The organism is Gilliamella sp. Fer1-1 (assembly GCF_001690825.1).
Lineage (GTDB): Bacteria > Pseudomonadota > Gammaproteobacteria > Enterobacterales > Orbaceae > Gilliamella > Gilliamella apicola_C.
The window spans coordinates 1-115,343 of sequence record NZ_LZGX01000010.1 but is presented as its reverse complement, the minus strand read 5'-3'; the positions used below and the strand labels follow the sequence as shown (position 1 = coordinate 115,343).

Sequence of the window (115,343 nt, the reverse complement as noted above, 5' to 3'; positions counted from 1 at the left end):
GCAAAGCAAGAAGCTTCTCGTGAAAAAGAACGAATTGTTGCTCAAGGGCTTGCCGAAGTAGAGGCCGAACGCAAACGAGCTAAAGAAGAGCTCAAACAACAAGTCGCTACACTCGCTATTGCTGGTGCAGAAAAAATTATTCAACGTTCTGTTAATGAAGCCGCAAATAGCGACATCATTGATAAACTCGTAGCTGAACTATAAGGAGATATGAGCAATGGCTGACTTAATTACGATTGCTCGCCCTTATGCTAAAGCCGCTTTCGAGTTTGCGGTAGAAAAAAACAGCATCGAATCATGGCATAAAATGCTAGTGTTAACATCAGAAGTAAGTAAAGATGCTCAAATAAAGAGCGTTTTAACATCTGACATGAAAGCCGATTCGGTGGCTAATTTACTCATCAATATCTGCAAAGATGTGTTAGATGAGTTTAGCACTAACTTTATTAAGATTATGGCTGAAAACAAACGGTTATCACTTCTTCCCGAAGTACTAACTTTGTTTGAGCAATATTGTTTAGAGAAAAATGCCCAAGCAGATGTAGATGTGATTTCTGCTAGTGAGCTAACCAATGAACAACTTAATAAGATTTCTGTCGCTGTCGAAAAACGTTTATCACGAAAAGTAAAACTAAAATGTCACATAGATAAATCGCTCATTTCTGGTTTTATTATTCGTACGGGCGATATGGTTATTGATAGTAGTATCAGAGGGCGTTTAAATCGTTTAACTGACGCTCTACAGTCTTAAGGGGACTGATAATGCAGCTAAATTCAACTGAAATAAGTGAACTAATTAAAGAGCGGATAGCTCAGTTCAATATTGTGAGTGATGCTCACAATGAAGGAACTATCATATCTGTAAGTGATGGTATCCTTCGAATCCATGGACTAACTGATGTAATGCAAGGTGAAATGATTGCATTACCAGGAGGTCGCTATGCAATGGCTCTCAATCTTGAAAGAGACTCTGTCGGTGCGGTGGTCATGGGACCATACGAAGATTTATCTGAAGGAATGAAAGTCCAATGTACTGGCCGTATATTACAAGTACCAGTTGGTGAAGGTTTATTAGGTCGTGTTATTAACACATTAGGTGAGCCAATTGATGGTAAAGGTTCGCTTCAACATGATGGGTTTTCACCAGTTGAAGTTGTTGCACCAGGTGTTATCGATCGTAAATCTGTTGATCAAGCATTACAAACTGGCTATAAAGCCGTTGACTCAATGATTCCAATTGGTCGAGGTCAGCGTGAACTTATCATCGGTGACCGTCAAACAGGTAAAACAGCACTTGCTGTCGATGCGATCATCAATCAACGTGACTCTGGCGTAAAATGTATCTATGTCGCTATTGGCCAAAAACAATCAACTATTGCCAATGTTGTGCGTAAACTTGAAGAACATGGTGCATTAAAAAATACGATTGTTGTTGTTGCCTCTGCATCTGAATCAGCAGCATTACAATATTTAGCGCCATATGCCGGTTGTGCAATGGGCGAATACTTTCGTGATCGAGGCCAAGATGCATTAATTGTTTATGATGATTTATCTAAACAAGCGGTTGCTTACCGTCAAATTTCGTTATTACTTCGTCGCCCACCTGGACGTGAAGCTTATCCAGGTGATGTATTTTATCTTCACTCTCGTTTACTTGAACGTGCTGCGCGCGTCAACGAAGCCTATGTTGAAGAGTACACTAAAGGCGAAGTTAAAGGTAAAACAGGTTCTTTAACGGCATTACCAATTATTGAAACGCAAGCTGGTGACGTTTCGGCATTCGTACCAACTAACGTAATTTCGATTACTGATGGTCAGATATTCCTTGAAACTAGCCTATTTAACTCAGGCATTCGCCCAGCGGTTAACCCAGGTATTTCGGTTTCTCGTGTTGGTGGTGCTGCGCAAACTAAGATAATGAAAAAATTATCAGGTGGTATCCGTACTGCGCTTGCACAATATCGTGAATTAGCTGCGTTCTCACAGTTTGCTTCTGACTTAGATGAGGCAACAAGAAATCAATTGAGCCACGGTGAAAAAGTGACAGAATTACTCAAACAAAAGCAATATGCTCCTATGACTGTTGCTGAGCAATCAATTGTACTTTATGCCGCTGAGCGTGGTTATTTAGAAGATGTTGAACTCGCTAAAGTGTTACCATTTGAAACCGCACTACTTGCTTATGCTCATAGTCAATATGGCGATTTTGTTAAACAAATCGATGAGACCGGTAATTACAATGATGAGATTGAAAGTAAGCTAAAAGCATTACTTGAAAGCTTTAAATCAACTCAAACTTGGTAAGGGTGGGGTAAAAAATGGCTAATGCAAAAGAGATTAGAACCAAAATTGCCAGTATCCAAAGTACGCAAAAGATCACTAAAGCGATGGAAATGGTTGCCAACTCTAAAATGCGTAAAACGCAAGATAGAATGGCAGCTAGCCGGCCATATGCAGAGATGATCCGTGAAGTAATTGGACATTTAGCGTTAGCTCAGATAGGCGCCAAACATCCATATTTAGAAGAAAGGGATGTAAAGCGAGTTGGCTATCTTATCATTTCAACCGATCGTGGTTTATGTGGTGGATTAAATATCAACCTTTTCAAGGCGGTTATTACTGACATGTCAGCATGGCAGGAGAAAGGTGTCGAAGCAGATGTAGCTTTAATTGGTTCACGAGGTGTGTCGTTTTTCTCTTCAGTAAAAGCGAATATCTTAACCCAAGTCACTAACTTGGGAGACGAGCCAACTTTATCAGATTTAATTGGTCCGGTAAAAACAATGTTGGAGGCTTATGACGAGGGTAAGATTGATAAATTATATATTGTAACAAATAAATTTATTAATACCATGTCACAAAAGCCAACAATACAGCAGTTATTGCCATTACCACATTCAGAAGATGACAAACTCAAAGCTTCATCATGGGATTATATTTATGAGCCTGATGCTAAATCACTATTAGATGTGATTTTACGTCGCTATATTGAATCACAAGTCTATCAAGCAGTGGTTGATAATTTAGCGAGTGAACAAGCAGCAAGAATGGTAGCCATGAAAGCGGCAACAGATAACGGTGCAAACCTAATTAATGAATTGCAAATTGTGTATAACAAAGCGCGCCAAGGTGCGATTACTAATGAATTGATTGATATTGTATCCGGTGCAGCCGCGGTTTCAGGTTAGTGCTAAATATTGGCTTATAGTTAAGAAAAAGACGTAGAGGATTAAAAATGGCTACTGGAAAGATTGTCCAGATCATCGGTGCGGTGGTTGATGTCGAATTCCCCGAAGATGCAGTACCAAAGGTATATGATGCATTAGAAGTGGAAACTGGCGCTGAAAAATTAGTTCTGGAAGTTCAACAACAATTAGGTGGTGGTGTTGTTTGCTGTATTGCGATGGGATCATCTGATGGTTTAAGACGTGGACTTAAAGTGGTAAACACTGGTCACGGCATTGAAGTACCAGTGGGGACTAAAACACTGGGGCGTATCATGAACGTACTTGGTGATCCTGTTGATAAAGCAGGCCCAATTGGGGAAGAAGAGCGTTGGGCTATCCACCGTGCAGCACCGACTTATGAAGAACTTGCGAACTCAACTGAATTACTTGAAACAGGTATTAAAGTTATCGACTTAATTTGCCCATTTGCTAAAGGGGGTAAAGTGGGTCTATTCGGTGGTGCTGGTGTGGGTAAAACCGTTAATATGATGGAGTTAATCCGTAACATCGCTATCGAACACTCTGGTTACTCAGTATTCACAGGTGTAGGTGAACGTACTCGTGAAGGTAATGACTTTTATCACGAAATGAAAGAATCAAACGTGCTTGATAAAGTATCGTTAGTTTATGGTCAGATGAATGAGCCACCAGGCAACCGTTTACGCGTTGCGTTAACTGGTTTAACCATGGCAGAAAAATTCCGTGATGAAGGTAAAGATGTATTATTATTCATCGATAATATTTATCGTTATACCTTAGCTGGTACCGAAGTATCTGCGTTATTAGGTCGTATGCCATCGGCAGTAGGTTATCAACCGACATTAGCTGAAGAAATGGGCTTATTACAAGAGCGTATTACTTCAACTAAAACAGGCTCAATTACGTCAATCCAAGCTGTATATGTACCAGCAGATGACTTGACTGACCCATCACCAGCAACAACATTTGCTCACTTAGATGCAACAATCGTATTGAGCCGACAAATCGCCTCATTAGGTATCTATCCAGCGGTGGATCCATTGGATTCAACCAGCCGTCAATTAGATCCTTTAGTGGTTGGTCAAGAGCATTATGATTGTGCCCGTGGCGTTCAGTCGATTTTACAACGTTATCAAGAATTAAAAGATATTATTGCGATTCTTGGTATGGATGAGTTATCAGAAGAAGATAAATTAATTGTTGCTCGTGCGCGTAAGATTCAACGCTTCTTATCTCAACCATTCTTTGTTGCAGAAGTATTTACTGGTTCACCAGGTAAATATGTACCATTGAAAGATACGATAAGTGCATTTACGGGTATCATGAAAGGCGATTATGACCATATACCAGAACAAGCGTTCTATATGGTTGGTTCAATTGATGAAGCGATTGAGAAAGCAAAATCTCTCTAGGAGATTCATTGAGCAGATCGTATTAACGGAGATAGTAATATGGCACTAACTTCCTATCAATTAGAAGTTGTTAGTGCTGAATCTCACCTATTTTCAGGTGATGTTCAGCGAATCAGAGTAACTGGTCAAGAAGGTGAGCTCGGGATCTATCCTGGTCATACACCTTTACTCACAACAATAAAACCAGGTATGGTTGGTATTGTGAAAACGAATGGCGAAGAAGAGTTTATCTATCTGTCTGGTGGTATTTTAGAAGTTCAACCTAACATCGTAACCATCTTAGCAGATACTGCTATTCGGGGTGAAGACTTAGATGAAGCAAGAGCGCAAGAAGCGGTAAGGCAAGCGCAGGAACATATTAATCACCTAAGTGATGATGTGTCATTTGCTCAAGCATCTGCCGAACTATCTAAGGCATTAGCAAAAATTCGTGTTATTGAATTAACTCGCCGTGTCGGCCAATAATTTGCTTTTTATGTTGTAGTGCACAAAAAAGGTTACTGGATAGAATTGCTGAGTAACCTTTTTAATTTTAGCGTTCCAAATGTTAAGCGTTAGTTTTCTTTCAATTCTCTTCAATATTATTTTCTTATTAAATTAATACTGAAACCTACATTTTTCTGAAACTTCTTAATAGAAAACTCGCAATAACTTAAAATTTCTTTTTCATTTAAATATAGGAAAATTAGGGTTATACCTACTACTTAGCTGTTTTCGCAAAGTAACAAGGACAGTTATTCAACAGTTTTTGAAACAAAGTAAACTACACCCAATCCAGCAGAGCAAGAATCATAAATATCATTTTCATTAACCTCTACAGCGTCATTTTTCGTTATGGCTTGATAACTGTTACCATCATCATCATGGAAAACAAAATGATAAACTTGTGTATATATACTGTTTTTTTATTGTAGTATTTGTATTTTTCTTCTTTTCTGATGCCAATAAGGTGACTTTGGTTTTGGACGGATCTAAATTTCCCATATCAACGATACCAGCATATTGCATTTGCCTTAGTGCATCGTTCATAAACTGATTTGAGCAATTAGGCACTTTAGCAAAAGAGATAGCTGGTAATATTAACCCAATAATTAAAATAATTTTTTTCATGTTATAACCTTAATTTTGTTTTCCTTATTCTGTGTAGCTAACTTGTAAAGCTACAGTATCAATTCATTAAATAATTTTTGAAATCTTTGGCAATTTGATCCATTAATCAAAATAATCAATCTGGCGTTTTGATACTAAATAACTATCAACTTCACCTATCGAGCAGTCTTTATTAGAAGCTTCACTTTTGGTGATAACTTCATAAGCTTTATTTTTATTATCATAAAAAACAAAATGGTAAATTTGCGTATATAAATCCTTACTTTTCTGTTCAGATGCTAAAAGGGTTATTCTCAATTTTGATTGATTCAAGTTTTCAATCTCCACTATATTACTATTTTTCAACCACTCCTTAGCCTTATCCAAAGCGCGAGTATGGCAATCTGGCCCTTTAGCAAAAGATAGCATTGGGCATAATATTAACAATATTACTAAAGAAAGCTTTTTCATATAATTACCTTAAGTTATTCTTTTTTTAACTTATATTATTTTTATCATTGACTAAAAACACGCTAAAATGCCAAATTTACTTGCCTATTATTAGATAAGCTACTAATGAACTTGACTTTTGGATATTAGATATTTATTCACATCACTGATTGAACATTCTTCATATGATGCTTGGCTTTTGGTAATAACTTGGTAGCTATTACCATGTGTATCATAAAAAACAAAGTTATATATTTGCGTATACACCCCTTTTTTTATTTCTTCTGATACCAACTGTGTTATTTTGGTTTTAGATTCATCTAACTTTCGAATATCTACTATGTTCTCGTTTTTCATCCAAGCCAAAGTCATATTCATCGGCCAAGAATAACAATTAGGTCCTTTAGCAAAAGAGGCTAATGGGCACAACATTAACAATATTAGTATAGAAAACTTTTTCATCTTATTACCTCAATTCATTCATTTCTTATCTTTGGCAGAATATAACCACCTAATAATTTAACAATCGTTCGATTGATAACTAGCTAATAAGTTTTTGTCCTTGCCCAACTTACCTCTTCAATTAAACTTATTGTTTTCATATAATTATTTAATTATTTTATAGTGAGTTAGCTTATCATAAACGTGTATTGTTAATACACTATTTGTTATATTAATCCTCGCCTTCAAAATGGATAAAAAGTCACCGCTGTGATATCAATAAAAAGGGGGAAGCAAGAGCTTCATATTTAGTCTTCGGGTTTAGATAAAGAAGTCAAAGAAATTGATGATAAAAAAGGCTCAACCAATGAAAATGATTAAGCTAGTTGTTATATTGTTGGTTAATTTTATAGGTGGATTACTAAGCTATCAATAGCGTTATCACTTTATCAGGAAACACGGCACACCTGCGTCTTATTATTTACTATATTATGGTTTGTGTTATTGCTGTTTTATTATTATTTCAATCTTTATATTAAATAAAACGATCATCAGGTTTAGTTTTTTGTGGGATGATTGTTGGTATTTTAATAAGTTTTATCTTATGGATTACCTGTCCATTCATTGTGGGAAATTATTATAGATCATCAGCCCTGAATATAGCTATTATTATAATCTATCTACTTATACCATCAGCTATTACCCTTAATTTCGCCATATTTCCAGTAAGCTTATTATGTTGTCATTACTCAATTGTTTGGATTGAAAAAATATATAACAAAATTATTCATATGATTAGGTCATCTTAAACCGTATAGAGACAACCAATACGGTATGTCCATTCAAATTAAGTTCTAGTACAATAAAAATCAGTCAGAAAACCAATTGATTTTATTGAAGTTTTTATTTTGAAAAAATGATAAGAAATAATAACATGAATCCTTTTGCTGCAAGCTATACCTTATGGTGTACGGGTTAATACATTAAGTCTATTGTAAAGGCGGATACTATTTAATATTTTGGCTAGGATCATATAAAGTATTGAGATTTAATCTTACATAACTTATTAAATAAAATAATATTATGGATTATTTATAATAAAAAAAATGATATAGTATGAAAGATTAATTTTTGATTATTAATAAAGATGTGATTTTTTAATGAAGAAAATTACTTCCTTCTTATTTTTTATACCCATTATATGGTTAATGTTTTCTTTTTCATGTTTAGCTAAACCAAAAGTTATCCATGTTCTTGTTGCACTATGTGATAACAAATACCAAAAGATTGTTCCTGTTCCAAAAGCTATAGGTAATGGACAAGATCCTAAAAGTAATCTTTATTGGGGAGCCGCTTATGGTTTTAAAACCTACTTTGCAAAACAAAAAGAGTGGCAAGTTATAAAAATTAATCGGCCAAGCAATGATAAAATATTAGAAGAAATAATTTATAAACATCAAAATCAAGATGTTTATATCATAGCACAAGCATATAATGGTAAATATATAGATGATACTGTCAATGATTTTCTAGATTATGCTGCTGGTAAAAAAGAGCAATCCTATTTGTTTGGTGATAAAAAAGTTATTGTTGGAGGCAAAGCTGACTTAGTTGTTTATATTGGCCATGATTCGTTAATGGAATGGTCATGGCGTAAATATTTACCTGATAGCTGGCGATGGGAAACACTCTCAAAAGAGCAACAGGCAAAACAAAAATCGCGTTATGCAGCAGTATTTGCATGCAAAAGTCAGCAATATTTTTCACCACCGCTATCTCGTTTAGGTATTACGTCACTGATTTTAACTATGCACCGAATGGCGCCTGAAGCATATAGCGTTTATGCAATGATTGATAGTTGGCTAAAAGTTGATCCCAAAGAAGTTACTCGCCAAAAGGTAGCAAGCGCTTATAGCCAATATCAAAAACTAAATAAGCCAGCATTACAGATTTTTACAACTGAATATAAGCAATAATCCTAATTATTTTTTAATCACACGATAAGCACTATAGATGTTTAATTTATAGCAAAATAATTAAATAACGAAGGTATATATACAATTATGAAGGCACCTAAAATTGTCATTTTAACTGGCGCTGGTATTTCAGCTGAATCTGGATTATCAACGTTCCGTGCACAAAATGGATTGTGGGAAGGGTATAATGTAGATGATGTTGCAACCTATGAGGGATATCTTCGAGATCCGATTGCTGTTCATCAATTTTATAATATGTTGCGTAATAAATTACAAGATCCTAATGTAAAACCCAATGCTGCACATTTTGCATTGGCAGAGCTAGAACAAAAGTTAGGTTTTGATAACGTATTAATTGTGACACAAAATGTAGATAATTTGCATGAACAAGCTGGATCAAAAAATATTATTCACATGCATGGTGAGTTATTAAAAGTTCGTAATGAAAAAACAGGGCAGATTATTGATTGTAATAAAGATATCGATTATGCACAAAATACATTAATCCGCCCACATATTGTTTGGTTTGGAGAGATTCCATTACAAATGGATGCTATCCATGACGCACTGTTACAGGCAGATTATTTTATTTCAATAGGTACATCAGGAAATGTTTATCCAGCAGCGGGGTTTGTTCAGATTGCAAATCAATCTGGTGCTAAAACCATTGAGCTGAATTTAGAGCCTAGCTTTAAACAAAATTTATTCCAAACAAAAATTTATGGGCCTGCAAGTAAAATTGTTCCTGAATTTATTAAGACATTTATCTAACAATAAACGCTATTTTAGCTTTTTTAGATAATTTTTATTACCCAAATTATTCATTTGGTTATAAATCCATTTAGCTCTTTTTTGTACCCGTTCACTTGGTATTGTTGGACTCCAACGCCTTGGATTAGGTAATATTGCTGCAAGTAAACTTGCTTGCTTTGCAGTTAACTGATTAGCACTAACATTAAAATAGTGCTGAGCGGCGGCTTCAATACCAAAAATACCCTCTCCCCATTCAGCACAATTTAAATAGATTTCCAGTATACGTTTTTTGGGCCAAAATAGTTCTATCCACAATGTAAACCAAGACTCAACACCTTTGCGAATCCAGCTACGAGATGGCCATAAAAAGATATTTTTAGCAACTTGCTGAGTGATTGTGCTAGCTCCTTTGAGTTTTTTGCTATTTTGATTATGATCTAAGGCGATGCGAATAGCATTAAAATCAAATCCCCAATGCACAGCAAAATTTTGATCTTCTGAGGCTATTACGGCAATTTTAATATTGTCCGAAATTTCATTCCAATCTTTCCAAACTCGTTGTTGAGGTATATTCCAATGCATGACTTTACGTTCTATCATTAACATAGACCCATATGGAGGATTCCACCAACGCATAGCTAAAGTTGAAAAAACAGATAGTAGCATTAGTCCGATTATTACCTTTTTGGCAATGGCTAGAATTTTTTTTAATAAACGAATCATGCTAATTTTATATAATATAAAGTAAAAAGGTAGATAAGATACGATATATTATTGTTTAAATAAATATCTTTTTATAAAATCAACAATTTGAATTGGTTGATTGATATCAAAAATAGGCACAGAAACATCTAATGGTTCGTCACTGGCTATCGCTATTGTAAACTCATCTATATAGAGGGGCTTTTTATTTGCTTGACGATGACAAATGATTTTAGGAATATTTTCGTCTTTAAATCCTTCAATCAATATAATATCAACATCATTAAATTGATTAATGAGCGTGATTAAATCTGCTGGTTTATTCGGTGTTTCTTGAATCATTGCATAACGATTATTACAGGCAATAATTGTTTGCAAAGATCCAGCTTTTCGCAATTCATAACTATCTTTACCAGGAATATCAAACTCAATATTATGGTGCGCATGTTTTAATGAACCAATAGTAAAACCTTGTTCAACGAATAATTCAATGATCTTTTTTAGTAAAGTTGTTTTGCCGTTACCACTATAACCACAAATCCCAATAATTTTCCGGTTGTTCATCGATTCTTTACTCTAATGTGCTATATTGAAGATTAGGTAATATTACACTAATTTATACAATGCCTGTTGGAGAAGGAGCGTTATATGTACGATTTTTTGAATGATTATAATCAAACGGTTCACCCTCATTTACTAAAAAATTTTATTGATATTGCTGATAAAAAATTGAGTGGTTATGGTTTAGATGATATCTGTGATCATGCAATAGAAAGCATAAAAAAACAATTGAAATCACCAAAGGCTGATATTCATTTTATGCCTGGAGGAACCATTACTAATTTAACAGTAATTTCACATATATTAAGACCTTATCAAGCGGTTATTGCAACTGATACAGGGCATATTAATGTGCATGAAACTGGCGCTATTGAGGCAACAGGGCATAAAGTGTTAACAGTGCAAACGGAAGATGGGAAACTGACACCAGAATTGATTAAGCCTGTTTTAACTCATCATTGCGATGAGCATATGGTACAACCTAAACTTGTCTATATCTCAAATACGACAGAACTCGGTACGGTATATACCAAGCAAGAACTCAAAAAACTATATCAATTTTGCCAAAAAAATCACCTTTATCTTTATTTAGATGGTGCAAGATTAGCGATGGCATTAACGGCAAAAGATAATGATATTACTTTTCCTGATTTAGCAAAATATACTGATGTATTTTATATTGGTGGAACTAAAGTGGGGGCTTTTGCTGGTGAAGCGGTGATATTTAATAATCTTTCCATTAATCAAGATTTTCGTTTTAGCATGAAGCAAAAAGGGGCAATTTTAGCCAAAAGCTGGGTTGTGGCTGTACAAATTAAAGCATTAATGCAAAATAATCTTTATCTTGAGTTAGGGAAGCACAGTAATGAGATGGCTGATAAATTAAAAACACTATTTGAGAAAGCAGGGTTAACATTTATCGCCAAACCACAAAGTAATCAGCTATTTGTTAATTGCCCAACCCAACTGGCTGAAAAAATTCTTGCTCATTACGCCGTAGATAATCTTGGACAAACTGATGCTAAACACATTGGTTTACGTTTTTGCACCTCATGGTCCACACAAGATGAAGAAATAGAATTATTTGCTGAGCAATTTCAGACATGGTTGGCATAATAAATAAATAGCGATTAGGCGTTGATATGAGCTACTTTAAATAAATAACCTATTTAAATAAAATAACCTACCCCCATTATTTTGGCTATATTATCTATTGATAAATAGCCTTAATACCGATGATATACTTATCTTATTTCTATCTCAGTAGTTTTTTATTTGATTTGCTTGTTTAAGTTCTTCAGGCGTATTGATATTAATAAAACAAGAAGTCTGATCATTAAAATCAACGGGTTTTGCATCAATTTGTTCTAAAAATGACATTAGTTTACGATTACCTTGTTCCAAATACAATTTAAGTTTTTGGATAACTGCTTTATGAATAAGCAAAATAGTTGGGTGATTATACTGACCATCACACGGATAGATTGCTTCGCTGTTTGAAGTATGTATTGCTAAACGCGCGATTAAATCATCTGGTAAGAAAGGGGTATCGCAACTAACAAATAAATTCCAATCTGTTTCACTACGTAATAACCCACTGTAAATGCCAGATAATGGCCCTAAATAGCCAGTTAGATCATCGCTAAATACTGGGTATTGAGCTTTTCGATATTGATTAGTATTACGATTGCAGTTAATCATAATTGAGTCAACTTGAGGTTTGATATGGTTAATGACATGTTGGTAAAGCGGTTTTCCGTTTAACAATAGTAATCCTTTATCATCACCATTCATTCGTAAACTTTGCCCTCCTGCTAGAATAATTGCAGTAATTGGTACACTTTTCATAAATTATTTCTCTTTTGCATTGCCAAAAAACAAAATAACATTACTATATAACAAAGTTGTTTTAAGTTTTAGCATACATATTTTAAACATAGCAGCTCAATTATTCATGAAATTGAGTATATACCAGCCTGTTTTTAATATGTAAATTAAATTTTATATCATCATCTTCAATTACTTTGAGGATTAAAAAAGGTATTAATTATGAAATGTCATCGTATTGATGAAGTAATGGAATTATTACAACCCGCTTGGGAAAGTGATTCAGATCTTAACCTATTACAATTTTTAGCTAAATTGGGTCAAGAAGCGGGGTTTGAAGGTGAATTAAAGGACTTGAGTGACGAAGTTTTAATTTATCATTTAAAAATGCGAGGCTCAGATAAGAGCGAAGCTATTCCAGGCCTAAAAAAAGATTATGAAGAAGATTTTAAATCTGCGTTGTTAAAAGCACGTGGAATTATAAAAGAATAAGGAGGATTATGAATATGAAAAAAACGCTGATAGCAATTAGTATTGCACTTTTTTCTGTAAACTGTTTTGCAGATGAAGGTAAAACAACAACTAAATCCGAAGTATCAATAACCACAACTGCGCCAGAGCCGATCGAATTAGGCAAACAATATGCTGCATTACCAACAAACCCTTCACCCGACAAAGAAGTTATAGAGTTTTTTTCGTTTAATTGTCCAAGCTGTTTTAGATTTGAAATTCAAAATCAAGGTTCGCACACCATTGGTAAAGCTTTACCAGAGGGGGTTAAATTTAAACGTTATCATTTAGAGGATTTTGGACCACTAGCTAAAGAGCTTGCGCAAGCGTGGGCTGTAGCGAATGTCCTTGGTATTGAAGATAAAGCTTCAGATGCACTTTATAATGCAGTTCAAAAAGATAAAACAATAAAAACAGCTGATGATATTAAAGTGGTTTTTGAAAAATTAGGTATCAGTGGTGAAGTGTATGATAAAACCAAAGATGGCTTTTTAGTTAAAGCCTTTATGGCGCAACAAGCAAGTGCAATTAAAGAGATGAAACCAGAGTCTATTCCTACTGTTATTGTTAATCGTAAGTTTTTTATCATAGCAAATCAACTTAATATAACTAGTGATGAAGCATTTATTAATGACTATGCAAGAGTGACAGCATTTGTTGCTGGGTTAGATCCTAATGCAAAAGTAGAGCAAAAAACAAATTCCGATAAAAAATAATGTGATGATATATCATTGTTATCATTTTTTACTAAAAGCATAACCTATTATTTTTAATAGATAAGTTAAGCGTTTAGTACTAATATTACCATCCCTTTGCATAGCTATTTTACGCAAAGGGATTTTTTATTATAAGAATATGATTATTCTCTTTCTAAAGCATGAATAGGATCAAGCTTAGCAGCTCGTCTTGCTGGAAAGTAGCCAAAGATAATGCCAATTATACTGGAGCAACTAAATGCGGCAATAATGGCAAGAATGGAAAAACTCATAGCAAATGACGTAACAACAGCATTAAAAACAAACCCAATAGCAAATGAAAGTAAAATACCTATTGTTCCACCAATTAGGCAGACTAATACTGCTTCGATCAAAAATTGTTGTAGTATATCACTTGAACGAGCACCAACCGCCATACGTACACCAATTTCGCGAGTTCTTTCGGTGACCGAGACTAACATGATATTCATCACCCCAATACCGCCAACAATAAGTGAAATTAGCGCAATAGCTGAAACCAATAGAGTCATTACCCAAGTTGAGGAATTAATTGTTTCTCGTATATTGTCTGAGTTAAAAATATAAAAGTCTTTTGTGCCATGCCTTTTTAACATAATTTGATTAATAGCTTGCTCAGCAACCGATAGATCAACATTATCGTTAACGCGTACCGTAATACTTTTTAATGACGTTTGCCCAACCATACGATTAATAACTGTGGTATAAGGTAACCAAATATTTAAACTCTCATTGCTACCAAACCCTTGTTGTTGTTTGGTAGCAATACCAATTATTCTTACTGGTAATTGTCCCACCATTAAAATTTTTCCAATAGGATTTTGATTGGCAAATAATCGTTTAACCGTATTTTCATCGATTACCGCATCTTGTGTGGAAGCAATAATACTTGTTTCATCGAAAGATTTCCCCTGTGTAATATTATAGCCACGAACGGCAAAAAATTGCTCACCAACACCATTTACAGTTCCTATTACAGCAAGGTTGTTAATTCGAAAATAGACACTGGTTGCAAGGTTTGGGGTCGTACTATGAACAAAGCTTTGTTGAGCTAAAAAGTCCGCATCAGATGAGCGCAATGTAGTGATTTTATCCGCATTGCGATCACCAAATCCCGATCCGGCATAAATTTCTAAAGTACTCGTTCCTAATGAATTAATATTAGATAAAATTTTTTGTTTGGTACCTTGACCTAACGCAACAACTGACACCACAGAGGCAATACCAATTATAATACCTAACATAGTTAAAATAGTTCGTAACCGTTGTGAGACCATCGATAAAATAGCCATTTTAAACGCATCACGAAAACGATAATATTTTGCCCAGAAATGATCTTGCGTTTTAGTCGCTTCGATCTGCTTAACTTGGCGATTAGCATTACAATTTTGTTCAGATTGGTAATTTGGATTAATTGAATCAGAAACAATATTCCCATCACTAATTTCAACAATTCGCTGGGCACTTTTAGCAATATTTGAATCATGAGTAACAATAATAACGGTATGACCTTGTTGGTGCAATTCTTGTAATATTGCCATCACTTCTAAGCCACTTTTACGATCGAGGGCTCCTGTTGGTTCATCAGCTAAAATAATTTGCCCACCATTAATTAGAGCTCGACCAATACTGACTCGTTGTTGCTGTCCTCCTGATAACTGGCTCGGTTTATTATCTATTTTATCGGCAAGCCCTAAACGGGTTAAAATTCCATTCGCTCTTTTTTGTCGTTGCTCGCTAGTAATACCCGCATAAATAGCAGGAATTTCTACATTTCCTCGTGCGGTTAGTGCATTTAATAAATGATAACGTTGAAAGATAAAGCCAAAATGCTCACGACGTAATTCAGCTAGCTCATCAAGGGATAACTTCCTTGTTGCGCGTCCACTAATAGAGTAAGTCCCTGAGGTTGGTTTATCTAGGCAGCCTAAAATATTCATCAAAGTGGACTTTCCAGATCCTGAAGCCCCAATAATAGCGACCATTTCACCAGCATTAATTGTCAGATTGATGCCTTTAAGAACTTGTATGGTTGAATCTCCTGCTGGAAACTCACGAACAATATTCTCAAGCTTGATAAGCGGTATATTATTCTCCATGTTAGAATCGAATCCTTGGTGATCTTGCATTATTGCCTATTGAAGCGCCATTAGCACTACTGACCACAACAATATCACCTTCTTTAATACCTGATTTTATTTCAACATTGATATTGTTATCGGCACCCACAATAACCTCACGCTCTTCAATTTCTTTATATTTATTTAACAGATAAATAATCGCTTTATTTTTGTCTAATTTTTTTTGGATTGCTTGGGAAGGAATAGTTAACACATCTTTTGCTTCGGACAAAACGATATAAACTTGCGCTGTCATTGAAATTCTTAAAATATGATCGGGATTATCCACATCAAATAACCCATTGTAATAAATTGCACTTTTTGTGGATGATGAGCTTGACGAGATTGCCTCTGTATTAATCGAGTCTGGCGCAGGCTCGATTGCGCGCAGAGTTAAACCATCAAAACGCCTATTAGGTTGACCTAAAATAGTAAAATAAACTGGCATTCCTTTTTTAACATTAACCACATCAGCTTCAGAAATTTGTGCCTCAATGGTCATTTTATCAAGCTGAGCTACTTTAACTATGGTTGGTGCACTTTGCACGGAGTTGACTGTTTGCCCTTCATCGACTGGAATTGCGACAATTATACCATCAATAGGTGAGCGAATTTTAGTATATCCTAAGTTCACTTTCGCTGTATCTACGGCAACTTGTGCCTTAACAATATCGGCATCAAGTGCTGCAATATCGGCTTTAATTACATCAAGCTCAGCTTTTGCTGCATCCAAATCAGATTGAACACCAACGCCTTTATTAACCAACTTGCGATGGCGATCATAGGTTAATTGATAGTTAATTAATTTTGCTTTTTTAGCTTCACGTTGTGCTTCTAAACTATTGAGTGATGCTTCTGATTGTTTTAAATCATTACTTTGTTTAAGATCGTCAATCTCGGCAATCATATCGCCTTGTTTAACTTCATCACCCAATTCAACATAAAGCTTTTTAATTTGACCCGAAACTTGAGCACCAACACTGACTTGTTTAAATGCACTAATTGTCCCATCTGCTAGGACTGTTTTTTCAATATTGCCTTTTGTTGCCGGTGACGTAATATAATTAACTGTCGTTTGCGAAGAGAAAAAAATTATTTTTGTAATATAAATAATTGCAAAAGTAATGACGGCTATGAATAAATACTTTTTTTTAAAAAACTTTAACAATCTTTTTCATCCTTATGTTTTGTTATTATTTTTTCGACATTGTATCGCAATAAATAAAAATGAAATTGATAACTATTCTTAATAAATTGTAATAATTATGAAAATTATCTAATATAAGTTATTCATTTTATACTACAACGCATATTTTTCTGAAACTTTTTTACAATAATTGAACGACCCAATCAGCCATAATGTGATCTTTATTCTGATTTATTTGCGATTGCGCTATAATGGCGCAAATTTATAGAGTTGATGAAGATAACAAAGCAATGGCGCTAAAAATAACATCAAAATGTATCAATTGTGATATGTGTGAGCCTGAGTGCCCAAACGAGGCTATCTCAATGGGCTTTGACACATATGAAATCGATCCGAATAAATGTACGGAATGTGTGGGTTATTATGATCATTCTACTTGCCAGCGCGTTTGCCCTATTCAAAATGCAATTATAGCCGATCCTCAACACGTTGAAACACAAGAGCAATTACTCTTGAAATTTGAGCGACTTAAAGCTATTACTAAATAATTAGCTAGATTTGACATCGATGCGTAATTCTTTAGGAATTTCAAAAGTGATATTTTCTAAAATACCATCTGTTTCAATGAGTGATGTACAACCAAGACTTTTCAAGTGATCAATGACTTGTTGCACTAAGATATCGGGAGCAGAAGCACCAGCGGTTACCCCTATGGTATGCGCGTTTACTAACCATTCTTTTTGGATGTCTGAAGCAAAATCAATTAAATAAGCCTGTTTACTATTGCGTCTAGCAAGCTCTGCTAGACGATTTGAATTAGATGAATTTTTAGAACCGACGACCAAAACAATATCTGCGCGCGAGGATAGCTGTTTTACCGCTTGTTGGCGATTGGTTGTGGCATAGCAAATATCATTTTTACGTGGACTACGAATATCAGGAAAACGTTTTTTTAAAGCGACAATGATCTCGGCAGTATCATCAACCGATAAAGTTGTTTGAGTGGTAAAGCAAAGGTTATTTTCGTTTTTTACTTGTAGTTTTTGTACATCATCTATCGATTCGACTAAATAGATACCACCTTCAGGATTATTATACTGCCCCATTGTCCCATCAACCTCAATGTGGCCAGCATGACCGATTAAAATGACTTCTTCGCCACGATAACTAGATCGAGCAACTTCCATATGTACCTTAGTCACGAGTGGGCAAGTCGCATCAAAAACGCGCAACTTACGTTGTTTTGCTTCTTCTCGAACGGCTTTAGATACACCATGTGCTGAAAATATAAGAATCGTGTTGTCAGGAACTTCATTAATATCTTCAATAAAAATCGCACCTAATTCTTTTAGGCGATTGACAACGTAGCGATTATGTACAACCTCGTGGCGGACATAAACGGGTGCACCAAATAACTCTAGTGCACGTTCAACAATGGTGATAGCACGATCAACACCTGCACAAAATCCACGAGGGTTGGCTAAAATAATTTGCATGTTATGCTGTCTTCTTCGGTTTTTTGTAATTACAGAAAATAAATAAGCCAATACCCGCACAAATTGCACAGTCAGCAATATTAAAGGTTGGATAATGCCAATTACCAAAGTTAACATCTAAAAAGTCAACCACAAAACCATGGTAAATACGATCAAATAAATTACCAAATGCTCCTCCCAGAATCAGTGATAATGAAAGGTTCTCTAATTTTTGTTTACGACTATTGCGGTATAACATGTGCATAATCACGGCACTGATTATCAAAGCAAAAACAGCAAGCATTGTACGTTGACCTTCAAAAATGCTAAAGGCAGCCCCAATGTTGCGGACATAAGTGATCGAGAAGAAGGGTAGAAGGTTCACTGATTCAAATAACGAGAAGTTATTTATAATCCAAAATTTACTTGTTATATCAATGATAAAAACAATGATTGCAAATAATAACCAGTAAAGTCCGTTATCTTTTTTCATATAATTTATGCTCATTATTATATTTCCGCCGACAATCGTCGGCGGAAAGGGTACTAAGTTGCTATAGGGATCGCTATAGCTGATTTTGTGCGTTAAATGGCTTTATTATTGCTTATGCAAAATACCTTATCTCGCCATTGCCATGGATGTTTTCCTCACAACGCTTACATAAATGGGTTGTTGGTTCATTATCTGTTGTGTAGTGCCAACAACGAGGGCATTTATCGCCTTGTGCTTTGGTCAACTCAATTTTCAGCCCTTGAATATCACTTTGTACAGCGTTTTCTGGTGCTGTTTGTAATGGTTTAACGTTAGCTTGTGATGTAAGTAAAACAAAACGCAATTCATTTTCTAATTTAGCTAATGTTGTAGCAATCTCTTCATCAGCATAAAGAGTAACGGCCGCTTCAAGTGCACCACCGATTACTTTATCATTACGACCTTGTTCAAGTACTTTATTCACTTCGCTACGAATTGTTAAAATTTTCGACCAGTATTCACTATTCAAGGTTTCATTATCCGATAATGCAAATAATGCGCTATACCATTCATCTTCAAAAACGAATTCTTGTTTTTCTGCTGCTGGTAAGTATTGCCAGATTTCATCTGCAGTAAATGATAAGATCGGAGCAATCCAGCGAACCATAGCTTGAGCAATATGATATAAAGCGGTTTGACAACTGTGGCGTGCAATACTATCACTTTTGGCTGTGTACTGACGATCTTTAATGATATCTAAATAAAATGATCCCATTTCGATTGAACAAAATTGCATAATGCGTTGTACAACTTTATGGAAATCATAATTTTCATATGCCTGAATAATGTGTTCTTGTGCTTCTTTCGCCATGCTCACCGCCCAACGATCAAGTACAACCATATCATCTGGCTTAACCATATCGGTCACTGGATCAAATCCATTTAAATTCGCTAGCAAAAAGCGAGCAGTATTACGAATACGACGATAGCTATCCGCCGCTCGTTTGATAATTTCATCTGAATAACTCATTTCACCCGAATAATCGGTAGATGCAATCCATAAACGTAAAATATCGGCACCAAGCTTATTCATCACTTCTTGGGGGGTAACGATATTACCGAGAGATTTAGACATCTTACGACCTTGTCCATCAACCACAAAACCATGAGTAAGCACTTGCTTATAAGGCGCTTTGTTATCAATTGCAGTAGATAACATTAACGAAGACATAAACCAACCACGATGTTGATCTGAACCTTCTAAATATATGTCGGCATCATGACCTTCGAATTCTGGACGAGCGCGAACCACCGATGAAAAAGTAGATCCAGAATCAAACCAAACATCTAACGTATCAGGAACTTTGCGATAATCATCAGCATCTGGACCGAGAAGATCTTTAATGTCCGCATCCCACCAAGCTTGAATGCCATCTTTTTCAACTAACTTAGCTATTTTTTCAATTAAAGCTAATGTGTCTGGGTGAAGTTCCTCAGTCTCTTTGTGTACAAACAATGTCATAGGTACACCCCACGTACGCTGACGAGAAATACACCAGTCTGGGCGATTAGCAACCATAGTTTCAATGCGCGCTTGTCCCCAATCCGGGATCCAACGCACTTGTTTAATTTCTTCTAATGATTGCAAGCGCAAATCTTGCTTTTCCATGCTAATAAACCATTGCGGTGTCGCACGAAAAATAACAGGTGTTTTATGGCGCCAACAACATGGATAGCTATGTTCAATATTTTCAAAGTGTAATAATGCATTATGTTCTTTTAAGATCTCAACAATGACTTTATTCGCTTTAAATACAAATAACCCGTCTAAACCTGCACCTGTTCCTGATAAGTAGCAACCATTACCACCAACAGGATTGGCGACTTCAAGTCCATATTTTTGACCTACCATAAAGTCTTCTACCCCATGACCAGGGGCGGTGTGTACTGCACCAGTACCAGCATCAATAGTAACGTGATCACCAAGTACAACTGGCTCATCAAAATCAAGGAATGGATGTTTAAAACGCAATAACTCAAGCGCATCACCGTGACAGCTACCTAACACTTTCCATTCACTGATATTGGCTCGTTTCATCACAGATTCAACTAAATCAGCTGCTAAAATTAAGCATTCTTTATCATTGACTTGAACAAGCTGATATTCAAAATCAGTATTTAAAGCAATTCCTCGACTTGCTGGTAAAGTCCAAGGTGTGGTAGTCCAAATTACAGCATAAATCGTTAAGTCGGTATTGATACCAAATTTATTTGCTATAGCTTGATTATCGACCGCTTTAAATTTTACATCAATTGCTGGCGATGATTTATCATAATATTCCACCTCAGCTTCTGCCAAAGATGACATACAATCCGTACACCAATAGACGGGTTTAGCACCTTTGACTAAATGGCCATTTTTTATAACGTTACCTAAAGTGCGGATAATATTTGCTTCCGTATTATAATCCATTGTACGGTAAGGATTTTGCCAATCACCCAATACCCCCATACGGATAAAATCCGCCTTTTGTAGTTCAACTTGTGAAGCCGCATAATCACGGCAAATTTGGCGAAATTCAGCAGACGAAACTTTAACCCCAGGTTTACCAACTTGCTCCTCAACTTTTTGCTCAATCGGTAAACCATGACAATCCCATCCAGGGATATAAGGTGAATTATAGCCACTCAATCCTTTTGATTTGATAATAATGTCTTTAAGGATTTTATTAACGGCATGACCAATATGTAATTTCCCATTGGCATAAGGAGGACCATCATGCAAAATAAAGCTTTTTTTACCTTTTTTCGCAGAGCGAATTTTGCGATAAAGTTCTTTATCGTACCAATTTTGTAACATTGCTGGTTCGCGCTTAGCAAGATCGCCTCGCATAGGAAACCCCGTTTCAGGTAGATTCAATGTATTTTTATAGTCTGTCATGCTGATTTATTCCAGTTAAATTTGTTGATACTACTTTTTAATTGGTTAATTGTGCACTGATATTTTTCGCAGTGCAAACATCTTGTGTAATTTGTTGTTTTAATTCTGCTAATGAATCAAATTTTTTCTCATCGCGTAATTTTTCGATGAATGTTATGTCTAAATATTGTCCATAAATATCATCCGAAAAGTCAAATATATTCACTTCTAAAATCGCCTTTTTTCCATTAATGGTTGGTCTTAAACCAATATTGGCAACGCCATCATAAAGTTGATTATTACAAATATTTCTAACTTTAACAAAATAGACGCCTTGTAGTGCAGGCTTTTTTCGGTGTAAGTGAATATTTGCGGTTGGAAAACCTAATTGTCTTGCCAAAGCATTACCATGTATTACGCGACCTTGAATGGTATAATCTCGACCTAAAAGACAATGAGCCAATTTAAAGTCGTTATTTAAAAGTGCTTGGCGCACAGCTGTGCTACTAATACGAAAATTATTCCAAACAAATGTTGGCATACTTTCGACGATAAAATCGTTGTTATGTGCATATTGCTGTAAAAGGTTTATATCTCCTTTACGGTCAAATCCAAATCGAAAATCATCACCAATGGCGATATATTTAACTTGCAGCTTATTAATCAACCAATCTTGAATAAAATGATTCGCTGACATGTGAGCAAATTTTTTTGTAAATGGAATTGCGAGAATATAGTCAACACCAAATTTTTCAATAAAAATGACTTTTTCCTGAAATGAAGTCAACCGTGAGGGCGCATTATTTTGTGTAAAAAACTCTAGTGGTTGTGGCTCAAACAACATCACAACTGTAGGCAAGTTTCGCTTTTTACCTTGTTTAATAATATGGTTAATTAACTGTTGGTGCCCTAAATGAACACCATCAAAATTTCCCAAGGTTAAAACACATTGAGAGAATTGATTTTTTAAATTAGTTATACCACGGATAATCTTCATGAAAACAATGTTATTTATATTAAGTAACCAAGAATTATACCAATCTTTCTTGAAGATGCACGAAATATAAAGCTAGGTATTACGGTTTTCTATCGAGCTTTTTGCACTAGTTTTGGCAACAGCTTGATTGTTGACCAATGTCCAAAACTTAATTAACCAAATATAACCATTGGTAAGATCAGTAATGATTAAGTGCCCGTAAAAACTCTTGTCTTGTGCTTGGATTAGTTTTAAATCCACCACCAAGCGCAGTAGTTGTTGTGATGCTACTAGAGTCTTTAATTCCTCTTGCTTTTACACAGTAGTGAGTGGCATCAATTGAAACAGCAACATTGACCGTACCAAGCAAAGTTTGTAGAGCTACTAAAATTTGTTGGGTTAACCGTTCTTGTACTTGGGGACGCTGTGAAAAAAACTCAACAATGCGATTGATTTTAGACAGACCAATTACTTTATCTTTTGGAATATAAGAAACCGTTGCTTTACCGTCTATTGTTACAAAATGGTGCTCACATACACTAGTTAATGTAATGTCACGAACGGTAATCATCTCATCCACTTGCATTTTATTGTCGATTAACGTAATTTTCGGAAAATTTTCATAATAAAGGCCAGAAAAAATCTCATCAACATACATTTTTGACACACGATGAGGGGTCTGAGCAAGGCTGTCATCCGTCAAATCAAGTTCCATTAATTTCATAATTTCACGAAAATGAGCCTCGATTTTTGCTTTACGCTCATTATTATTCATAGCTAGATGGCATGATGGAGTTTCAAGATTTTTGGCTGCTAGTGCATCTTTGACTTTTTGCGCGGCAAGACTTAATACTGTCATTTATCAAATACTCAGGTGAAATTGAATACGATATTATATAACACTTGTGGTGCAATATATAGTTTTTTGCTGAAACGTCTAACTAACCTGAAACATCTTTACATTATATTATCTATGATGATAAGAATATTATGACTAATTAGGTTATACTGTCAGTTATTATATAGCATAACGTTTAGGTAACTATAATGCCAAATAACACACCAATTATTTTAATTGATGGATCTTCTTATCTTTACCGTGCTTTTTTTGCATGCCCTCCTTTAACTAATGCCAAAGGTGAACCAACAGGCGCTATTTTTGGCGTCATTAATATGATTCGTAGCTTGTTAAATCAATACGATCCGACACATATTGCTGTTGTATTTGATGCTAAAGGCGGATCGTTTCGTAACGAAATTTATAGTGAATATAAAGCTACTCGTGAAGCGATGCCTGAAAATCTTCGCCCACAAATTGAGCCTATTCATACCATTTTAAAAGCGATGGGACTACCACTGCTTTGTGTTGAAGGTGTTGAAGCAGATGATGTAATTGGTACATTGGCTAGGCAAGCAGAAAAGGCAAATCTTGAAGTCTTGATTAGTACTGGCGATAAAGATATGGCGCAGTTAGTAAGCGATAAAATTACACTTATTAATACCATGAATAATACCATTCTTGATTCAAAAGGTGTCATGGAAAAATTTGGTGTTCCACCAGAAAAGATGATTGATTATTTAGCGTTAAGAGGTGATTCTTCCGATAATATTCCTGGTGTGCCTGGAGTAGGTGAAAAAACAGCACAAAGTTTATTATCCCAATTTGATGGTGTAAAAGATATTTATAATCGATTAGATGATGTTGAAAAATTGGCTATTCGAGGAGCTAAATCCTTAAAACAAAAATTGATTGATAATCAGAATGATGCTGAACTTTCTTATCTATTAGCAACAATCAAAACGGATGTTAAATTAGATTTTACCAATGAACAATTATTGATCGGAAATATTGACGTTAATGCGTTAATTGAGTTATTTAGTTATTATGGTTTTCATCGTTGGCAAAAAGAATTAATTGCAGGTACCTTCCTAAAGCAACAAAAAAATATGGTTGTCGAGATTGAAGATGATTTATTTTCTCAAGAACAACCTACAGCAACTTTGCAAAAAAATGAAACCGATTACCAGTGTATATTAACCAATGAACAACTCGATGAATGGATAACCAAATTAAGCAACAGCAAGCAATTTGCTTTTGATACCGAAACGGATAATGTTGATCATGTGCACGCTAAATTAGTTGGTATCTCATTGAGTGTTGAACCTTACCAAGCGGCTTATATTCCACTTGCTCACCAATATTTAGGTGTTCCAAAACAGCTTCCTCTCAATGATGTTCTGGCTAAATTGAAACCAATACTTGAAAATCCAGAAATAAAAAAAATCGCTCAAAATGCAAAATTTGATTACAGCGTATTGGCCAACTATGGCATAACCGTTCAAGGTATCGCATTTGACACTATGCTTGAATCTTATGTACTAAACAGCACTGAACGTTATGATATGGATAGTTTGGCCAATCGCTATTTGAACCACAAGACGATTACTTATGATGAATTAACTAAATTTGATAAAATTCAAGTTACTATTGATGCTATTGAGGTAGAAAAAACCACACAATATGCTGCGGAAGATGCCGATATTACATTGCAATTGCATCATAAGTTATGGCCAACTCTTGAAAAAAACCAAAAATTAAAAAAACTATTCACTGATATTGAAATGCCACTTGCTATTATAATAGCTGAAATGGAAAGAACAGGCGTTCTAGTGGATGCTAAATTATTAAATAAGCATTCAGCTGAGTTGAATAACAAATTGAACGAAATTCAAGAAACGTTACAATTGTTAGCAGGTGAAAAATTTAACCCAGCATCACCTAAGCAAATTCAAGTTCTTTTATTTGATAAGCATCAATTACCAGTACTCAAAAAAACGCCCAAAGGCGATCCTTCAACTAGTGAAGAGGTTTTGAGCGAGCTAGCTAATCAATATGAGCTACCACGCATGATTTTACTTTATCGTAGCTTAGCTAAGTTGAAAAATACCTATACTGATAAATTACCATTAATGCTTAGCCCAGTTGATCATCGGATACACACTAATTATAACCAAATTGGTACGATAACAGGACGATTGTCTTCAAATGAGCCTAATTTACAGAATATTCCTGTTCGCAATGAAGAAGGTCGTCGAATTCGACAGGCATTTATTGCACCAACAGGTTATAAGATTATTTCTGCCGACTACTCACAAATCGAATTGCGTATCATGGCACACTTATCGCAAGATAAAAGTTTACTTGATGCTTTTTCTCACAACAAAGATATTCATCGTGTCACAGCTAGCGAAATTTTGGGAAAACCTGAATCTGAAGTAACTTCTGAAGAGCGAAGACGAGCAAAAGCCGTTAACTTTGGGCTAATTTATGGTATGAGTGCATATGGCTTATCAAAACAAATTAATATTGCTCGAAAAGAAGCCCAATTTTATATCGATCGCTATTTTGAACGCTATCCAGGTGTTCAAACGTATATGGACGAAATCCGCCAACAAGCGACAGAACAAGGTTATATTGAAACGCTATCTGGTCGACGATTATATCTACCTAAAATTAAATCAGGAAGTGGCATTGAACGCCGAGGAGCTGAACGAGCCGCCATTAATGCGCCAATGCAGGGCACAGCAGCTGATATTATCAAAACAGCGATGATTAAGGTAAGCGACTGGATTAAAAGCCAGCCTGTAGGTAATATTAGGATGGTAATGCAAGTACACGATGAGCTCGTATTTGAAGCAAAAGAGGAGTTGGTTGAGCAATATAGTGACCAAATAAAATCCATTATGGAAAATTGTTACCAACTATCCGTACCATTAAAGGTAGACGTGGGAATAGGCAATAACTGGGATGAGGCACACTAATTAATGCCAAATCAGCGCCAAATAAGTTAGCCTTAAATAAAATAGTTAATCACTTTTTTATGTTAAAGCGCATATTTTACGGAAAATTTTTTATAAATTATGGCGTAACTTTTTGGCACTAATGGCACTATTGCTCAAACTTTTCGGCGTGTTAGAATAAGCAACTAAATTGAATTGATATCAACATGTTATTCTGCTTGTTAATATTGGCAGAATAAAAAGGCATTTGTCGCCATTTGGCTATTTAAGTTTGCTTTTTTGTTATTATTAGGATTATTTCATGAAAATAAAAACCCGTTTTGCACCTAGCCCAACAGGCTATTTACATGTAGGTGGTGCACGTACAGCGCTTTATTCTTGGCTCTATACTCGCCATGCCAAAGGTGCATTTGTATTACGTATTGAAGATACTGATCTTGAACGTTCAACGCCAGAAGCGATTGAAGCGATTATGGAGGGTATGAATTGGTTAAAATTATCATGGGATGAAGGTCCTTATTATCAAACTAAACGTTTTGATCGTTACAATCAGGTTATCGATGAAATGTTAGCCAACGGCACAGCTTATCGTTGCTATTGTTCTAAAGAACGGCTTGAAAAATTGCGCGAAGAACAAATGGCAAAAGGTGAAAAAGCGCGTTACGATGGACATTGCCGTTGTGATTCAGTACAAAAAGAACACAGCCATAATGAACCTCATGTTGTGCGTTTTGCTAACCCTATTGATGGCACTGTCATCTTTAATGATTTAATTCGAGGACCGATTGAGATTGCCAATAGAGAACTTGATGATCTTATTATTCGCCGCACTGATGGTTCACCAACCTACAATTTTTGTGTAGTAGTTGATGATTGGGATATGGAAATTACTCACGTTATTCGTGGAGAAGATCATATTAATAACACACCTCGTCAGATTAATATTCTAAAAGCGTTAGGTGCACCGATTCCTGAATATGGACATGTATCGATGATCTTAGGCGATGATGGACAAAAATTATCTAAGCGTCATGGTGCGGTAAGTGTAATGCAATATCGTGATGATGGCTATTTGCCTGAAGCTCTACTTAACTATTTAGTGCGCCTTGGTTGGTCTCATGGCGATCAAGAGATTTTCTCAGTACCTGAAATGATTAACTATTTTTCATTAGGTGCGGTGAGCAAATCAGCCAGCGCCTTTAACACTGAAAAATTACTTTGGTTAAACCATCATTATATTAATCATCTGGACGCTGATTATGTGGCTCAACATTTAGTATGGCATATGAATCAACAAGGATATGATTTATCAAAAGGCCCTGACCTTATTACGATTATTAAACTATTTGGTGAACGTTGTAAAACCCTTAAAGAAATGGCTGAATCGTGTGCCTATTGTTATCAGGATTTTGATGATTTCGATGCAGATGCAGCTAAAAAGCATCTACGTCCTGTCGCTAAAGAGCCATTGGAAGCCATTAAAGCAAAAATTACAGAAATTGCTGATTTTGATTGGCAAATTGATAAAATTCACCATGCTATTGAAGCAACAGCAACAGAGCTCAATGTTGGCATGGGAAAAGTCGGCATGCCACTACGCGTTGCCATAACAGGCATAGGGCAATCACCATCGGTTGATGCGACGGTTTTTGCGGTAGGAAAAAAGCGAACGCTTGCAAGAATAGATAAGGCACTTGCATATATTACACTGCGTGAGCAATCTTAAAATTAACCTATAGTAATTGCAGGATGTTGCCTGCAATTATTTTTGCCAAACCGAGAACTTCTATGGTTCGCTTAAAAAAACGTTATTGGTTTTTATTGATTATTTTGCTTACCAATTTGATATTAGGTTTTTGTGGTTGGCATTATTGGATATCATTTAAAGAAAAATATCATCTATCGATAGATTGGCATGGCATAAATATGAGTTTTGAAGGCTTATCTTTTGATGAGTTTACTATATCTCAGCCGTCTCAATTATCCGTAACAGCGAAAAATTTACTTGTCTCATGGTCACAGTTATCGGCAAAAAACATTGATATTTACTGGCAACCAAATGATGCAAAAGCGCTTGTCAAAGCCACGCAAAAAGTTGTTGATACGACAATTCAAGACGTGCATCAAGCTAATTTTGACCTCTCCACTATTTCAACCATGCTTGATTGGTTGCCGAAAAAAATTCATATCGATTCGTTAACATATTATGCACAAAATAACCAACAATTTGACGTAAAAATTGATGCAACTAAACAGTTAGAATCTATCCAATTAGCTGTGTCGAGTAATAATCAATATTCGGCAAAACTGTCTACCACTTTACTATTTAATGAGGTGGATTCACGTATTGATATTCAAAATGGTATTTTGACCAGTAATTTAAGCCAATTTGGTATAGAAAATAGCCAATTAACTTTGCCATTCACGGGGTGGATTTCCAGTAATCAATTTATGTTAGTCAATTCTGGTCATGCCTCACTGATGTTAGAAAAAGCTAATTTATCTGATGATCTGATACTTGGTCGTTTAGAAAGCGTTTTTACCTTTAAAGTTGAATCGGCTATTCCTATTGAAAGTAAAAAATTAGCTACCACAACTGATTTCATTGTTAATAAATTCGATGGCATTTACAAAAATAGCGAAATAAAATCAGCAACAGGCAACATCAAAATTGTTATTAAAGATAATCAATTTACTGCATCAGTACCTATTTTAAATATACAAGAAGTCAATTTAGGCATAGCCTTTGAGCAAGTAAAATTAGCGGGTATTTATAACGCACCACTCAAGACAATAGCTCAAGGGCAGCTAAACTTGAAAAAAGCTCAAGCATCAATTTTTTCTGGTTCTGTGTCTATTAAACCAAGTAAATTGAATTTAGCTAAATTACCCCAACAATTAAGTTTAAGGCTAAAGCAAATACAGTTAAAAGAGATTCTTGCTAAATACCCAGCTGAAGGACTTGCTGGGGTAGGTACAATTGATGGTTATTTGCCCGTTATTTTACTAAAAGCGAAAAAAAAAGATGGCTCTGCGTTTGAAATTGCGATTAAAAATGGTCAGTTAACCACAATCAATGAAGGCTATTTACAGTTTGAAAATTCTGCTTTGAAAAATTATGCACAAAATAACCCTAATATGAAAATACTCACTGATATTATTAAAAATTTTCATTATACTAAGTTACAAGGTACTGTTAATTATGCCAACGAAATAGCCAAGCTTGGATTAAATATCCAAGGAAGCAATTTAGATGTCGAAAATGGCAAAGCGGTTAATTTAAATATCAATCTTGAAGAAAACATGGCTAAATTGCTGATGAGTTTACAGTTGTCTGATCAAATTAGCGAACCAGTTCGTAAACGAATTCAAGCACATTTAAAAAAAGAATCTTCAAAATAAGGGGTTATTTTATGATGCGAAATGTTATGGTTATAATGGTATTAGCAGGTATGTTAATCGGATGTTCGCCGACGGTTAAAGTACAAGCACCTAGCGAGCCAATTAATATCAATTTAAACGTTAAGATAGACCATGAAATTAATATTAAGGTCGATAAAGCATTAGATAATATAATCAATAAATCTGGATTATATTAATTGTATAAGTTTTATTTTCATCTATTCTTTTGATTGTGGTCAGTAGAACAATCTATATTCACACTCAAATTAATAAAATATGATGTATTTACTAAGGAGTTTGTTATGACTATCTGTAAAAAAGCAACCATAGCATTATTGTCCATTATATTATCTTTTTCTACATTTGCATTAAATTTAGAGCAAGCCATGGATTCATTAAGCCAAGCCAAAGCGCAAGGTCTTGTTGGTGAACAGGCTGATGGTTATTTAGGCGTTGTTAAAAATGAAGGCAATGCCAGTGAAATTGCGCAACTGATTAATCAGGCACGTAAAACCCAATACCAAAAAGTGTCTAATGAAAGCCATGTCCCTTTAAATGAAGTAGAAAAAAAAGCGGGTAGTAAAGCGCAAGAAAAGACCCCAGCAGGTCAATATATAAAACGACAAGGTCAGTGGTTAATAAAATAATCATTTGTTTTTTGCAACAACCGAGAAAGTATAACGACATTACACTTTAATTGTGTATTAATAATGTGTATGCTGTTTGCTTAAATGTTTGTTTACCGCTTTTTTATATTTATCTATTTAATAAAAAGATGGTAAAGTTTTTATTTAATTAGTTTTTACTTGTAATAGTATCGCTTATGCGATTTGAAATGGAGAAAATCAATGTGTTCGATTTTAGGTATTCTTGATATTAAATCAGATCCAGAACAACTACGAACAAAAGCACTAGAGTTATCATGTCTACAGCGTCATCGCGGTCCTGATTGGTCTGGTATTTTTGCGTCTGATAAAGCTATTCTTGCTCATGAACGTTTATCAATTGTGGATGTCAATACAGGATCTCAGCCCCTTTATAATAAAGATAAAACCCTAGTTTTAGCGGTAAATGGCGAAATTTACAATCATCAAGAACTCCGAAATCAGTATAAAGATCGTTATGAATTTCAAACAGGCTCTGACTGTGAAGTCATTCTTGCTTTATATCAAGAAAAAGGAATTGATTGTCTTGATGAATTACAAGGCATGTTTGCTTTTATTCTTTATGACATCAATAAAGGTAGTTATTTTATTGGTCGTGACCATATTGGTATTATTCCAATGTATACAGGGCATGATGAAAACGGTACCTTTTATGTTGCCTCTGAAATGAAAGCCTTAGTACCAGTTTGTAAAACCATTGAGGCTTTCCCTCCTGGATGCTATCTATCGAGCACCGAAGGTGAAATAAAAACCTATTACAAACGTGACTGGATGGATTACGAAAATGTTAAAGATAATCAAACCGATATTAATGCACTTCGTGTTGCGTTAGAAGATTCGGTAAAAAGCCACTTGATGTCTGATGTGCCTTACGGTGTTTTATTATCAGGTGGGCTTGATTCTTCGGTCATTTCGGCAATCACTAAAAAATTCTCAGCACGCCGAGTTGAAGATCATGAAAAATCTGAAGCATGGTGGCCACAATTACACTCATTTGCTGTAGGCTTAAAAGGAGCCCCAGATCTTAAAGCTGCGCAAGCGGTTGCTGATCATTTAGGCACAGTGCACCACGAAATTAACTTTACTATTCAAGAAGGGATTGATGCAATTCGTGATGTAATTTATTTTATTGAAACTTACGATGTCACCACTATTCGTGCATCTACACCAATGTATTTAATGGCACGTAAAATCAAAGCAATGGGCATTAAAATGGTACTATCTGGTGAAGGTGCTGATGAAGTGTTTGGTGGTTATCTCTATTTCCATAAAGCGCCAAATGCAAAAGAATTCCATGAAGAAACCGTACGTAAATTAGCAGCGCTACATATGTATGATTGTGCACGAGCGAATAAAGCCATGGCAGCATGGGGAGTTGAAGCTCGGGTACCATTCCTTGATAAAAAATTCTTAGATGTCGCAATGCGCATTAATCCAAAAGATAAAATGTGTGGCAGTAATGGCAAAATGGAAAAACACATTGTACGTGAAGCATTTGAGTCTTACTTACCTGCATCGGTTATTTGGCGTCAAAAAGAGCAATTCTCAGACGGTGTTGGTTATAGCTGGATCGATACATTAAAAGAGATTGCTGAAAGTAAAATTACTGATCAGCAATTAGAAAACGCAAAATTCCGCTTCCCATACAATACACCAACATCGAAAGAAGCTTATATGTATCGTGAAATTTTTGATGAATTATTCCCACTTGAAAGTGCCGCTCGTTGCGTACCTGGTGGACCAACTGTTGCTTGTTCAACCGCTAAAGCAATTGAATGGGATGAATCATTTAAGAATCTAAACGATCCATCTGGTCGTGCGGCGGTTGGTGTTCATAATGATGCGTATAAAAAGTAATGAACCGATTTGAAATAATAAGTTTGAAAAGGGCATAATTGCCCTTTTTTATTGACTAAAATACAAGAATACAATCCCGCTGATAGCTAACTTCATATCGCTATTTTCCACAAAACTTATCTGAAAATTTTTATTCTCAACGGCTTATGATTGATTAAATAACACCTGTTGTTAATGAAAATTTTTTAAATATGTGATCTGAATTCATTTTTTACCAAAAGTAATAAACTATACTAAATGTTACCAGTCACATAATGATTAGAAGGGAAGTAAATCACATTTATTTTTCAATCCATAATTTATAAAGATACATGATTTATTAATTAGGAGGGCTGCGTGAAAAATTATAAAATTGCAATAATTAACTCAAGTAGTTTTGGAAAATATTTTCCTGATCATCTAAATCGATTAGAAAAAATAGGTGAAGTGAAACATTTCACTTTCGAGAGTAATATTTCTGGTAAAGAATTAGCCAATACATTGCAAGAATACAATATTTTTATTGCAAGCGTTAGACCATTTTTTAACAAAGAGTTTTTTGATAATCGAAAAAATCCTCTATTTTTACTTTCTCGCCATGGAATAGGGTTTAATAACGTTGATATTATTGCAGCTAAAAAGCATGGCACAATTGTTACTATTGTTCCCCCATTGGTTGAACGCGATGCTGTTGCTGAAAATGCAGTAACCAATTTGCTGGCATTAATTAGAAAAACAGTGCAATCCCAAGCTGCCGTTAAGTCAAATGAATGGAAAAATAGAGCCTCTTTTTTAGGTATTAATGTTACTGGTAAAGTTGTTGGTGTTATTGGCTGTGGCAACATTGGCAGCCGAGTAGCAGAAATATTTAAACATGGTTTTAATGCCCAGCTACTTGTTGTTGATCCTAATGTCAATAAACAGTGGGCGAGTGAAAATAACATTGAAATTGTTGATTTAAATTATCTACTACAACATGCAGACATCATCTCTTTAAACGCATCCTTAAATGAAACCAGTTACCACATTTTAACAGCGCACCAATTCTCTTTAATGAAAAAAGGTGTTTATATCACCAATACCGCAAGAGCTGAATTGATTGATGAAAGCGCATTATTAACTGCGCTTGATAGTGGTATTGTCGCTGGGCATGCAACTGACGTAATGTATGCTGAACCAGCATATAACGATAATCCTTTAGTTAAACATCCTAAAGTGCTTGTTACTCCACATACTTCCGCTTATGCAATTGAATGTTTGCAAGGTATGGGGGAAAAATGTGTGCAAGATGTAGAGAATTTTGTTAATAAGTTAAAACTTCAATCAGTTGTTTCTTAATGATTTATTTTAAATTGTTAAGTAATAATAAAAAACATTAAGGAGTTTATATATGCCAGAAATGCATGTAACTTTTCTGCAAGCAGCGATTATTTCTGTATGGGTTGCGATGGTAATGTCACGGGGATTGGGGGGAGCAACATTAACGTTAAGATTTACTCCAATGATGACTGGTTTAATTGTTGGTATTGTATTTAATGATATTGCAAATGCAATGATAACAACAGCTGCAATACAGCTAATTTATATGGGCGTCTTTTCTCCTGGTGGTCAAATGCCATCAGAGCCTTCCATTGCTACAGCAGTTGCTGTTCCTGTTGCATTACTTGGAAAAATGGAACCAACAGCTGCTGTTGCGGTCGCTGTCCCTGTAGGTTTATTAGGCTCTTATTTATATCAACTACGATTTTTCTTTAATACTATGATTATGAAATTAACTGAAAAATATGCGCAAGAAGCCAATAGTTCAAAATTAACTTTCTCCATAATCATACTACCCATTATTTGTAGCTGTGCTTTATTTATACCATTTATGTTTGTCGCATTATACTTTGGTGCGCCGATTATTGCCGATGTAATTAAATCAAATGCTGGTGGGCTTGTTTTTCATATCCTTAATGTCATAGGGGGTGGACTTGCTGCGGTAGGTATAGCATTAACCATTTATGTTATTGGTAAAAAGAGCTACATCATCTTTTTTTTATTGGCTTATTTTATTGCGGTAATTGCAAAACCACTTAATGTAACAATGGTAACCTACGCCATTGTTGGCGCCATTGTTGCATTCATTTTTGTTTTAGCAAAAAGTGAAGCAGTGAATTGTGCGGCAGAGCAACCTAGAAATAATCCAAATAATAATCAAGATGATGACGATTATTAATCTGTAGTTATTCGATTAATAAATTAGATAGAGGAATATTATAATGACACAAATCGTACAAGAAAGTATTGATCTAAAGCCAGAAGCTATCACGAAAAAGGATATCACAATTGCTTGGTTACGATGGTATTATGCAAATGAAATCCCACACTCATTTGATCGTTATCTAGCTGCATCTTTAATGTGGGGATTAATGCCAATTCTTAAAAAACTATACAAATCAAAAAGTGAACTTGCTGCTGCCTATCAAAGACATTTATTGTTCTTTAATACTCAAATAACATGGGGTGGTGGGACAATTTCGGGAATTATGGCCTCACTTGAGTCTGTTAGAGCCGATGAAGTTTATCAAAATAAACCTATCAGTATTGATAATGATGTGCTTTATAACACTAAAGCTGGTTTAATGGGGGCTTTAGCTGGCATTGGCGATGCTATTGATTCTGGTACAGTACAATATATTTTTATTGCAATTGCACTCCCTTGGGCACAAGAAGGGTTGGCTATTGGCGCACTATTCCCTTTCTTTGCCTTTGTAATCTACCAACTTTTTGTAGGCTATTATTTTGCTCAACTCGGATTTAAATTAGGAAGAAACGCTGCGACAGAAGTTGTGGGTAACAAAATGCAGATGCTTATCGAAGGCTTATCTATTTTAGGTTTATTTATGATGGGTATCTTAGCCGCTAGCTATATTAAAGTATCCTCAAGTTTAAAATTCACCTTATCAGGCAAAGATTTTGTTATACAAGATACATTAGATAAGATTCTACCTGGTGCGTTACCCCTCATTGTGGTAATGGGATTGTATTTTTATTTCTCCCAAAAAGGTTTAAAAGTAACCAGGGCATTAGTAGGATTAACCATTATACTTGGTGTTTTAGCTGCAATTGGTATTTTATAAAATAATTAAAAAAGAGGTTTTAAATTATGGGAAAAGTTGTTTTAGCTCGAGTAGATAGTCGCCTTATTCACGGTCAAGTGGCAACCAACGTTTCTAAAGCGGCTGGTGCTAATGCTTTATTTGTTGCCGATGATTATTCAGCAAATGATGAGTTCACCAAAAATATCATTTTAGGGGCAGGAGCTAGCACGGGTCATAAAATCAGAGTATTAAAAGAAGATGGCGCGGTAAGATACTGGAATGATCGCAAGTACGATGATTTTAATGTTATCTTAATTACAAAAAATATTGAAGTAATGTATAAAATTATTAAAGCTGGCGTACCAATAACAAATCTTAATATTGGTGGTTTACCGCTAGTACCTGGGGCAACTTCAGTCATTAAAGAAGTATCGATTAACAAAGAGCAACTTAATCTATTAATCGATTTACAAAAAAGCTTTCCTAATATGGATATTTACTTTCAAGCAACACCTTCTTTGAAAAAAGTCACATTAAATGAAGCAATCAAAATGTTTGAATAATATAGGATAATAAATATGATAGGTATTTTATTAATTAGCCATGGCAATATGGCTGATGGGATAAAAGATAGTGTTAAAATGATTGTTGGAGAACAAGACAAATTTGAATCACTCTCACTTAACCCAGGGCAAGATATTAATCAATTAAAAACGGATATATTTAATTGTTCTAGATCGTTAGATTCGGGCGATGGTATTCTCATTTTTGTTGATCTATATGGTGCATCTCCTTGTAATGCATCAATGAGGTGTGTGCCAGAATGGCATGATCTTGGTATGAATGTTCGCATCATTACAGGTATGAGTTTACCGATGATCATTAATGCCGTATGCAATAGAGAATCACTAACAATACAAGCGTTAGCAAAAGAGTGTATTGAGGCAGGCCATGATAATATTCAAGATGCTATTGCTAACATAATTCATCCTAATCAAGCTCATAATGAGGATGATTATTAATGCGTGTAATTATGCTCATTAATAATATAAATCATAGTGAATATGGTTTTATACGATTATATTCACTATATTGCTGAGTTTTTTTTAAATTAAAATCGATTATTAATCATAATGGAAATATTTAAAGATCTTGTTCTACGATATTGTATTATATTTGGCAAACGCTTCTCTTCAACAGAGAAGTTGGCTTTTTTAAGAGTATTATCTAAAGAACTCATGCAATTAGGCTATATGGTTGACGTTAAGCTTGCCAAATTGGAATTAGCAACACGGCGATACGAAAACTATTACAATGCTTATATTGGTGATTTAAATAAAGCAGAGTTAATTATCTGTACTTATTATGACACAGGTCTTAATAACTTTAATCTTCAAAAAAACTATGCATTTTCACCACAATTTAGCAAGTTAAGCTACTTTATTAGTATTGCGCCTATCCTTTCTTTATTTATTGTGTCATTAATATTAAATTATTTTGTTTTTGTTCCTGATATTCGTAATCATGGTTTTTTCAGCATTTCGGGCATTAGTTCAATCATTTCGACTGTTATATTATTTCTTTTCGTATTGAAATTTAAAAGTGGTATTCCTAACCAAAAGAATTTTGTTTGTAACTCATCAAGTATTATTACCATCATTAATTTAATTAACCAACTCAATAAAAAAGAGAAGAAAAAAATAGCCTTTGTTTTGTATGATGGTGGTAATAGCAGTCAATATGGTTTAAAAATGTTAGAAAGTTATTCCAAACAACTAAAAAGCAAAAAATTTATTTTTATTGACAGTATTGGCAATAGTGAAACGCTAATTTTTTTAAAACCACAACAATCAAACCTACAAGTAGAAAATATTACTTTTCATACCGGTCAAATGGAGACAAAATTACTAAATTACATCATGATCAGCTCGGGAAGTATCGATAAAAATAGTAAAATTATTATACACAATGCGCACTCGCCTAAAGATAGCCACTTACCGAATAAAGTAATAGAAAAACACACTCAATCACTACTTGCAATATGTAGAAGCCTGATAAATGATAACGCTGATAAATAGTAAAAGTAGCTTTTTTTAGGGAAGTTTAGTGAAGAAAAAATGAATCACATCAACCAAAATGACTTGGTAGATGTGATATACCAATTAATGTGTAGCGCCTTTTGGTGCCCCAATTGGTAGAATGGTTCGGCCATATTGCTCATTAATTACTTCAGCCATAGCAAGATAAACTGCACTTGCTCCGCAAACAATACCTTCAAAACCAGCGATATGGATAATGCTATGATTACCAGAAATGTTACCAATGGCTAATAAAGCAAATAAAACGGTTAAACTCGCAAAAACAAATTGTAATGCTCTATTACCTTTTAACGTACCAATAAACATAAACCCAGTAAAAATGCCCCATAAAGCAAGAAAAATACCAACAAAAGTTGCATCAGATGGTGCTGTGGCAGCAGAGGTCGGTAAATACCAAATGCCCACTAACGCAATCCAAAAGAAGCCATAAGACGTAAATGCTGTAGTGCCAAACGTATTGCCTTTTCGAAATTCTAAAATGCCAGCAATGACTTGTGCAAGGCCACCATAAAAAATACCCATCGAGACAATAACCGTCATAACAGGGAAAAATCCTGCATTATGAATATTTAATAAAATTGTTGTCATACCAAACCCCATTAAGCCCAAAGGGCCAGGATTTGCAAGTTTTGTTTGTTCCATAAGGATCCTATAAATTAAGTTTGATGATTAAAAAGAGCGGCAATAATAAGTGCAGAAAACGCGATAATCAAGATTTCAGGAAAAATTATTTTTTATCGCCCCTTGATATTAATAATAATGTTCCCATTTATGTGAAAACAAAAACATTTCCTTGTGAAATTAAGGGCTTGAAAATTCATATTTAAACCCTATATACAAGGAATAAATTACAGATTTTTAGGAGAATAAATTATGGGTAAAATTATTGGTATTGACTTGGGAACAACAAACTCATGTGTTGCTGTAATGGACAATGGTCAAGCAAAAGTATTAGAAAATGCAGAAGGCGATCGCACAACTCCTTCGATTATTGCTTATACCCAAGATGGTGAAACATTAGTTGGTCAACCAGCAAAACGTCAAGCTGTAACCAATCCACAAAACACCTTATTTGCAATTAAACGTTTAATTGGTCGTCGTTTTGAAGATGCTGAAGTGCAACGTGATGTTAGCATTATGCCATATAAAATTGTGAAAGCAGATAATGGCGATGCATGGGTTGATGTTAAAGGTCAAAAAATTGCACCACCACAAATTTCTGCTGAAGTATTAAAGAAAATGAAAAAAACAGCAGAAGACTATCTTGGCGAAGCCGTTACTGAAGCAGTAATTACAGTTCCAGCTTATTTTAATGATGCTCAACGCCAAGCAACTAAAGATGCAGGCCGTATTGCTGGGCTTGATGTTAAACGCATTATCAACGAACCAACAGCTGCAGCACTCGCTTATGGTTTAGACAAAGATGTCGGCAACCGCACTATCGCTGTTTATGACCTTGGTGGTGGTACATTTGATATCTCAATCATCGAAATCGACGATGTTGATGGTGAAAAAACATTTGAAGTATTAGCAACAAATGGTGATACACACTTAGGTGGTGAAGATTTCGACTCACGCTTAATCAATTATTTAGTTGACGAATTTAAACGTGAACAAAACTTTGATTTGAAAAATGATCCACTTGCTATGCAACGCTTGAAAGAAGCAGCAGAAAAAGCAAAAATTGAATTATCATCTGCTCAACAAACAGATATTAATCTACCGTATATTACAGCTGATGCAAGCGGTCCAAAACATTTAAATATTAAAGTAACGCGTGCAAAACTTGAGTCTTTAGTTGAAGATTTGGTTAAACGCTCAATGGATCCTGTAAAAACAGCATTACAAGATGCAGGTCTTTCTGTTTCTGACATTAAAGACGTTATTCTTGTTGGTGGTCAAACACGTATGCCAATGGTTCAAAAAGCTGTTGCTGACTTCTTTGGTAAAGAGCCACGTAAAGATGTAAACCCTGATGAAGCGGTTGCTGTTGGTGCTGCTGTTCAAGGTGGTGTACTTGGCGGTGATGTTAAAGATGTTTTATTACTTGATGTTACACCATTGTCTTTAGGTATTGAGACTATGGGTGGTGTGATGACAGCGTTAATTGAAAAGAACACAACTATCCCAACTAAACATAGTCAAGTGTTCTCAACTGCTGAAGATAATCAATCAGCCGTAACTATTCATGTATTGCAAGGTGAGCGTAAACGTGCTGGCGATAATAAATCATTAGGTCAATTCAATCTAGATGGCATTCAACCTGCACCACGTGGCATGCCACAAATTGAAGTGACATTTGATATTGATGCTGATGGTATTTTACATGTATCGGCAAAAGACAAAAATACAGGTCGTGAGCAAAAAATTACGATTAAAGCCTCTTCAGGATTAAGCGAAGAAGAGATTCAAAAAATGGTTAATGATGCAGAAGCAAATGCCGATGCAGACCGTAAATTTGAAGAACTAGCTCAAACTCGTAACCAAGCCGATCACCTTGTTCATTCAACTCGAAAACAAGTGGCTGAGTCTGGTGATCAGTTATCAGCTGATGATAAAAAAGCTATTGAAGACGCAGTAAATGCTTTAGAAGTCGCAGCTCGAGGTGAAGATAAGGCAGAAATTGAAGCAAAAATTAATGCATTAATGGAAGCATCTAAAAAATTACTTGAACTAGCACAACAACAAGCTCAAGGCGCAGGTCAATCAAATAGTGAAAGCGCTAGTGCGCAAGATGATGTTGTTGATGCTGATTTTAAAGAAGTTGATGATGATAAAAAATAATCATTAATTACTATGTTTTTTAATAAGTTATTTCAACAAGTTTTAGACATGTAGCAAGTTAAACGGGCGCGAGGTAACTCAAGCCCGTTTAGTTCTTTATGAAAAGAAACAAAAATAAAGGTTAATTATGGCGAAGAAAGATTATTATGAAACATTAGGCGTTAGTAAAAGTGCTAGTGAAAGCGAGATAAAAAAAGCCTATAAACGTCTAGCCATGAAATATCATCCTGATAAAAACCAGGATAATAAAGACGAAGCTGAAGCAAAATTCAAAGAAGTAAAAGAAGCCTACGAAATCCTAACTGATCCGCAAAAAAAGGCGGCTTATGATCAATATGGTCATGCGGCATTTGAACAAGGGCAAGGAGCAGGAGCTGGTGGTTTTGGCGGATTTGGCGGTTTTGGTGGTGGAGCGTTTGACGATATATTCAGTGATTTCTTTGGTGGAGGTCGAGGGCGTAGTCAAACCACTTCTCGAGGTAATGACTTACAATACAATATCACCCTAACATTAGAAGAAGCTGCAGCCGGTGTTAGTAAAGAAATTAAAGTGCCAACATGGGTAAGTTGTGATACTTGCCATGGACAAGGAGCTGAAAAATCTTCGGATGTGGTGACGTGTAATACTTGTCATGGTTCAGGTGTTGTACAAATGCGACAAGGTTTTTTTGCCGTGCAACAAGAGTGCCCAACTTGTCATGGGCGAGGAAAAGTTGTAAAAAATCCATGTAAAAAGTGTCATGGTGAAGGTCGTGTACAAAAAACGAAAACACTTTCTGTTACTATTCCAGCAGGTATTGACACAGGTAATCGTATTCGACTTTCTGGCGAAGGTGAAGCAGGTTTAAACGGAGCACCTGCAGGCGATTTATATGTACAAATGCAAGTTAAACCACATGCTATTTTTGAGCGAGATGGTACAAACCTGCATTGCGAAATCCCGATTAATATTGCACTCGCATCACTTGGCGGTGAAGTTGAAGTACCAACGCTTAATGGTAAGGTCAGCTTAACCATTCCTCCTGAAACACAAACAGGAAAAATGTTCCGACTACGTGGTAAAGGCGTTAAATCGTTGCGCGGTAGCACTATCGGTGATCTTTACTGTCATGTTGTGGTTGAAACACCAGTCAACTTAACAAGCAAGCAAAAAGAATTGCTAAAAGAATTGGCTGAAAGCTTTAAAGCTGATAAAAGTTCTAAACACAGTCCAAAAGAAAAAAGCTTTTTTGACAAAGTGAAAAAGTTTTTTGAATAAAACAAATCACAGCTGAAATAATAGCGAGATTAGGTTATTAATCTCGCATTTAAATTATATCAAATTGTTTAATTTAAGTATTTTTAGTTTTTCTACTTTGATAAAATAAAGTTTCCTTGCAACAATATTTTCATTAATAATCTTATTAGATAATCGATAGTTATTAACTTTAAATGAATATAGTATACATTAGTTAAATTATTAATATTAGTTTTGTATGATTTTAATGACATGAAGGGAATAATATATATGTTTTTTAAAAAGTTTTGGAAAAAATCACCGCCTAATATTAAAGACATACCAAAAGAGCAACAAAGCTCACAAAATCATTTAAGTGTGATAATTCAGGACTTTTGGCGACAGGTAAAAAAATCTGAACAATCTCTTAATGAACTTGAACTTATCGATATAATTAAAAATATCAATAAGCTATTAGATGAAAATCAGTTAGATGTAATTGCTGAAATTACTATAGGGGATACTAAGAAGCATAAAATTATTTTTACCGCAGATGGAAAAATTGATCGATTCGAGTATGTAATGGAAATTACTCGACAAGCACCTGATCTTCAGTTTTTCGAAGTAGAAGCATTTCGTCAGCGCACTAATAATGTAGATACATTTGTTATAAAATCTGAAGAAAGTTCTTTCTCATTAAGTGCTACTGATTTATTAATTCAATATAAAGAAAGTTATCGTAAAATATCTATCGGTATTCTGTTTGCTAAGACGATCCCCGAAGATATGGTAAAACAAGCAGAAACGATGGCATTGATTTATCTCGATCACCTATTGGGTGAATATGATTTTGCTGTTAGATTAGAATCTATTGAGTTTTTAAAGACAGATCACAATGCAGCTACAATTCCTGCTAACCAATTTGTCACTATTTTCGATCGATTATGGAAAGAAGATTTAAAACATACCGGTGTGCTTAATGTTCAAGAGGATCAATGGATTGTATTTGAATTAACGGATCTTAAAATATTAGTGCATCGTAATGAAGCGGCTAATTCTTTGGTAGGGCATGAAAATTATTGTTATGCGCTTAATATTATCGTTGATATTGATAGTAAAGAGGCTCTTTCACTTGTTTATGAATTAGAGGATACTATCAATCTTGCTTTACGTGCTGATGAACAGGGTATTCACTGTCAAAACAGTTTTAGTCAAGGTGTCAGAAATATGTTATGGCATGTAGGAAATAAACACTCAGCACTTCAACTAGTGCAACAGATAACAGACCGATATCATACATTATCCGTTAAAACTGAATGCGAGTTCGATCCTTTCTGGCGACAATACTTACGTTGGGTTGAATGTCATCAAGCATAACATAAAATGTATCTACGATTAATGGATGCTTTTCCTCACTAATAACTATTGCATTAGCATATTGTTATATTTAATTCATAAAAAAAGATAACCTAATTACTTAGATTATCTTTTATAAAACTTAAACTCGATTTAATTAAATTTTGGTTGTAAATGTACGAGCAATAACGTCGCGTTGTTGTTCTGCAGTTAACGAGTTAAAGCGCACTGCATAGCCAGAAACACGAATTGTTAATTGTGGGTATTTTTCTGGATTTTTTACTGCATCTTCTAAAGTTTCACGACGAAGAACGTTAACATTTAAGTGTTGACCACCTTCAACTTTGATGGTTGGTGCAACATCTAATGGAACTTCACGATATTCGAATTGGCCTAATTCGGCAGTTGGAATAACTTGATCTTCTTTATAAACTGATTTAGCTGCCACACAACGAGCTTCTTTAGTATCGTCATCTAATAACCAAAAAGAGTTAAGAAGTGCTGCATTGTCTGCTTTAGTAATTTGGATACCTGTAATCATTTTAAATCCTCCTAACGGGGCCTTATTGCCCTAAAATAATTAGGGTTAATATAGCACTTTCAAAATTTGATTAAAGTCAAAAAAAGCTATCAATCCAATAAGTAATACCTTTGTTTAGGGTTTTTGCTATGTTCCTGAAAAACTATTTATCGCATTAATTCTTTTAAATTTATTAACTATACATTTGTATTATCTAAACATATGGGTAGGTAACATAATGCCTCATTTAGTGTAAAGTGTAGCGTAGCTTTGGATGTTATAAGAATATTTTATTAGCATTGCTGCCTTGATCAATAAAGCAACATTTTATATTTAAATAAATATTTTTGTTTAGTGAACCTTAAGCTCATTAGCATTAGGTTTATTATTATTTTTAGGTATAATTATTGTAATTAGTAAATGGTCTTGTTGAGTCATATAAAATAATAGTATAGGTGTTGTATGAGTAATCAATTAACATGGCATGATGTTATTGGCGCTGAAAAAGAAAAGCCCTATTTTCAACAAATAATGCAATTTGTGGCATCTGAGCGGGCGAAAGGTAAAATTATTTATCCACCACAGCATGATGTGTTTAATGCATTTCGTTTTACGCCATTTAATCAAATTAAAGTGGTGATTTTAGGGCAAGATCCTTATCATGGTCCTAATCAAGCTCACGGACTTTCGTTTTCTGTTTTACCAGGGATTAAGCCGCCCCCATCGTTATTGAATATCTATAAAGAATTATCAACAGATATTGAACATTTTAAGATTCCTTCTCATGGTTACTTAGCCTCTTGGGCAACTCAAGGTGTATTATTATTAAACAACGTGCTAACTGTTGAAGCAGGACAAGCCCATTCTCATGCAAAAATAGGTTGGGAAACTTTTACTGATCATGTGATAGCAGCTATCGATCAATATCTTGAAGGAGTGGTTTTTTTATTGTGGGGGTCTCCTGCGCAAAAAAAAGGACAGTTTATTAATCGCCAAAAACATCATGTATTAACTTCAGTACATCCATCGCCGTTATCCGCACATCGAGGTTTCTTGGGCTGTAAGCATTTTTCCAAAGCAAATGATCTAATTATACAGCAAGGTAAAACTGCTATAGATTGGCAGCCAAAGCTACCGGAAAAAGTGAATGAGCAATAAAAGACGTCGAACAAGTTTGCAAGAAATTGCCAATTTGATTGGGATAAGTAAAATGACAGTCAGTCGTTTTCTGCATGATCCTAACCTTGTATCAAAACCACTCCAATTACAAATTTCAGCCGCAATAGATAAGCTAGGATATATTCCCAATAAAGCTCCCGATATGCTGTCTAACGCTAAAAGTAATGCTATTGGTATTGTGTTCCCTTCTTTAACTAATCAGGTTTTCGCCGATATTTTAAAAGGTATTGAGATGGTGACGGATGTGCGAGGATATCAAACCATGATCACTCATACTGGATACAGTGCTGACAAAGAAGAATTACGCCTGCGCTCATTACTTTCTTATAATATTGACGGGTTAATTTTAACGGAAAGAACGCATACTCCAGCAACATTAAAGATGATTGAAATTTCGGGTGTTCCTGTTGTTGAGATTATGGATAGCATCTCACCTTGCATTGATATGGCTGTTGGGTTTGATAATTTTACTGCAACGAAAAATATGATTCATCGTATGATAGATAAAGGACGTCGTAATATTGTTTATTTTAGCGCAAGGCAAGATCAACGAAGTATTATTCGTCAACAAGGCTATGAACAGGCAATGCAAGAAGCGGGATTAAATCCACGAACATTAGCAACTAAAGAAGCGTCATCTTATGAGTTAGGCGCACGATTTTTGCATCAGATTTTAACAGAATTACCTTGCGTTGATGGCATTTTTAGTACCAATGATGATTTGGCCTTGGGCGTATTATTAGAGTGTCAGCGAATGCGTATTGAAGTTCCAAAACAGATAGCGATTGTTGGCTTTCATGGGCATCAAATTGGTCAATATATGAATCCTAAATTAGCTTCTATACAAACACCAAGAATTGAAATGGGGAAGATTGCGACTGAACTGTTATTAAAACGAATCAACGGCGAAAAGATTGATCGAAAAGTGGTTGATTTGCCTGTTGAATATTTAGATGGAGAAAGTATTTAAAAGATAGGAGATAATGTTAATAATGATTTAACCTTACCACGTTTAATGATAAGGTTATTAGTAATAAATTGTAACCCTTTAGGGTTTTCACCGTATTGGTTGCTGCCTGGTGTTGAGTCCTGTACGCAGAATACAATTATAATAATAGCGCCAATGAATGGAATAAATTGTAACAAAACCCACCAACCTGATTTACTTGTATCATGTAAGCGGCGTACAGTAACAGCTAAATTAGGAAGGAATAATGCCAACGTTAAGATTACCATTAAAGGACTTCCAATCATTTTATCAATGATTATTGCGATAACAGTTAAAATAGAACTGAACAAAACGTACATCCAATATTCTTTACGACGTGCTCGTCCATTAAAATTTGCATAATTTTTTGTAATGCCATCAATAAACCAATTCATTCCTATATTCCTTTTTTTAAATTAATTGCTGAAATAAATTATTTGGGACGGCTATTCAAATGAAAAAAATGAAAATAAAACTTATTTTTACCGTTAAATTTTTTATTTTTCTTTTTTTATCAATATTTACGTTGTCTATAAGGCAGTCGATTTTAGGTTTTCATCAAGTGAGATCTATGTTAAAATCACCACTCAGTGGTTATTTATACCGACTAACCGATTATAGAAAATAACACTGAGGCTCTCCATGAAAATAGTTGAAGTAAAACACCCTCTTGTCCGTCATAAAATTGGATTAATGCGTGAATACGACATTAGCACCAAAGAATTTCGTGATCTTGCCAGTGAAGTTGGCAGTTTATTAACTTATGAAGCAACGGCTGATCTACCTACCGAAAAAGTAACGATAAAAGGTTGGTGTGGGCCTGTTGAAGTTGAACGTATCAAAGGTAAAAAAATTACCGTCGTACCTATCTTGCGCGCAGGTTTAGGTATGATGGATGGCGTGCTTGAACATATACCAAGTGCCCGTATTAGCGTTGTTGGTTTTTATCGTAATGAAGAGACTCTCGAACCTGTCCCTTATTTCCAAAAGTTAACATCTGATATTGAAGAGCGAATGGCTTTAGTTGTTGATCCTATGCTTGCAACAGGCGGTTCAATGGTTGCAACAATCGACTTGCTAAAAAAAGCAGGGTGTAAAAATATTAAAGTATTAGTTTTAGTTGCTGCGCCAGAAGGCATTAAAGTACTTGAACAAGCTCATCCAGATGTTGAACTTTATACCGCATCAATTGATGAGAGGTTGAACGAAAAAGGCTACATACTACCAGGACTTGGGGATGCTGGAGACAAAATTTTCGGCACAAAATAAAATCTCAAATTTTAGACCGGTTAAACCGGTTTTTTTATGCCTGTTGATCAGGCAAGTTATACAATAAGATTAGTTAAGTAAGAGAGGCGAGATGTGAACAATATCACAACAGACAAAACAAAAAATATAACATCACTGCATAAGCATTGTTGGCAGGATATTTTGACTGGAGCACAAATGTTATTTGTTGCATTTGGGGCATTGGTATTAGTACCCTTGTTAACAGGGTTAAATCCAAATGTCGCTCTTTTTACTGCTGGAGTGGGTACTTTATTATTTCAATTGACAACTAAAGGTAAAGTCCCTGTATTTTTGGCTTCATCATTTGCCTTTATTGCACCTATATCATTTGGTGTTGCCCAATGGGGAATTCCAGCAACATTAGGCGGTTTAGTTGCTGCTGGTTTTGTATTTATGCTTTTTGCATTTTTAGTTAAAATTAATGGTAGTCATGTTATTGATCGTATATTACCACCAGTGGTGACTGGTCCTATTATTATGGTTATCGGCTTATCACTAGCTCCAGTTACTGTAAATATGGCCATGGGTAAAGATAGTGGACTGCAAGCAGAAAATTATCAATTGATTATCATATCAATGACTTCATTGTTAACTACGTTAATTGTTGCCATTTGGGCAAAAGGTTTTTTAAAATTATTGCCAATTATTTCGGGAATCGTCGTTGGTTATAGCCTTTCTTGTGTATTTGGTATAGTCAATTTTCAACCAATTATGGATGCTCCATGGTTTAAGATTCCCGATTTCACTTTCCCTGAATTTCATTGGCAAGCTATTTTATATATGATTCCAATTGTCATTGCACCAACCATTGAACACGTGGGTGATATCATGGCAATTAGTTCTGTAACGGGAAAAGATTATACACGTGATCCTGGTTTACAACGCACATTACTAGGTGATGGGATTGCAACCTCTACAGCAGGTTTTTTTGGTGGGCCACCATGCATTACTTATGCCGAAGTAATTGGTGCGGTAACGTTAACGCGCAATTTTAAAACACGCGTTATGACATGGGCCGCAATTTGGGCAATTTTAATGTCTTTTATTGGCAAAATCGGGGCATTTTTAAGCTCCATTCCAACTGTAGTAATGGGAGGAATTATGGTGCTATTGTTTGGTTCTATTGCATCAGTGGGCATCAATATTTTAGTCAAACATAAAGTCGATCTTTCCATGCCTCGAAATATGTGTATCGTTTCATTAGTTTTAGTTTTTGGGATTGGTGGAATGATTTTTGATTTTGGATCTTATGCACTACAGGGCATTAGTTTATGTGGTATCTTAGCCATTGTTTTGAATTTAATCTTACCTCATCAAATAAATGCCAATCGTTCTAACTAATATTTATTAATGTTTCGTTGGCTATAATTTATAGCCAACGATTTTTATAATGTATTAGCAATCACACTCCCGAATCAATGAATAACCCCCCCATTTTACTTATCTTAAGTGCTGATCAAACTAATAAGAAGTTTATCGGCAATAATTATTTTTTATATCAAATAGTTAATCGATACAAACATCTTTTTAGCAGGTTAAGCATGTGTATTATTAAAAGGTAAGCAATAACGTATTATAGTATTTATTCGTTAATGATTAAGATACATTGTTTATATAGCTAAGTATTAAAAAAATGAGTCATAATTTAGATAAAAAAGGGGGAAATTTTGGATACTTACATTGATTATTATGTAAAATAGTTTTTTAATAAACTTGATTTAAATTATATGTTTAAATATAAAAGCTCACTTATTTATATGATAAGTGAGCTTTTTTAGTCGTATTTAGTAGTAAGTTATTTTATTTGATTGGTCGCATGGTTGGGAATAAAATAACATCACGAATTGTATGGCTATTTGTAAATAGCATTACTGTTCGGTCAATACCAATTCCTAATCCTGCTGTAGGCGGTAAACCATGCTCAAGGGCAGTAATGTAATCTTCATCATAGAACATTGCCTCATCATCGCCAGCGTCTTTTTGGGATACTTGATCTGCAAAACGTTGTGCTTGATCTTCGGCATCATTGAGTTCTGAGAATCCATTGCCAATTTCACGGCCACCAATAAAAAATTCAAATCGATCAGTAACAAATGGGTTTTCATCATTACGACGAGCCAGAGGTGAAACTTCTGCTGGATACTCAGTAATAAAGGTTGGTTGAATTAAATTTGCTTCAGCCACTTCTTCAAAAATTTCAGTGACAACACGACCAAGTCCCCAGCCTTTTTCAATTTTGATGCCAACTGATTGCGCAATGGCACAGGCTTTATCAAAATAATCTAAATCGGCATTATTGGTTTCTGGGCGATAGTGGCAAATGGCTTCACGCATTGTCATCTTGATAAATGGCTTACCAAAATCAAAAATATGATCGCCATATTGCACAACAGCATCACCAGTTACGGCAATAGCTAAACGACGGAATAATGCTTCTGTTAATACAATCAGATCTTTGTAGTCAGCGTAAGCCATATACATTTCCATCATGGTGAATTCTGGATTATGTCTTGGCGACACCCCTTCATTACGGAAGTTACGGTTAATTTCAAATACACGTTCAAAGCCCCCAACAACTAAACGTTTTAAATAAAGCTCTGGTGCAATTCGTAAGTACATATCTAAATCAAGCGCATTATGATGCGTAATAAAAGGCTTAGCTGATGCGCCACCAGGGATAACTTGCATCATTGGCGTTTCAACTTCCATAAAGCTATTTTCAATCATAAAATTACGGATTTCACTGACCACCTTTGAGCGCGCTTTAAACGTCTCTCTTGATTCTTGATTAGTGATAAGATCCAAGTAACGCTGGCGATATCGCATTTCTTGATCAGCCAGTCCATGAAACTTATCAGGTAATGGGCGTAGTGCTTTGGTTAGCAAGCGGATTTCTTCACAATGAATAGAAAGCTCACCTGTTTTAGTTTTAAATAGGTAACCTTTAGCACCGACAATATCCCCCAAATCCCATTTTTTAAATTGTTCGTTATAAAAACCTTCAGGAAGATCATCACGAGTGACATAAAGTTGGATCTGCCCAGCAACATCTTGTAAAGAAACGAACGAAGCTTTACCCATAATACGGCGCATCATCATACGCCCAGCAACAGTTACAATAATTTTATTTTCAATCAATTCTTCATTCGTTTTATCGCCATACTGTTTATGAAGATCGCTTGAAATTGCGTCACGACGAAAATCATTCGGGAAAGCAATGCCTTGTTCGCGAATTGCAGATAATTTTTCACGACGTATTGTAAGCTCGTTATTTAACTCTTCAATATGGTTTTGTTGCTCTTGCTGTGTTGACATAATTTTACCTTTTATTTATCACCAAGCAGGGTTATAAACCTGCTTTTAAGCTTTCTTCAATAAATTGATCTAAATCACCGTCTAAAACGGCTTGGGTATTGCGTGTTTCGACACCGGTACGTAAATCTTTGATTCGTGAATCATCAAGTACGTAAGAACGAATTTGGCTGCCCCAGCCAATGTCAGATTTATTTTCTTCCATCTGTTGTTTTTCGGCATTTTTTTTCTGCATTTCAAGCTCATACAGTTTTGCTTTTAACTGCTTCATTGCTTGATCTTTATTGCTGTGTTGTGATCGGTTATTTTGACACTGAGTAACAATCCCGGTTGGAACATGTGTAATACGTACTGCAGACTCAGTTTTATTCACGTGTTGCCCACCAGCACCTGATGCCCGGTAAACATCAATACGGAGATCTGCTGGATTAATGTCAATATCAATATCATCATCTACTTCAGGATAAACAAATACTGAAGCAAACGAAGTGTGGCGCCGATTGCCTGAGTCAAATGGACTTTTACGAACTAATCGATGCACCCCTGTTTCAGTACGTAACCAACCGTAAGCATAATCGCCAGACACTTTAATTGTTGCTGATTTGATGCCCGCAACATCACCATCTGACACTTCCATTACTTCTGTTGTAAAACTTTTTGATTCAGCCCAACGCAAATACATTCTAAGTAACATCTCTGCCCAATCTTGTGCTTCTGTACCACCTGATCCTGATTGGATATCTAAATAACAATCGGCACTATCGTAATTGCCAGAAAACATACGTCGAAACTCAAGGCTTACCAGTTTTTTTTCTAGTTGATCAAGCTCGCTGATTGCTTCATCGAAAGTATCTTGATCTTCAGCTTCAATAGCAAGCTCAAGTAGACCTTCAACATCGTCAAGGCCGTGAGTTAATGAATTGAGAGTACCGATGATTTCATCAAGCGCGACACGTTCTTTACCTAACGCTTGTGCTTTTTCTGGATCTGCCCATACTTCGGGCTGTTCTAATTCAGCATTGACTTCTTCTAGTCGTTCTTTTTTTACATCATAGTCAAAGATACCCCCGAATCACAGCCGTGCGTTCGGTAAGTTCAGCGATCTTTGACTTAACAGGGTTAATTTCAAACATGATTTAAATTGATCTGCTCAGTTTATGATTTTTTAAACAAGCACCCATTGTAGCGGATTTAGGCATAAATTAGCAATTGCCAATTTTAGAGGCGGTGTTGATGAATAATCTATTGATGATAAAAAAGATGACACATAAAATGTCATCTTTAACAGGTTGGATAGAAGCTTTATTGTAATAACTATTTATTTTTTAGCTTCTGCGTAGAGTTCAGCAACTTTATCCCAGTTAACTACATTCCAAAACGCACCGATATAATCAACACGACGATTTTGGTATTTTAAATAATAAGCGTGTTCCCACACATCAAGTGTTAAAATAGGTGTGCCAGAAACGCCGGCAAATTTTTCACCCATCATTGGTGAATCTTGGTTAGCGGTTGACACAATTTCAAGCTTGCCATTTTGTAATACTAACCATGCCCAACCTGAACCAAATCGAGTTGATGCCGCTGCGGCAAATTTTTCTTTAAAAGCATCAACTGAACCAAAATCTTTTTCGATGGCTGCTTTAAGTTCACCTTTAAGCTCGGTACCGACTTTTAATAATTCCCAGAAAAGTGTATGGTTAACATGTCCACCTACGTTATTTTTAACACCGGTAACTTTGTCGGCAGGGACTTTATCTAAATTTTTTAATAAATCACTTGGACATAAATCTTTCAATTCAGCCGGCAATGTTTCAAGGATAGCATTTGCATTGTTTACATAAGTTTGATGATGCTTATCATGATGAAGATGCATCGTTTCTGAATCGATATAAGGTTCTAATGCATCATATGCATAAGGTAAGGGAGGTAAAGTATAAGCCATGAAATTTGCTCCTTTCATATAATTAGGTATTAACTACAATTTATAATGAGTATAAGGACTATTAGTATAGCCCTCAAACTATCACTTAGATAGCTGATGACTATCTATTGTTAAGATAATTATTGTGTTTTCAATTACGTTTCATTATTTGCGATAAATGGAGTGTACATCATAATGGCGTGATTTTCACTGATGAGTTTTTCTTCCGTATGGTTATCAATTAAATGGGTTTTACGTTGCCAGATTTTATTATGTCTAGTGTAGCCTCCCCACCATTGTTGCTCAATGCGGTGATCGGTTTCAAATACTTCATAATCATAAGACAAAGGCGAATCTGCAAGCAATTCACCATGTAAGTATTGATCATCAAGCCACAGGTTAAGTCGATAAGTTGTATTAGTTTTATTGATCAACTGTAAATCGACATAGTTATAAGACAAGGTTGCCCCGCAAGCAAATGGAATTGTACGATTAATATCAGGGAAAACATCAAAGCTGTGCCGCCAACGCTCCAGAATTGTTAAATCAGAATGTAATACAATCCAATAAATCAAATTACCTAATTGGCATAACCCTCCACCAATATCTTTACCTATTTGCCCATTATGCAGCGATAACCCTTCTAAAAATCCTCGTTTTTTAGATGGACGCCCTACTTTATGCCAGATCGAAAAGCGCTGGTTGGGCTTAATGATTGAACCATTTAGTTTTTCTATTGCTAAGCGAAGATTCGTGATTTTGTTATATTGTAAATACATATCAACATCTTTTAATGGTCTTAACAAAACAGACTGATGTTTTTTATGCGAATAACAACATGTATTATTATGGATATCAACAGCGCTATAAACTTTGCGATGTCGCCACCAATCTAATTTACGTTTTAATATAAAATATTCTTTACCTAATTTTAGTCTTAATTTGCTACGTTTTTCTGGCTTATCAACGGTAATATTTTTCATTTTTTTTAATTTCCTTATTAATCAAGATATAATCAATTATTTTCTTTAAGGCGAAAGATAAAGCTGACTCAATTTGTCGAGAAAAGTAAAAAGCTTTTGATTCATTTCAGTGTAATTATGAGAGCGAAGTTTATCTTGGGTATCAACAAAGCGGTATTTTTCCGTATGACTAAACTCTTTTTGTGAATTGGCAATCAGTAAATCAACTACTTTAGGCGTTAGCTCTAAATGACATTGGAATCCATAAACTAATTCGCCATAAGCAATGATTTGGCGAGGGCAGCCTTCACTATAAGCAATAATTTGGGCATCTTTGGTTAAACCTGGCATATCATTGTGCCAATGGCCAACTTCTAATGCACTTCCAAAATCAGCAAATAAAGGATTTGCTTTACCGATTTCAGTTAGTGTAATAGGAAACTTACCAATTTCTTTTTCTGGGCTTTTGGCATGGTTTGCTCCTAATGCTTCGCCAATTAATTGCGCCCCTAAACACACACCAATGACCATTTTACCCGCTTTTATCGCAGACAAGATCACACCTTGTTCTGCTATAGAGTCAAAATATGCACACTCTTGTTTGGTTGTTGACGGCGATTGTTGACCACCCATAACAATAAGAAAGTCGATATCATCAATGCAATTAGGAAGCGATTCACCTAGATAAACACGAGAATAGGTTATTGTGTGATGATGCATCATGGCCCACTGCTCATAGGCACCAGGCGCTTCAAAAGCTTCATGAATAATAAAATGTACATGCATTGCTCATTCCTCCTTACCGATAAATATATCATCAACTTTATGATCGAATGGAGCTTTATATATCTAGCTCTGATAGATCTATTGCTAAATTATTATGAATAATTTATTTGTAAATACAATATAGATTGCTGATATTAACGTGATAAAAGGTGGATAAGATGACTTGGTATTAAAATATTATCTATTAAAGGTGAGATTTTAAAACATGAAAGTTGGCTCCTCCAACAGGACTTGAACCTGTGACATACGGATTAACAGTCCGCCGTTCTACCGACTGAACTATGGAGGAACCGAAATGTAGCGCGCATATTATAGATTTAATGGCGCTATGTCAATAGTAAAATGCTTTTTTGTGTTAATTACCTCCTTTTAGGATAATTCAAGTGTTAGGATTGTCTTGAATAAGTGGTCTTGTCTAAGTAATTGCTGTGGATGTGAGCCAAGCTCTTGTTGTGGGATCCTCTGCTTTAGCTCACGATAATAATCAATCCAATAAGGTAAAATTTGATTTGTCGTTAAATCCTTAAAATTCATTGGATATAATGCGAAATAGTCACTACCATGCTTAGTTTTGAAAGCATAAGTGATCAGCTCACTACAATAAAATCCGTCCGAATCGGGATAAAAGCTATGATTGTAAGGTGAACCTAAACAAGTTTTAACTCGCTTAATTGCATTTTTAATAACAACTAAATCATCGATTCTGCCAATAATATTGCGCTTAGCTGCACAAACAAAATCAGCCAGTGGTTGTTCAATCACACCATATTGTTGCGTTGCTTCAATAACGATATTATTTCCGATATATAAACCGACATGATTGATATTTTTTGTTATTTTATCCATGTTAGGCACTGCGCCAGAACAGTTTATCGCGTCACTAAAATCATTATCTTCGTTAAGGCTTTGGAAGATGATATCGCCACTTTGAATATTATTGATTTTTAGCACGATAACGCCATAGAGAAAACATTACACAAGTTGCAATGATAAATTTGAGCGCATCAATACCGACAAATGGAAAGTAACCCACTTTTAAAGCATCAATAAAACTAATGTGCAAATAGCCCATCAAATAAACAACACCAAATGCAAATAATAATTGATGCGCACAAGCAAATGCAATTAAACCGAAAATAAAGTGACGATCATAACCTTTTTCTGCTGCAAACCCCGCTAAATAAGCGCTAAAAACATAGCCGTATAAGTAGCCAGAAGATGGTGAAGCCAGCGCCATAATTCCACCACTACCATTGGCAAATAACGGTAACCCCATTGCGCCTAACAATAGGTATTGGAGTATGGCTAATGTACCTAACTTACGACCTAAGAAAGCACCAATTAACAACACCGCTAATGATTGTAATGTAAATGGAACGGGGTAAGTTGGAATACTAATATTAGCCGCTAGCCCTAAGAGTAATGCCGCACTTGTGGTAGCCAATAGTTTACGTTGCCAAGAAGATAAGTTAACCAATGTGGTAATAAACGTTGGATAATACGAAGTCAGTTGTTGTTTCATTATTTTCTACCTTTATTCATAAATAGTAGAACTATGATAACGTAATGCATCTTAATGTAAACCATTTTTCATTAAAATAGTTTACATTAAGATGATGAGAGGAGCTTTTGTTATTACGCACTAAAATAAAAATGTAATAACAAAGGCTATGTATTTCTTAACTTAGATTAGATAAGGATTGCTAATTCGTTCATGACCAAAACTCGACATCGGCCCATGCCCTGGCACAAAAATAAAGTCATCGCCAAGAGGTAATAATTTGTGGGTAATTGACGAAATCAAATCGGCATGATTGCCACGAGGAAAATCAGTTCGCCCTATACTACCTTTAAATAAAACATCACCAACAAAAGCTAATTTATCAAAATGATTAATAAAAACAATATGTCCTGGGGTATGTCCTGGGCAAAAAAGCACATCAAGGGTAGTTTTTCCTACTTGGATCTGATCACCTTCTTTTAACCAACGATCAGGTAAAAAACTGTCAGTATATGGAAAACCAAACTGAACGCATTGTTGTGGCAAAGAGGTTAATAAAAATTCATCTTCTTGGTTTGGCCCAATAATTTTCACGTTGTAATGTTTAGCTAATTCAACGGCTGCACCAACATGATCTAAATGCCCATGGGTTAATAAAATTTGTTTAATATTAACACCTAGTTTTTCAATCGCTTTTTTAAGTAGCTCTGGCTCACCACCAGGATCAATAACAGCCCCTTCCATCGTTTTATCACACCAAATAATGCTACAATTTTCTTGGAAAGCGGTAACTGGGATAATTTGGTATTGGAACATATGCTTATCTCCTTGTTTCTTGATGATGAGCAGTTAAATTTTGTCCATCTTCTCTTTTTAATTGTGCAAAAATAAAGCTTGATAATATGGTAACAACACCAAGTATAACAAATGTTAGTTGGAATGCGTGAATAGTATTAGTCGTATTGCTTATCAATCTGAGTAAAACCGCCCCAAATCCTGTGCCAAAACTAATTGCTAATTGTTGGTTAACTGCCATTAAGCTATTGCCACTACTTGTTGTTTCACCTTGTAAATCAGCTAAAGTTATACTATTCATCGCCGTATATTGCATAGAGTTAATACCACCGATACAAAATAATAATAAACTGATTAGTATAAGTGATGTTGATAAATTTAACTGAGACATTAGCACAATCATTACACCCGCTAAAATCGTATTAGCGACAAGTACTAAACGATAGCCTAGGCGAGCTAAAATATGCGGAATAAAAATACGGGTGCAAATTGACGCAATCGCCATTGGTACAAGCATAACACCTGCAAAAATAGCTGAATAGCCAAACCCTACTTGTAATAACAAGGGAATAAGAAATGGCACACCAGATATTCCTAATCGACAGATTAAATTTCCAATAATGCCTATTTTGAATGTGCGAATCTTAAAAAGCGATAGTGGAAATAATGGAGCCTGTTTTTTTCTTGCATATCGACGATAAATAACCAAAAAGAACAAGCTAATGGCAGCAAGTAACAATGGAAGATCATATTTCTGATTTTGGTTTAAAATCTCAACACTTAAAGTGGCACTAATAAAAGCAACAACAATAAATATAAAACCAAACAGATCAAAAGGCATCTTTTCGCCTTTTAAATTGGGCATATATTTCCAACTAATGATTACGCCTAAAATACCAATAGGCAAATTAATAAAAAATACCCAATGCCAACTTACCACATCAACCAGATAACCACCCAATACAGGGCCTAAAACAGGCCCAATTAGGCCTGGAATGGTGGCTGTATTTAAAGCCGCTAGAAAATCACTACGTTTAAAAGATTTAATTAACACCAAACGTGATATGGGTACCATCATTGAACCACCAATACCCTGAATAACGCGTGATATATCTAAGAAAAGTAATGAATTGGATAAAGCACAAAGCAAAGAACCAAGTGTAAATAGCGAAACAGCCATGACAAAAATATTTCTTGTGCCAAATTTATCCGACAAAAAACCGCTAACAGGAATAAACAATGCTAGAGTCAATGCATAACTTATTACTGCTGATTGCATATTTAAAGGGGACTCATTAAGATCTTTAGCCATAGTGGGTAGAGCTGTATTTAATATTGACGTATCAAGTGATTGCATAAAAAAAGCAAAAGCTGCAATCCATGGTAATATTCGATACACAAAGGGGGATAACTGTAATTCGCTATTCATTTTAATCTAACCCAAAATTGATTTAAATGCAGAATAAGTACTGGTATAAGCACTGAAAATCAAGATCTTCTACTGAGTGTTGTATTCGGTAGGAGATATGATAAATGCTATTTTACAATAATATTTATCAATTATTGGCTTTTTTCTTATTTTTAACAGGGTTAACTTACCAATAGCCAGCCAGAAATATTGTGCCAAACCGAAAATACCGTAGCAGAAAAAGCTGATAATACCGAAAAATAGGGAGTACCTAATGTGACTGCAAGCGCAGAGTTTTGTATTCCTACTTCAAAAGACATTGTTCGACAGGTTGACTCATCAAAAAACAATAAACGTCCGCTCCAGTAACCGCTGATCATTCCTAGTATATTATGAATGGCAACCACAATAATAACGCTGGCGCCAACTTGACCAATTTGGGCATGACTACCAAGATTAAACAAAAAAGGCGAATATTCAATGATGATTTTAAACATCAAAAGGTTAGTCTTTAGCAACACGGTAAATCACGTAGTAAAATCGTTGCAGAATATGATTTGACCCCATCAGCATTGGAGCGTTGGATAACGCAAGCCAGTTAAAGTGGCTCATTTAAAAAAGGTAATTGTAGTTAGCAAGAGCAAGAGCAAGAGTTGCTAGCTTTACGCAAAGCGCTTAAACAACGCCGTATGGAAAACGATATTTTTAAAGCAATACTGATAATAGGGCTAAAATCACTATCCTAAACCAAACCGGCATCGTTATAGTACGACAGGGCTAGGGTTATTTTAGTTGTTTTGTGTATTTTTCACTCTGTTGATTCTACTAAATAACGTCAAGGTATTTGTTAAAATGGTATTAAGTATATGATCTGATGATTCTTTGCGTAATTGCAACAAGACTTTAAAAACCTCAACAATATATTCAGGACGATTAACTTGCCCTTGGCGACCGCTTAATGGCATGTCAGGCGCATCGGTTTCAAGTACTAAGCTTTCAAGTGGTAATTGGGCAATAGTATTTCGCGTTTTATTTGCTCGCTCATAACTAATTACACCACCGACACCAATATAGTAGCCAAGCTTAATAAATTGCATGGCTTGCTGATAGCTACCAGAAAATCCATGTATCACGCCATGGTAAGGTAAGTTGGCTTGCTGCAATTCGTGGTACATAATATCGTGTGATTTGCGTGAGTGAATCAAAACAGGTAAATCAAACCGTTTGGCAAGTGCTAATTGTGATCTAAAAAACGATAATTGCTGTTGCCAATCTACTGTTAAATCATAGCGATCGAGTCCTATTTCACCAATGGCAACTAATTTTTTAGGTTTGGTTTCAACAATATGGGTTAACAGCTCTAAATCAGCCATTGTATGTTGATAGATAGGATGTAATCCCAAAGCAGCATAAAGTTCAGGGTAAAGATCCGTAAGTTGTAAAACAGTATCAAAATAATTAGCACTAACCGCAGGTATAATTAACCCAACAATACCCGCTTGACGCACCTTATACATTGAGTCACCAAGCGCACCAGCAAAAGGTGGAAAATCAAAATGGCAATGTGTATCAATAAACATAATGTCGCCTTATTCTACCGTTACTTGATGTAATAAAATGGGTAATAAAAATTGCTGAGCTGCAAATATAATCTGTTCAATTAACTCGTCCGTTAATTCAGGATACAAGCGAGCATAATAACTGTCACATTCAGCAGATTGATTAAAGCCACCTTGCCAAGTATTTAATAACTTATTTATTGCGCTTTCGCTGGCGACAATTTCACCTGTTTTCTTATTATAGGCTGCCATTAACCAACCCCATGCACATTGCACAGGTAACAATAAAGGTTGATTGATACCATGCAAATAGCCATCTACTAACGTGGTTAGAATGGTCATAGCTTCATCATTTGGTAAATGTAAAAAACGCCATTGTTTACCATCTAGACCATAGATACGGCTTTGGCTTTCAACTTTATCAGGGTTTAAGATGCAATAAACTAAATGATCAATCCACAACGAAATCCCATCTCGAATTGAAAGTTTTGACGGACGCCATGTCAATATACCATCATCTTGAATATGAGTTAGCCAACCTTGCAATGAATAATCTTTTTTATTGGTCGAAATGGTTAAATTGACTTCTTGGGTTGTCATGACCAAGCGTTCTTGATTGATTTTATTCGCTAATGATTGTAGTGCTTCAAATTGTTCATCATAAATAATTTCACCAAATGCACCATCTGGTAACTCGCCAGTTAAGGCTAATTGTTGATAAAAACTATCTGGATCTTGACTATTTGTTGTAATTTGTTGATTTAAAATCTGCAAGTTTAATTGATAACGTTTTAAATTATCCAAGTTAAAATTTTCAGCATCGGGCAAAGTATCGTCTAGATAATTAGCATAAAAATTAAAACGCTTCTGTAAAAATAGACGAATAGAATGATGATAAAATCGCTTTAATTCATCAAGGTTAATGTCATCGACAATAATTGTTGGAATTTCGCTGATAAATGATTGGCTTTTACCTTGTTGTAATGCAGCAGGTAACCACTCGTCGGCATAACTTTTAGGATCTTGTAAAAAGTTTTTAGGATTAAATGGTGTTCGTGTATGGATAATTTTTAACGCATCAAGATGACTATGCTTATCTAAACTATTTACAGATTGATTATTATAGTATTGAACAATATATTCCCAAAGCTCATCAACAAGTATAGAAGGATAACGCTCACTATTATCTTTCATATCACGACCAATATAACTGATATATAACTGTTTTTGGGCGGATAAAATTGCTTCTAAAAATAGATAACGATCATCCGTACGACGACTACGATCCCCTCGCTTTGGATGATGTGCAATTAAGTCAAAATCAAGGGGAAGAGATGTTCTTGGATAATCACCATCATTCATACCAAGCAAACACACAATTTTAAACGGTATTGAGCGCATTGGCATCATGGTACAAAAATTTACCTTCCCAACTAAAAAACGATGAGCCAAATGGTTTTGCTCTAAACGTGATTGCATAGCATCATGCAAGATAGCGATAGATATATTATCTGTATAATTAGCCGTTAAACCACTACTAATCAATTTTTGCCATTCTTCTTCAAGCATCAACAAAATGGATTCACGTTGCGGATTGCTGACAAAAAAATCATTAATCAATTTAAGGCAACAAGGTTGCCAATCAATTAGAGATTTTTCTTCACTTAAAATAACAACCCACTCATTAACAACGTTAATAAACTCGGCTAATTGGCCAATTAATTCAGCATCTAAGCCTGTTGCGCCATCGTAAGGTAATATCTGTTGCCAGCCACCTTGTTCACTACTCATGGTATAGCCAAGCAATAACCGTTTAAGCCCAAATAACCAACTATGCCCACTATCAAGCCCAAAACGAATACCCGATTCCACAATCCAAGTTCGTAGCAAAGTTAATTGTGATTCACTAATGGCAAATTTTTCGGCAATAGCGGGGATTTCTAATAAGTTAAATAGCTCTTCGGCCGTAAATCGGCTTTGAGGAAAATTTAAGATAGTGAAAAAACCTTGCACAATCGGATCAATATTTCGTGCTTTTTGATCAGAAATAGTAAAAGGTAAAAATCGCTTCCCAGTAGCATTTCCAAACACAGCGCGAATATAAGGAACATATTTATCAATATCCGACACCATAACAATGCAATCACGTAACTCCAATGTAGGATCATCATCAAAAACCGATAACAGATAATCATATAACACTTCAACTTCTCGCTGTTCACTATGGCAGGCATGAAATGAAATGGACTTATCCATAAGTGATATATGTTTATTACAAAATTCGCTTTGATAAAGATCCAAAATATCTTGTTGTATGGTCTGTAACAAACAAGAACAATCCAGATCGACAAACGCTTCAATATCTTGCTTATGGCTAAATTCTTGTAGTAAAAATAGATTATCTCGACCTAATTTCCCCCACGAAGTTAATAATGGATTAGGGATTTTATCTGGCGTATTTTCGATATCTGATAATTGTTTTTCAACAATATCTCCCCAATACCATTTACATGGATTATTAAACATTAAATGGACATCAATATGTTGTCCAAGTGCTGAAAGTAATGAGAGATAAATAGGGGGAAGCGAAGTAATACCAAAAATAAAAATACGCTCAGGTAACGGATCTAAACAAGCACGATCAAAATGTTTATCTAACAAAATCTCAAGCATTTGCTGATAAATATTAGCCCGATGATAAGGTTGGCTGATAGCTATTAGCTTGCGCCAAAGCTCGGCTTGCCACGTTTCATCAGAATGATGCTTTAATTCGGCAACAGTTTGATTGGCTTCCCATTTTGCCAACCAATCAGGGCGATAAACTAAATATTGGTCAAATAACCAAGCGATACGCGTTGCGAGTTGATAGCGTTTTCTATCGTGTTTATCATCATTAAGATAATGGCTAAGTGCACTAAATTCAGGTTGCTTAATAACTTGGGGTAATAAGTAATATAAACGCCACGTCATTGATTCAATATTATAACTATTTTCAGTTGGCGCATTGGGTAACAATTTTTGGTATAGCTGCCAAATAAACTGTGTAGGAAAAAGAAAGTCAACATTAGCCACAATCCCCAATTCATCAGCTAACGCAATTTGCAACCATTGTGCCATACCTTGGCTTTGCACCATAACGACATCAGGTATGAATACGTCTTCTAATGGTTGCCTGAGCATCAATTCACTTAATAGTGTCTTGAGTAGATCGACTTGGTTAGAATGATAAATGATAAACATAGTAACAGCAAATTTGATAAGGTTGTTTAGGATTATCGCTGATCGTTACTAATAAATCTAGCCATCTAAAAACTATTCTTCTACTTTATATTTTTGCTTAATTTTGGTGCGCTGACTAGATAGGTAGGTTGGTGAATGTTTGCCATTGATAGGATTTGTATGCGCTATTTGATACTCAATTGAGCCTTCGCAGTAAACAAATTGAATAGTACATGGTTTGCCACCCATTGTGACGACATAATGGGCATTTAGCGATTTGATACATGAAATGCCAAATTAAGCTAAGGAAAGGCAAGCTTTGGTTAATATGTACAAGTTTTTATATGACTTACTACCATTATGATTATATAAAAACAGGCAATCTATCTTTGATTGCCCATATTGCTTGCTTAATTATTTTGTTGTAGCCAATACATTGCTTCATAAGGCCTTAATGTTATTTGCGAACCTAAGAACGGGCTATCTGGATAATTACTTAATAATTGATTCCAGCTTAGATGTTGTAATTGTGTTGGTAATGCGTAATTGACTTTTTTATCAGTAAGATTAATTATTACCAATAGTTGTTGCTGACAATAACTACGTACATAAACCCAATAATCGCCAATATCAGCGGAAAAATCGCGATAGTCGCCTAAAATAAAAATCGGATGCTGCTTGCGGAGCGCAATTAAAGTTTGATAACAATAAAATATTGAATCGGGATTATTGAGTGCGGTATTAACATTAATTTGTGGATAATTATCGGCAACCTCAATCCATGGTTCACCTTGCGTAAACCCTGCATTAACTGAGTTATCCCATTGCATTGGGGTTCGGCTATTGTCTCTGGATTTACTGGCTAAAATGGCTAAGATTTCCTGCTTTGTCATGCCTTGCGCGAGTTTTTCTTGATAGATATTCAGGCTTTCAACATCGCGATATTGCGTAATATCCGTAAAGTGGGGGTTGGTCATACCAATTTCTTCGCCTTGATAAAGATAAGGTGTTCCTTGTAAACCATACAGCAACATGGCTAGCATTTTGGCTGATTGTGTATGATATTGGTTTTCGTTGCCAAGGCGCGATACAATGCGTGGCTGATCATGATTACACCAAAAAATGGCATTCCACGCTTGATTATGCATGCCCGTTTGCCAATAACCGATAATTTTTTTAAGCTCAATTAAATCAGGTTTAGCTAAACACCACTTATAGCCATTAGGATAATCGACTTTTAGATGATGAAAATTAAAGGTCATAGTCAATTCTTTACCATCTAATGCGGCATATTCTCGGCAGTTTTCTAGTGTGGTTGATGACATTTCACCAACCGTTTTCAACTGGTAGGGTTGAAACACATTAGTACTCAGATCCTGTAAAAATTCATGAATACGTGGACCATCGGTATAAAATCGTCGTCCATCACCATTTTCATCATTAGGAAAATTCTGCTGTTTAGACACTAAATTAACCACATCAAGCCTAAGCGCATCGACCCCTTTATTCGCCCAAAATTGACACACTTTCTTGATTTCATCACGAACGGTTGGGTTTTCCCAGTTGAGATCGGCTTGTTCTTTAGCAAATAAGTGTAAATAGTATTGCTCTGATGGTTGATGCCATTGCCACGCTTTACCGCCAAATTTTGATAACCAATTATTCGGCTCTGTTCCATTTGGGGCGGCATCTTTCCATATGTAAAAGGAGCGGTAAGGGCTATTTTTATCTAAAGCCGCTTTAAACCAAGGATGCTGGGTTGAAGTATGATTAAACACCATATCCATCATAATTCGGATATCTCGTTGATGAGCTTGTGCAATGAGTAGCTCAAAATCAGCCATTGTGCCATAACTTGGATCAATATCGTAATAATCCGAAACATCATAACCGTTATCAATTTGCGGCGATGGATAGATTGGCGTTAACCAAATGGCACTAATTCCAAGGTTTTTTAAGTAATCTAATCGCTTAATAATACCTTGTAAGTCTCCAGTTGAATTTGTGCCACTAGCTTGAAAACTTTTTACATAAATTTGATAGATAGTCCCATTTTGCCACCAAGGAATTGTAATTTTGTTCATTGTGCACTCTTTTTGTTAATCAGTTAATCAGTATCACTTACCGTTTAGTTAATACAACGATAAAAAGTGACATCAATAAGTTAGCGGATATTTAACGTGCCTTGCTTCTGTTTTATTTTATAAACTAACGAGGTTAAAACAATCGGAACGACAATTGCTACCAACATAGCAACGGCATAAATTGACCAATATATCGGTTTGATAGTCAATATGCCGGGTAAGCCGCCAACACCAATGCCATTAGACAACACGCCAGCTAACCCACAAATTAATCCGGCTAACGCCGAGCCAATCATGGCGCATAACATCGGGAACTTATAACGCAAATTAATGCCATACATGGCAGGCTCAGTCACGCCTAAATAAGCTGATATCGCCGCAGGCACAGAGACTTCACGTTCATTTTGTTTTTTACTGGCTAAAATGATACCAACCACGGCTGAAGCTTGAGCTATGTTAGATAAAGCAATAATGGGCCAAATTGGTGTTCCACCCATACTATTGGTCATCTGCATGTCAATAGCAAGCGTGGTGTGATGAATACCTGTAATCACCAGTGGTGAATAAATAAAGCCAAAAATAGCCGAACCAATAAAGGCATAATCACCGGTCATTAAGTATTTAACAATATAAGCAATACCGTTACCTAACATGCGACCAAATGGGCCTAAAACAAAATGGGCTAAAAAGACCGAAGTTAGTAACGCAACAATAGGTACAATAACCAAAGTTAAATAATCGGGAACCATTTTTCGTAAACGGGTTTCGATAAAGCCGAGTGCTAATCCAGCAAAAATCGAGGGAATCACTTGTGCTTGATAACCAACTTTAGCAATAGTAAACCAACCAAAATCCCATACTTCGGGTATTTTGCTACCTAAATCATAAGCATTCATTAATTGAGGCGAAACTAAGGTAACCCCCAACACAATACCGAGTACCGGCGATCCGCCCATTTTTTTGGTGGTTGACCAACAAATAGCAACGGGCAAAAAGTGAAAAATTGCCTCGCAAGGTAACCAAAGAATACTATAAATTGGTGCTAACCAAGGGTAACTTTCGGTAAGCGGTTTATTGTCAATAAATGGCATATCACCAAGCACATTACGCAGTCCCAGTAATAACCCGCCAGCAATTAAAGCAGGCAACAGGGGTATAAAAATTTCGGCTAAATTAGAGATCAACCTTTCAAAAAACGACATATTTTGTTTAGCCGCAACTTTGGTTTGTTCTTTGCTTGATTCGCTTAAATTTAATTGTTGTATCAATACTTTATAGTAGCTATCCACATTGGTACCAATAATGACTTGAAACTGTCCAGCATTAATAAAACAGCCTTTGACAAAAGGTAATGCTTCTATCGCGTCAATTTTAGCTAATTTGGGTTCAACTAGCGCAAAGCGTAACCTTGTTAAACAGTGGGTGACACTGGCAATATTTTTACTACCACCAATAAAATCAATCAATTGCCCAATAGATTCTGTGGTTATTGTTAAATCTTTAGCCATAATAACGTTCCCTTGATTGGTAAAATCTCAGTCTAAATCATTCTATTTGAATAGATCATCTGACTATTTTTTGCTTAATGTTAAGCATAGATTGAATTGAATAATTAATAAATGGGAACGTTCCCTTTTTTGTGATTGACATCACAAATTGAGATTAAATAAGCACAAATTAACTAAATAGGGAGGTTACTAGCCTATCAACTTGCAAGGCACAGTGATAGTTTTAAAGGAGGCCTGATTTTGTAATAGATTCAACAATTCTTGAGCGGCATAACTACCCGCTTTATCAAAACCTAGCTCAACGACATAAGTTTTAGGAAAAAGAAAGCTCAGTAGTTCACTAGTACCAATACTACCAACCACAATATGTTCTAACTGTTTTTCGTGTAAGTATTTATTTAATCCTAATGCGATGCTATCTGTTGCACAAACAATTGCCGATGGCTTTTGTGCTAATACCGGTATGGCGAGCTCATAGCCTGAGCGATAACTTAATTGACCTAAGGCCGCATTTGGGATCAGTTGATATTGCTGACAAAAATCCAGATAAGCTTGGTAACGCCGAGCGCCAGTGGTTTGGTCTTGTTGATCAATACCAAGATATCCAATGTTTTGATGTCGTTGTGACTGATATAAATAGGTAAGTAGCGTATTTACTGCCCCTATATCATCATAACAAATACAAGTATGAGCAGGAAACTTTCTGGCAATCACCACACTTTTATTTTGCCAGAAGGGTAATAATGAATGCTCAAGCCCAGTAAACGCAAAAATAACCACGCCATCAGCTTGCTTGTCTTTTAGCATGGATAAATGCTCTTTAACTTTAGCGGCACTAAATTGACTCTCCATAATAATAGGATCATAACCATGCTGATAAAAAATAGGCAACATACTGCGAACCGCTTGATTTTCTGACCATGAATCAAGGCGGGTTACAATAATACCAATGACCTTATTGCCATAACCACGCATGGCTCGAGCTGATTTTGACGGCGTAAATTGATGCTGTTCAATCATTGCCATTACCTTGGAGCGTGTACTGGCTTTAACCATTGGGTCATGATTGATCACCCGTGACACCGTCGATTTGCTTACCCCACAAAGCTTTGCAATATCTTTAATCGTCAAATTGTTTGAAGATATGCCCATAATAAATTTAGCCAACAAAAATCAATAAAATCATACTAATCTATTTTAGAATAAATAGCGATTTTAGATTGTTGATATCAACTTGATAAACTAGTGACACAGTTAATGACTAAAACAAAAAAGATGAAAAATTTCATTGCATTTCTATATAAAAATCGTTCAGAAAAGCCATTGATTTTATTGAAGTTTTTATTTTGCATTTTTAAGTGAAATCAAGCAGTTATAAGGTGGATGCTGCCTGTAGTACTGTTAGATTTCAAGTTGTTTCCTTTCACAATATCTTGAAATTATTATCAATAATCTTTCAGAAATGAACTTTCAGATTAAACCCTGTTTCAATATGATATTTAGGTTTTCCATTTTGGCTATTGGTTTTTTTAGCAAAAAATTATCCCAGCGTCCAATTTAAGCTAGCAAGGTAAAAAATCATTTAATAATGCCAATAAGCTCTCTTTGATTTTTGTATTATCTTGGGTTAAATCAATAGTACAAAATGCTAACTTATGTCCTTGAATCAGCATACTTTCATTAATCGTCACTCCAACTGTTGGATATAACAGCATTCCCGAAGCAGAAATAGATAATGAATCACTCTGTTTTTCCTGACTTCTTAGATAAGCATACAATTGATAAAGGTGATGACTACTAAACGAGTTAGGTCTAAATCGTGATTTTTTTAAAATTGAGGTACATTTAGTATCAATAACCAACCATTGATTCTGACTGCGGTTTTCGATGATTAAATCAGTTTTCATTGTTGGTAAATAACGTTTTATATTCTCGGTTGCGTTGGTATATTGCCAGTTTAGTTTTTTGCCAGCATGAATGATCCATTGTTGAGGATCTAAATTTACCCGATAAAAACCAATTATCGCTTTTTCAAATAATTCGCGTAACCAATGATCGGTTTTTTTTAGTTGTTCAATGGCATGTAATCCTTGGAATTGAGTGGGAATTGACAAGCTAAAAATCAGTTTTGCTAAAGAGATTAAAGTATTATCTTTAAGATTTGCATGGTTAAAACGCTCCTTTTCATAGCAATAATGCGTTGTTTGACCAATCTTCAACGCAGTAAATTGATGAATGATTTTTCTACATTGTTCAATTAAGCTCGTATCCGTCAATTGTTTTACTAATAGATGAGCCGCAGCATGAATATAGCGATTTTTAGGGGTATCAATCGTTAAATCATCATATCGACATTGAATTTTACCCTTTGCCAATAATTGCTTACGCTGAGTAGTTAAAACCTCTATTTTTCCTCTGACACGATTAAGTGATTTTGTTGTGAGCTGGTAATCTGCGGCAAGGTGATGTATTAACCATTTATTTGCTACCTGACAATATAGTTTGGCAGCGAGCGTTATTAATTCCTCTGGGTTATTTTCTAGCTCTATTCTCTGCTTTTTCCCTACAGTTTTATAATAATCAGAAGCATAGAGCAAAAGTAGCCATATGTTTCTAATTGGTATTTTGGCAACGGTCGTATTGGTTAATAGCGGATGATTATTTATCGTGGTCATTATTGTGCATTACCTAATAATATATTCATCGCATCGCTAAATTTTTCAGGCTCACCAAACCAATACTCTTCTAATAGAGGCTCGATTTCTGAACGAACAATATGCTTAAACCAATCTTGCGCAGTCATTTTTTGGTTAGAACAGGTAAAATAGCTATGCCCAATGGTAAATGCCTTGCCGAGTGTACTATCATTACTGATATATTGATTTAATGCCTCTATACGGTGCTTTATATCTTGTAATTGTTTCGGTGAAAAGGCGTGTTTTTCTTGCATATAGTTGAGCCAATTTTCACCAAAATGAGGACTTAAATGATAAAAGGCAAAACGACGGCGTAAAGCAAAATCAAGCATCGCTAACGAACGATCGGCAATATTCATAGTACCGATAACATAGAGATTGGCGGGAATAAATACGCCTTTTTCATTTTGGTGTTGGTATGTTAATTCTAATGCCTCATTTGGATTTCGTTTATCAGCCTCAAGTAGCGTTAACATTTCACCAAAAATTTGTGCCGGATTGCCTCGGTTAATTTCTTCGATCACAATCACATAATTTACCTGGGGATCGTTTTTGGCTTGATTGATTATTTCTAAAAAAGGACCATCAATCAGTGCTAACTTACCATCACTTGTTGGGCGATAACCGCGAACAAAATCCTCATAAGACATATTAGGGTGAAATTGAATTGCTTTGATATTATTTGAATCTTTATAGCCAACCATTACATTAGCTAAACGTTTAGCCAACCACGTTTTACCAGTACCTGGTGGGCCTTGTAAAATAATATTTTTTTTCGCTCTTAAACTGATTAAAATGGATTGTAACTGTTGTTTATCGACAAAACATCCCTCATTGATTAAATCATCTAAGGTATAAGATTGCTTCATTATTACTGGCTCAGTCATGTCTTGATTATCTGAACTGTCTTTCTCTAGATAGCTTGCATCTGTCTCTAGTAATTGGTATTTTCCATTTCCCAAAAATAACAAAATATTATCATTTCTCAGTTCTTGAAGCCTATTATCAATGCTTGATTTTATCGTTTTATTATTAGGAAATAATTGCTGAATTTCTTCTTTATAATGATCAAGAAATTCCGATCGAGTAAATATATTATCATTTTTCTGATAACATAATTGTTTAACACGACTTAATACAATATCTTTCCAAGTATCATTACTTGATTCGTTCATATTGTCAGCATAGTTATTACTATTAACATCGTTACTATTAATATCCCCATACCGTGAACGCCAATAAGGAGCATTACGGAACACGTCAATATCTTGTGGCTTATCATCAAAAGTAAAATTAATTAATTGTTCAGAAAACCAATTATCAGCTTTAACTTGCCAAATGACAGCGACATTAGTGTAAAAATACCACTTTTTATTTAAATCAGTTCGTTGCCAATTGACTTCCAATAATTTACCATCGCCGTGGTTCTTTGTTACAACCCCAATAGCCTTAATTTTCATAACAGAAACATTAAAGCCTTTATTATCAAAGGGTAAATTGTGCTTTTCCGTATAAGTTGATTTGATGGCAATTTGGTCACCAACCGCAATAGAACGCACTAGCTTTAAATATTTATCGTTATAACCACTTTCCCAAATGCCTGCACTAATAAAGCGATCAGTTTGATCTTTGCCATTATAGCTAGCACTCAAAAACCAATATGTTTTTGTCCCGTCCAATTGCTTTCCTTTCTGATTATGTTATTTATTTTTATGTATATTTTAAACTAATTTATTGTTAACCAAAAATAGAATGTTGATAATTTTTTGCTGACTATTGTTATAAAGTTATTTATGTTTTTAAAATACATAATCAAATAGTTAAATAATAAAAAAGTAGATGATTTTTAATAAATCTATTAATGATTTAAAAGAGTTGTGCATGCATATTGGGTTGAATTGTTTTATATAAAATGATCTTGTTGCTAGGCAAAAGAAATTGATTAAATTAGGCTATAAAATTATGCATCCTAATACATTGCCAATCACATATCTGCTATAGGATGTCATATTATATCGACCATTTACCCATTGGTATTAAAATAACTTTATTTCACGAAATTTTGATAAGCGCTATTCAATACAATTATTGTTGTTTATAATATGAAATAATGATTTTAAAAAGTAAAAGATAACAGTGTTATACAGATTTTTATGCAGTTCACTACTTATTTTCGGCTTTTCAACATATGCATTAGCGACCGAAACAAATAATACCATTGAGTCACAATTTAAAGCGGCTTTATTATGCAAGGTTGATCCAATTGATGGTCGTGATGCAAAAGTGGTTAAACAACTCAGCGAGCAAAACATTACCGTAAAAAATTTAGAAGAAGATGGACTGATTAATTTAGAGTATCACTTTGCTAAACCGCTGGAAATAATGAATACCACTGTGTCACAGATTAAATATCAAGGCGATAGTGGTTCATACTTTTATGCGATTGCTAAAGGTGATATAGATACATTTGCCAAATCAATGGCAGCAACCCCAATCCCTGCCGATTTAAAAGAAGCAATGTCTTGGGGTGATATAGGTCAATATTATCAATATACAGCCCCAGTCACGGAAGAAAATCCTTTTCCTAGTATCATTCTTATCGGCCGTGACAAAAATGTTAAATCAGATGAGTTTTATTTTGGCTGTGAAGAATTTGACAGCTAATCATGATTAATTTAAGGATGGGTAAAAGGTTACTCATCCGCTTTTAATTTGTAAGCCTTTCCCCACGCTAACATGGCATCATGCACCTGTTTTAGGCTTTGCCCAACCTCGGTTAACGTATATTCAACCCTTGGTGGGACTTCGGCATAAACTTGACGAGTTAATAGGCCACTTTTTTCCATAGCGCGTAAATGCTGAGTTAAGACTTTTTGTGATATGCCAGTAAGGGATTTTTTTAGTTCACCAAAGCGTTTGGTGCCCGTAAGTAAATCACGCACAATTAATATTTTCCATTTGTCACCCATTAACATTAATGTGGTTTCAACAGGACAAATTGGCAACGCTTCACTTAATTTTATCATTATTTAATTGTTTAAATTCAATAATAGTTTCATAAAAGTAACTATAGCACTATTTAGTACCTACTTTACAGTAGAAAGTTTAAAGGTTAACCTGAAATCAAGCTATATCATGCTAATTATTATTAGAGTTTAGCGTTCATTCTTTATGATTTATTGAACGAAAATATTAGGTTATTGAATGTCGTTGATGTTAATTATTTAAACATTAAAAGGAGTGAAATATGAAAATTGCTGTCATTGGTGCAAGTGGTAAATCAGGCTCATTAATTGTTAAAGAAGCGCTTTCACGTGGGCATGATGTCACGGCGATTGTACGTAAATCAACTTCTCACGTCGATCCAAAAGCAAAAGTATTAGTTAAAGATCTGTTTGATCTGACTTATGAAGATTTAAAGCCTTTTGATGTGATTGTCGATGCTTTTGCCACATGGACACCAGAATCATTGCCATTACATCAAACCAGCTTAAAACACCTTACTAATATTTTAAAAAATAGACCTAATCGATTATTAATTGTAGGCGGCGCAGGAAGCTTATACATTAATCCAGAAAATACTATGCGTTTGGTCGATACACCTGAATTTCCTGATCAATTTAAACCATTAGCGACTAATATGGCTAAAGCGCTTGATGAACTTAGAAAATGTGACGATGTGCAATGGACTTATTTAAGCCCTGCTATAGAGTTTATTGCCGATGGAGCAAGAACAGGTCATTATAAAGCTGGCGGAGAGCAAGTGTTATTCAATAATAAAGGTCAAAGCCAAATTAGCTATGCCGATTACGCCATTGCAATGATTGATGAAGCAGAAAACGCTAAACATATTAAACAGCGCTTTACCATTGTTACTGAATAATCACACTAAAATAGTATGATTAAGTTTTTTGATTAGTTATAGATGCTTATGTTAAACAATAGCTAGTTGCATAACTCAGAAAAATTTTTAACCCTTTGCAACCTCTTTATTGTTTAGCGTTGTATCTCGTTTTTAGCGTTTAGTGAAACAAATTACCTCAGTGTCTAATCCAGAGGGATCGAGAGGATCCCTTTGGGTCATTTTATCGATACTCTCGTAAAGTGTTGCCTAAGGTAAATTGCCCTACCAAGTGAGAATAATTTTTTTAGACTTTAGTGAAAAAGCGGTAAATTATTGTCGATAAGGCTTCAGGTAATATGGTATTTGAGTATACAAACCTACTTATTGGGAAAAATATACCTAAAAAAATAAGTCCGCCTTGTTTATTAACTTAATGTAGATTGTTCTTTTAATGCCTTACGCACGGCCATCAAAACTTCACCTAATAAGTTTTTTCCTCGCCATTTGGCCATATTAAATCGCATTTCATCATCCATACTTAAACCGATTCCCCAAACTTTATCATAAGGGCTGGCTTCTGCTAAAACTTTATCTTTGGTGGATAATAACGATTTTTTAAGCTCCGCATTTTGAGAAAACTTTGCATAATTACCTTTAAAAACAATTTCTTTCTTATGGTTATTCCATATCGTTTGATCAAAATTACGCACAGCTTGCCCGAGCTGCTTTTGCATTTTCGAGGAAGTGATAGATAAAATGGCATTGGCACTTTCTATATCTTGAAATAACAATGCTTTAGCATACATCATCCACTGCTCTGCACTAGTAAATGTAATGTTATCAATGACAAAATGGCAAGGGTACCATTGAGATAAATAATTGTCAGGACTAAAAAAGAAAATCATTTTCTTTTTTCCAACTTGTTTCATCTTTTGAAATCGCTCCTTGTTTAGAATACTCAAGCTAAAAATTCATTAACGTACAAATAAAACCTAACCATTGATAAAAGTAATACATATTGTATTGGGTTATCACATAATTTCCAATTTAAATACATTCTATCAAATAACAAGCTTCCAGATACCCTCAGCATAATATCTTTTCTTCCCTATTTTACAGCGATATTGACTTTGACTGATTTAGCTAGGATTTTGCGCTAATTATCGCTAAAATACAGCGCAAACTAGGTTGGTTATAAAACTATTAAAAATAACCCTGTTTTTATACCAAGATAACATTAGCAAACGAGGTTAATACGTTGTGATTACATCTGAAGAGATTAAAAGTCGATTATGGGATGGCGCCAATGAGCTGCGTGGTTCGATGGATGCCAGCCGTTATAAAGATTATATGTTAGGTTTAATGTTTTATAAATTTTTAAGCGATAAAACATTAGCTGCATTTAAATCGATGACAACCCGAGATGAGATCACCGAGTCCGAGCTTATCACCAATTATTACAATGGTATGGCTGAACGTGGTCCTCAATTAGAAAGCATGTTACAACGTACGTTGGGTTATTATGTTTTACCCGAGCATCTTTATCAAACTTGGATCGCGGATATTAATAAAGGCAATTTTGAAGTGCAAAAAGTGATCGACAGTTTAAATCAATTTGAACGTTCAATTGCCAATAGCAAAGATGCCGATGACTTTAAAAATCTATTTTCTAATTCAACCTTAGATTTAACCGATACCGCTCTTGGTAGTAATTTACATGAACGCAGTAAAAATATTAAAGCCTTAATCTTATTATTTGCCGATCTTGATATGGTCACTTTGCAAAAAGGCGATGTATTAGGCGATGCTTATGAATACCTGATTGGGCAATTTGCCATGGAATCGGGTAAAAAAGCGGGGGAATTCTATACGCCTCGCCAAGTAAGTGAAGTGATGGCACAAATCGCCGCCAAAACACCAAATATCCGTTCGATTTATGACCCGACGGTTGGATCTGGTTCATTACTGCTAACAGTTAAAAAACATTTAACTAAACAAGCACAACAAAGCTTGACCTATTACGGCCAAGAAAAAAATACCGCCACCTATAATCTAGTGCGGATGAATTTATTACTGCATGAAGTTAAACCCAATAAAATGACTATCAGAAATGGCGATACTTTAGCCCATGATTGGCCTGAAGATCCTGAACGTCCTAGCGAGGGCGTCCAATTTGATGCGGTGGTAATGAATCCCCCATATTCGGTAAAAAACTGGAATCGTGCAGGGCTAAAAGTGAGCGATCCCCGTTTTGAAATAGCTGGCGTATTGCCGCCTGATTCAAAAGGTGATTTTGCCTTTTTATTACATGGACTATTCCATTTAGGACAAAGCGGTACCATGGCAATTGTATTACCCCATGGAATCTTATTCCGTGGTGCAGCCGAAGGAGAAATCCGCAAACGATTATTAGAAAAGAATTACATTGATACCGTAATCGGCTTGCCAAGCAACCTGTTTACCAACACTGGCATCCCCGTTGTGGTTTTAGTGTTGAAGAAGAATCGACAGCTCAGCGATCCGGTATTAATCATTGATGCCTCAAATACCTTTATCAAAGTCGGTAAGCAAAATGTCTTGCAAGAAAAAGACATCGCCAAAATTGTTGATACTTATGTATCACGTCAAGAGCAAGCTGGCTATAGCCATTTAGCCACTCGCCAAGAGATTATCGCCAATGAATACAACCTCAATATCCCCCGCTATATTGATGCCATTGATGATGATATTGCTCACGACGTTGAAGGTCATTTATTAGGTGGTATACCACAGCACAATATTGAGCAACTGGCGGTTATCCGCGCCACCACCCCCGATCTATTACAGTCGGCATTAGAGCCTGTTCGTCCGAAATATTTCATTTTAAAAGAAGAGATTAGTCAATTAAGCGCTAAAATTTTAAATGATGCACGTGTTCTACAACAATCTGAGCAATTAGCGAAGCAAACGCAAGCTTATATTGACCGCTATTGGTCACAAATCATTGCAATTAATGATCCTGAACAGATTCACCCGCTGATGGAAGTAATGTTAAACGATATAAAAATCTTACTAGCAAGCTTTAATCATCTTGATATCTATGACGGCTATCAGATTATTGCCGAAATTTGGCAAAATACATTACTCCATGACGCTGAAATTATTGCCGCAACTGATTTTTATACCGCAGCACGTAACCGAGTACCGAATATGGTCAACAAAGGTAGCGGTGCTAAAAAACGGTCTGAGCAAGACGGCTTTATCAGCAGTCTGATTCCAAGCGAATTAATTGCTACGGAATTATATGCCGATGAATTAGCTAATATCGACCACAATAAACAGCAAATCCAAACGCTAGAAAGCGAACTTGCGGATCTTATTGAAGCAGCCAAAGTCGAAGACAGCCCTGAGTACGATGCGCTGTATGAATCATTGAAAAAGAATGATGATGACGAACCGCTTGATACATTTGATAATAAAAAACTCAAACAAGAGTTAAAAGAGACACCAAAAGATGCTGAAGCATATTTAACACTTAAAAAAGTGGATAAATTAATCAGCCAAAAATTGACATTAAGTAAACAAATTAAAGCGGACGAATTGGCATTAAAAGAAGCGGTACAAGAACGGATTTTGAGCTTAACGGATCAAGAAATTGACACACTAATGTCTAAAAAATGGTTTGGTAATACCATTGTGTTACTGAGCGAATTAATCGAAAAACCGATTAAAGCCGAATTAAAAACCCTGCAAATGTTAAACGAACGTTATCAAGACACCTTAACTTCGATTGATAAAGAGATCGAACAACTCGAAGCCGAGTTACAAGCAATGATGCAAGATCTGGTGGTAACGCAATGAGTCAAAGTAAGAAATTAATTCCTAAGCGGCGGTTTAAGGCGTTTGAGGATAGAGAGGCTTGGAGTCTTTTAAAACAACTCAATGAATATGCTGAAATATTAACTGGTGGTACTCCTAGTACTCAAATTAAAGATTTTTGGATGCCGAAAGAAGTTCCATGGATGTCTTCTGGCGAAATAAATAAGAAAAGAATTTTTTCTACAGATAATATGATTTCCCAAAAAGGATTTGATAGTTCTAGTGCACGCTGGATAAAAGAGAAGTCAATTCTTATCGCATTAGCAGGACAAGGAAAAACTAGAGGAAAAGTCGCAATAAATGAATTACAAATAACAACAAATCAGTCTATTGCAGCAGTAGTACCAAATGAAAAACTTGATTCAGAGTTTTTATTTCAAAATTTAGGTATGAGATATGAAGAATTACGTTCGATTTCTTCTGGGGATGGTTCTCGTGGAGGATTAAATAAAAAAATCATATCCGAGCTGCATGCTACTATTCCGAATATTGATGAACAGAAAATTATTGGAATTTTTTTCCAAAAACTTGATAACCTTATTAATACTCAACAAAAAAAATTGGAAAAAGCCAAAACCCTAAAATCAGCTTATCTAAGGGAAATGTTTCCGAATGAGGGGGAATTAAAGCCTAGATTGCGGTTTAGTGTTTTTTGTGAAGATTGGACGCCTAACAAATTAGGGGATGTGACGATATGGAGTAAGGGAGCTAATTTAGCAAAAGATGTGTTAAATAATGAAGATAACGGACATCCAGTAATACACTATGCTGACTTATATAAATTTTCTCCCGTAATTGATAATGTAATTCATTGGTCTAAAAGTAATGAAGGTCATATTATACCAAAGAATTCTTTACTTTTCCCTATGTCAGATGTTACTCCTAGAGGTCTGGCTCGAACCACTACTATCACTAAAAAAAATGTAAGAGCTGGTAGTGATACTCTAATTGCAACAATTTCAGATGAAATTAGTGCAGAATATTTATCCTATCAAATAAATGCTAATCATAAGAAAATTTTTCCCTTAGTGACAGGAACCACAGTCAAACATATTAATGCTAGCTCTTTGTCAACATTATTTATTACACTAACGGATATAATTGAACAAAATAAAATATCGACATTTTTTAATTTATTAGAAAAGCACATAAATTTAGAACAAAAAAAATTAGATAAATTAAAACACATCAAACAAGCCTATTTAAACGAAATGTTTGTATAAAAGGAGTTAAGGAATGAGTCAGGTTGTAAAAGATGCCGCAGAAAAAATTTTTCAAGAAAATTTCGTCAGGGAATTAGAAAAACAGAAATGGCAGGCGCCTGACTTTTTAGATGGTAATCGACATAAAGTGACCGTTAATGATTTAGTCACCCATTGGCGTAATGAACTTAATCGGCTTAATGCCGATCAACTTGAAGGTGTTGAATTAACCGATAACGAATTTAGCCAAGTAATGGCAAAAGTTAACCAACTACAAAACAGTTACCAAGCGGCAAAATTGCTCGCTATGGAAGAGTCAAAAGGCAAAATTGATGGCATCTATCGCGATGATAACCCGCTTATCACCCGTAAGCAAATTACCTTAACTATCTTTAAAAAAGCCGAAGTGCGTGGCGGTGATTCCAGTTATCGCATTGCCCGCGAGGTACAAACCCCTAACGGCAACCGTTTTGATTTGGTGCTATTAATTAATGGTTTACCGTTAATTAATATTGAACAAAAACGGACCGATAAAAACCTTGACGAAGCATTTGAACAGTTTAAGCGTTACTATCGAGATGGTGAATATAGCCACAATTTTATGGCTTTTTCGCAAATGATGGTAATAAGTAGTGAAATCGAAACTCGTTACTTTGCCACGCCTAAATCAATTAGTGACTTTAACCCTAGCTTTGTGTTTCATTGGGCAAATAAATTCAATCAACCGATCAATCATTGGCAACAAGTCATTGAACACTTTTTAATGATCCCCATGGCGCATCAAATGGTGGGCGACTACTTAGTCATTGATGAAGCCAAAGAGGAAGAAAACCGCCGACATATGCTAATGCGCCCTTATCAGGTCTTTGCTTTACAAGCAGTAGAAGGGGCGGCATTTGGTTGGGATAATCCCAATAAAAAACCACATGGCGGCTTTGTTTGGCATACTACAGGATCGGGTAAAACTATCACCAGTTTTAAAACTGCGCTATTTTTATCAACTCGAGCTTATTTTGATAAAGTGGTCTTTTTGGTTGATCGGCGTGAACTTGATAGCCGAACCAGTGATAACTTTAAAGCCTATGCTGCCTTTGAGCCTGTCACGGTTGATGACACGCACAGCACTGCGCAACTTAGAAAACACCTTAGCACGCGCCAAAATGGCATTGTGGTCACCACTATCTTTAAACTGCATAATTTGGTTAAAGCCCTTGAAGAGGGTAAAGATAGTCACTTAGCCGATAAAAAAATTGTCTTTATTGTTGACGAAGCACACCGTTCCACCATGAAAAATATGATGGGCGATATAAAAAGCCATTTTAGAAGAAATGGGCTATTTTTTGGCTTTACTGGTACGCCGCTTTTTGATGAAAACAAAATTAAAGGCAAAATAAACGAAAACAGCGAAGTGATTAACACTACCGAAAAGTTATTTGGCCCTAAATTACATCAATATACCATTGATGAAGCCATTGCTGATGGCAACGTGCTCGGGTTTCATGTCGATTATATTAATACTGGCGAATTTAGCAGTTATGAAGATTTACGCGATAAGCTTATTGAGCGTATTAAAATCGAAAAACCAGAACAATCCGATCGCGAAATCGCCCGATTAGTACATAGCTGGAGCGAAACCGAAGTTGAAAAGCAAGCTATTGATAAAGCACTATTAGTTTATCATGATCAAACTCATATACCACAAGTGGTTACAGAGATTTTAAATAACTGGCAAGCACAATCTCAACAGCAACAATTTAATGCTATTTTAACCGTCGCTTATAAAGAACGGGTGATTGCCTATTATCAGGAATTTAAAAAACAACTTGCAAGCCAACAGCAAAAAATCAATATCGCCATGACCTTTAGCTTTGGTAACGAAAATGATCCAGATAATGTCGATCCCGAAATTATCAGTGCCATGTTTAATGATTACGCAGCGTTTACTGGCATTAAGTTTATCGCCGGTGATAAAAAGCATGGTGAACAAGCCTATTTTGAGGATGTGGTCGAGCGTGCTACCCGTGGCGGTAGTGGTCGTAATGGTAAAAATATTGATTTAGTGATTGTCGCTGATCAGCTATTAACGGGCTATGATTCTAAACGACTTAATACCCTTTATGTTGACCGTACCTTAAAACTACAAAACTTAATTCAGGCTTATTCGCGCACTAATCGCGTGTTTGGTTCTAGCAAAGAGTTTGGCACAATTGTAAATTTCCAAACCCCACGCCTGGCCGAACAAATGGTTAACCAAGCCCTTGAGCTATATGGTAGTGGTGGTAGAAGTAGCAAAGCGATTGTTGAAACCTATGCCACTGCTGTGCGAATTTTAGCTAACGATCTGGAGCAATTAGTTTTAGCCTTAGCCGATCCAACCCAATGGCAATTAATTCAACATGATCATAAAAAACTAACTGAATTTAGCAAAGCGTTTAAAGTTGCCGATGATCAGCTTAATATTGTCCAACAATATTACGAGTATCAATGGGATAATGCCACTTTTGGCATGACAGAGCACCGTTGGTTGCAATATGTTGGCGCATTTAAAAACTTAACCGCTAAAGATAATACGACTAAAAAGCCAATCGTAGCACCAACTTTAATCGGTAAAACCAAATTAGCGGGCACACAGGTGATTGATGCTGCCCATATTCTTAGCTTAATTGGATCTAAAGTGAAGCATGTTGATGGTGTGCAAACTGTTAACGACGAAACTAGGCGTATTATTTACGAACAAATCCAAGAATTAAGTCAAATGGGCGAAGATCAGCAAGCAAAAATATTAAAGGAATTTGTCGATTCCGAATTATTAACAGGTCGCCTATCCAGCCAAGTCCATTTTGATCAAGCATTTGCCAATTGGAAAAACGATAAAATCAAACATGCCGTTAACCAGTTTGCTAACGAATGGGGTATTGATAGCAAGCTATTATTACAAGCAATAACTGAGTTTGAACTATCAAAATCGGATATTGTGCCTTATTTTGCTGAAATTATTCAAACGATTGACTTAAGCAAAGCAAATAAAGATATTGATAATTTATTTATGCTCAATCTCGCCTTACATGATGAACTTCCACGTTGGATGACCGAGATTAAACAACAATTTAACTGATTACTTTTAAATAGACCCAAACCATTAAAATAAGGTTAATTAAAAACGGATAATTATTTATGGCTTACTATACCAACATCTTTTCACCCGAAACGTATCAAGCTTTTATGAATTCAGATAAAACAGTATCTGGTTTTCGGGTTCGACAAAAATTATTGGCAGAAAAAGTAAAAGCTGGGGATATTTTTATTTGTTATCTCACCCGACTATCTCGCTGGTGCGGGCTGCTTGAAGTGGTTGATGGTCCTTATGAAGATAGCACGCCCCTTTTTTTAGCATCGGATGATCCGTTTATTATACGTTTTCATGTTCGGGCTAAAGTGTGGTTACCATTAACCCAAGCCATTCCTATTCATTCTGACCAAATTTGGCAACACCTTTCTTTTACCCAAAACATGGATAAAAATAGTAGTAGTTGGACCGGATTGCTGCGTAATAGTTTAAATAAAATAAGCGAAAAAGATGGCAAGTTATTAATGCGCTGCCTATTACAGCAACATGACGTCGCCACTGATTATCCCCTTAATGAACAAGATCAAAAGAAATTAAAAACCCATACTGTCAATCGAACCGATAAAGTGGTTGAGGTTTCAGTCCCGAGTGATAATGAACTGGTCGATGATGAAGCCCCAAACCAAACCCCAGAAGTACGCGAATCAATCAAAATGCAAGCATTACTTGCCCAAATTGGTGCCTGTATGGGGATGAAAATTTGGCTACCGAAAGCCGATCGCAGCCGGGTATTAAAAGAGTGGAAAAAAGGCACCGAAGCATTATTAGAAAAATTACCGCTTAATTATGACGAAACCACCTTAAGCACCATTGAACAAATTGATGTGATTTGGTTAAAAGGACGCGCTATCACGCGCGCGTTTGAAGTCGAACATACCACTTCGGTTTACTCTGGTATTTTACGCATGGCGGATTTACTCGCCTTGCAACCCAATATGAATATAAATCTCCATATTGTCGCCCCAGATAGCCGGCAGGAAAAGGTATTTCAAGAGATCCGCCGACCAGTATTTTCGTTACTAGAAAGTGGGCCATTATCGGAGCGTTGTAGCTATATCCCCTACAGCAATTTAAAAGACCTTAGCAAAGTCAAACATTTAGACCGTATGACTGATGCGGTATTAGAAGATTATACGGAGCATGAGGCGTAATAGGAATCTAAAGATCTCAACTAAATTATAAACATAAATGTGAGGATATAGCGTATAGCTATAATTTATAAAACAAACCTATTTACAGCCCGCGTCTAGTTTAATAGGATAATTTACAATAATGTTTAATTATTAATAAAGATAATGATGAATTCTAAATACTATTTTTAGGATTTGAATATATTGATAATATATGGGATGAATGATGGACTCAGCGCGTGATAAGTTAGCCAAAATAATTATTGAGGCCGAAACATTATGCGAATTAGATTATGTTGATCTCAAAGGTTATGAATACTGGGGATGTGGTATTGATATGGTGCCACGCTCATGGAAAAAAGAAAATAAAATGCGTGCAAATTTTGCCAAGCACCCCAATCAATCACATGCGATAAATTGTGATGCAGACGCTGAAGAGAAAATTGTTGAGCACGGAATAGGTAAAAAACAAAGTATCAGAAGTATATTAGAAAATACGCCAGGGTTATCTCCTTCAAGCCTAGCACTCATTGAAAAAAGAGAGCATATCGGTACTTCTTCAGATTTAAATAATAAAACAACACGATCATTCTACAATTCAGACAATAAAAATAAAGCGCTAAATACAGATGTCGAAAAAAAATCTAGGCGGACAGCAAATACTATTCGTCCAATATGTCGTGCTTTTATCAATTTTCCTTATGATCGAAATATGTCTTTAAGTATTCCCGGAATCGAGGGCGATAATTATATAAAAATTTTTAAGGCGTTATCTAAGGATAAAATTGAAGTATATACTAAAAAGAAAATCTTTTATTCTTCATTATTGCTCTGGGGAAAAATCAACTACAATGATGATTTATTAACTATACCTTTAACGGCAGGAATTTGGATTAATAAGAAACCAGATTGTACTTATAAAATTAAGGTTGATTGGTCTACATGGTCTAAAGCTAAAAAAACAAGACTACGAAATGAAATAAAACTCGCACAACAAGATGCTAGACAATTAAAAAAAGAAAAGCGAAATAAAGATAACGCTTGGATTTTTTTTATTGGTGAACAAGATAAAGAAAATTTCGATATTTTTCATGTCAACGATAATAGACTAATCTGTGCTATTATTGGGCGTATTATTTATCCATAATTTTAGTAAAAATAAAGGCTATTAACATAGATCCATAATAATAACCTTATTTGTAGGAATTCCTAGCGTTTTTTACTGTAATGGGAGAAACTACTGTAATGAATATACATAAAAAAACAAAACTAACGCCTTATCACAGATAAGAGATATGGCGTTTATATCATAAAGAAAAACCGGTCACTGATTTGGCTAAACGCGTTATGGTCAGCCGTCTTACCATTTATAACGTACTAAAGAAAGCCCGATTGAAGCTTTTTGTTCCTCTAACCAGTAAAAATGAATATTATAAAACCATTCGTTATGGTATTAACCTTCTGATTAAAGTAGAAAAATCTATTGAAGATAAATTAAGACGGCAAGCTAAACGCTATAACAAAACCTGTTCAGGTGGTATGTTTACCTTTACTTAAAAATGAAACGAAAAAGCAAACTAGAGAATATTTATTGGCATTGATGATTTTTCACGTGAGCTGTATGCCGGTATTTACCCTGATAAATCCCAATTTAGCTCGGCACAGTTTTTACAAAACGATGTGTTAGCCCAGAGTCCTTATACCATTGAGTGTATTTATTCCGATAATGGTCGTGAATATCAAGGCACAAGTGAACACCTATTTATTAAAACGTGTCATAACCATCGCATTAAACAAAAATTCACCAAATCAGCTCGCCCACAAACGAATGGAAAGCCGAAAGAGTAACATTTTTGTTAAAAAAATTTTAAGTAAATTTGTGTTTATGTTATAAAATAATCTATATTTACCAAAGAATGTTTAAAAATGTGGCGTTTAAGCTAAATGGGTATTGCTTTTTTATTTTATTACTATAATATAGCTACCTCTTTGACGCGGGGTGGAGCAGCTTGGTAGCTCGTCGGGCTCATAACCCGAAGGTCGTTGGTTCAAATCCAGCCCCCGCAACCAATTCTACCAAACTTATCAATCATCTTTCTTAAAACAAACACTATTTTAATTTCGGCACGGCTAATAACGTTGCTACCGCTTCGCTAATGCGTCTAGCAATATAACTATTATTCATCGTATATAAATGAACACCATCAACGTTTTGCGAAACCAAATCAACTATTTGATCAATAGCATAAGCAATACCCGCATCACGAAATGCATCTGGATGATGTTCATATTTTTCCATCATCTGCTTAAACTTCTTCGGTAGGTTTACACCGCACATTGAGACCATACGCTCAATTTGATTTTTATTGGTTACTGGCATAATTCCAGCTTCGATCGGCACATTAACGCCCATATCACGTGCTTTATCTAAAAAAGCATAAAAATAATCATTATCAAAAAAGAGCTGTGAAATCAGTTGATCAGTGCCTGCATTCACTTTTTCTTTTAAGTGGATTAGATCTTGTTTTAATGTTGAAGCTTCAAGGTGACCTTCTGGGTAGCATGCGCCAACGATATTAAAATCACCACTTTCTTTAATAAAACTCACCAGCTCACTGGCATATCGAAAATCATCTTTAGGCTGTACATTTGGGCTGATGTCACCACGCAAAGCTAGCACGTTATCAATACCAGCACATTTAAGATCGTGAAGGATTTTCTGCATCTCGGTTTTACTGAAATTAATCCCAGGTAAGTGAGCGACACTCTCAATCCCATAAGTATGTTTGACCGAATGAGCAATATCGATAGTGGTTTGACCATTTAAACTCCCACCCGCGCCATAGGTGACACTGATAAAATCAGGTTTAAAATAACCAAGTTCACGTAATGTGCTATAAATGGTTTCTAAAGGCGATGTTTTTTTAGGTGGAAAAACTTCAAAGGAGAACACTGTTTTTTGATTAAAGAGTAGATTTGTTTTCATTTGTCTCATCCATTGGTTATGTCACTAATTATCCTTATTGACATTTCGCCGCCTAACATAGGCGGCGGTAATGTAAGGTTTAACAAAGTACTAGGTCTTAACAAAAGAGCCCTGCAACGTTGTAAAAAATAGTCACTAATTAAGCGTTTTTCTTACTTCTAATGTGGCTTGAACAAGGTGCTGTAAGCTTTCTACTACTTCTTTTTCACCGCGTGTTTTTAAACCACAGTCTGGATTAATCCATAATTTTTGCTTATCAATTTTTGCCAATAATTTTTCAATAGTTGCTTTAATTTCAGCCACAGGTGGAACACGTGGCGAATGAATATCGTAAACACCAGGTCCAACTTCAGTTTTAAAATGATTAGCTTTAAGCACATCAATTAACTGTAGATTAGAACGAGACGCTTCAAACGAGATAACATCAGCATCCATTGCATCAATATCTTTAATGATGTCGGCAAATTCGCTATAACACATGTGGGTATGAATTTGGGTATCAGCTTGAACTTTGCTATGTACTAATCTAAATGACGGAATCGCCCAATCAAGATATTCACTATTCCAATCCGCTTTACGCAGTGGTAATTTTTCTTTTAAAGCGGCTTCGTCAATTTGGATGATTTTAATGCCAGCCGCTTCAAGATCTAAAACCTCATCACCAATTGCTAATGCTATTTGATACACCGATTCTTTTTGGGAAATATCTTCGCGTGGGAATGACCAATTTAGAATAGTCACCGGCCCTGTTAACATGCCTTTAACAGGCTTATCCGTCAAGCTTTGAGCATATTTTGAATATTCAACGGTAATTGGCTTAGAACGTGAAATATCTCCCCAAACAATCGGTGGCTTAACACACCGTGTACCGTAAGATTGTACCCATGCTTTTTCAGTAAAGACAAAGCCATTTAAACTTTCACCAAAATATTCCACCATGTCATTACGTTCAAATTCACCATGCACTAACACATCAATGCCAATTTCTTCTTGTAATTTAATGCATTCAGCAATTTTTTGTTGATTAAACTCAGTGTATTCATTAAAACAAATTTCCCCTTTTTTGAATTTAGCACGGTTTAAACGTACATCAGGCGTTTGCGGGAATGAACCAATTGTGGTTGTTGGCAATAATGGTAAATTAAAGGCTTTTTTCTGTGCTGCTTCACGCACCGAAAATTCAGGCAAGCGAGTAAAATCAGACTCTTTTAATGCAGCAACTTTTTGTCGAACAGTTTGATTTGCGCCTTCGCGTTCACGCGTAAATAATGTCTGATTAGCTTTATAAGCTGCATGGCTATCTGGGTTTGCCTCATTAAATAGCTGACCAAGTTCAGCAAGTTCTTGTAGCTTTTCTTGTGCAAAAGCAAAATATGCACGTTGTTGAATCGTTAATTTAGTTTCATTTTGCAGGGTATAAGGCACATGCAATAGTGAACATGAGGTATTAATAACAATATTGGTTGCTTTTTGTTTGATTTTACCAAGTAATGCTAAGGTTTTTGAATAATTATTTTTCCAAATATTTTTCCCGTTTACAACACCAGCAAATAATATTTTATCTGATGGAAAACCATTATTTTCAAGCAATGTTAATGATTGCTTGCCTTCCACAAAATCAAGGCCAATACCATCAAAAGGTAAAGCAACAAGCTCTTTATAACAGTCACGTACATCACCAAAATAGGTTTGTAGAACAATCTTGGTTTGCCCTTTAACCGATAAAATGGCCTGATAAAGCTCTGCAAATAGCGCAATATCGTCCTTATTCAGATCTGTCACTAAAATGGGTTCATCAATTTGGATCCACTCAGCACCAAGTGCAGTAAATTTTTGGATGATGTCTTGATAAGCTTTAATAATATCAGCTTTAAAATCAACAAGCTGTTTATTACCTAAATACTGAGCTAATTTAAAAAAGGTTAATGCACCGATCACCACGGGTTTGGTTTGTACGCCTAACGCTTTGGCTTCTTGATATTCATCAAAAGGTTTAGTACCAGCTAATTTAATTTCTACTGAATCTTCAATTTCGGGCACTAAGTAGTGGTAATTGGTATTAAACCATTTTTTCATAGCAAGCGCACGTACATCACCTTTTTCACCTTGATAACCACGCGCCATGGCAAAATAGCGGTCAAGTTCAGGTAATCCTAAATCTTGGTAACGTTTTGGAATGACATTAAGTAAACATGCTGTATCTAATACCGCATCATAAAATGAAAAGTCATTAGATGAGATGAAAGCTATTTTTTGATCGGCTTGTTGTTTTAAATGCTCGGCTCGTAGCGCTTTGGCTTCATTTAATAATTCAGCTTTAGTTTTATTACCTTTGAAATAAGCTTCTGTTGCAAATTTAAGTTCACGAAGCTTACCAACTCGAGGATATCCAATAACAGCAGTATTCATGTTTATTTCCTTTTTATCCATTTTTATTTTCTTTAGTGATAAAAAGATAACAAAAAAAAATGATATTGAATAATTCTAGTTTTTTATTGGTTGATATAGTTTTTTTCTATATCAAATAGAATAAAAAATCCCACTATAGCTTAATAGCAGGATCTAACATGAACTGATCTAAATTTAAATCAATTATTGACGCCACTTACCATGAATTGGTCTTGAAAAATGGGCTAATACCGCAATCATACACACTTCGATTGATGCTCCCCAATAAATATGGCCCAGAATTTCACTCCAAAGCTCATAACCATTTAAATTCCATAACCAACCCACAGTCCCTTCAGCATCATAAGCAGGATGGCGAAAGCCAAGTAACGGAATTAAAAAACCATGCATAACAACAGTTATAATAATGCCATATAATGCACCATACCATAAGCGGATTTTATTACAATAATATGCGCCAGCAACATAAACAAAGGCAAAAGCGAAACTAAATAGCCAGTGATAAAGTGTTACCGCCCCTAAAACACTTGCGCCTTGATAAATATAATCCAGTGAATGGGAATTAATACCTAACCAACCAAGCCATGCATCAATGTGCGCTGCTGGTGGCGATATTTCACCTGGCAAGCGAGGAGGCATATTAACCTCTGAACCCCATTTCACTAATGAACTGAAAAAGCCACCAATGATAGTTGTCCAAATAATTACTTGGCGATTTGTTTTATTGCCGAACATATTGTGTTTTCCCATAATTAAAAGAATAAGTCATTAAATTATACTGCGCAGCAATTTGTGATAAAAGAAGAATAAATAGGATTGGTTGACTAAAAAAGCTATTTTAATAATTTTTTATGGTTATTTAAAATAAATCAATTAACTTTTTATCGTTTATTTTTGAAATAGTGTTTTATAAAGCATTTTACAGTGATTTTAGGAAAAGGTAATTTTTAGGGGGGAATTTGTTCATTTTATTGATAAATAATCAAGCATGGCTGCCATGTAAATTTAGCTTAAATAAATCATTTAGTGTGACGATGCATTATTAATACGGTATAGAATCCTGAATATTTTTTGCAAAAATATAATTTAAAATGTGAATAGGTAGAATTATTTGATTAATAAACATTCAGTGTAAATAGAATGTGTTATATTACTTTTCATGCTATTTTACAATTTGATCGGGAGTAAATTAAGCTCACTTAGAATGGTAAACGTCATATTTCCGGTTCCACGTTATGTATAGTATTGGAAAGCGTGTTTTCTTGCACAAAAAAATGATATCAGCTTCTGCAACATCAAACCGATAGACGAATTTGAACAATGCCTTTATGTTCCTTTTTATTAAGTTGTTGAACTGATCTGTAAACAAAAGAAGTGAGCGGTTAGAAGTTCTTGGGATAAAAACTGTTAGGTGTAAAAAATGGCTAAAATTTATCCTGTGGTTTTATAAGTTTTAACTTTTTCTGTAAAACATCACCAATCTTAGGATGAATTCGCTTCATATGGTTAACTCTTCCCATTGTTTTATTAAATAATTTCAAATATTCTTTGCTATTAGGATCTGTCTGAAATTTTTTTTCACATTCAAATACTGCGGCCTTAATCATATTCTTTTTCTTTTTTGTCATAGATGGTTTATTTTGATTCACATTTAAATTATGTATAATCTGTCTTTTGTTTCTAGGCATAATTTGATGTTTTATCCTATTAGGTTTGGCTCCTACTGATTTTAATAGACTGTAAATACGTCTAATGATATCTGTTTTTTCTTTTAATGTAATAATCTTATTAGCAGAGACTGTTATATCATCAACATACCTTGTATATTTGTAACCTTTCTTAGCTAGATAATCTACTAATTCACTTTCACGAGACCAGAATATTAAATTGCAAATATAGCTACTCGTTTTTCCTCCTTGAACAAGATAACCTTCAAAAGTTATTAGTTCAGCTAAATATTCCGAAACCTCTTTTGAAAATTTAAAAAAACCAACCCATACTTCAAAAACAATTTTTTTAGATATACTAGGAAAGAAATTAGTAATATCTTCTGTGATTAATATTTTTTGACCCAAATGATTTTTAGCATTGGTTAAAAAGTCTTTATCCTTTAGACTACCTTGCAAATAATCTGGGTAATTTACTTTCTTCAAGAATTCTTTAGATATCTTACCATGAATGATTTTTAATCTTTTTTTTACATTATAAGTGTCACGATAAGAACCATCACTTTTTTGTTTTCTTTCATGAAGAAAAAAGAAACTATCAGAAGAATGATATAAATCATCAAGTTCTTGTTTTGTTATACCTAATATTTTCGCTAATAAATCCAAATCAGCTACTGGTTTAAATAAATATTTAGGAATCATCAGAAGACTCTATAAGTTGTAACGCAGTCAAAGATAACATTTTAGCTAATTCGTGACTAATACCGTCAATTTCATTTTTATCGAATGCTAAGAAAATAAAAATACTAATTGGAATATTTAAAGCCTTACAAATTTTTTCGATAGTAGATAAGTTAGGATCTCGTTTGCCTTGTTCTAAAAGTGTAAGATAAGATATAGATAGCCCCGATAATTCTGCTAATTTAGTTTTTGACACTCTTTTTTGTGTACGGCACATCTTTAGAGCGTTACTAAAACTCATTACTGTTACCTCTTTTAGATTGCGAGTGACCTGCTGTAAACTAAAATCATTTTTTAGATATAAATTCAATTAGCTGAATTACAGCAGGAATCAGAGTTATACATCTATCAAAAATATCAAGTAATTGACTTGATGTATATTGTTCCTGAGATTCTTCTAGTTTTTGAATTATTTCCTCTAATTCTTTCCGTTTACTACTATCCATAACATCATGCTGCTCCTTTAAAATCATTTTTAATGTTTTAATGGAGTTCTTTAAAAGAGTCTTGTTATTTACTAACATTATTAACCTCGTTTTGTTTTTAATCAGTGCGACATGCACCAGTCGACAAAACAATACCGAACTGAAAAAAAACGTTATGGATAGTACAGGACACTCTATCTGGAGTAGCTTTAGCTACTCCAACAGTCGATTAATAATATTGCGCCAAATTACTTTCTGAATACGTATTGCGCAATCTTAAGTAAATTATATTCTGGCGCAATATTGCGGCTGATACTGATTGTTTAATAGTTATTACTACCAACAACCGGCTAATAAAGCCACTGCCTTTTTCGGTATTAATTAGGTTTATCTTTTAAAGAGCATCAGGATGGTTGCATCCTGTTTATAGTTAATATACTATATGATTTTACTTAATGCAATTTTTTTTACTGTCAGTTAAATAAATTTTAATTAACTGGACATTACCTCTTTTTCCTCATGTGTAATAGAACAGGCGGCCGGATGTTTCTCACCTGAAGATCCTAATATAAATATTATATGGTTGCTTTAAAAGCTAAAAAATACACATATATTTCAAATAGTTAATGTACATTTTCATCCATTTCTAAACTTAACTATACTATCTCAACAAAAATTCAACAAATAATAATCATTTTTATAAACCAACAATAAATCATACAAAAAGTTGAATACCGCATAAGTCGAATAGTTTCGATTTCATATAAATAGCACTTATAAATATTCCCAAAACACCCAAAAAACAAAAACACCAACCTGTATTTATTTACAGTACTTTTACTGCTATACTGCCAATATTATAACTAGCCTTATGTATTAATTTATTATGATAACTCAACTAACTATTAATAATTTTGCTATTGTGGATCAGCTTCTTGTCGATTTTACTTCGGGTATGACCGCTATTACCGGCGAAACAGGTGCAGGGAAGTCGATTGCCATTGATGCATTGGGATTATGTTTAGGCAATCGTTCCGATGCCTCATCGATTCGCTATGGTGCAGATCGCGTTGATATTTCTGCAAGTTTTGTACTTGATGATACACCAGCTGCTTTTGCTTGGCTCAGTGAAAACCAACTTGATGAAGGCAATGAATGTATTTTACGGCGCGTTATTAATCAAGATGGACGTTCTAAGGCTTTTATTAATGGTCGTGCAGTACCGATTTCGCAATTAAAAGATTTGGGGCAGATGCTCATTCAAATTCATGGCCAACATGAACATCAAAGGCTTTTGCGCAGTGACTATCAACAGTTGTTACTAAATCATTATATGAATGAGCCAACACTGCTAACACAGATGCATCAAGCTTATAAGCAATGGAAAGATGCAGTGCGTACTTACCAACAATATGAAGCTTCACGGCAAGAACGTGACGCACATATGCAACTTTTGCAATATCAGTTAAAAGAACTTAATGAGTTTTCGCCAATTGAAGGAGAATATCAACAAATTGACGAAGAGTACAAGCGATTATCAAACAGTGAACAATTAATTAACCTTAGTCAACAATCAGTCATGCTATTAGATGAAACTGATGATTATAATGTTAATAATTTACTAAGCAGCGTAAAAAATAGCGTTCAAGAACTAGCTGAACTCGACCCTTGCTTAAATAGCGTTTATAACATGTTAGAAGAAGCCTCTATCCAAATTAAAGAGGCAAGTGATGAACTGCGCCACTATAGCGAGCGTTTAGAACTCGATCCTGCTCGCGCCATGCAACTTGAACAGCGAATTTCAAAGCAAATTGCTTTGGCTCGCAAACATCATGTATCTCCCGAAATCCTACCCGAATTACATCAAAATTTGTTAGCTGAATTTAAACAAATTAATCAACAAGATGAGCAAAGCGAGCAACTGAAAACAGATATAAAAAAATATCATCAAATTGCTATTGAAATTGCAGCTAAATTACACCAAAAACGCTTAACAATCAGTAAAACGTTAGCGAAAAACGTGACCGCAACGATGCATGAATTATCTATGCCAAATGGACAATTAAGTATAGATATTGCTTTTAACGAAAATCGATTAAACAGCGATGGGGCTGATCAAGTAATATTTTTAGTCAGTACTAATGCCGGTCAAAATCCACAACCGCTGGCTAAAGTCGCATCGGGTGGCGAATTATCCCGTATTGCTTTAGCAATTCAAGTGTTAACGGCAAAAAAAATGGATACGCCTGCGTTAATCTTTGATGAAATTGATGTCGGTATCAGCGGCCCAACTGCCGCCAAAGTAGGGCAGCTATTAAGAGAGCTTGGGCAATCAACGCAAGTTATTACCGTTACGCACTTACCACAAGTAGCAGGGCAAGCTAATCAGCATTACTTTGTTAGTAAACAAACTAATAGCAAAAAAACGTCCACAGATATGCAAAAATTAGACAATAATGGACGGTTAAATGAGTTAGCGAGATTATTAGGTGGCGATAAAATTACAGATGCAACATTAGCCAACGCAAAAGAGCTACTTATTATCTAATTTAATTGTGGTAATATAGCGCTTTCATTTTAGGTGTGAAGGAAGCTTCTCATGAGTTTATCTGGTAAACGTATTTTATTAGGAATTACAGGTGGCATTGCTGCTTATAAATGCCCTGATCTTGTTCGCCATTTAAAGAAAGCTGGTGCGCAAGTGCATGTCGTTTTAACTGATTCGGCTAGCCGTTTTGTCACCAAAATGACCCTACAAGCCGTATCTGGCAATCCGGTATCAAGTGATCTATTTGATCCTTCAGCTGAGCTTTCTATGAGCCACATTGAACTCGCAAAATGGGCTGATTTTGTCCTAATTGCTCCCGCTACAGCAAATATAATTGCCAAAATGGCAAATGGAATTGCCGATGATCTGCTTTCTACCATTTGCTTAGCAAGCTCTGCACCGATTGCTATTGCACCTGCGATGAATCAACAAATGTATAAAGCCGCAGCAACTCAACATAATTTATCAGTATTAGCATCAAGAAATACCCTAATTTTAGGCCCTGATAATGGATATCAAGCCTGCGGAGATATAGGTCCAGGCCGAATGCTTGAACCGCATACTATTGTTGAAGAAATTGCTCACTTTTTTTCTAAAAAGTCGGTGCTTTCAGGTTTGTCTATTACAATTACAGCAGGTCCAACTATTGAAGAGATTGATCCTGTTCGTTACATTAGTAATTACAGCTCAGGAAAAATGGGCTTTGCTATTGCAAACGCGGCTGCACAAATGGGTGCAACAGTGACGTTAATTAGTGGGCCAGTTCATTTAGATACACCAAATAATGTCAACCGAATTGACGTTAAAAGCGCTAGACAGATGTACGATGAAGCACTAAATCACGCGCAAAAATCAACTATTTTTATTTCTTGCGCCGCTGTTGCTGATTATCATGCTAAAACAATTGCAACGCAAAAAATCAAAAAAATAAGCGATAACGATGAACTTACTATTGAATTAGTTAAAAATCCCGATATTGTTGCAAGTGTAGCAGCACTAAAAAGCCATCGGCCTTTTGTTGTTGGATTTGCTGCTGAAACCAATGATGTTAAAGCTTATGCAATAAAAAAATTAATCGATAAAAACTTAGATTTAATTTGTGCTAATGATGTTTCAGATAAAACTATTGGCTTTAATTCCGATCAAAATTCATTAACACTATATTGGCAAAGTGGTGAGCAAACGTTACCATTAAGCAGTAAACAACAATTAGCAACACAGTTACTTCAAGCTGTTATAACACGATATAAAGCGAGTCATGATGAAAAGAAAAATTGATATAAAAGTATTAGACAAACGACTGGGGAATGAATTTCCACTACCTACCTATGCAACGGAAGGATCTGCGGGTATTGATTTACGAGCGATGTTTGATAAAACAACTGAAATAAAACCAGGCGAAACCATCTTAACACCTACGGGGCTATCAATGCATATTGCTGATCCTAGCTTGGCTGCATTAGTATTGCCTCGATCAGGACTTGGTTCAAAAAATGGTATTGTGCTTGGTAATTTGGTTGGTTTAATCGATTCTGATTATCAAGGCCAGCTATTTGTTCCTGTTTGGAACCGTAGCCAAACGCCTTTTGTGATTGAAGCAGGTGATAGAATTGCCCAATTAATTATCGTTCCAGTTGTGCAAGCAGAATTTAATATTGTTGATGAATTTATTGAGTCAGCACGCGGTGAAGGTGGATTTGGACATTCGGGTAAAAAATGATCGTGAGTAGCAAAAATAAAAATCGCAAAGAAGACATATTACAAGCATTGGCAACGATGCTCGAATCCAATGAAGGGACTCAGAGAATCACAACAGCTAAATTAGCCGCAATGGTAGGTGTCTCTGAAGCTGCGCTATATCGACATTTTCCAAGCAAAACAAAAATGTTTGAAAGCTTAATTGTCTATATTGAAGATATCTTGTTATCTCGTATTAATGTGATTATACAAGAACAATCTGCTACATTTACTCGCTTACAGCTTATTCTTGCGTTGATATTAGGTTTTTCTGAAAAAAATCCAGGATTAACCAGAATTATGACTGGCCACGCATTAATGTTTGAGCAAGAACAATTACAAGAACGTATTAGCCAGCTATTTGAACGCATTGAAACCCAAATCAAACAAGTTCTACGTGAGCGAAAAATTCGTGAAGGAGTTGCATTCATAACAGATGAGCGTATTTTATCTAGCCAATTGTTAGCTTTTTGTGAGGGCATGATGGCACGATATTCTCGTTCAGGCTTTAAATATCTACCAACAACTAATTTTGACACACGTTGGGCTTTATTAGCCAAACAATTGGTTTAATCAATTTGGTAAACCAATACCTTGTTAAAAATTTTTATTACCGATTACTGAGGATAATACGATGAATTTTGAAGATTTTTCAAATCATGCCATTTCGTTTATCAAAAGGTACGATGGAGTGGTTTTTAGCTATATTGCACATTTTTGCTTTGCTATTATTATTTTTATTATTGGTAGAACTATCGCTAAATTTATTAGCAAGCAATTAAAACGAATATTATTAAATCGCCACGTTGATCCGACGGTAGTTAAATTTGTCAGCGCTTTGTCGTACTATGCCTTTATGGTAATGACATTAGTTGCCGTTTTAGGTCAATTGGGCGTACAAACCGCTTCGATTGTCGCTGTTATTGGTGCTGCTGGTTTAGCTATTGGTTTGGCGTTACAAGGCTCGCTATCTAACTTTGCAGCAGGCGTTATTTTAATTATTTTTCGACCATTTAAAGTCGGTGAAACAGTAGTCATCAATAGCCAGCAAGGTGTTATTGATTCCATACAGATATTTTCAACATCTATTGTTACCCCTACCAATGAACTAGTTGTGATCCCTAATAGTCAGGTTGTCAGTGCCAATATTATTAACTATACACGCTTACCTGAAAGGCGTTTAGATTTAGTGATCAATGTAGGCTATAACTCAGATATTCAAAAAGTATACCAAGTGTTAAAACAAGCGGTTGATAAAACCAGTAATATATTAACCAGCAAAGAGCCAACCATCCGGTTAGATGTCTTAGATGCTTCCTCAATGAATTTTAATGTATTAGTTTGGACATTAAATGAAAATTACGGTTCAGTAAAAGGGGAGTTACTTGAAAATATCAAAAATGCGCTAACAGAAAACAACATTAATATTCCATATCCAACAATGGATGTAAATCTTAATACTAAGTAATTTACTAAAGCTCCGTTGATAGATATCAACGGAGTTTTTACATTAGTTAATAGCAATTAAATATCTTGATCCATATTTAAAGCTGGTTTTTCACAATCAGGGCAACCAACCACTTTCGCTGGCACACCAGCAACGGTTGTATGTTGTGGCACGGGATCCAACACCACAGAGCCAGCACCAATTTTAGCGCCTTTACCTATCTCAATATTACCTAAAATTGTTGAATGTGCACCAATCATTACCCCTTCGCGTATTTTGGGGTGACGATCACCGTTTTGTTTACCTGTTCCGCCTAATGTTACTGATTGTAAGATAGAAACATCATTCTCAATCACCACTGTTTCACCAACCACAATTCCTGTCGCATGATCAAACATCACGCCACAACCAATTTGAGCTGCGGGATGAATATCAACACCAAACACTATCGCAATCTGGCTTTGTAAAAAAATGGCTAGTGATTTACGATCTTGCATCCAAAGCCAGTGAGCAATCCGATAAGCTTGTAATGATAAAAAGCCTTTATAATAAAGTAGTGGTGTTGAGTAATAATTAGTTGCAGGATCGCGAATATAGACAGCGATAATATCATTTATAGCTGATTGAATAATGCTTTCATCTGCTTCGTACGCCTGCCGAGCAATTTCACGAATTTCAATAGCAGGCATAACCTGAGAAACAAGCTTATTGGCTAAAATATAACTTAAAGCATCCCCTAGCTTTTCATGGTTTAGTAAAGTTGCGTGGAAATAACTAGCTAGCATCGGTTCGCTTTCAACTAATGTTGAGGCTTCTTGTCGAATGGTTTGCCATAACATTTCGGGTTTAACAACAATCTTTGCATCGTTCACAACAAGTTCCTATACACATTAACTAAAATTGCTAACATTGTTTCGCAAACTTACCTTGGAAGCAAGTACTGTATTAAGCTGGCATCATTAAAAAGTCAAATGGCAACGTATGTTTCCATTTTTTAATGAATACCCCAACTAGTCGCAGTTCGCTTTCTTATCATCACTTAAAGTAAATATTGCTATTACTGAAGTAAGTAAAACAACACCAGAAAGCACATAAAATGTTGTCGCATAGCCAGTATTATCAAATAATTTACCCACTAGCCATGATAGTACAATAACGCCAAGGTTTGATGAAATATTAAAACCAACTAAATAAAGCGTAGCGGATAATCGAGCGTCAAAATGGCTTACGATATATTTAAACATGGCTAAAATAAATAATGGAATTTCAATCGCATGAAATAGTTTAACAAATGAAATTAGGTAAATATTATCTAATGTTGCCGATAACCCAATTCGGCAAATCATAACTAACGCTGCAACTAACAATGATTTTTTAGCCCCCATTTTGTTAATAAAATAAGGCGCAATAATCATACAAGTTGCTTCTAAAAAGACTTGAAATGAATTTAAATAGCCATAGACTTGATAACCATCTTCTGATTTGTCAAAAAAGCTCGTATAAAAATTCGGAAATAATTGCTGATCATAAATAGTATAAAAACTATAAGTACCGATAACAAAAAGAACAAACAACCAAAACTTTTTCAATCCAAATAGTGAAAAAATTTCACCCATTGTTGGTATGGTTGATATTTTTTCTGCTGCAATATTTTTATTATGAGGCGTTGGCATTTGACCATTTTTGGGTTTAAAAATAATGTTAATAGTCAAAAAGATAACAGCAACACCCGATGCCATCCAAAAATTAATATGGGGATCAATACCAAATAAAATACCTGCAACAAAGGTTGCCGCCGCATAACCAAATGATCCCCAAAACCGCGCAGAACCAAATTCAAATCCAAATAATCGACTAATACGTTCGATAAAAGAATCAATCAAAGCACTGCCTGAAATAAAGCTAGCACTTAAAACAGGTGCACCGAGACAAACTCCCCAAATAAAATCATGTCGCAATAAAGGTTCATACACATAAATTAAGAACGGTCCAATCAGTACCATAATGATACTTTGAAAGGTCACTACCGCTTTTCCTATTTGTAATTTATCTTGAATAATGCCGTAGAAAATCATGAAAAACATTGCAGCAGCAGAGTTAGCCGCATAAACAATACCTAACTGTTCACCCGATAACCCAATTTTTTTTTGTAACCAAATTGCATAAAAAGACCACCAAAGCGACCATGCCGCGTAAAAAGTAATAAGGTAGCCAGATGAGAACCAATAATTTCTATTTTGTATCATATTCATGTTTATTACTCTTATGTTGTTGAAGTTTAGGTAGGTTTAACGTTAACATGTTAATGTTAACATTATGGGCATATTTCAGACGAAATGGATAGAACCAATTATCATAAATGTTATTTTCCTCACACTTTTTCTCGTTTAAATTTGTGCTATCATCATGTATGAGTAATGGCTAATAACTATTTTTTATCTTATTGAACAAAAGGATATAACAATGGCTTCTCTTAAGGATGTTGCAAAACTAGCATCGGTTTCATTAATGACTGTTTCACGCGCAATAAATAATCCTGAAAAATTAAATAAAAAGACTTATAAACGCGTTAAACAAGCTATTGAACAACTTAATTATGTTCCTGATTTATCGGCAAGAAAAATTCGCGGTGATAGTTCAGGACCTTGTGCTATTGGTGTATTAGCATTAGAAACCGCCATGACGCCATTTTCAGTAGAATTACTACAAGCCATAGAAAAAACCGCACAAAATCACGGTTGGAATACCTTTATTGTTAATTTATTTGATGATAAAGATGCCGATCATGCCATCAATACCCTGCTATCGTATCGCCCTAACGGTATCATCTATACCACAATGGGACTAAGAAAAGTTGAACTTCCTGAAAAGCTATTAGATAAAAATGTTGTATTAGCCAACTGTATAACGGATTCAAAAAAGTTAGCTTGCTATATTCCTGATGACTATTTAGGTCAATATCAAGCCATGCAACAGGTAATAAAGAAAGGTTATAAAAAACCATTATGTATCTATTTATCAGAAAAAACGCTAGCAGGAAAAACTAGGCGCACAGCAGCCGAACAAGCATGGATTGATGCAGGTAACAATTTGGATGATATTACCAGTTATCACACATCAATTTTGTCAGCTAACCTAGCTCAAGAATATATGGTGACAATTGATATATTGAAACAACATTGTAATAAAAAACCAGATTTTGATGTATTAATTTGTGGTAACGATCGGATCGCTTTTGTCGCTTATCAATTTTTACTTGGTCGGGGTTTTCATATTCCAAATGATGTTGCGGTGCTAGGTTACGACAATATGGTGGGTACTGGCGAGCTATTTTATCCACCATTGACAACAGTCCAATTGCCTCATTATGAGATTGGTGAACAAGCAGCTTTACATATTATTGATGGCAAAACCCAAAATGAAATAATACCTGTAGCGTCACCTTATTTAAAAAGACAATCTTTATAAGAAAAATTAAAGACTATTAAAACGAGTAATGCGGTATTTATCATTTAGCGTGTAATACGTAAAAATACCCATCATTCATATCATGTTATTGTCAAACATAAATATACGTCAATCAATTGATAATTAAGTAGGTCTATATCTTACTAACTAGTGGTTGAATATTGCCACAAGAATATGAACAATTGTATTACCAAAAAGAGCCATTTGCTAAGGTCAGCATAGACTAATATTTGGGTGAAAACCCAACAGATTACATTTATTCTATTTAGGTTAGGCATTACTAAGTTATCGTACTTTAACCCCTTTAATATATTATAATATTTAACTATAGTTAAGAAATTAACCTTGTACAACTAGTTAAGTTTTATTATTATGAAAAAATAAATTTCATTTTGGAGTATAGCTGTGTAGTTTATTGCGAGTTGTTCTTATCAATAATAATTATAATTACTCGCGTGATGCACAGAAGTCAGGCTTCCCTATCAAATTTTGACAATTTTCTAACGCATTGCTTCACGCTGTAATTTTCTTTTGTTTTTTCAGTGGTGGTAAAATTCAATGCAATCTTTACGTCAAGAATGGTTTTCAAATATCAGAAACGATGTCTTATCAGGTATCGTTGTAGCTCTTGCTCTTATTCCTGAAGCAATTGCTTTTTCAATTATTGCAGGTGTTGATCCCAAGGTGGGATTATATGCTGCTTTTTGTATAGCGGTTATTACCGCTTTTGTGGGTGGCCGTCCTGGAATGATCTCTGCGGCTACTGGTGCAATGGCATTATTAGTTGCAAGTCTGGTTAAAGCACATGGGATTGAATATTTACTAGCTGCAACCATACTATGTGGTATTTTTCAGATTATTGCAGGTTTTGTTAAATTAGGAAATTTAATGCGTTTTGTATCACGCTCAGTAGTAACCGGCTTTGTTAATGCATTAGCGATCTTAATATTTCTAGCACAACTTCCTGAACTGACCAATGTAACATGGCATGTCTATATGATGACTATTGCAGGGCTTGCTATTATTTATCTCTTCCCTTATGTCCCTAAAATAGGAAAAATTTTGCCATCACCGTTACTCTGTATTCTTATCCTTACGGGTATCTACATATATTTTGGGATGGATATAAGAACCGTTGGTAATATGGGAGCACTCCCTACGAGTTTACCTACCTTTTTGCTCCCTAATGTGCCTTTTAATCTTGATACATTATTGGTTATTCTGCCTTACTCAATTTCATTAGCAATTGTGGGATTATTGGAGTCGATGATGACCGCAACCATTGTGGATGATATAACCGATACACCAAGTGATAAAAACCGAGAGTGCAAAGGGCAAGGTATCGCCAATATTATCGCCGGCTTTTTTGGTGGTATGGCTGGTTGCGCTATGATTGGTCAATCAATGGTGAATATGAAGTCAGGAGGGCGAACGCGTTTATCCTCATTGATAGCCGGATCTATACTTTTATTATTAGTTGTTTTTTTGCAAGACTGGGTGAGCCAAATACCCATGGCGGCATTAGTTGCTGTTATGATCATGGTTTCAATTGGCACCTTTAACTGGGACTCGATAAAAAACCTTAAATCGTACCCACTTTCAACCAATATTGTTATGCTTGCAACAGTCATTGTCGTCGTATTTTCCCATAATCTTGCTTACGGCGTATTTACGGGAGTATTACTAGCATCATTGTTTTATGCCAATAAAGTTGCCCATTATTTGCAAATTAAAAAGGAGCAACCAGTTAAACAGCAATGTATTTATAAAGTATATGGACAAGTATTTTTTGCCTCTTCTGCAAAATTTATTAGTTCATTTGATTTAAAAGAGGCTGTGCAAAAGGTAACAATAGATCTTACCCAAGCGCATTTTTGGGATATAACGGCTGTAGCAGCCTTAGATAAGGTTGTGATTAAATTCCGCAAAGAAGGTGCACACGTAGAAGTTTTAGGGTTGAATAAAGCTAGCAGTACAATAGTTGATCATTTTGGCGTTTATGATAAACCCGATGCTAAGCAAACATTTAATAACCATTAAAAATAATGGTCTGCGTTGATGGCTCTACATTATCATTTATTGTGCGATTATGTGGTATGGAGTAATAATAAACTTATGACACAAATTGTATGATCAATTATGTTACCTAAAAAGCCATTTATCGCACAACATTTAAAACTTCTCAATAAAAAGCTCAGTTTTCAAAGCCAAACTTCACTGCCAATTGGCAGTGAATAGGCATTACGCATAAATAGATTTTAACTGCCAACTTTCTAGATTGGTGATTTTAGCACTACCATTTTCAGCAAATAGATTGACAATTCGCTCTGCTGGTAACTTAGGATAGATACGGCTTGAAAAGCTATATAAATCACCATTAATAAAAACTTCAACAGATGAAGCATCAACATATACATGCAAAGTTAATTTTTGTTTTTTTGGTAATGGTACGCTACGATAACCTTTTAATTCAATCCCCGATAAACTACGATCAAGTACAATCCGCTTAGATTGTAGATCAACATATAATAATGTCGCTTGTTTACCGTCTTTCGTTGCTGCTAGCTGTAAGCCAAATCGTTCAGCCGTGCTTTGCGTCAAATCAAATTCAACGTTAAGCTCGCAGCTAATAGATTCAATATTAGTATTTTTAAGCTCATTAGTAAGGGTTAATTCCTCAAATAATTTTGGCTTTTCTCGTAATGCTTCAAGCTCTTTGATGGGACGATTTCTGACTTTATTATCTTGATCTAAAATGAGCTCACGGGGAAGGGTAAATGCTCCAGCCCATTTATCTTTTTTACTTGGCATAATTGATTCCCACATATCCATCCAAGCAAAAATTAAGCGCCGACCATCAGCAGCAAGAAATGATTGAGGTGCATAAAAATCATGGCCAAAATCCATTTCTTGAAAAGGTTTAATCATTGAGAATTGTTGCCCTGGTTGCCAATCACCTACAAGGTAACCTGATTGAAAGCGATTACGATATTGATAACCTTTTGCTTTCATACCTTGTGGCGAAAACATAAGGATCCATTTATCACCAAGTGGAAAAAAGTCAGGGCATTCAAGCATATAAACATCAGGATCGATATCACTCACCAAAACATGGTCAAATTGCCAATTTTTTAGATCATCCGATCGAAATAACAAAACTTGCCCGATGTCTTGTGGGGTTCGTTGACCGACTACCATCCACCATTTACCATCTTGTTGCCACACTTTAGGATCGCGAAAGTGCATAATTCCGCTTTTTGGCGTAAGTACGGTGCCTTGTTTTTCAAAATGAATGCCATCTTTACTAGTTGCAAGGCATTGGGTTTGCTCAATTTGCTCATCATTACCTTGCCCATTTAACCAAATATGACCAGTATAAAATAAACATAATTTGCCATTATAATCCACTGCCGATCCTGAAAAGCAGCCTGATTTATCAAATTCTTGATCAGGAGCAATGGCTATTGGCAGCCTTTTCCATGTGACTAAATTATCACTAACTACATGTCCCCAATGCATTGGTCCCCAGTTTTCATCATAAGGGTGATGCTGATAAAAAGCATGATATTGGTCTTTAAAATAAATTAAACCGTTAGGATCATTCATCCAACCTGCGGCTGGTGCTAAATGAAAATGAGGATAGTATTGTTTATTCATTACTTTTTCTAAATTTTTGACAGCTTGATTGGCTTTATCAATAGCAGTAGACATAAAAATCCCCTTTTTATCCAATATTAGATACCTTTAACTAAATAGTATCCCAATTTAATTGTTAACGTTAACTATTAATGTAGTTAGCGATAAAATATGTGATGATAGTCACATATTTCTAATATCAACAATGAATTTTTTGTTAAATAATTTAGTTTATGGCAGACTTTTAAAAACAAGTCATAATTAATTCAACAAAAAATTAAACATCAATGATGTTATTAAAAAGTAAAAAAGATGATGTATTTTACAAAGCACAAGTAATTTATACCTGTGCTAGATTACCGCAGTCACTAACTATAATCGAGTTGAAAAATGAATAATACTAAAGTTTGGTCCCTTGGAGATGCTGTCATTGATTTGTTGCCATTTGGCGATATGAATTATCAAGCTTGCGCTGGTGGGGCGCCAGCTAATGTTGCTATTGGTGTTGCTAAATTAGGATTACCTTCCGCTTTTATTGGTCGGGTGGGTAATGATCCTTTTGGTGATTTTATGGAAACGACTTTCCGTAAATATCACGTTGATTGTCAATGCCTTGAAAAAGATGAACAACATCGAACCAGTACTGTAGTTGTCGATTTAGGTCAAAATGGCGAACGCAGTTTTACGTTTCTTGTGTCACCTTCAGCTGATCAATTTTTGTCTCAGCAAGCGATACCTGATTTCAACCAAGATATTTTACATTTTTGTTCTTTAGCTCTCGTCGGGCATCCTTGCCGGCAAACAGTCAAAACAGCAATCGAACGCCTTACAGCTAAAAGTGGCTTAATCAGCTTTGATATTAACTTACGCGAGCAGATGTGGCCAAATAAAAACGAAATGCGCACAACTATTACGCAATTTTGCCATGATGCTGATATCCTCAAGTTATCGGATGAAGAACTATTTTGGTTAACACAATGCAATGATTGGCATGAAGCACTAAGAAAGCTACAACAACACTATGAAGCACCATTAAAGCTCATTACCAAAGGTAAAGATGGCAGTATTGTATTATGGCAAGGTAAAATCTTTACTTTTGATTCGTTTCATGTAAATAGCGTTGATACCACTGGCGCAGGTGATGCTTTTGTAGCAGGATTATTAAGCAGTATTGCATCATCAGGCATGCCAGAAGATAAGCTAATGTTAGAAAGCATGATGACTATAGCTAGTGCTTGTGGTGCCTTAGCAACTACTCAAAAAGGCGCATTAACCGCATTACCTGATAGTGTATTTTTACAATCATTTATTAGCGATAACCCTACATTAACTGCGAAACAAATGGCCTAACAAAGAGTGCCACTAATGGGGTAGTAAAACCATAATTTTGGTTGTCAACTGCCCTTACTTAAATTTAATTCATTGTTTGTTAAAGCTAAATAATATTTAGCACTGGCCACATTGTGATCTTGCCCACTGATCTATTATAAAAACATCATCAATAGTTGACGGTTCAGGAAAAGTTAATTTTTCTAAGGTTTTTGATACATTTTTAGCAATATCCATAAAACCAATTTTATTTTGCAAAAAAGCCTCAACCGCAACTTCATTGGCAGCGTTCAGTGCTGTTGTGGCAGCCTGACCTTGATTGGATGCCTCTATCGCCAATTTTAAACAAGGATAACGATTAAAATCAGGTTGTTTAAATGTTAAAGCCGAAATTTGGCAAAAATCCAACGGTGGCACACTCGATGGAACCCGATCAGGGTAAGACATGGCATAGGCGATTGGCGTACACATATCTGGCACTCCCAGTTCAGCCAACACACTTCCATCTTGATAACGTACCATAGAGTGAATAATCGATTGCGGATGAATAAGAATTTCCATTTCCTCAGCACTGGCATTAAATAACCAACGTGCTTCAATGTACTCTAACCCCTTATTCATCATAGTGGCCGAATCGACAGAAATCTTTTTACCCATTGACCAGTTAGGGTGAGCAATGGCTTGCTCTGGTGTAACTGATACAAGCTTATCTAACGCCCAATCGCGAAATGGCCCGCCAGAGCCAGTTAAAACGATCTTAGTAATACCCTGCTCAGCCAAATTAGCAAAACCTAAATTATGCTGTACTTCGGTTGGCAAGCTTTGATAAATCGCGTTATGTTCACTATCTACAGGTAATAACTCAGCACCATACTTTTTAACCGCTTGCATAAATAGATGCCCACAAGTCACTAGTGATTCTTTATTGGCAAGCAAAATACGTTTACCTTTTTTAATGGCAGCAAGGGTTGGCTTTAGTCCAGCTGCCCCAACAATAGCCGCCATAACTTGATCTATTTCTGGCAATTGCGCTAAATCACAAATAGCTTGTTCACCACTTAATACTTCAACATCCAATTTTAGATTAGCAAGATTTGCTCTTAATTGAGCAGCCGCTTGCTCTGTTGCCATGGCTACGTATTTTGGCTTAAAGTCTAAACATTGCTCAGTCATTTTTATCACATTATTGCCACCAACTAAAGCATAAGCTTTAAATTGATGTGGATTTTGAGCAATAACGGTTAAAGTACTGCAACCAATTGAGCCAGTCGATCCTAAGATTGCGATATTTTTCATATTAATACATCAAGTTAATGTTATGGTTATTGAAAAAAGTGATAAATTCCTTAGCAGGAGCTTTATCTGTAATAATTTGATTAAACAGCGTTAACTCGCCAATAAAAGCCGGCTTAACTTGATTAAATTTAGTATGATCAACAATCAAAATATTATCATTCGATTTTTTCATGGCTTGCAACTTCTTATCTAGCTCTTCCAAATGATAGCAAGTTACCCCACGAGTTATATCAATCCCAGCAGCCGAAATAAACGCTTTATTTGGGCAAATCCAATTCAATTCACTATATTGCCCTATAGTGGTGGTAAAAATCGCATTATTTACCTGATACTGACCACCACATAAAATTGTCTTACAATTCGGCTTATTTTGTAATGCTAAAAATGCGTTTAATGAATAACAAATAGCGGTAAAAGTAATGGAATCATCAATAGCATCAATAATAAAAGGTATTGAGGTACCGCAATCAAAAAAGACGGTATCATTATCAAAAACTAATTTGCTTGCTCGTTTAGCAATGTGTAACTTTTCGTTAACTTGTTTATCTTGTTGGTCTGAAACAAAATATTGTGTTGCTTGATAACGAGCATCGCTGACAATATAGCCACCTAAAACACTTAATGAGGCAGGAACACTATTTAAATCTCGCCGAATGGTCATTTCTGAAACCGCTAACAGCTTAGCAGCATCTTTTAAATGAATCTTATCAGTTTTTGTTAAAATTTGAATGAGCTCATTAATTCTTTTTTGTGATTGTGATTGCGTTTCCATTCAGATTCCATCAACAACAATAAGCAACATAACGTCGCTTATTGATGGGTTTATTGATTAATAATTGCTTGATGATGTAGTGTTACCAGAAACAATAGCAATACCAGCACTTGCACCTAGTCGTGTTGCACCCGCTTGGATCATTGCTTCCGCCGTTTCACGATTGCGAATACCACCAGACGCTTTCACACCCATCTTATCGCCCACGGTTTTGCGCATTAATTTAACATCTTCAACAGTGGCACCAGCAACACTAAAGCCTGTTGAAGTCTTAACAAAAGCCACTCCGATTTCTTTACAAATGGTGCAGACTTTAACAATTTCTTCTTTCGTTAATAAACAGGTTTCTAAAATGACTTTTAATGGCACTTGACCACAAGCTTTAAATACCGCTTCGATATCATTTTTAACAGCGTCCCAATCATTGCTTTTTAACCAGCCTACATTAATCACCATATCGATTTCTTGTGCGCCCGCTTTAATCGCCATTTCGGTTTCATAAGCTTTAGCACAAGTCAGCATAGCACCAAGTGGAAAACCAACGACCGAACAAACTTTAACATCACTGCCATTGAGTAAGCTTGCAGCTAAAGGAACATAACCTGAATTCACACAAACAGAATAAAAATGATATTCCTTGGCTTCATCACAGAGTTTACGAATTTGATCTTCCGTCGCATTCATTGCGAGTAAAGTATGATCAATATACTTTGCATAGCTCATAACGAGATCCTTAAATTGTCTTTGTAATAATGTCTAATAAATATTGTTAGTAGGTAAATGAATAGTAATGTTACAAAAATAACAAAGATAAAGCCATAATGTTATTATAATAACATTATGTAACAATTGTATAAAATAGTACAGTCAAAAATAGCTTTTTAAAAAGCAGAGCGCGATCTTACAAAGATTAGATTTAAAAAAGTAAGATTTTTTGTGATGTGTTTAATTTAGCTATTCTTTTATATGCCAATTTTACCACTGCTAACACCGCTTTCGGCGTTGGCAGGTCACTTACGCAACCAATTCGCTTCGTTATTTAATTAGTTCACCGATCTTGTAAGCGAAAGGTTGTGCCTTACGCAGCAACCTTTCTTAAATAGCCTCGGCTAGATTAGTCCATATCAACCTCACGACCAAGGACTAGGGTTTAAGGACCGAGGCGCAAAAAGTCTGGCTAGAGTCTCTCGACCGGTATCTGTATATCTCACCAGTGCCTATCCACACAATGAACCGGTCACTATCCGGAGTAGCGTCACTCGTCCAGTGGTCGTCGGTACAGCTGGCACCAGGGTAGTTGAGCAAGTTGCCCCACTCAGTGAGGAAACCGCGTTAATATTGCGCTGGTAATGATTACTAGATGAAGATGGCGTGGCGCCGACTGAACCTTCACAGCCAGAACCACCCATGACACCTATACGCTGCGAATTAGTAAAATCCCTTACTCTTGGGCATCTGGTAACCGATACTTCTACACCAAGACAATGAATTAAAATAGTCATAGTAATTATATTCACCTCGGGTGACGAACCACTGCTTTAACTTAAATCCATACTTGATAACAGCACTACCATGACTATCTTGACCGACTAACTCGAATGTCGCTAGCAAGAGGGACGAGGTATATTACCTGGAGAATCGGAATTCATCTGCCCGTTAACGTAACACGTAATCCCCCTGGGCGTTCAAAACTACGCCAATCCTCAGCAGATGGGTTAGTCGGAACCACTGTCATACTTGCGGATTACCATGAATGACCGATGGCCAACTCAATGTACTTGGGCCTACCCCACCTATGCCTAAATAAAAGTACAAACCATTAGCACCAGTAGTAGGGAAGTTTTTATCATAATGGGGTCTGTAGACTGGGTAAAGAAGCCCTTATCTGGGTTCCAGATGTTTGATGGACCAGCAAAATGGACAGGCTACACTAATTAGTACCAGTTTAATAAGGTCATTGTTATGATAACCAAAAAACAAAAGGAACCAACAATGACAAATCTCATTTCAAGAAGAGAAAAACGCAGTTTTAGTAATGAATTTAAAAAACAGAGGGTAATGTTATACCAAAATGGAAAAAAACGAGCGGATATTGTCACCGAATACGACCTGACTAAATCCGCATTAGATAAGTGGATTAAGCAATATCAAACCACTGGTGAGTTTACAGCTCAAGCTAATCGTCGTGCTCAAGAAAATGAGCTCATAGCCCTACGTAAAGAGAATAAGCGATTATTAATGGAGAATGACATCCTAAAGCAAGCGGCGTTGATAATAGGACGAAAATCAAATTAATCACCGAGAATCAACATCGATATAGCTTACGTGCGTTATGTCGATGTTTACAAGTGTCAAGAAATCGATTTTATTATCAACAACCATTAACCAGTAAAAAAACAGACAAAGAGCTTAGTAAAAAAGTGAAAGCGATATTTAACGATAACTATCAAGCCTATGGAACAAGGCGACTACAAGCAGAGCTTAGGGAGAAAAGCATACTATTATCCCGTCGCCGAATTGGTCGAATCATGCAAGAAAATGGATTAGTATCAAAATATACCTGTAAAAAATATCGTGCTAATACAGAACAAAGCAACGAATCAACAGTAAGTAAGCAACTTAATCGTGAGTTTACCGTAGGCCAACAACGCAAAGTGTTAGTGGCTGATTTAACTTATGTGAGAGTAAAACAACAATGGCATTACCTTTGTATGATTATTGATGTAAGCAATCGAGAAATCGTGGGACGAAGTGCAGGAAAACATAAAAATGCTCAACTGGTTATGGATGCTATCAGCCAAATCCCTATTAACTTAAATTCAGTTGAGTTATTTCATTCAGATAGAGGAAAAGAATTTGATAATCATCTACTTGATGAATGTTTAAAGGAGTTTGGAATTGAGCGTTCATTAAGCCATAAGGGATGCCCTTATGATAATGCTGTTGTTGAAGCAACATTTAAAGCGGTGAAAACTGAATTTGTGTCAAACACGATTTTTGATTCACTTGAACAACTCAGGTTGCAATTTAATCACTATGTAGATTGGTTTAATTACAACAGGCTTCGTTCGTCTTTAAATTACCAGTCACCCATTGAATATAAAATGAATCTATGACCTTATCTTTTTGGTACTAAAAAGTGTGGACATACCACTAGGAACTAGGTAATATTATTGTATACCAAAAGGACATCTTTGTAAGAAATTAGTTTTTTTGTATATTATTTAAATACGATTAATCAAATTTATTTGAAGATTATATTCTTGGCTAAAACCCTAAAGAGCGTTATTAATAATCACTATACTTTATTTGTAACTTTAATTGAAGCTGTAGACAAGATTGGATAGAGTAAAAATAGTTGACAAATAATATCAACTTTAAAACACTGCTCTTTTATTCCAGATGGAATGTTCTACTGGAATCCATTTATCATCTTTTTCTTCAAACCATACGGTTAGATTTTCTTCTTTATTGCTAGCCCATGTGACTTCCCTAATTTTAATATCCCTGCTTTTTATTTGTTTTTGTGTAAAAAACTTGAATAAACCAGCTCTAAACTCAGTAATAAAACCATCCTTTTTACCCAAAATAAAAGTTTTATCCCATAAAGGGGGATATTTTTTTATTAAACAATCTATAGGTGCCTGTTTTACCTGATTAAAATGTATAAATTTTTTTATGGTATCGTTATCGCTATCATTTAACGCTTTATTAACTATTATAGGATTTTCGTGATTATTTTCTTCCATTATCTTAATTTTATTGCACGGAGATAATAGCAAAATAAATAATATAACGAATCCGCTTTTCTTCATATCTTTATACTATTATTAGGTAACATAGGTTTTAGCTAATTGAGAATATAAGTGGCATTTTGGTTATTCATTTCCTACGATTAGAGTAATATTGCCTTTTAAATACCCCATAGTTAGTACATAACTTACCTAGAAAATTATATTACCTGTTTTAGTCTTTTATATTCAATTTACCTCATATTTATTTAATGTCCCATAAAGTTATTCGGTATTATGAATAATTAGCCATTGTTTTGTTACTTTCCTTGCTTGTTGCAAATTGTTAAAAAATATAAATCTAACACTTCTGGGCGACATGCACGCTGTTTAATAAAATTAATCTCGAAAACATCAGTTGTAAAAAAACCTTACTCTTTATAAGTAAGGTTTAGGAAGTTAACATTAATAAACAAAATTATGCTTCTATAGCAACTCGTAATTTCTTCATTGCATTTTTTTCAAGTTGACGAATCCGCTCAGCTGAAACACGATATTTATCGGCTAGCACTTGCAATGTTGATTTACTATCATCAGAATCTAGCCATCGTGCTTTAATGATATCTTGGCTACGTTCATCTAATTGTGATAATGCATCATGTAACTTATCTGTCGCGTCATTTTCCCAATTATCATTTTCAATTGACTTAGAAAAATCAGAGTTACTATCTTCTAAGTAGAGAGAAGGTGCAACAATTGAATTATCATCATCATCACTATCTACATCAAATGACATATCTTGAGCCGACATACGAGACTCCATTTCAAGCACGTCCTTACGGCTTACACCCAACTCATTAGCCACCATATCAACTTCGGCATTATTAAACCAACCTAAACGTTGTTTGGTCTTTCTTAGGTTAAAAAATAGCTTTCTTTGTGCTTTGGTTGTTGCAACTTTAACAATACGCCAATTTTTAAGTACATATTCATGAATTTCAGCTTTTATCCAATGGATTGCAAATGAAACTAAACGCACCCCGATTTCTGGATTAAAACGACGCACAGCCTTCATTAAACCGATATTACCTTCTTGGATCAAATCCGCCTGTGGTAAACCATACCCTGAATAACCACGAGCAATATGAGCGACAAAACGTAAATGAGACAAAATAAGTTGTCTTGCGGCATCGACATCGTCATGATAATAAAGTTTTTCACCCAATGATTTTTCTTCTTCTGCAGTTAGCATTGGATAAGTGTTAACCATACGAACATATGATTCAATGTTACCTTGTGGAATTAAAGCACCTACTTGGATTTTTATATCAGTATTCATTTAACTCCCCCTTTATCTTAACTAATTCTTGTTACATAAATTAGATGTAACAATCAAAAAACGTAAAACTACTGTCTATTTATTACTTTGACCTTCAGACTATAAATTAGTTCATCCTTTTTATGTAAAATCAATAAAAATATCCCTAAGTTAGCTACTCATCAATACTAATATATATTTTAGTTAGTTACGTAGAAATAGCTAGGTAATTTTTGTCATTTTTAAATATTTTTTTGTTGCAACAAATGATGAAAACCATCCAATAATTATAGTAATAAGTAAAATTAATAGGCTTTCATCCCATAATAAACCTTCAATATGAATTATTGTTCCAAAAGCATCAGAAACATTCAATATGATTGCTTCTATTTGAAAAATAAATATTTCTGATAATGCCAACGCAATAATAGCGCTAATAAAACTAATAAAAATTCCACTATATAAAAAAGGGCGCAGAATAAAACCTTCTGTTGCGCCAATTAATTGCATAACAATTATGGTTTGTTTTCTAGCAAAAATATTCAAACGAATACTATTACCTATTACAAGTGATACAGCAATAATCATAAAGATTGAAATAACCCAAACAATAGATTTCACCATATTTGTTAACGCAGTTAATTTAGTAAACCAACTATCATCTAACTTTATATCATCTATCCCCTCAATATTGAGTAATTCAGCTTGTAACCGATGCACTACCTCTGTATTTTTTGCTTCTTCTTTAGGTATAACAATCGCCACTGCCGGTAATGGGTTTTCATCTAATAGATCTAATGCACTGCTAAAACCAGACCATGCCTTAAACTCTTCTTTTGTTTCTTCTCGAGAAAGGTAATCAACTCTATCAACCTCGATAAAATATTTAAGCTTGCTCAATAATTCAGCTGTCTGCTCTGAAGTTAATTCTTTATTAATATAAACAGTGAGATTCGGTGTTGGGTACCATTTATGTGCAGCTTGATTAGCATTCTTCCAAAGTAAATAGCTAATAGTGGGTAACATAATAGAAATTGCAATAACAAAAATAGTCAGTAATGATGCAAAAATATGTTGTGTAAAATCATTAAATGTATTGCGCCAAGCATAACCAATTTGCCTTTTCCAACGAGACAAAAAGCTATTTTGATTTTCTTTCGATTTAGCAGAATTACGCGTCAATTTTTAACCTCTAAACGCCCTTCAGTTAAATGCAATATTCTATGATGCTTGCGACGAATAAGTCCTATATTGTGTGTTGCCATTAAGACGGTTACACCAGCTTGATTGAATTCTTCAAAAAGTTTTAAAATATCTCTTGATAGTTTATCGTCTAAATTACCTGTCGGTTCATCGGCAAGCAAGACGCTTGGATGGTTAACAATTGCTCGCGCAATTCCCACTCGCTGCTGTTCTCCTCCCGATAATTGTATTGGGTAAAATTTCATTTTATCTATCAATCCAACCTTATCCAACGACGCTGAAACTCGGCTACGAATTTCTTCCGCGGGTTTACCTAAAATGATCAATGGAATAGCAACATTATCATAAACGGTATGGTCCATTAATAACTGATGATCTTGAAACACCATGCCAATAGTGCGACGTAAAAATGGTATATCATGTTTTTTTAAATTTGAAACATCAATGCCATTTAATAATACTTTACCATCATTAGCTTTTTCTAAACCACAAGTTAACCGCATTAACGTACTTTTACCCGCACCAGAATGTCCTGTTAAAAATGCCATTTCTCCGGATGATAAAGTAAAACTTATATTCTGCAGTGCTGGCTTACCACCAGAATAAATCTTACTTACGCGCTGAAATTGGATCATGAATTTTCTCTATTCATCTTTTTCATCAAATAGGGCATTGATAAAATCATCGGCAACAAAAGGTCTCAAATCTTCAATTTTTTCACCAACGCCGATATAACGTATAGGAATATTAAATTGATCTGCAATACTGAAAATAATACCACCTTTTGCCGTACCATCTAATTTAGTTAATGTCAAACCTGTCACACCTACTGCTTCATTAAATAGTTTAGTTTGGCTAATAGCATTTTGGCCGGTACCGGCATCAATAGTTAACATGATCTCATGAGGGGCTGTTTCATCTTGTTTTTTTATCACTCTGACTATTTTTTTCAATTCATCCATTAAATGAGATTTATTTTGCAAACGCCCTGCTGTATCGGCAATTAACACATCTATTTTTTTTGCCTTTGCTGCTTGTATTGCATCAAAAATAACGGAAGCTGAATCAGCATTAATATGCTGCGCAATAACAGGAATATGATTCCTTTCACCCCAAACTTGCAGCTGTTCAACGGCTGCTGCACGAAAAGTATCACCAGCAGCAAGCATAACTGATTTACCTTGCTGTTGAAATTGACGAGCTAATTTGCCAATTGTCGTGGTTTTGCCTACACCATTAACACCAACCATTAAGATAACAAATGGATTATGGTTACTCACCTCTAAAGGTTTATCTACCCCATCTAAAATAGACTTCATTTCTTGTTTTAAAAGTTCTTGAAGAGCATCAGCATCTTTTAATTCTTTTCTTGAAGCCTGTTGAGTTAACGAGCTTATTAGTTTTTGTGTAGTATCAAAACCAACATCAGCAATAATAAGTTGCTCTTCTAGCTCTTCAAATAAAGCATCATCAATTTTTTTTCCTTTGAATAAACTTAGAAAACCAGCTCCAATATTCTGTTTAGTCTTAAAAAGACCTTTTTTTAAACGAGAGAAAAACCCTTCTTTTTTTTGTTCAACCATAAATAATTCATCCCATGATCACTTAAAGATCATTTTATCTTATTTTAGAATAAAGCCCAATTAATTCGATATTTTTAGAAATTATAAAAGATGGAATTCGTTGATCATAGCCAATATTGGTTATAAATAAAGATATTGAGTTGTGATATATCGCCATTCATTTAATGGCAACTGATGAGCAAACAGATTGTATGCGCCTATTTGAACTCTAACCAGCCTTAAACAAGGAAAACCAACAGCGGCACACATACGTCTAACCTGTCGATTTTTTCCTTCTGTGATTGTAATGCTTATCCATGAAGTTGGTATTGTTTTGCGCTCTCTAATAGGAGGAAATCTTTGCCATAATTGCAATGGTTCATCAAGAAAAGTTACTATAGCCGGTGCGGTATAAAATTCTTTTAATTGAATTCCTTTTCTTAACCTATCTATAGCTTTTTGATTAATAATGCCTTCCACCTGAACCCAATATGTTTTGGGTAATTTAAACTTTGGTGAGCTGATTTTTGCCTGCAATTTACCATTATTTGTTAGCAATAATAGCCCTTCACTATCAGTGTCCAAGCGTCCAGCGGGATAAAAATTAGGTAATGTAATATAGTCTTTTAATGTCTGATATTTTTCATGCGCCGAAAATTGTGTCACAACATTAAACGGCTTATTAAAGGCAATTAGTGAACTCATTTCATTCCAACATCAATTCAACATCAACTTATCATCTTCAATACGTTATTCTTCGGACTATCCGCTCTAGATATTACTATACAAATAAGCGCTCCATTAAATAAAATACCAAACGTAAAAAAGCCCAGCATCACTGCTGGGCTTCACTAAATTTAAAAGTCTGGCGGCACCCTACTCTCACATGGGTAATACCCACACTACCATCGGCACTACGGCGTTTCACTTCTGAGTTCGGCATGGGGTCAGGTGGGACCACCGCGCTATTACCGCCAGACATATCCTGTCTTCTCTTCTCTCAATTACTGTGTATTATCTCATATCCACAACAATCTCTCAATCCGGAACAAACTGCTCTCTCATTTATTAAACAATTTAAAGTCAATCTCTATACAATCATCAACTTCAATCATCCTATCGCGTAACTCCAAAACAACTCCGAGTTGTAAGGTTAAGACTCT

100 protein-coding genes, 2 tRNA genes, 1 rRNA gene and 1 pseudogene (1 of these 104 running past the window's edge) are annotated in these 115,343 nt (G+C 35.3%); 49 read left to right on the top strand and 55 right to left on the bottom strand.

What is annotated here, in order from left to right:
- The 6 genes in view from atpF to A9G28_RS01045 are tightly spaced (at most 47 nt apart) and all read left to right on the top strand, a layout consistent with a single transcriptional unit that may run on beyond the window.
- Positions 1-204 carry the final stretch of a F0F1 ATP synthase subunit B gene (atpF, locus tag A9G28_RS01070; RefSeq protein ID WP_065568354.1) on the top strand. It extends 267 nt beyond the left edge of the window, so the window shows 204 of its 471 coding nt (coding positions 268-471); its start codon lies off the left edge, out of view; it ends in the stop codon at positions 202-204.
- Between the two features lie 13 nt (positions 205-217).
- Entirely contained in the window at positions 218-751 is a 534-nt protein-coding gene (gene atpH, locus A9G28_RS01065) for a F0F1 ATP synthase subunit delta (RefSeq protein ID WP_065568355.1), read from the top strand.
- Between the two features lie 11 nt (positions 752-762).
- Positions 763-2,304 (top strand): F0F1 ATP synthase subunit alpha, encoded by a 1,542-nt coding sequence (gene atpA, locus A9G28_RS01060; RefSeq protein ID WP_065568356.1) that lies wholly within the window; start codon positions 763-765, stop codon positions 2,302-2,304.
- A 14-nt stretch (positions 2,305-2,318) separates the two neighbouring features.
- Positions 2,319-3,188: a F0F1 ATP synthase subunit gamma gene (gene atpG / locus A9G28_RS01055; RefSeq protein ID WP_065568357.1), complete on the top strand. Its 870-nt coding sequence runs from the start codon at positions 2,319-2,321 to the stop codon at positions 3,186-3,188.
- Between the two features lie 47 nt (positions 3,189-3,235).
- Positions 3,236-4,618, top strand: coding sequence for a F0F1 ATP synthase subunit beta (gene atpD / locus A9G28_RS01050; RefSeq protein ID WP_065568358.1), 1,383 nt, complete (start codon positions 3,236-3,238; stop codon positions 4,616-4,618).
- Between the two features lie 39 nt (positions 4,619-4,657).
- Entirely contained in the window at positions 4,658-5,083 is a 426-nt protein-coding gene (locus A9G28_RS01045; RefSeq protein ID WP_065568359.1) for a F0F1 ATP synthase subunit epsilon, read from the top strand.
- Between the two features lie 396 nt (positions 5,084-5,479).
- Here A9G28_RS01045 and A9G28_RS01040 read toward each other — a convergent pair whose 3' ends face one another.
- The 3 genes from A9G28_RS01040 to A9G28_RS01030 all read right to left on the bottom strand — a co-directional run bounded on the left by A9G28_RS01040 (position 5,480) and on the right by A9G28_RS01030 (position 6,619).
- Positions 5,480-5,728 carry a hypothetical protein gene (locus A9G28_RS01040; RefSeq protein WP_065579509.1) on the bottom strand — a complete coding sequence of 83 codons (249 nt, stop codon included), beginning with the start codon at positions 5,726-5,728 and terminating at the stop codon, positions 5,480-5,482.
- Positions 5,729-5,830: 102 nt separating this feature from the next.
- On the bottom strand, positions 5,831-6,178 hold the full coding sequence (locus tag A9G28_RS01035) for a hypothetical protein (protein WP_065579508.1): 348 nt from the start codon (positions 6,176-6,178) through the stop codon (positions 5,831-5,833).
- A gap of 102 nt (positions 6,179-6,280) precedes the next feature.
- Complete coding sequence (locus tag A9G28_RS01030) at positions 6,281-6,619, bottom strand: hypothetical protein (protein ID WP_065568362.1); 339 nt, start codon at positions 6,617-6,619, stop codon at positions 6,281-6,283.
- A gap of 1,139 nt (positions 6,620-7,758) precedes the next feature.
- Here A9G28_RS01030 and A9G28_RS01025 point away from each other — a divergent pair.
- On the top strand, positions 7,759-8,574 hold the full coding sequence (locus A9G28_RS01025) for a hypothetical protein (RefSeq protein WP_141674656.1): 816 nt from the start codon (positions 7,759-7,761) through the stop codon (positions 8,572-8,574).
- Between the two features lie 87 nt (positions 8,575-8,661).
- A complete protein-coding gene (gene cobB / locus A9G28_RS01020; protein WP_065579506.1) occupies positions 8,662-9,345 on the top strand; it encodes a Sir2 family NAD+-dependent deacetylase in 684 nt (227 codons plus the stop codon).
- Positions 9,346-9,354: 9 nt separating this feature from the next.
- Here the strand turns inward: cobB and mtgA are convergent, their stop codons facing one another.
- Together mtgA and mobB are read right to left on the bottom strand one after the other, a co-directional pair.
- Positions 9,355-10,050 (bottom strand): monofunctional biosynthetic peptidoglycan transglycosylase, encoded by a 696-nt coding sequence (gene mtgA / locus A9G28_RS01015; protein ID WP_065579505.1) that lies wholly within the window; start codon positions 10,048-10,050, stop codon positions 9,355-9,357.
- Positions 10,051-10,098: 48 nt separating this feature from the next.
- Positions 10,099-10,593 carry a molybdopterin-guanine dinucleotide biosynthesis protein B gene (mobB, locus tag A9G28_RS01010; protein WP_065568366.1) on the bottom strand — a complete coding sequence of 165 codons (495 nt, stop codon included), beginning with the start codon at positions 10,591-10,593 and terminating at the stop codon, positions 10,099-10,101.
- A gap of 84 nt (positions 10,594-10,677) precedes the next feature.
- Here mobB and A9G28_RS01005 point away from each other — a divergent pair, with 84 nt between their 5' ends.
- Positions 10,678-11,706, top strand: a complete 1,029-nt coding sequence (locus A9G28_RS01005; RefSeq protein WP_065579504.1) for a threonine aldolase family protein — start codon at positions 10,678-10,680, stop codon at positions 11,704-11,706.
- Positions 11,707-11,850: 144 nt separating this feature from the next.
- Here A9G28_RS01005 and mobA read toward each other — a convergent pair whose 3' ends face one another.
- Positions 11,851-12,438: a molybdenum cofactor guanylyltransferase MobA gene (mobA, locus tag A9G28_RS01000; protein ID WP_065579503.1), complete on the bottom strand. Its 588-nt coding sequence runs from the start codon at positions 12,436-12,438 to the stop codon at positions 11,851-11,853.
- A gap of 201 nt (positions 12,439-12,639) precedes the next feature.
- On the opposite strand from mobA, the gene A9G28_RS00995 reads away from it, so the two are divergent.
- Together A9G28_RS00995 and A9G28_RS00990 are read left to right on the top strand one after the other, a co-directional pair.
- Complete coding sequence (locus A9G28_RS00995; protein ID WP_065568369.1) at positions 12,640-12,909, top strand: YihD family protein; 270 nt, start codon at positions 12,640-12,642, stop codon at positions 12,907-12,909.
- An 8-nt stretch (positions 12,910-12,917) separates the two neighbouring features.
- A complete protein-coding gene (locus tag A9G28_RS00990; protein ID WP_065568370.1) occupies positions 12,918-13,643 on the top strand; it encodes a thioredoxin domain-containing protein in 726 nt (241 codons plus the stop codon).
- 143 nt (positions 13,644-13,786) lie between these two features.
- On the opposite strand, the gene A9G28_RS00985 is transcribed toward A9G28_RS00990, so the two are convergent.
- Positions 13,787-15,760, bottom strand: a complete 1,974-nt coding sequence (locus A9G28_RS00985; RefSeq protein WP_065579502.1) for a MacB family efflux pump subunit — start codon at positions 15,758-15,760, stop codon at positions 13,787-13,789.
- Position 15,761: 1 nt separating this feature from the next.
- A complete protein-coding gene (locus A9G28_RS00980; protein WP_065579501.1) occupies positions 15,762-16,949 on the bottom strand; it encodes an efflux RND transporter periplasmic adaptor subunit in 1,188 nt (395 codons plus the stop codon).
- Between the two features lie 269 nt (positions 16,950-17,218).
- Between A9G28_RS00980 and A9G28_RS00975 the strand changes: the two genes are divergently transcribed.
- Positions 17,219-17,476: a YfhL family 4Fe-4S dicluster ferredoxin gene (locus A9G28_RS00975; protein ID WP_065566157.1), complete on the top strand. Its 258-nt coding sequence runs from the start codon at positions 17,219-17,221 to the stop codon at positions 17,474-17,476.
- On the opposite strand, the gene ispH is transcribed toward A9G28_RS00975, so the two are convergent.
- From ispH to folE, 5 genes are all read right to left on the bottom strand, one after another.
- A complete protein-coding gene (gene ispH / locus A9G28_RS00970) occupies positions 17,477-18,424 on the bottom strand; it encodes a 4-hydroxy-3-methylbut-2-enyl diphosphate reductase (protein WP_065566086.1) in 948 nt (315 codons plus the stop codon).
- 1 nt (position 18,425) lies between these two features.
- Positions 18,426-18,896, bottom strand: a complete 471-nt coding sequence (lspA, locus tag A9G28_RS00965) for a signal peptidase II (RefSeq protein WP_065566087.1) — start codon at positions 18,894-18,896, stop codon at positions 18,426-18,428.
- Between the two features lie 112 nt (positions 18,897-19,008).
- Positions 19,009-21,816: an isoleucine--tRNA ligase gene (gene ileS, locus A9G28_RS00960; protein ID WP_065579500.1), complete on the bottom strand. Its 2,808-nt coding sequence runs from the start codon at positions 21,814-21,816 to the stop codon at positions 19,009-19,011.
- Between the two features lie 37 nt (positions 21,817-21,853).
- A complete protein-coding gene (gene ribF, locus A9G28_RS00955; RefSeq protein ID WP_065566089.1) occupies positions 21,854-22,792 on the bottom strand; it encodes a bifunctional riboflavin kinase/FAD synthetase in 939 nt (312 codons plus the stop codon).
- A gap of 178 nt (positions 22,793-22,970) precedes the next feature.
- On the bottom strand, positions 22,971-23,630 hold the full coding sequence (folE, locus tag A9G28_RS00950; RefSeq protein ID WP_065566090.1) for a GTP cyclohydrolase I FolE: 660 nt from the start codon (positions 23,628-23,630) through the stop codon (positions 22,971-22,973).
- 188 nt (positions 23,631-23,818) lie between these two features.
- On the opposite strand from folE, the gene polA reads away from it, so the two are divergent.
- The 12 genes from polA to A9G28_RS00890 all read left to right on the top strand — a co-directional run bounded on the left by polA (position 23,819) and on the right by A9G28_RS00890 (position 37,636).
- Entirely contained in the window at positions 23,819-26,593 is a 2,775-nt protein-coding gene (polA, locus tag A9G28_RS00945; RefSeq protein ID WP_065579499.1) for a DNA polymerase I, read from the top strand.
- A 280-nt stretch (positions 26,594-26,873) separates the two neighbouring features.
- Positions 26,874-28,298, top strand: a complete 1,425-nt coding sequence (gene gltX, locus A9G28_RS00940) for a glutamate--tRNA ligase (protein WP_065579498.1) — start codon at positions 26,874-26,876, stop codon at positions 28,296-28,298.
- Positions 28,299-28,321: 23 nt separating this feature from the next.
- Positions 28,322-29,974, top strand: coding sequence for an intermembrane phospholipid transport protein YdbH family protein (locus A9G28_RS00935; RefSeq protein ID WP_065579497.1), 1,653 nt, complete (start codon positions 28,322-28,324; stop codon positions 29,972-29,974).
- An 11-nt stretch (positions 29,975-29,985) separates the two neighbouring features.
- The gene (locus A9G28_RS00930; RefSeq protein ID WP_218056985.1) at positions 29,986-30,171 is read left to right on the top strand and encodes a YnbE family lipoprotein; all 186 of its coding nucleotides are present in this window, start codon (positions 29,986-29,988) and stop codon (positions 30,169-30,171) included.
- Positions 30,172-30,276: 105 nt separating this feature from the next.
- Positions 30,277-30,621, top strand: a complete 345-nt coding sequence (locus tag A9G28_RS00925) for a YdbL family protein (protein WP_065579496.1) — start codon at positions 30,277-30,279, stop codon at positions 30,619-30,621.
- A gap of 201 nt (positions 30,622-30,822) precedes the next feature.
- A complete protein-coding gene (asnB, locus tag A9G28_RS00920) occupies positions 30,823-32,496 on the top strand; it encodes an asparagine synthase B (RefSeq protein ID WP_065566095.1) in 1,674 nt (557 codons plus the stop codon).
- Between the two features lie 336 nt (positions 32,497-32,832).
- Positions 32,833-33,813 carry a D-isomer specific 2-hydroxyacid dehydrogenase family protein gene (locus A9G28_RS00915; protein WP_065566096.1) on the top strand — a complete coding sequence of 327 codons (981 nt, stop codon included), beginning with the start codon at positions 32,833-32,835 and terminating at the stop codon, positions 33,811-33,813.
- Positions 33,814-33,874: 61 nt separating this feature from the next.
- Positions 33,875-34,693, top strand: a complete 819-nt coding sequence (locus A9G28_RS00910; RefSeq protein ID WP_081301473.1) for a PTS sugar transporter subunit IIC — start codon at positions 33,875-33,877, stop codon at positions 34,691-34,693.
- Between the two features lie 43 nt (positions 34,694-34,736).
- Entirely contained in the window at positions 34,737-35,597 is an 861-nt protein-coding gene (locus A9G28_RS00905) for a PTS system mannose/fructose/sorbose family transporter subunit IID (RefSeq protein ID WP_065566098.1), read from the top strand.
- A gap of 26 nt (positions 35,598-35,623) precedes the next feature.
- On the top strand, positions 35,624-36,121 hold the full coding sequence (locus A9G28_RS00900) for a PTS system mannose/fructose/N-acetylgalactosamine-transporter subunit IIB (protein ID WP_065579494.1): 498 nt from the start codon (positions 35,624-35,626) through the stop codon (positions 36,119-36,121).
- Positions 36,122-36,136: 15 nt separating this feature from the next.
- On the top strand, positions 36,137-36,580 hold the full coding sequence (locus tag A9G28_RS00895) for a PTS sugar transporter subunit IIA (RefSeq protein ID WP_065579493.1): 444 nt from the start codon (positions 36,137-36,139) through the stop codon (positions 36,578-36,580).
- A 111-nt stretch (positions 36,581-36,691) separates the two neighbouring features.
- Positions 36,692-37,636 (top strand): hypothetical protein, encoded by a 945-nt coding sequence (locus A9G28_RS00890; protein ID WP_141674655.1) that lies wholly within the window; start codon positions 36,692-36,694, stop codon positions 37,634-37,636.
- A gap of 84 nt (positions 37,637-37,720) precedes the next feature.
- Here A9G28_RS00890 and satP read toward each other — a convergent pair whose 3' ends face one another.
- On the bottom strand, positions 37,721-38,299 hold the full coding sequence (gene satP, locus A9G28_RS00885) for an acetate uptake transporter (RefSeq protein WP_065579491.1): 579 nt from the start codon (positions 38,297-38,299) through the stop codon (positions 37,721-37,723).
- Positions 38,300-38,530: 231 nt separating this feature from the next.
- Between satP and dnaK the strand changes: the two genes are divergently transcribed.
- The 3 genes from dnaK to A9G28_RS00870 all read left to right on the top strand — a co-directional run bounded on the left by dnaK (position 38,531) and on the right by A9G28_RS00870 (position 43,034).
- Positions 38,531-40,441 carry a molecular chaperone DnaK gene (gene dnaK / locus A9G28_RS00880; RefSeq protein ID WP_065566103.1) on the top strand — a complete coding sequence of 637 codons (1,911 nt, stop codon included), beginning with the start codon at positions 38,531-38,533 and terminating at the stop codon, positions 40,439-40,441.
- 127 nt (positions 40,442-40,568) lie between these two features.
- Complete coding sequence (gene dnaJ / locus A9G28_RS00875) at positions 40,569-41,699, top strand: molecular chaperone DnaJ (protein ID WP_065579490.1); 1,131 nt, start codon at positions 40,569-40,571, stop codon at positions 41,697-41,699.
- Between the two features lie 249 nt (positions 41,700-41,948).
- The gene (locus A9G28_RS00870; protein WP_065579489.1) at positions 41,949-43,034 is read left to right on the top strand and encodes a hypothetical protein; all 1,086 of its coding nucleotides are present in this window, start codon (positions 41,949-41,951) and stop codon (positions 43,032-43,034) included.
- Between the two features lie 136 nt (positions 43,035-43,170).
- Here A9G28_RS00870 and grcA read toward each other — a convergent pair whose 3' ends face one another.
- Complete coding sequence (gene grcA, locus A9G28_RS00865) at positions 43,171-43,554, bottom strand: autonomous glycyl radical cofactor GrcA (RefSeq protein WP_065579488.1); 384 nt, start codon at positions 43,552-43,554, stop codon at positions 43,171-43,173.
- A 441-nt stretch (positions 43,555-43,995) separates the two neighbouring features.
- Here grcA and ung point away from each other — a divergent pair, with 441 nt between their 5' ends.
- Both ung and gntR read left to right on the top strand, forming a co-directional pair.
- Positions 43,996-44,691 carry a uracil-DNA glycosylase gene (gene ung, locus A9G28_RS00860; RefSeq protein ID WP_065566107.1) on the top strand — a complete coding sequence of 232 codons (696 nt, stop codon included), beginning with the start codon at positions 43,996-43,998 and terminating at the stop codon, positions 44,689-44,691.
- Positions 44,681-45,682, top strand: coding sequence for a gluconate operon transcriptional repressor GntR (gene gntR, locus A9G28_RS00855; protein WP_065566108.1), 1,002 nt, complete (start codon positions 44,681-44,683; stop codon positions 45,680-45,682). The genes ung and gntR overlap by 11 nt, the downstream gene beginning before the upstream one ends.
- Here gntR and A9G28_RS00850 read toward each other — a convergent pair.
- Positions 45,679-46,095 carry a DUF805 domain-containing protein gene (locus A9G28_RS00850; RefSeq protein ID WP_065566109.1) on the bottom strand — a complete coding sequence of 139 codons (417 nt, stop codon included), beginning with the start codon at positions 46,093-46,095 and terminating at the stop codon, positions 45,679-45,681. The genes gntR and A9G28_RS00850 overlap by 4 nt on opposite strands.
- Before the next feature lie 247 nt (positions 46,096-46,342).
- Here A9G28_RS00850 and upp point away from each other — a divergent pair, with 247 nt between their 5' ends.
- Both upp and A9G28_RS00840 read left to right on the top strand, forming a co-directional pair.
- Positions 46,343-46,969: a uracil phosphoribosyltransferase gene (gene upp / locus A9G28_RS00845; protein ID WP_065579487.1), complete on the top strand. Its 627-nt coding sequence runs from the start codon at positions 46,343-46,345 to the stop codon at positions 46,967-46,969.
- Between the two features lie 102 nt (positions 46,970-47,071).
- The gene (locus tag A9G28_RS00840) at positions 47,072-48,331 is read left to right on the top strand and encodes a uracil-xanthine permease family protein (protein ID WP_442903252.1); all 1,260 of its coding nucleotides are present in this window, start codon (positions 47,072-47,074) and stop codon (positions 48,329-48,331) included.
- Positions 48,332-48,790: 459 nt separating this feature from the next.
- Here the strand turns inward: A9G28_RS00840 and lysS are convergent, their stop codons facing one another.
- The 18 genes from lysS to A9G28_RS00750 all read right to left on the bottom strand — a co-directional run bounded on the left by lysS (position 48,791) and on the right by A9G28_RS00750 (position 70,423).
- Positions 48,791-50,305, bottom strand: coding sequence for a lysine--tRNA ligase (gene lysS / locus A9G28_RS00835; protein ID WP_065579486.1), 1,515 nt, complete (start codon positions 50,303-50,305; stop codon positions 48,791-48,793).
- Between the two features lie 31 nt (positions 50,306-50,336).
- Positions 50,337-51,435, bottom strand: a protein-coding gene (gene prfB / locus A9G28_RS00830) for a peptide chain release factor 2 (RefSeq protein ID WP_141674654.1) whose coding sequence is annotated in 2 segments (ribosomal slippage) — positions 50,337-51,359 and positions 51,361-51,435 — 1,098 coding nt in all. Because the reading frame shifts where the segments join, the coding sequence is not laid out codon by codon here.
- A 185-nt stretch (positions 51,436-51,620) separates the two neighbouring features.
- The gene (locus A9G28_RS00825; protein WP_065579484.1) at positions 51,621-52,247 is read right to left on the bottom strand and encodes a Fe-Mn family superoxide dismutase; all 627 of its coding nucleotides are present in this window, start codon (positions 52,245-52,247) and stop codon (positions 51,621-51,623) included.
- A gap of 134 nt (positions 52,248-52,381) precedes the next feature.
- Positions 52,382-53,209, bottom strand: coding sequence for a VanW family protein (locus tag A9G28_RS00820; protein ID WP_065579483.1), 828 nt, complete (start codon positions 53,207-53,209; stop codon positions 52,382-52,384).
- A 45-nt stretch (positions 53,210-53,254) separates the two neighbouring features.
- Entirely contained in the window at positions 53,255-53,974 is a 720-nt protein-coding gene (locus A9G28_RS00815) for a type 1 glutamine amidotransferase (protein WP_065579482.1), read from the bottom strand.
- A 213-nt stretch (positions 53,975-54,187) separates the two neighbouring features.
- A tRNA-Asn gene (locus A9G28_RS00810) sits at positions 54,188-54,263 on the bottom strand.
- 80 nt (positions 54,264-54,343) lie between these two features.
- The gene (locus A9G28_RS00805) at positions 54,344-54,925 is read right to left on the bottom strand and encodes a YiiX/YebB-like N1pC/P60 family cysteine hydrolase (RefSeq protein ID WP_065579481.1); all 582 of its coding nucleotides are present in this window, start codon (positions 54,923-54,925) and stop codon (positions 54,344-54,346) included.
- On the bottom strand, positions 54,909-55,496 hold the full coding sequence (locus A9G28_RS00800) for a biotin transporter BioY (protein WP_065566117.1): 588 nt from the start codon (positions 55,494-55,496) through the stop codon (positions 54,909-54,911). Before A9G28_RS00800 ends, A9G28_RS00805 begins: the two co-directional genes overlap by 17 nt.
- A gap of 162 nt (positions 55,497-55,658) precedes the next feature.
- Positions 55,659-56,291, bottom strand: coding sequence for an MBL fold metallo-hydrolase (locus A9G28_RS00795; RefSeq protein WP_065579480.1), 633 nt, complete (start codon positions 56,289-56,291; stop codon positions 55,659-55,661).
- Between the two features lie 4 nt (positions 56,292-56,295).
- Positions 56,296-57,699, bottom strand: a complete 1,404-nt coding sequence (locus A9G28_RS00790) for a DHA2 family efflux MFS transporter permease subunit (protein WP_065579479.1) — start codon at positions 57,697-57,699, stop codon at positions 56,296-56,298.
- Positions 57,700-57,860: 161 nt separating this feature from the next.
- The gene (locus A9G28_RS00785) at positions 57,861-58,175 is read right to left on the bottom strand and encodes a hypothetical protein (RefSeq protein ID WP_065579478.1); all 315 of its coding nucleotides are present in this window, start codon (positions 58,173-58,175) and stop codon (positions 57,861-57,863) included.
- Between the two features lie 291 nt (positions 58,176-58,466).
- Entirely contained in the window at positions 58,467-59,258 is a 792-nt protein-coding gene (locus A9G28_RS00780; RefSeq protein WP_065579477.1) for a TatD family hydrolase, read from the bottom strand.
- Positions 59,259-59,267: 9 nt separating this feature from the next.
- On the bottom strand, positions 59,268-62,477 hold the full coding sequence (recC, locus tag A9G28_RS00775; RefSeq protein WP_065579476.1) for an exodeoxyribonuclease V subunit gamma: 3,210 nt from the start codon (positions 62,475-62,477) through the stop codon (positions 59,268-59,270).
- 389 nt (positions 62,478-62,866) lie between these two features.
- A complete protein-coding gene (gene treC, locus A9G28_RS00770) occupies positions 62,867-64,540 on the bottom strand; it encodes an alpha,alpha-phosphotrehalase (protein WP_065579475.1) in 1,674 nt (557 codons plus the stop codon).
- Between the two features lie 80 nt (positions 64,541-64,620).
- Complete coding sequence (gene treB / locus A9G28_RS00765) at positions 64,621-66,048, bottom strand: PTS trehalose transporter subunit IIBC (RefSeq protein ID WP_065579474.1); 1,428 nt, start codon at positions 66,046-66,048, stop codon at positions 64,621-64,623.
- Between the two features lie 189 nt (positions 66,049-66,237).
- Positions 66,238-67,200 (bottom strand): trehalose operon repressor TreR, encoded by a 963-nt coding sequence (gene treR, locus A9G28_RS00760; protein ID WP_065579473.1) that lies wholly within the window; start codon positions 67,198-67,200, stop codon positions 66,238-66,240.
- A 410-nt stretch (positions 67,201-67,610) separates the two neighbouring features.
- A complete protein-coding gene (locus tag A9G28_RS00755; RefSeq protein ID WP_065579472.1) occupies positions 67,611-68,723 on the bottom strand; it encodes a 5-methylcytosine restriction system specificity protein McrC in 1,113 nt (370 codons plus the stop codon).
- Positions 68,723-70,423: an AAA family ATPase gene (locus A9G28_RS00750; RefSeq protein WP_065579471.1), complete on the bottom strand. Its 1,701-nt coding sequence runs from the start codon at positions 70,421-70,423 to the stop codon at positions 68,723-68,725. Before A9G28_RS00750 ends, A9G28_RS00755 begins: the two co-directional genes overlap by 1 nt.
- 457 nt (positions 70,424-70,880) lie before the next feature.
- Here A9G28_RS00750 and A9G28_RS00745 point away from each other — a divergent pair, with 457 nt between their 5' ends.
- Positions 70,881-71,408, top strand: coding sequence for a hypothetical protein (locus A9G28_RS00745; RefSeq protein ID WP_065579470.1), 528 nt, complete (start codon positions 70,881-70,883; stop codon positions 71,406-71,408).
- Between the two features lie 29 nt (positions 71,409-71,437).
- Here A9G28_RS00745 and A9G28_RS00740 read toward each other — a convergent pair whose 3' ends face one another.
- Positions 71,438-71,770 carry a winged helix-turn-helix transcriptional regulator gene (locus tag A9G28_RS00740; RefSeq protein WP_065579469.1) on the bottom strand — a complete coding sequence of 111 codons (333 nt, stop codon included), beginning with the start codon at positions 71,768-71,770 and terminating at the stop codon, positions 71,438-71,440.
- 221 nt (positions 71,771-71,991) lie between these two features.
- Here A9G28_RS00740 and A9G28_RS00735 point away from each other — a divergent pair, with 221 nt between their 5' ends.
- The gene (locus tag A9G28_RS00735; protein ID WP_065579468.1) at positions 71,992-72,627 is read left to right on the top strand and encodes an NAD(P)-dependent oxidoreductase; all 636 of its coding nucleotides are present in this window, start codon (positions 71,992-71,994) and stop codon (positions 72,625-72,627) included.
- Positions 72,628-73,013: 386 nt separating this feature from the next.
- Here A9G28_RS00735 and A9G28_RS00730 read toward each other — a convergent pair whose 3' ends face one another.
- Positions 73,014-73,517, bottom strand: coding sequence for an NADAR family protein (locus A9G28_RS00730; RefSeq protein WP_065579467.1), 504 nt, complete (start codon positions 73,515-73,517; stop codon positions 73,014-73,016).
- A gap of 331 nt (positions 73,518-73,848) precedes the next feature.
- On the opposite strand from A9G28_RS00730, the gene A9G28_RS00725 reads away from it, so the two are divergent.
- The 7 genes from A9G28_RS00725 to A9G28_RS00695 all read left to right on the top strand — a co-directional run bounded on the left by A9G28_RS00725 (position 73,849) and on the right by A9G28_RS00695 (position 83,975).
- Positions 73,849-76,428 carry a type I restriction-modification system subunit M gene (locus A9G28_RS00725; protein ID WP_065579466.1) on the top strand — a complete coding sequence of 860 codons (2,580 nt, stop codon included), beginning with the start codon at positions 73,849-73,851 and terminating at the stop codon, positions 76,426-76,428.
- Positions 76,425-77,669: a restriction endonuclease subunit S gene (locus A9G28_RS00720; RefSeq protein WP_065579465.1), complete on the top strand. Its 1,245-nt coding sequence runs from the start codon at positions 76,425-76,427 to the stop codon at positions 77,667-77,669. The genes A9G28_RS00725 and A9G28_RS00720 overlap by 4 nt, the downstream gene beginning before the upstream one ends.
- 13 nt (positions 77,670-77,682) lie before the next feature.
- Positions 77,683-80,763, top strand: coding sequence for a type I restriction endonuclease subunit R (locus A9G28_RS00715; RefSeq protein ID WP_065579464.1), 3,081 nt, complete (start codon positions 77,683-77,685; stop codon positions 80,761-80,763).
- A gap of 59 nt (positions 80,764-80,822) precedes the next feature.
- A complete protein-coding gene (locus A9G28_RS00710; protein WP_065579463.1) occupies positions 80,823-81,926 on the top strand; it encodes a hypothetical protein in 1,104 nt (367 codons plus the stop codon).
- A 205-nt stretch (positions 81,927-82,131) separates the two neighbouring features.
- Positions 82,132-83,052, top strand: coding sequence for a hypothetical protein (locus A9G28_RS00705; protein WP_065579462.1), 921 nt, complete (start codon positions 82,132-82,134; stop codon positions 83,050-83,052).
- Positions 83,053-83,252: 200 nt separating this feature from the next.
- Positions 83,253-83,462 (top strand): hypothetical protein, encoded by a 210-nt coding sequence (locus A9G28_RS00700; RefSeq protein WP_065579461.1) that lies wholly within the window; start codon positions 83,253-83,255, stop codon positions 83,460-83,462.
- Positions 83,463-83,898: 436 nt separating this feature from the next.
- Positions 83,899-83,975, top strand: a tRNA-Met gene (locus tag A9G28_RS00695).
- A 40-nt stretch (positions 83,976-84,015) separates the two neighbouring features.
- On the opposite strand, the gene metF is transcribed toward A9G28_RS00695, so the two are convergent.
- The 6 genes from metF to A9G28_RS00665 form a co-directional block, all read right to left on the bottom strand.
- Positions 84,016-84,891, bottom strand: coding sequence for a methylenetetrahydrofolate reductase [NAD(P)H] (metF, locus tag A9G28_RS00690; protein ID WP_065566133.1), 876 nt, complete (start codon positions 84,889-84,891; stop codon positions 84,016-84,018).
- Positions 84,892-85,026: 135 nt separating this feature from the next.
- Complete coding sequence (metE, locus tag A9G28_RS00685; RefSeq protein WP_065579460.1) at positions 85,027-87,300, bottom strand: 5-methyltetrahydropteroyltriglutamate--homocysteine S-methyltransferase; 2,274 nt, start codon at positions 87,298-87,300, stop codon at positions 85,027-85,029.
- Between the two features lie 183 nt (positions 87,301-87,483).
- The gene (locus A9G28_RS00680; RefSeq protein ID WP_141674652.1) at positions 87,484-88,035 is read right to left on the bottom strand and encodes a YagU family protein; all 552 of its coding nucleotides are present in this window, start codon (positions 88,033-88,035) and stop codon (positions 87,484-87,486) included.
- A 689-nt stretch (positions 88,036-88,724) separates the two neighbouring features.
- Entirely contained in the window at positions 88,725-89,669 is a 945-nt protein-coding gene (locus A9G28_RS00675; RefSeq protein ID WP_065579458.1) for a reverse transcriptase family protein, read from the bottom strand.
- The gene (locus A9G28_RS00670) at positions 89,659-89,949 is read right to left on the bottom strand and encodes a helix-turn-helix domain-containing protein (RefSeq protein WP_065579457.1); all 291 of its coding nucleotides are present in this window, start codon (positions 89,947-89,949) and stop codon (positions 89,659-89,661) included. Before A9G28_RS00670 ends, A9G28_RS00675 begins: the two co-directional genes overlap by 11 nt.
- A gap of 46 nt (positions 89,950-89,995) precedes the next feature.
- Positions 89,996-90,232, bottom strand: a complete 237-nt coding sequence (locus A9G28_RS00665; RefSeq protein ID WP_065579456.1) for a hypothetical protein — start codon at positions 90,230-90,232, stop codon at positions 89,996-89,998.
- 787 nt (positions 90,233-91,019) lie between these two features.
- On the opposite strand from A9G28_RS00665, the gene recN reads away from it, so the two are divergent.
- The 5 genes from recN (at position 91,020) to A9G28_RS00640 (ending at position 95,886) form a co-directional block, all read left to right on the top strand.
- The gene (recN, locus tag A9G28_RS00660; RefSeq protein WP_065579455.1) at positions 91,020-92,681 is read left to right on the top strand and encodes a DNA repair protein RecN; all 1,662 of its coding nucleotides are present in this window, start codon (positions 91,020-91,022) and stop codon (positions 92,679-92,681) included.
- A gap of 51 nt (positions 92,682-92,732) precedes the next feature.
- Positions 92,733-93,959, top strand: a complete 1,227-nt coding sequence (gene coaBC / locus A9G28_RS00655; RefSeq protein WP_065579454.1) for a bifunctional phosphopantothenoylcysteine decarboxylase/phosphopantothenate--cysteine ligase CoaBC — start codon at positions 92,733-92,735, stop codon at positions 93,957-93,959.
- A complete protein-coding gene (dut, locus tag A9G28_RS00650) occupies positions 93,943-94,401 on the top strand; it encodes a dUTP diphosphatase (protein WP_065566139.1) in 459 nt (152 codons plus the stop codon). Before coaBC ends, dut begins: the two co-directional genes overlap by 17 nt.
- The gene (slmA, locus tag A9G28_RS00645; protein WP_065566140.1) at positions 94,398-94,991 is read left to right on the top strand and encodes a nucleoid occlusion factor SlmA; all 594 of its coding nucleotides are present in this window, start codon (positions 94,398-94,400) and stop codon (positions 94,989-94,991) included. The genes dut and slmA overlap by 4 nt, the downstream gene beginning before the upstream one ends.
- Before the next feature lie 61 nt (positions 94,992-95,052).
- Complete coding sequence (locus A9G28_RS00640) at positions 95,053-95,886, top strand: mechanosensitive ion channel domain-containing protein (RefSeq protein ID WP_065566141.1); 834 nt, start codon at positions 95,053-95,055, stop codon at positions 95,884-95,886.
- A 56-nt stretch (positions 95,887-95,942) separates the two neighbouring features.
- Here A9G28_RS00640 and cysE read toward each other — a convergent pair whose 3' ends face one another.
- Both cysE and A9G28_RS00630 read right to left on the bottom strand, forming a co-directional pair.
- Positions 95,943-96,704 (bottom strand): serine O-acetyltransferase, encoded by a 762-nt coding sequence (gene cysE, locus A9G28_RS00635; protein WP_065579527.1) that lies wholly within the window; start codon positions 96,702-96,704, stop codon positions 95,943-95,945.
- A 171-nt stretch (positions 96,705-96,875) separates the two neighbouring features.
- Positions 96,876-98,117 carry an oligosaccharide MFS transporter gene (locus A9G28_RS00630; RefSeq protein WP_065579453.1) on the bottom strand — a complete coding sequence of 414 codons (1,242 nt, stop codon included), beginning with the start codon at positions 98,115-98,117 and terminating at the stop codon, positions 96,876-96,878.
- A gap of 211 nt (positions 98,118-98,328) precedes the next feature.
- On the opposite strand from A9G28_RS00630, the gene A9G28_RS00625 reads away from it, so the two are divergent.
- The gene (locus A9G28_RS00625) at positions 98,329-99,333 is read left to right on the top strand and encodes a LacI family DNA-binding transcriptional regulator (RefSeq protein WP_065579452.1); all 1,005 of its coding nucleotides are present in this window, start codon (positions 98,329-98,331) and stop codon (positions 99,331-99,333) included.
- Positions 99,334-99,891: 558 nt separating this feature from the next.
- Positions 99,892-101,373, top strand: coding sequence for a SulP family inorganic anion transporter (locus A9G28_RS00620; protein ID WP_065566145.1), 1,482 nt, complete (start codon positions 99,892-99,894; stop codon positions 101,371-101,373).
- Between the two features lie 201 nt (positions 101,374-101,574).
- On the opposite strand, the gene A9G28_RS00615 is transcribed toward A9G28_RS00620, so the two are convergent.
- Positions 101,575-103,044 carry a glycoside hydrolase family 32 protein gene (locus A9G28_RS00615; RefSeq protein ID WP_065579451.1) on the bottom strand — a complete coding sequence of 490 codons (1,470 nt, stop codon included), beginning with the start codon at positions 103,042-103,044 and terminating at the stop codon, positions 101,575-101,577.
- A 315-nt stretch (positions 103,045-103,359) separates the two neighbouring features.
- Between A9G28_RS00615 and A9G28_RS00610 the strand changes: the two genes are divergently transcribed.
- A complete protein-coding gene (locus A9G28_RS00610) occupies positions 103,360-104,319 on the top strand; it encodes an aminoimidazole riboside kinase (RefSeq protein WP_065566147.1) in 960 nt (319 codons plus the stop codon).
- Positions 104,320-104,415: 96 nt separating this feature from the next.
- Here the strand turns inward: A9G28_RS00610 and ispC are convergent, their stop codons facing one another.
- Genes ispC through deoC form a run of 3 tightly spaced genes read right to left on the bottom strand, consistent with a single transcriptional unit; the run spans position 104,416 to position 107,089 of the window.
- On the bottom strand, positions 104,416-105,594 hold the full coding sequence (gene ispC / locus A9G28_RS00605; protein ID WP_065579450.1) for a 1-deoxy-D-xylulose-5-phosphate reductoisomerase: 1,179 nt from the start codon (positions 105,592-105,594) through the stop codon (positions 104,416-104,418).
- 1 nt (position 105,595) lies between these two features.
- Positions 105,596-106,366 carry a DNA-binding transcriptional repressor DeoR gene (deoR, locus tag A9G28_RS00600; protein WP_065579449.1) on the bottom strand — a complete coding sequence of 257 codons (771 nt, stop codon included), beginning with the start codon at positions 106,364-106,366 and terminating at the stop codon, positions 105,596-105,598.
- A 57-nt stretch (positions 106,367-106,423) separates the two neighbouring features.
- A complete protein-coding gene (deoC, locus tag A9G28_RS00595) occupies positions 106,424-107,089 on the bottom strand; it encodes a deoxyribose-phosphate aldolase (protein WP_065579448.1) in 666 nt (221 codons plus the stop codon).
- A gap of 1,281 nt (positions 107,090-108,370) precedes the next feature.
- Here deoC and A9G28_RS00585 point away from each other — a divergent pair.
- Positions 108,371-109,482, top strand: a protein-coding gene (locus A9G28_RS00585) for an IS3 family transposase (RefSeq protein WP_141674657.1) whose coding sequence is annotated in 2 segments (ribosomal slippage) — positions 108,371-108,620 and positions 108,620-109,482 — 1,113 coding nt in all. Because the reading frame shifts where the segments join, the coding sequence is not laid out codon by codon here.
- 261 nt (positions 109,483-109,743) lie between these two features.
- On the opposite strand, the gene A9G28_RS00580 is transcribed toward A9G28_RS00585, so the two are convergent.
- The 7 genes and pseudogenes from A9G28_RS00580 to rrf form a co-directional block, all read right to left on the bottom strand.
- Positions 109,744-110,181, bottom strand: a complete 438-nt coding sequence (locus tag A9G28_RS00580; RefSeq protein WP_065566152.1) for a hypothetical protein — start codon at positions 110,179-110,181, stop codon at positions 109,744-109,746.
- A 394-nt stretch (positions 110,182-110,575) separates the two neighbouring features.
- Complete coding sequence (gene rpoH, locus A9G28_RS00575; RefSeq protein WP_065566153.1) at positions 110,576-111,436, bottom strand: RNA polymerase sigma factor RpoH; 861 nt, start codon at positions 111,434-111,436, stop codon at positions 110,576-110,578.
- Between the two features lie 201 nt (positions 111,437-111,637).
- Positions 111,638-112,597, bottom strand: a complete 960-nt coding sequence (gene ftsX, locus A9G28_RS00570; protein ID WP_065579446.1) for a permease-like cell division protein FtsX — start codon at positions 112,595-112,597, stop codon at positions 111,638-111,640.
- Complete coding sequence (ftsE, locus tag A9G28_RS00565) at positions 112,594-113,253, bottom strand: cell division ATP-binding protein FtsE (protein WP_065579445.1); 660 nt, start codon at positions 113,251-113,253, stop codon at positions 112,594-112,596. Before ftsE ends, ftsX begins: the two co-directional genes overlap by 4 nt.
- 9 nt (positions 113,254-113,262) lie before the next feature.
- Positions 113,263-114,186 (bottom strand): annotated as a pseudogene (ftsY, locus tag A9G28_RS00560) (signal recognition particle-docking protein FtsY); the annotation flags it as partial.
- A 135-nt stretch (positions 114,187-114,321) separates the two neighbouring features.
- Positions 114,322-114,885 (bottom strand): pseudouridine synthase, encoded by a 564-nt coding sequence (locus A9G28_RS00555; protein ID WP_065579444.1) that lies wholly within the window; start codon positions 114,883-114,885, stop codon positions 114,322-114,324.
- Positions 114,886-115,043: 158 nt separating this feature from the next.
- Positions 115,044-115,159, bottom strand: a 5S ribosomal RNA gene (rrf, locus tag A9G28_RS00550).
- Positions 115,160-115,343 lie beyond the last annotated feature (184 nt).

What these genes read in the sequence shown, in the direction of transcription:
- A9G28_RS00870 (WP_065579489.1), top strand. Translation starts at nt 41,949, where the DNA reads ATGTTTTTTAAAAAGTTTTGGAAAAAATCACCGCCTAATATTAAAGAC.
- metE (WP_065579460.1), bottom strand. Translation starts at nt 87,300, where the DNA reads ATGAATACTGCTGTTATTGGATATCCTCGAGTTGGTAAGCTTCGTGAA.
- A9G28_RS00895 (WP_065579493.1), top strand. Translation starts at nt 36,137, where the DNA reads ATGATAGGTATTTTATTAATTAGCCATGGCAATATGGCTGATGGGATA.
- metF (WP_065566133.1), bottom strand. Translation starts at nt 84,891, where the DNA reads ATGAAAACAAATCTACTCTTTAATCAAAAAACAGTGTTCTCCTTTGAA.
- A9G28_RS00715 (WP_065579464.1), top strand. Translation starts at nt 77,683, where the DNA reads ATGAGTCAGGTTGTAAAAGATGCCGCAGAAAAAATTTTTCAAGAAAAT.
- A9G28_RS00740 (WP_065579469.1), bottom strand. Translation starts at nt 71,770, where the DNA reads ATGATAAAATTAAGTGAAGCGTTGCCAATTTGTCCTGTTGAAACCACA.
- A9G28_RS00710 (WP_065579463.1), top strand. Translation starts at nt 80,823, where the DNA reads ATGGCTTACTATACCAACATCTTTTCACCCGAAACGTATCAAGCTTTT.
- A9G28_RS00785 (WP_065579478.1), bottom strand. Translation starts at nt 58,175, where the DNA reads ATGTTTAAAATCATCATTGAATATTCGCCTTTTTTGTTTAATCTTGGT.
- treB (WP_065579474.1), bottom strand. Translation starts at nt 66,048, where the DNA reads ATGGCTAAAGATTTAACAATAACCACAGAATCTATTGGGCAATTGATT.
- satP (WP_065579491.1), bottom strand. Translation starts at nt 38,299, where the DNA reads ATGGAACAAACAAAACTTGCAAATCCTGGCCCTTTGGGCTTAATGGGG.
- A9G28_RS00990 (WP_065568370.1), top strand. Translation starts at nt 12,918, where the DNA reads ATGAATATGAAAAAAACGCTGATAGCAATTAGTATTGCACTTTTTTCT.
- A9G28_RS00580 (WP_065566152.1), bottom strand. Translation starts at nt 110,181, where the DNA reads ATGAAGAAAAGCGGATTCGTTATATTATTTATTTTGCTATTATCTCCG.
- A9G28_RS00675 (WP_065579458.1), bottom strand. Translation starts at nt 89,669, where the DNA reads ATGATTCCTAAATATTTATTTAAACCAGTAGCTGATTTGGATTTATTA.
- A9G28_RS00795 (WP_065579480.1), bottom strand. Translation starts at nt 56,291, where the DNA reads ATGTTCCAATACCAAATTATCCCAGTTACCGCTTTCCAAGAAAATTGT.
- A9G28_RS00780 (WP_065579477.1), bottom strand. Translation starts at nt 59,258, where the DNA reads ATGTTTATTGATACACATTGCCATTTTGATTTTCCACCTTTTGCTGGT.
- cysE (WP_065579527.1), bottom strand. Translation starts at nt 96,704, where the DNA reads ATGTTATGGCAAACCATTCGACAAGAAGCCTCAACATTAGTTGAAAGC.
- A9G28_RS00825 (WP_065579484.1), bottom strand. Translation starts at nt 52,247, where the DNA reads ATGGCTTATACTTTACCTCCCTTACCTTATGCATATGATGCATTAGAA.
- A9G28_RS00985 (WP_065579502.1), bottom strand. Translation starts at nt 15,760, where the DNA reads ATGGAGAATAATATACCGCTTATCAAGCTTGAGAATATTGTTCGTGAG.
- A9G28_RS00610 (WP_065566147.1), top strand. Translation starts at nt 103,360, where the DNA reads ATGAATAATACTAAAGTTTGGTCCCTTGGAGATGCTGTCATTGATTTG.
- A9G28_RS00995 (WP_065568369.1), top strand. Translation starts at nt 12,640, where the DNA reads ATGAAATGTCATCGTATTGATGAAGTAATGGAATTATTACAACCCGCT.
- A9G28_RS00640 (WP_065566141.1), top strand. Translation starts at nt 95,053, where the DNA reads ATGAATTTTGAAGATTTTTCAAATCATGCCATTTCGTTTATCAAAAGG.
- A9G28_RS00905 (WP_065566098.1), top strand. Translation starts at nt 34,737, where the DNA reads ATGACACAAATCGTACAAGAAAGTATTGATCTAAAGCCAGAAGCTATC.
- ftsE (WP_065579445.1), bottom strand. Translation starts at nt 113,253, where the DNA reads ATGATCCAATTTCAGCGCGTAAGTAAGATTTATTCTGGTGGTAAGCCA.
- ribF (WP_065566089.1), bottom strand. Translation starts at nt 22,792, where the DNA reads ATGAAGATTATCCGTGGTATAACTAATTTAAAAAATCAATTCTCTCAA.
- A9G28_RS00800 (WP_065566117.1), bottom strand. Translation starts at nt 55,496, where the DNA reads ATGAAACAACAACTGACTTCGTATTATCCAACGTTTATTACCACATTG.
- asnB (WP_065566095.1), top strand. Translation starts at nt 30,823, where the DNA reads ATGTGTTCGATTTTAGGTATTCTTGATATTAAATCAGATCCAGAACAA.
- A9G28_RS00820 (WP_065579483.1), bottom strand. Translation starts at nt 53,209, where the DNA reads ATGAAAAATATTACCGTTGATAAGCCAGAAAAACGTAGCAAATTAAGA.
- A9G28_RS00910 (WP_081301473.1), top strand. Translation starts at nt 33,875, where the DNA reads ATGCATGTAACTTTTCTGCAAGCAGCGATTATTTCTGTATGGGTTGCG.
- coaBC (WP_065579454.1), top strand. Translation starts at nt 92,733, where the DNA reads ATGAGTTTATCTGGTAAACGTATTTTATTAGGAATTACAGGTGGCATT.
- slmA (WP_065566140.1), top strand. Translation starts at nt 94,398, where the DNA reads ATGATCGTGAGTAGCAAAAATAAAAATCGCAAAGAAGACATATTACAA.
- gntR (WP_065566108.1), top strand. Translation starts at nt 44,681, where the DNA reads ATGAGCAATAAAAGACGTCGAACAAGTTTGCAAGAAATTGCCAATTTG.
- A9G28_RS01005 (WP_065579504.1), top strand. Translation starts at nt 10,678, where the DNA reads ATGTACGATTTTTTGAATGATTATAATCAAACGGTTCACCCTCATTTA.
- A9G28_RS00850 (WP_065566109.1), bottom strand. Translation starts at nt 46,095, where the DNA reads ATGAATTGGTTTATTGATGGCATTACAAAAAATTATGCAAATTTTAAT.
- dnaJ (WP_065579490.1), top strand. Translation starts at nt 40,569, where the DNA reads ATGGCGAAGAAAGATTATTATGAAACATTAGGCGTTAGTAAAAGTGCT.
- A9G28_RS01030 (WP_065568362.1), bottom strand. Translation starts at nt 6,619, where the DNA reads ATGAAAAAGTTTTCTATACTAATATTGTTAATGTTGTGCCCATTAGCC.
- A9G28_RS00720 (WP_065579465.1), top strand. Translation starts at nt 76,425, where the DNA reads ATGAGTCAAAGTAAGAAATTAATTCCTAAGCGGCGGTTTAAGGCGTTT.
- mobB (WP_065568366.1), bottom strand. Translation starts at nt 10,593, where the DNA reads ATGAACAACCGGAAAATTATTGGGATTTGTGGTTATAGTGGTAACGGC.
- A9G28_RS01025 (WP_141674656.1), top strand. Translation starts at nt 7,759, where the DNA reads ATGAAGAAAATTACTTCCTTCTTATTTTTTATACCCATTATATGGTTA.
- A9G28_RS00705 (WP_065579462.1), top strand. Translation starts at nt 82,132, where the DNA reads ATGGACTCAGCGCGTGATAAGTTAGCCAAAATAATTATTGAGGCCGAA.
- A9G28_RS00555 (WP_065579444.1), bottom strand. Translation starts at nt 114,885, where the DNA reads ATGAGTTCACTAATTGCCTTTAATAAGCCGTTTAATGTTGTGACACAA.
- A9G28_RS00790 (WP_065579479.1), bottom strand. Translation starts at nt 57,699, where the DNA reads ATGAATAGCGAATTACAGTTATCCCCCTTTGTGTATCGAATATTACCA.
- A9G28_RS00615 (WP_065579451.1), bottom strand. Translation starts at nt 103,044, where the DNA reads ATGTCTACTGCTATTGATAAAGCCAATCAAGCTGTCAAAAATTTAGAA.
- A9G28_RS00735 (WP_065579468.1), top strand. Translation starts at nt 71,992, where the DNA reads ATGAAAATTGCTGTCATTGGTGCAAGTGGTAAATCAGGCTCATTAATT.
- lysS (WP_065579486.1), bottom strand. Translation starts at nt 50,305, where the DNA reads ATGTCAACACAGCAAGAGCAACAAAACCATATTGAAGAGTTAAATAAC.
- grcA (WP_065579488.1), bottom strand. Translation starts at nt 43,554, where the DNA reads ATGATTACAGGTATCCAAATTACTAAAGCAGACAATGCAGCACTTCTT.
- A9G28_RS00680 (WP_141674652.1), bottom strand. Translation starts at nt 88,035, where the DNA reads ATGTTCGGCAATAAAACAAATCGCCAAGTAATTATTTGGACAACTATC.
- A9G28_RS00755 (WP_065579472.1), bottom strand. Translation starts at nt 68,723, where the DNA reads ATGACCACGATAAATAATCATCCGCTATTAACCAATACGACCGTTGCC.
- rpoH (WP_065566153.1), bottom strand. Translation starts at nt 111,436, where the DNA reads ATGAATACTGATATAAAAATCCAAGTAGGTGCTTTAATTCCACAAGGT.
- A9G28_RS00890 (WP_141674655.1), top strand. Translation starts at nt 36,692, where the DNA reads ATGGAAATATTTAAAGATCTTGTTCTACGATATTGTATTATATTTGGC.
- A9G28_RS00975 (WP_065566157.1), top strand. Translation starts at nt 17,219, where the DNA reads ATGGCGCTAAAAATAACATCAAAATGTATCAATTGTGATATGTGTGAG.
- A9G28_RS00625 (WP_065579452.1), top strand. Translation starts at nt 98,329, where the DNA reads ATGGCTTCTCTTAAGGATGTTGCAAAACTAGCATCGGTTTCATTAATG.
- A9G28_RS01035 (WP_065579508.1), bottom strand. Translation starts at nt 6,178, where the DNA reads ATGAAAAAGCTTTCTTTAGTAATATTGTTAATATTATGCCCAATGCTA.
- gltX (WP_065579498.1), top strand. Translation starts at nt 26,874, where the DNA reads ATGAAAATAAAAACCCGTTTTGCACCTAGCCCAACAGGCTATTTACAT.
- A9G28_RS01045 (WP_065568359.1), top strand. Translation starts at nt 4,658, where the DNA reads ATGGCACTAACTTCCTATCAATTAGAAGTTGTTAGTGCTGAATCTCAC.
- polA (WP_065579499.1), top strand. Translation starts at nt 23,819, where the DNA reads ATGCCAAATAACACACCAATTATTTTAATTGATGGATCTTCTTATCTT.
- deoR (WP_065579449.1), bottom strand. Translation starts at nt 106,366, where the DNA reads ATGGAAACGCAATCACAATCACAAAAAAGAATTAATGAGCTCATTCAA.
- mobA (WP_065579503.1), bottom strand. Translation starts at nt 12,438, where the DNA reads ATGAAAAGTGTACCAATTACTGCAATTATTCTAGCAGGAGGGCAAAGT.
- ung (WP_065566107.1), top strand. Translation starts at nt 43,996, where the DNA reads ATGAGTAATCAATTAACATGGCATGATGTTATTGGCGCTGAAAAAGAA.
- atpD (WP_065568358.1), top strand. Translation starts at nt 3,236, where the DNA reads ATGGCTACTGGAAAGATTGTCCAGATCATCGGTGCGGTGGTTGATGTC.
- A9G28_RS00670 (WP_065579457.1), bottom strand. Translation starts at nt 89,949, where the DNA reads ATGAGTTTTAGTAACGCTCTAAAGATGTGCCGTACACAAAAAAGAGTG.
- A9G28_RS00665 (WP_065579456.1), bottom strand. Translation starts at nt 90,232, where the DNA reads ATGTTAGTAAATAACAAGACTCTTTTAAAGAACTCCATTAAAACATTA.
- A9G28_RS00930 (WP_218056985.1), top strand. Translation starts at nt 29,986, where the DNA reads ATGATGCGAAATGTTATGGTTATAATGGTATTAGCAGGTATGTTAATC.
- treR (WP_065579473.1), bottom strand. Translation starts at nt 67,200, where the DNA reads ATGGGCATATCTTCAAACAATTTGACGATTAAAGATATTGCAAAGCTT.
- A9G28_RS00620 (WP_065566145.1), top strand. Translation starts at nt 99,892, where the DNA reads ATGCAATCTTTACGTCAAGAATGGTTTTCAAATATCAGAAACGATGTC.
- A9G28_RS00815 (WP_065579482.1), bottom strand. Translation starts at nt 53,974, where the DNA reads ATGCATGTACATTTTATTATTCATGAAGCTTTTGAAGCGCCTGGTGCC.
- atpA (WP_065568356.1), top strand. Translation starts at nt 763, where the DNA reads ATGCAGCTAAATTCAACTGAAATAAGTGAACTAATTAAAGAGCGGATA.
- ileS (WP_065579500.1), bottom strand. Translation starts at nt 21,816, where the DNA reads ATGACAGACTATAAAAATACATTGAATCTACCTGAAACGGGGTTTCCT.
- ispC (WP_065579450.1), bottom strand. Translation starts at nt 105,594, where the DNA reads ATGAAAAATATCGCAATCTTAGGATCGACTGGCTCAATTGGTTGCAGT.
- mtgA (WP_065579505.1), bottom strand. Translation starts at nt 10,050, where the DNA reads ATGATTCGTTTATTAAAAAAAATTCTAGCCATTGCCAAAAAGGTAATA.
- A9G28_RS00900 (WP_065579494.1), top strand. Translation starts at nt 35,624, where the DNA reads ATGGGAAAAGTTGTTTTAGCTCGAGTAGATAGTCGCCTTATTCACGGT.
- atpH (WP_065568355.1), top strand. Translation starts at nt 218, where the DNA reads ATGGCTGACTTAATTACGATTGCTCGCCCTTATGCTAAAGCCGCTTTC.
- cobB (WP_065579506.1), top strand. Translation starts at nt 8,662, where the DNA reads ATGAAGGCACCTAAAATTGTCATTTTAACTGGCGCTGGTATTTCAGCT.
- lspA (WP_065566087.1), bottom strand. Translation starts at nt 18,896, where the DNA reads ATGAAAAAAGATAACGGACTTTACTGGTTATTATTTGCAATCATTGTT.
- atpG (WP_065568357.1), top strand. Translation starts at nt 2,319, where the DNA reads ATGGCTAATGCAAAAGAGATTAGAACCAAAATTGCCAGTATCCAAAGT.
- dnaK (WP_065566103.1), top strand. Translation starts at nt 38,531, where the DNA reads ATGGGTAAAATTATTGGTATTGACTTGGGAACAACAAACTCATGTGTT.
- dut (WP_065566139.1), top strand. Translation starts at nt 93,943, where the DNA reads ATGAAAAGAAAAATTGATATAAAAGTATTAGACAAACGACTGGGGAAT.
- folE (WP_065566090.1), bottom strand. Translation starts at nt 23,630, where the DNA reads ATGACAGTATTAAGTCTTGCCGCGCAAAAAGTCAAAGATGCACTAGCA.
- A9G28_RS00935 (WP_065579497.1), top strand. Translation starts at nt 28,322, where the DNA reads ATGTTGCCTGCAATTATTTTTGCCAAACCGAGAACTTCTATGGTTCGC.
- recN (WP_065579455.1), top strand. Translation starts at nt 91,020, where the DNA reads ATGATAACTCAACTAACTATTAATAATTTTGCTATTGTGGATCAGCTT.
- A9G28_RS01040 (WP_065579509.1), bottom strand. Translation starts at nt 5,728, where the DNA reads ATGAAAAAAATTATTTTAATTATTGGGTTAATATTACCAGCTATCTCT.
- recC (WP_065579476.1), bottom strand. Translation starts at nt 62,477, where the DNA reads ATGTTTATCATTTATCATTCTAACCAAGTCGATCTACTCAAGACACTA.
- A9G28_RS00925 (WP_065579496.1), top strand. Translation starts at nt 30,277, where the DNA reads ATGACTATCTGTAAAAAAGCAACCATAGCATTATTGTCCATTATATTA.
- upp (WP_065579487.1), top strand. Translation starts at nt 46,343, where the DNA reads ATGAAAATAGTTGAAGTAAAACACCCTCTTGTCCGTCATAAAATTGGA.
- A9G28_RS00730 (WP_065579467.1), bottom strand. Translation starts at nt 73,517, where the DNA reads ATGAAACAAGTTGGAAAAAAGAAAATGATTTTCTTTTTTAGTCCTGAC.
- A9G28_RS00630 (WP_065579453.1), bottom strand. Translation starts at nt 98,117, where the DNA reads ATGAATATGATACAAAATAGAAATTATTGGTTCTCATCTGGCTACCTT.
- treC (WP_065579475.1), bottom strand. Translation starts at nt 64,540, where the DNA reads ATGAACAAAATTACAATTCCTTGGTGGCAAAATGGGACTATCTATCAA.
- deoC (WP_065579448.1), bottom strand. Translation starts at nt 107,089, where the DNA reads ATGAGCTATGCAAAGTATATTGATCATACTTTACTCGCAATGAATGCG.
- A9G28_RS00700 (WP_065579461.1), top strand. Translation starts at nt 83,253, where the DNA reads ATGGTCAGCCGTCTTACCATTTATAACGTACTAAAGAAAGCCCGATTG.
- ispH (WP_065566086.1), bottom strand. Translation starts at nt 18,424, where the DNA reads ATGCAAATTATTTTAGCCAACCCTCGTGGATTTTGTGCAGGTGTTGAT.